This window comes from Streptomyces ardesiacus (assembly GCF_003112575.1).
Classification (GTDB): Bacteria; Actinomycetota; Actinomycetes; order Streptomycetales; family Streptomycetaceae; genus Streptomyces; species Streptomyces ardesiacus.
In genome coordinates this window covers 395193-509594 of sequence record NZ_BEWC01000005.1, presented here as the reverse complement: position 1 = coordinate 509594, position 114402 = coordinate 395193, and the positions used below count along the sequence as shown (strand labels likewise).

General features: G+C 71.3%; 100 protein-coding genes and 3 tRNA genes (1 of these 103 cut by a window edge). 61 read left to right on the top strand and 42 right to left on the bottom strand.

The window, feature by feature from the left end:
* Positions 1-377, top strand: the 3' portion of a protein-coding gene (locus Sdi02f_RS18895) for a MarR family winged helix-turn-helix transcriptional regulator (RefSeq protein WP_030403092.1). The gene continues 88 nt to the left of window position 1, outside the view; only the last 377 of its 465 coding nucleotides appear in the window; its start codon lies beyond the left edge, outside the window; it ends in the stop codon at positions 375-377.
* Between the two features lie 21 nt (positions 378-398).
* The gene (locus Sdi02f_RS18890; protein ID WP_031084684.1) at positions 399-851 is read left to right on the top strand and encodes a GNAT family N-acetyltransferase; all 453 of its coding nucleotides are present in this window, start codon (positions 399-401) and stop codon (positions 849-851) included.
* 77 nt (positions 852-928) lie between these two features.
* On the opposite strand, the gene Sdi02f_RS18885 is transcribed toward Sdi02f_RS18890, so the two are convergent.
* Both Sdi02f_RS18885 and dnaB read right to left on the bottom strand, forming a co-directional pair.
* Entirely contained in the window at positions 929-2314 is a 1386-nt protein-coding gene (locus tag Sdi02f_RS18885) for a serine hydrolase domain-containing protein (RefSeq protein WP_031084681.1), read from the bottom strand.
* Between the two features lie 93 nt (positions 2315-2407).
* Positions 2408-3886, bottom strand: a complete 1479-nt coding sequence (gene dnaB / locus Sdi02f_RS18880) for a replicative DNA helicase (RefSeq protein ID WP_030403089.1) — start codon at positions 3884-3886, stop codon at positions 2408-2410.
* Between the two features lie 459 nt (positions 3887-4345).
* Here dnaB and Sdi02f_RS18875 point away from each other — a divergent pair, with 459 nt between their 5' ends.
* Entirely contained in the window at positions 4346-5683 is a 1338-nt protein-coding gene (locus tag Sdi02f_RS18875) for an MATE family efflux transporter (protein WP_031084678.1), read from the top strand.
* A 126-nt stretch (positions 5684-5809) separates the two neighbouring features.
* Here the strand turns inward: Sdi02f_RS18875 and rplI are convergent, their stop codons facing one another.
* The 4 genes from rplI to rpsF all read right to left on the bottom strand — a co-directional run bounded on the left by rplI (position 5810) and on the right by rpsF (position 7517).
* Entirely contained in the window at positions 5810-6256 is a 447-nt protein-coding gene (gene rplI / locus Sdi02f_RS18870) for a 50S ribosomal protein L9 (protein ID WP_030403087.1), read from the bottom strand.
* Between the two features lie 18 nt (positions 6257-6274).
* Positions 6275-6511, bottom strand: a complete 237-nt coding sequence (gene rpsR, locus Sdi02f_RS18865; RefSeq protein ID WP_003949403.1) for a 30S ribosomal protein S18 — start codon at positions 6509-6511, stop codon at positions 6275-6277.
* A 44-nt stretch (positions 6512-6555) separates the two neighbouring features.
* Positions 6556-7146 (bottom strand): single-stranded DNA-binding protein, encoded by a 591-nt coding sequence (locus Sdi02f_RS18860; protein ID WP_031040043.1) that lies wholly within the window; start codon positions 7144-7146, stop codon positions 6556-6558.
* A gap of 80 nt (positions 7147-7226) precedes the next feature.
* Positions 7227-7517 (bottom strand): 30S ribosomal protein S6, encoded by a 291-nt coding sequence (rpsF, locus tag Sdi02f_RS18855; protein ID WP_019324683.1) that lies wholly within the window; start codon positions 7515-7517, stop codon positions 7227-7229.
* Positions 7518-7793: 276 nt separating this feature from the next.
* On the opposite strand from rpsF, the gene Sdi02f_RS18850 reads away from it, so the two are divergent.
* The 3 genes from Sdi02f_RS18850 to Sdi02f_RS18840 all read left to right on the top strand — a co-directional run bounded on the left by Sdi02f_RS18850 (position 7794) and on the right by Sdi02f_RS18840 (position 10453).
* Positions 7794-8099 carry a hypothetical protein gene (locus tag Sdi02f_RS18850; RefSeq protein WP_030403085.1) on the top strand — a complete coding sequence of 102 codons (306 nt, stop codon included), beginning with the start codon at positions 7794-7796 and terminating at the stop codon, positions 8097-8099.
* Between the two features lie 139 nt (positions 8100-8238).
* Positions 8239-9360: a peptidoglycan bridge formation glycyltransferase FemX gene (gene femX, locus Sdi02f_RS18845; protein WP_030403084.1), complete on the top strand. Its 1122-nt coding sequence runs from the start codon at positions 8239-8241 to the stop codon at positions 9358-9360.
* 61 nt (positions 9361-9421) lie between these two features.
* The gene (locus Sdi02f_RS18840) at positions 9422-10453 is read left to right on the top strand and encodes an alanine racemase (RefSeq protein ID WP_030180845.1); all 1032 of its coding nucleotides are present in this window, start codon (positions 9422-9424) and stop codon (positions 10451-10453) included.
* 84 nt (positions 10454-10537) lie between these two features.
* On the opposite strand, the gene Sdi02f_RS18835 is transcribed toward Sdi02f_RS18840, so the two are convergent.
* Positions 10538-12046: a glycosyltransferase family 87 protein gene (locus Sdi02f_RS18835; RefSeq protein ID WP_108933777.1), complete on the bottom strand. Its 1509-nt coding sequence runs from the start codon at positions 12044-12046 to the stop codon at positions 10538-10540.
* A gap of 118 nt (positions 12047-12164) precedes the next feature.
* Positions 12165-14552 carry a transglycosylase domain-containing protein gene (locus Sdi02f_RS18830; protein WP_108933698.1) on the bottom strand — a complete coding sequence of 796 codons (2388 nt, stop codon included), beginning with the start codon at positions 14550-14552 and terminating at the stop codon, positions 12165-12167.
* 664 nt (positions 14553-15216) lie between these two features.
* Between Sdi02f_RS18830 and Sdi02f_RS18825 the strand changes: the two genes are divergently transcribed.
* From Sdi02f_RS18825 to Sdi02f_RS18810, 4 genes are all read left to right on the top strand, one after another.
* A complete protein-coding gene (locus Sdi02f_RS18825) occupies positions 15217-15894 on the top strand; it encodes a PadR family transcriptional regulator (RefSeq protein WP_019324689.1) in 678 nt (225 codons plus the stop codon).
* 44 nt (positions 15895-15938) lie between these two features.
* On the top strand, positions 15939-17021 hold the full coding sequence (locus Sdi02f_RS18820) for an inositol-3-phosphate synthase (RefSeq protein WP_030403081.1): 1083 nt from the start codon (positions 15939-15941) through the stop codon (positions 17019-17021).
* Between the two features lie 79 nt (positions 17022-17100).
* Entirely contained in the window at positions 17101-18363 is a 1263-nt protein-coding gene (locus Sdi02f_RS18815; protein ID WP_031084672.1) for an MFS transporter, read from the top strand.
* Between the two features lie 122 nt (positions 18364-18485).
* Positions 18486-19013, top strand: coding sequence for an LppU/SCO3897 family protein (locus Sdi02f_RS18810; RefSeq protein ID WP_030403079.1), 528 nt, complete (start codon positions 18486-18488; stop codon positions 19011-19013).
* 53 nt (positions 19014-19066) lie between these two features.
* Here the strand turns inward: Sdi02f_RS18810 and Sdi02f_RS18805 are convergent, their stop codons facing one another.
* On the bottom strand, positions 19067-20512 hold the full coding sequence (locus Sdi02f_RS18805) for a CCA tRNA nucleotidyltransferase (RefSeq protein WP_031185111.1): 1446 nt from the start codon (positions 20510-20512) through the stop codon (positions 19067-19069).
* 226 nt (positions 20513-20738) lie between these two features.
* Between Sdi02f_RS18805 and Sdi02f_RS18800 the strand changes: the two genes are divergently transcribed.
* The 7 genes from Sdi02f_RS18800 (at position 20739) to trxA (ending at position 30554) form a co-directional block, all read left to right on the top strand.
* On the top strand, positions 20739-23147 hold the full coding sequence (locus tag Sdi02f_RS18800) for a DUF6049 family protein (RefSeq protein WP_108933697.1): 2409 nt from the start codon (positions 20739-20741) through the stop codon (positions 23145-23147).
* Positions 23148-23191: 44 nt separating this feature from the next.
* Positions 23192-25597, top strand: a complete 2406-nt coding sequence (murJ, locus tag Sdi02f_RS18795) for a murein biosynthesis integral membrane protein MurJ (RefSeq protein WP_030403076.1) — start codon at positions 23192-23194, stop codon at positions 25595-25597.
* A gap of 138 nt (positions 25598-25735) precedes the next feature.
* On the top strand, positions 25736-27430 hold the full coding sequence (locus tag Sdi02f_RS18790) for a protein kinase family protein (protein ID WP_108933696.1): 1695 nt from the start codon (positions 25736-25738) through the stop codon (positions 27428-27430).
* 27 nt (positions 27431-27457) lie between these two features.
* Positions 27458-28183 carry an RNA polymerase sigma factor SigM gene (gene sigM / locus Sdi02f_RS18785; protein ID WP_108933695.1) on the top strand — a complete coding sequence of 242 codons (726 nt, stop codon included), beginning with the start codon at positions 27458-27460 and terminating at the stop codon, positions 28181-28183.
* Complete coding sequence (locus tag Sdi02f_RS18780) at positions 28180-29052, top strand: RsmA family anti-sigma factor (protein WP_037825204.1); 873 nt, start codon at positions 28180-28182, stop codon at positions 29050-29052. Before sigM ends, Sdi02f_RS18780 begins: the two co-directional genes overlap by 4 nt.
* A gap of 160 nt (positions 29053-29212) precedes the next feature.
* A complete protein-coding gene (trxB, locus tag Sdi02f_RS18775) occupies positions 29213-30181 on the top strand; it encodes a thioredoxin-disulfide reductase (RefSeq protein ID WP_030403072.1) in 969 nt (322 codons plus the stop codon).
* Positions 30182-30221: 40 nt separating this feature from the next.
* Entirely contained in the window at positions 30222-30554 is a 333-nt protein-coding gene (gene trxA / locus Sdi02f_RS18770) for a thioredoxin (protein WP_031040003.1), read from the top strand.
* Between the two features lie 76 nt (positions 30555-30630).
* On the opposite strand, the gene Sdi02f_RS18765 is transcribed toward trxA, so the two are convergent.
* The 9 genes from Sdi02f_RS18765 to rpmH all read right to left on the bottom strand — a co-directional run bounded on the left by Sdi02f_RS18765 (position 30631) and on the right by rpmH (position 37587).
* Positions 30631-31248, bottom strand: coding sequence for a GNAT family N-acetyltransferase (locus tag Sdi02f_RS18765; RefSeq protein WP_030403070.1), 618 nt, complete (start codon positions 31246-31248; stop codon positions 30631-30633).
* A gap of 329 nt (positions 31249-31577) precedes the next feature.
* A complete protein-coding gene (locus Sdi02f_RS18760) occupies positions 31578-32678 on the bottom strand; it encodes a ParB/RepB/Spo0J family partition protein (RefSeq protein WP_053637796.1) in 1101 nt (366 codons plus the stop codon).
* On the bottom strand, positions 32675-33748 hold the full coding sequence (locus tag Sdi02f_RS18755) for a ParA family protein (protein ID WP_078869539.1): 1074 nt from the start codon (positions 33746-33748) through the stop codon (positions 32675-32677). Before Sdi02f_RS18755 ends, Sdi02f_RS18760 begins: the two co-directional genes overlap by 4 nt.
* Positions 33749-34012: 264 nt before the next feature.
* Positions 34013-34732 carry a 16S rRNA (guanine(527)-N(7))-methyltransferase RsmG gene (gene rsmG / locus Sdi02f_RS18750; RefSeq protein WP_030403067.1) on the bottom strand — a complete coding sequence of 240 codons (720 nt, stop codon included), beginning with the start codon at positions 34730-34732 and terminating at the stop codon, positions 34013-34015.
* A gap of 126 nt (positions 34733-34858) precedes the next feature.
* Positions 34859-35371 (bottom strand): Jag family protein, encoded by a 513-nt coding sequence (locus tag Sdi02f_RS18745; protein ID WP_030403066.1) that lies wholly within the window; start codon positions 35369-35371, stop codon positions 34859-34861.
* Between the two features lie 15 nt (positions 35372-35386).
* Positions 35387-36682, bottom strand: a complete 1296-nt coding sequence (gene yidC / locus Sdi02f_RS18740; RefSeq protein ID WP_030403065.1) for a membrane protein insertase YidC — start codon at positions 36680-36682, stop codon at positions 35387-35389.
* A 3-nt stretch (positions 36683-36685) separates the two neighbouring features.
* Positions 36686-37060, bottom strand: a complete 375-nt coding sequence (yidD, locus tag Sdi02f_RS18735; RefSeq protein WP_030403064.1) for a membrane protein insertion efficiency factor YidD — start codon at positions 37058-37060, stop codon at positions 36686-36688.
* A complete protein-coding gene (gene rnpA, locus Sdi02f_RS18730) occupies positions 37057-37428 on the bottom strand; it encodes a ribonuclease P protein component (RefSeq protein WP_037799078.1) in 372 nt (123 codons plus the stop codon). Before rnpA ends, yidD begins: the two co-directional genes overlap by 4 nt.
* A gap of 21 nt (positions 37429-37449) precedes the next feature.
* On the bottom strand, positions 37450-37587 hold the full coding sequence (rpmH, locus tag Sdi02f_RS18725; protein WP_003975051.1) for a 50S ribosomal protein L34: 138 nt from the start codon (positions 37585-37587) through the stop codon (positions 37450-37452).
* Between the two features lie 377 nt (positions 37588-37964).
* On the opposite strand from rpmH, the gene dnaA reads away from it, so the two are divergent.
* From dnaA to Sdi02f_RS18675, 9 genes are all read left to right on the top strand, one after another.
* On the top strand, positions 37965-39929 hold the full coding sequence (gene dnaA, locus Sdi02f_RS18720; RefSeq protein WP_108933694.1) for a chromosomal replication initiator protein DnaA: 1965 nt from the start codon (positions 37965-37967) through the stop codon (positions 39927-39929).
* A gap of 894 nt (positions 39930-40823) precedes the next feature.
* On the top strand, positions 40824-41954 hold the full coding sequence (gene dnaN / locus Sdi02f_RS18710; protein WP_030403061.1) for a DNA polymerase III subunit beta: 1131 nt from the start codon (positions 40824-40826) through the stop codon (positions 41952-41954).
* A 198-nt stretch (positions 41955-42152) separates the two neighbouring features.
* Positions 42153-43031 carry a phosphogluconate dehydrogenase (NAD(+)-dependent, decarboxylating) gene (gene gnd / locus Sdi02f_RS18705; RefSeq protein WP_030403060.1) on the top strand — a complete coding sequence of 293 codons (879 nt, stop codon included), beginning with the start codon at positions 42153-42155 and terminating at the stop codon, positions 43029-43031.
* A 63-nt stretch (positions 43032-43094) separates the two neighbouring features.
* Positions 43095-44216 carry a DNA replication/repair protein RecF gene (recF, locus tag Sdi02f_RS18700; protein ID WP_030403059.1) on the top strand — a complete coding sequence of 374 codons (1122 nt, stop codon included), beginning with the start codon at positions 43095-43097 and terminating at the stop codon, positions 44214-44216.
* A complete protein-coding gene (locus Sdi02f_RS18695; protein WP_108933693.1) occupies positions 44213-44803 on the top strand; it encodes a DciA family protein in 591 nt (196 codons plus the stop codon). The genes recF and Sdi02f_RS18695 overlap by 4 nt, the downstream gene beginning before the upstream one ends.
* A gap of 434 nt (positions 44804-45237) precedes the next feature.
* Positions 45238-47298, top strand: a complete 2061-nt coding sequence (gene gyrB, locus Sdi02f_RS18690) for a DNA topoisomerase (ATP-hydrolyzing) subunit B (protein ID WP_174843370.1) — start codon at positions 45238-45240, stop codon at positions 47296-47298.
* A gap of 42 nt (positions 47299-47340) precedes the next feature.
* The gene (gene gyrA / locus Sdi02f_RS18685; protein WP_030403056.1) at positions 47341-49935 is read left to right on the top strand and encodes a DNA gyrase subunit A; all 2595 of its coding nucleotides are present in this window, start codon (positions 47341-47343) and stop codon (positions 49933-49935) included.
* An 18-nt stretch (positions 49936-49953) separates the two neighbouring features.
* Positions 49954-50679: a DUF3566 domain-containing protein gene (locus Sdi02f_RS18680; protein ID WP_078861494.1), complete on the top strand. Its 726-nt coding sequence runs from the start codon at positions 49954-49956 to the stop codon at positions 50677-50679.
* 110 nt (positions 50680-50789) lie between these two features.
* Positions 50790-50866: transfer RNA gene (locus Sdi02f_RS18675), tRNA-Ile, on the top strand.
* 219 nt (positions 50867-51085) lie between these two features.
* Here Sdi02f_RS18675 and Sdi02f_RS18670 read toward each other — a convergent pair.
* Both Sdi02f_RS18670 and Sdi02f_RS18665 read right to left on the bottom strand, forming a co-directional pair.
* Positions 51086-55423: an nSTAND1 domain-containing NTPase gene (locus tag Sdi02f_RS18670; protein WP_108933691.1), complete on the bottom strand. Its 4338-nt coding sequence runs from the start codon at positions 55421-55423 to the stop codon at positions 51086-51088.
* Between the two features lie 436 nt (positions 55424-55859).
* Entirely contained in the window at positions 55860-56423 is a 564-nt protein-coding gene (locus Sdi02f_RS18665; RefSeq protein ID WP_167458200.1) for a hypothetical protein, read from the bottom strand.
* A 198-nt stretch (positions 56424-56621) separates the two neighbouring features.
* On the opposite strand from Sdi02f_RS18665, the gene Sdi02f_RS18660 reads away from it, so the two are divergent.
* Positions 56622-56834 carry a ferredoxin gene (locus Sdi02f_RS18660; RefSeq protein WP_030403052.1) on the top strand — a complete coding sequence of 71 codons (213 nt, stop codon included), beginning with the start codon at positions 56622-56624 and terminating at the stop codon, positions 56832-56834.
* Positions 56835-56896: 62 nt separating this feature from the next.
* Positions 56897-57775 carry an FkbM family methyltransferase gene (locus Sdi02f_RS18655; protein WP_108933776.1) on the top strand — a complete coding sequence of 293 codons (879 nt, stop codon included), beginning with the start codon at positions 56897-56899 and terminating at the stop codon, positions 57773-57775.
* Between the two features lie 28 nt (positions 57776-57803).
* Here the strand turns inward: Sdi02f_RS18655 and Sdi02f_RS18650 are convergent, their stop codons facing one another.
* From Sdi02f_RS18650 to Sdi02f_RS18640, 3 genes are all read right to left on the bottom strand, one after another.
* The gene (locus tag Sdi02f_RS18650; RefSeq protein ID WP_051783560.1) at positions 57804-58574 is read right to left on the bottom strand and encodes a glycosyltransferase family 2 protein; all 771 of its coding nucleotides are present in this window, start codon (positions 58572-58574) and stop codon (positions 57804-57806) included.
* Between the two features lie 8 nt (positions 58575-58582).
* Positions 58583-59371: a GntR family transcriptional regulator gene (locus tag Sdi02f_RS18645; protein ID WP_108933689.1), complete on the bottom strand. Its 789-nt coding sequence runs from the start codon at positions 59369-59371 to the stop codon at positions 58583-58585.
* Positions 59372-59579: 208 nt separating this feature from the next.
* A complete protein-coding gene (locus tag Sdi02f_RS18640; RefSeq protein ID WP_031084650.1) occupies positions 59580-59960 on the bottom strand; it encodes a DUF6344 domain-containing protein in 381 nt (126 codons plus the stop codon).
* Positions 59961-60298: 338 nt separating this feature from the next.
* Between Sdi02f_RS18640 and Sdi02f_RS36105 the strand changes: the two genes are divergently transcribed.
* Complete coding sequence (locus tag Sdi02f_RS36105; protein WP_003999697.1) at positions 60299-60427, top strand: DLW-39 family protein; 129 nt, start codon at positions 60299-60301, stop codon at positions 60425-60427.
* A 136-nt stretch (positions 60428-60563) separates the two neighbouring features.
* Complete coding sequence (locus Sdi02f_RS18630) at positions 60564-61934, top strand: hypothetical protein (protein ID WP_108933688.1); 1371 nt, start codon at positions 60564-60566, stop codon at positions 61932-61934.
* Positions 61935-61989: 55 nt separating this feature from the next.
* On the opposite strand, the gene Sdi02f_RS18625 is transcribed toward Sdi02f_RS18630, so the two are convergent.
* Together Sdi02f_RS18625 and Sdi02f_RS18620 are read right to left on the bottom strand one after the other, a co-directional pair.
* Positions 61990-63720: a serine/threonine-protein kinase gene (locus Sdi02f_RS18625; protein WP_108933687.1), complete on the bottom strand. Its 1731-nt coding sequence runs from the start codon at positions 63718-63720 to the stop codon at positions 61990-61992.
* A gap of 86 nt (positions 63721-63806) precedes the next feature.
* The gene (locus tag Sdi02f_RS18620) at positions 63807-64355 is read right to left on the bottom strand and encodes a helix-turn-helix domain-containing protein (protein WP_030405065.1); all 549 of its coding nucleotides are present in this window, start codon (positions 64353-64355) and stop codon (positions 63807-63809) included.
* A 180-nt stretch (positions 64356-64535) separates the two neighbouring features.
* On the opposite strand from Sdi02f_RS18620, the gene Sdi02f_RS18615 reads away from it, so the two are divergent.
* Together Sdi02f_RS18615 and Sdi02f_RS18610 are read left to right on the top strand one after the other, a co-directional pair.
* Positions 64536-64608 (top strand) — tRNA-Ala (locus tag Sdi02f_RS18615).
* 310 nt (positions 64609-64918) lie between these two features.
* Positions 64919-65695, top strand: coding sequence for an isoprenyl transferase (locus Sdi02f_RS18610; protein ID WP_030405064.1), 777 nt, complete (start codon positions 64919-64921; stop codon positions 65693-65695).
* A 106-nt stretch (positions 65696-65801) separates the two neighbouring features.
* On the opposite strand, the gene Sdi02f_RS18605 is transcribed toward Sdi02f_RS18610, so the two are convergent.
* On the bottom strand, positions 65802-66503 hold the full coding sequence (locus Sdi02f_RS18605) for a DUF5324 family protein (RefSeq protein WP_031088118.1): 702 nt from the start codon (positions 66501-66503) through the stop codon (positions 65802-65804).
* 320 nt (positions 66504-66823) lie between these two features.
* Here Sdi02f_RS18605 and Sdi02f_RS18600 point away from each other — a divergent pair, with 320 nt between their 5' ends.
* Both Sdi02f_RS18600 and Sdi02f_RS18595 read left to right on the top strand, forming a co-directional pair.
* Positions 66824-67357 (top strand): peptidylprolyl isomerase, encoded by a 534-nt coding sequence (locus Sdi02f_RS18600; protein ID WP_031088116.1) that lies wholly within the window; start codon positions 66824-66826, stop codon positions 67355-67357.
* Between the two features lie 103 nt (positions 67358-67460).
* Positions 67461-68381 (top strand): rhomboid family intramembrane serine protease, encoded by a 921-nt coding sequence (locus Sdi02f_RS18595; protein WP_108933686.1) that lies wholly within the window; start codon positions 67461-67463, stop codon positions 68379-68381.
* Between the two features lie 267 nt (positions 68382-68648).
* Here Sdi02f_RS18595 and crgA read toward each other — a convergent pair whose 3' ends face one another.
* Entirely contained in the window at positions 68649-68903 is a 255-nt protein-coding gene (gene crgA / locus Sdi02f_RS18590) for a cell division protein CrgA (RefSeq protein ID WP_030405060.1), read from the bottom strand.
* Between the two features lie 153 nt (positions 68904-69056).
* On the opposite strand from crgA, the gene Sdi02f_RS18585 reads away from it, so the two are divergent.
* The 6 genes from Sdi02f_RS18585 to Sdi02f_RS18560 all read left to right on the top strand — a co-directional run bounded on the left by Sdi02f_RS18585 (position 69057) and on the right by Sdi02f_RS18560 (position 73185).
* Entirely contained in the window at positions 69057-69836 is a 780-nt protein-coding gene (locus Sdi02f_RS18585; RefSeq protein WP_167458199.1) for a DUF881 domain-containing protein, read from the top strand.
* A gap of 45 nt (positions 69837-69881) precedes the next feature.
* Positions 69882-70079 (top strand): hypothetical protein, encoded by a 198-nt coding sequence (locus Sdi02f_RS18580; RefSeq protein WP_174256084.1) that lies wholly within the window; start codon positions 69882-69884, stop codon positions 70077-70079.
* Positions 70076-70711 (top strand): aminodeoxychorismate/anthranilate synthase component II, encoded by a 636-nt coding sequence (locus Sdi02f_RS18575; protein WP_030405058.1) that lies wholly within the window; start codon positions 70076-70078, stop codon positions 70709-70711. The genes Sdi02f_RS18580 and Sdi02f_RS18575 overlap by 4 nt, the downstream gene beginning before the upstream one ends.
* A complete protein-coding gene (locus Sdi02f_RS18570; protein ID WP_108933684.1) occupies positions 70708-71775 on the top strand; it encodes a class E sortase in 1068 nt (355 codons plus the stop codon). The genes Sdi02f_RS18575 and Sdi02f_RS18570 overlap by 4 nt, the downstream gene beginning before the upstream one ends.
* Before the next feature lie 13 nt (positions 71776-71788).
* The gene (locus Sdi02f_RS18565) at positions 71789-72562 is read left to right on the top strand and encodes a class E sortase (protein ID WP_030405056.1); all 774 of its coding nucleotides are present in this window, start codon (positions 71789-71791) and stop codon (positions 72560-72562) included.
* 71 nt (positions 72563-72633) lie between these two features.
* Positions 72634-73185 carry a hypothetical protein gene (locus Sdi02f_RS18560; protein ID WP_108933683.1) on the top strand — a complete coding sequence of 184 codons (552 nt, stop codon included), beginning with the start codon at positions 72634-72636 and terminating at the stop codon, positions 73183-73185.
* A 115-nt stretch (positions 73186-73300) separates the two neighbouring features.
* Here the strand turns inward: Sdi02f_RS18560 and pknB are convergent, their stop codons facing one another.
* The 6 genes from pknB to fhaA form a co-directional block, all read right to left on the bottom strand.
* Positions 73301-75325, bottom strand: coding sequence for a Stk1 family PASTA domain-containing Ser/Thr kinase (pknB, locus tag Sdi02f_RS18555; RefSeq protein WP_108933682.1), 2025 nt, complete (start codon positions 75323-75325; stop codon positions 73301-73303).
* Positions 75326-75515: 190 nt separating this feature from the next.
* Positions 75516-76988, bottom strand: a complete 1473-nt coding sequence (locus Sdi02f_RS18545) for a peptidoglycan D,D-transpeptidase FtsI family protein (RefSeq protein ID WP_030405053.1) — start codon at positions 76986-76988, stop codon at positions 75516-75518.
* On the bottom strand, positions 76985-78424 hold the full coding sequence (locus tag Sdi02f_RS18540; RefSeq protein ID WP_030405052.1) for an FtsW/RodA/SpoVE family cell cycle protein: 1440 nt from the start codon (positions 78422-78424) through the stop codon (positions 76985-76987). The genes Sdi02f_RS18545 and Sdi02f_RS18540 overlap by 4 nt, the downstream gene beginning before the upstream one ends.
* 27 nt (positions 78425-78451) lie before the next feature.
* On the bottom strand, positions 78452-79993 hold the full coding sequence (locus Sdi02f_RS18535) for a Stp1/IreP family PP2C-type Ser/Thr phosphatase (protein ID WP_108933775.1): 1542 nt from the start codon (positions 79991-79993) through the stop codon (positions 78452-78454).
* A 141-nt stretch (positions 79994-80134) separates the two neighbouring features.
* On the bottom strand, positions 80135-80650 hold the full coding sequence (fhaB, locus tag Sdi02f_RS18530; RefSeq protein ID WP_030405050.1) for an antibiotic biosynthesis regulator FhaB: 516 nt from the start codon (positions 80648-80650) through the stop codon (positions 80135-80137).
* Positions 80651-80660: 10 nt separating this feature from the next.
* Positions 80661-81530, bottom strand: a complete 870-nt coding sequence (fhaA, locus tag Sdi02f_RS18525; RefSeq protein WP_031088104.1) for an antibiotic biosynthesis regulator FhaA — start codon at positions 81528-81530, stop codon at positions 80661-80663.
* Between the two features lie 529 nt (positions 81531-82059).
* Here fhaA and Sdi02f_RS18520 point away from each other — a divergent pair.
* Positions 82060-82146, top strand: a tRNA-Leu gene (locus Sdi02f_RS18520).
* 86 nt (positions 82147-82232) lie between these two features.
* On the opposite strand, the gene Sdi02f_RS18515 is transcribed toward Sdi02f_RS18520, so the two are convergent.
* Complete coding sequence (locus Sdi02f_RS18515) at positions 82233-83123, bottom strand: dioxygenase family protein (RefSeq protein ID WP_108933681.1); 891 nt, start codon at positions 83121-83123, stop codon at positions 82233-82235.
* Positions 83124-83529: 406 nt separating this feature from the next.
* Here Sdi02f_RS18515 and Sdi02f_RS18510 point away from each other — a divergent pair, with 406 nt between their 5' ends.
* The 6 genes from Sdi02f_RS18510 to Sdi02f_RS18485 all read left to right on the top strand — a co-directional run bounded on the left by Sdi02f_RS18510 (position 83530) and on the right by Sdi02f_RS18485 (position 89422).
* Positions 83530-85020, top strand: a complete 1491-nt coding sequence (locus Sdi02f_RS18510) for a DUF2252 domain-containing protein (RefSeq protein WP_108933680.1) — start codon at positions 83530-83532, stop codon at positions 85018-85020.
* A 56-nt stretch (positions 85021-85076) separates the two neighbouring features.
* Positions 85077-85892 carry a hypothetical protein gene (locus tag Sdi02f_RS18505; protein ID WP_053638530.1) on the top strand — a complete coding sequence of 272 codons (816 nt, stop codon included), beginning with the start codon at positions 85077-85079 and terminating at the stop codon, positions 85890-85892.
* 49 nt (positions 85893-85941) lie between these two features.
* Complete coding sequence (locus Sdi02f_RS18500; protein WP_030401566.1) at positions 85942-86271, top strand: rhodanese-like domain-containing protein; 330 nt, start codon at positions 85942-85944, stop codon at positions 86269-86271.
* A gap of 142 nt (positions 86272-86413) precedes the next feature.
* Positions 86414-87304 carry a DUF5819 family protein gene (locus Sdi02f_RS18495; RefSeq protein WP_108933679.1) on the top strand — a complete coding sequence of 297 codons (891 nt, stop codon included), beginning with the start codon at positions 86414-86416 and terminating at the stop codon, positions 87302-87304.
* On the top strand, positions 87301-88641 hold the full coding sequence (locus Sdi02f_RS18490; protein WP_051849698.1) for an HTTM domain-containing protein: 1341 nt from the start codon (positions 87301-87303) through the stop codon (positions 88639-88641). The genes Sdi02f_RS18495 and Sdi02f_RS18490 overlap by 4 nt, the downstream gene beginning before the upstream one ends.
* A 10-nt stretch (positions 88642-88651) precedes the next feature.
* Complete coding sequence (locus Sdi02f_RS18485) at positions 88652-89422, top strand: TrmH family RNA methyltransferase (RefSeq protein ID WP_053638529.1); 771 nt, start codon at positions 88652-88654, stop codon at positions 89420-89422.
* A gap of 9 nt (positions 89423-89431) precedes the next feature.
* Here Sdi02f_RS18485 and paaN read toward each other — a convergent pair whose 3' ends face one another.
* The gene (gene paaN, locus Sdi02f_RS18480; protein WP_108933678.1) at positions 89432-91123 is read right to left on the bottom strand and encodes a phenylacetic acid degradation protein PaaN; all 1692 of its coding nucleotides are present in this window, start codon (positions 91121-91123) and stop codon (positions 89432-89434) included.
* A 147-nt stretch (positions 91124-91270) separates the two neighbouring features.
* Between paaN and Sdi02f_RS18475 the strand changes: the two genes are divergently transcribed.
* Positions 91271-92788 (top strand): 3-hydroxyacyl-CoA dehydrogenase, encoded by a 1518-nt coding sequence (locus Sdi02f_RS18475; RefSeq protein WP_108933677.1) that lies wholly within the window; start codon positions 91271-91273, stop codon positions 92786-92788.
* Positions 92785-93387 (top strand): TetR/AcrR family transcriptional regulator, encoded by a 603-nt coding sequence (locus tag Sdi02f_RS18470; protein ID WP_030401560.1) that lies wholly within the window; start codon positions 92785-92787, stop codon positions 93385-93387. Before Sdi02f_RS18475 ends, Sdi02f_RS18470 begins: the two co-directional genes overlap by 4 nt.
* A gap of 25 nt (positions 93388-93412) precedes the next feature.
* Here the strand turns inward: Sdi02f_RS18470 and Sdi02f_RS18465 are convergent, their stop codons facing one another.
* A complete protein-coding gene (locus tag Sdi02f_RS18465; RefSeq protein WP_030401559.1) occupies positions 93413-93916 on the bottom strand; it encodes an Lrp/AsnC family transcriptional regulator in 504 nt (167 codons plus the stop codon).
* Between the two features lie 191 nt (positions 93917-94107).
* Here Sdi02f_RS18465 and pdhA (Sdi02f_RS18460) point away from each other — a divergent pair, with 191 nt between their 5' ends.
* The 7 genes from pdhA (Sdi02f_RS18460) (at position 94108) to Sdi02f_RS18430 (ending at position 102359) form a co-directional block, all read left to right on the top strand.
* Entirely contained in the window at positions 94108-95274 is a 1167-nt protein-coding gene (gene pdhA, locus Sdi02f_RS18460) for a pyruvate dehydrogenase (acetyl-transferring) E1 component subunit alpha (protein WP_030401558.1), read from the top strand.
* Positions 95271-96275: an alpha-ketoacid dehydrogenase subunit beta gene (locus Sdi02f_RS18455; RefSeq protein WP_030401557.1), complete on the top strand. Its 1005-nt coding sequence runs from the start codon at positions 95271-95273 to the stop codon at positions 96273-96275. The genes pdhA (Sdi02f_RS18460) and Sdi02f_RS18455 overlap by 4 nt, the downstream gene beginning before the upstream one ends.
* Positions 96275-97723, top strand: a complete 1449-nt coding sequence (locus Sdi02f_RS18450; protein ID WP_108933676.1) for a dihydrolipoamide acetyltransferase family protein — start codon at positions 96275-96277, stop codon at positions 97721-97723. Before Sdi02f_RS18455 ends, Sdi02f_RS18450 begins: the two co-directional genes overlap by 1 nt.
* A gap of 103 nt (positions 97724-97826) precedes the next feature.
* Positions 97827-98846 (top strand): NTP transferase domain-containing protein, encoded by a 1020-nt coding sequence (locus Sdi02f_RS18445; RefSeq protein WP_167458198.1) that lies wholly within the window; start codon positions 97827-97829, stop codon positions 98844-98846.
* Entirely contained in the window at positions 98846-100207 is a 1362-nt protein-coding gene (locus Sdi02f_RS18440) for a molybdopterin molybdotransferase MoeA (RefSeq protein ID WP_030401554.1), read from the top strand. Before Sdi02f_RS18445 ends, Sdi02f_RS18440 begins: the two co-directional genes overlap by 1 nt.
* On the top strand, positions 100204-101301 hold the full coding sequence (locus tag Sdi02f_RS18435; RefSeq protein WP_030401553.1) for a potassium channel family protein: 1098 nt from the start codon (positions 100204-100206) through the stop codon (positions 101299-101301). Before Sdi02f_RS18440 ends, Sdi02f_RS18435 begins: the two co-directional genes overlap by 4 nt.
* Positions 101302-101378: 77 nt before the next feature.
* A complete protein-coding gene (locus Sdi02f_RS18430) occupies positions 101379-102359 on the top strand; it encodes an NAD(P)H-quinone oxidoreductase (RefSeq protein ID WP_030401552.1) in 981 nt (326 codons plus the stop codon).
* A 45-nt stretch (positions 102360-102404) separates the two neighbouring features.
* Here Sdi02f_RS18430 and Sdi02f_RS36055 read toward each other — a convergent pair whose 3' ends face one another.
* The gene (locus Sdi02f_RS36055; RefSeq protein WP_174843368.1) at positions 102405-103175 is read right to left on the bottom strand and encodes a hypothetical protein; all 771 of its coding nucleotides are present in this window, start codon (positions 103173-103175) and stop codon (positions 102405-102407) included.
* Positions 103176-103334: 159 nt separating this feature from the next.
* Between Sdi02f_RS36055 and Sdi02f_RS18420 the strand changes: the two genes are divergently transcribed.
* On the top strand, positions 103335-103874 hold the full coding sequence (locus tag Sdi02f_RS18420) for a bacterial proteasome activator family protein (protein ID WP_030401550.1): 540 nt from the start codon (positions 103335-103337) through the stop codon (positions 103872-103874).
* Positions 103875-103978: 104 nt separating this feature from the next.
* Here the strand turns inward: Sdi02f_RS18420 and Sdi02f_RS18415 are convergent, their stop codons facing one another.
* Positions 103979-105622: a protein kinase domain-containing protein gene (locus Sdi02f_RS18415; protein WP_108933675.1), complete on the bottom strand. Its 1644-nt coding sequence runs from the start codon at positions 105620-105622 to the stop codon at positions 103979-103981.
* Between the two features lie 346 nt (positions 105623-105968).
* Between Sdi02f_RS18415 and Sdi02f_RS18410 the strand changes: the two genes are divergently transcribed.
* Complete coding sequence (locus Sdi02f_RS18410) at positions 105969-107615, top strand: protein kinase domain-containing protein (RefSeq protein WP_167458197.1); 1647 nt, start codon at positions 105969-105971, stop codon at positions 107613-107615.
* Between the two features lie 73 nt (positions 107616-107688).
* On the opposite strand, the gene Sdi02f_RS18405 is transcribed toward Sdi02f_RS18410, so the two are convergent.
* The gene (locus tag Sdi02f_RS18405) at positions 107689-108096 is read right to left on the bottom strand and encodes a hypothetical protein (protein WP_030401547.1); all 408 of its coding nucleotides are present in this window, start codon (positions 108094-108096) and stop codon (positions 107689-107691) included.
* A gap of 180 nt (positions 108097-108276) precedes the next feature.
* Positions 108277-108933, bottom strand: coding sequence for a response regulator (locus Sdi02f_RS18400; protein ID WP_030401546.1), 657 nt, complete (start codon positions 108931-108933; stop codon positions 108277-108279).
* Positions 108934-109257: 324 nt separating this feature from the next.
* On the opposite strand from Sdi02f_RS18400, the gene pdhA (Sdi02f_RS18395) reads away from it, so the two are divergent.
* Genes pdhA (Sdi02f_RS18395) through Sdi02f_RS18385 form a run of 3 tightly spaced genes read left to right on the top strand, consistent with a single transcriptional unit; the run spans position 109258 to position 112940 of the window.
* A complete protein-coding gene (gene pdhA / locus Sdi02f_RS18395) occupies positions 109258-110502 on the top strand; it encodes a pyruvate dehydrogenase (acetyl-transferring) E1 component subunit alpha (protein ID WP_031085789.1) in 1245 nt (414 codons plus the stop codon).
* 1 nt (position 110503) lies between these two features.
* On the top strand, positions 110504-111484 hold the full coding sequence (locus Sdi02f_RS18390) for an alpha-ketoacid dehydrogenase subunit beta (RefSeq protein WP_037798476.1): 981 nt from the start codon (positions 110504-110506) through the stop codon (positions 111482-111484).
* A 10-nt stretch (positions 111485-111494) separates the two neighbouring features.
* Entirely contained in the window at positions 111495-112940 is a 1446-nt protein-coding gene (locus tag Sdi02f_RS18385) for a dihydrolipoamide acetyltransferase family protein (RefSeq protein ID WP_167458196.1), read from the top strand.
* Positions 112941-113022: 82 nt separating this feature from the next.
* Here the strand turns inward: Sdi02f_RS18385 and Sdi02f_RS18380 are convergent, their stop codons facing one another.
* Together Sdi02f_RS18380 and Sdi02f_RS18375 are read right to left on the bottom strand one after the other, a co-directional pair.
* A complete protein-coding gene (locus tag Sdi02f_RS18380; protein WP_108933673.1) occupies positions 113023-114027 on the bottom strand; it encodes a DUF1648 domain-containing protein in 1005 nt (334 codons plus the stop codon).
* Complete coding sequence (locus Sdi02f_RS18375) at positions 114024-114371, bottom strand: GntR family transcriptional regulator (RefSeq protein ID WP_030401541.1); 348 nt, start codon at positions 114369-114371, stop codon at positions 114024-114026. The genes Sdi02f_RS18380 and Sdi02f_RS18375 overlap by 4 nt, the downstream gene beginning before the upstream one ends.
* Positions 114372-114402 lie beyond the last annotated feature (31 nt).

The window sequence follows — 114402 nt, the reverse complement described above, 5'->3', positions numbered from 1 at the left end:
AGCGAGCCCTGCAGACCGGGCACGACCTGAGCGTCCGCGAGTACTCACTGCTCGACGTGCTCAGCCGGCAGCACGACGGCGACGGGGGGCATCTGCAGATGAAGCAGGTCGCCGACGCCGTCGTCCTCAGCCAGAGCGCGACCACCCGGCTGGTCACCCGGCTCGAGGACCGGGGCCTGCTCGAGCGTTACCTGTGCCCCACCGACCGGCGCGGCATCTACACCAACGTCACCCCGTCGGGCCTGCGCCTGCTGAACGAGGCGCGGCCCACCAATGACCTGGCCCTGCGCGAGGCTCTCGACGAGGCGGCCACGAACCCCGACCTCGCCCCGCTGGTGCGTGCGGTGGAGACCCTGAAGGCACCCGTGCCCGCCTAGATCCAGTTCTAGAGTGCAGGCATGGGAGATCTGGAAATACGCCGCACCACCGCCGAGGACATCCCGGCAGTCGTCGCGATGCTCGCCGACGACCCCCTGGGCGCACAGCGCGAATCACCGGACGACCTGGGCCCGTATCTGGCCGCCTTCGAACGGCTCAGGACCGATCCGAACCAGCACCTGGTGGTGGCAGTCCGGGAGGACCGGGTCGTCGGCACGCTCCAGCTCACGATCGTCCCCGGCCTGTCCCGGCGCGGGGCCACCCGTTCGCTCATCGAAGGCGTCCGCGTCCACAGCGACGAGCGCGGAAGCGGACTGGGCACCCAGCTCATCGAGTGGGCGATCGACGAGTCCCGGCGACAGGGGTGCCACCTGGTGCAGCTCACGTCCGACAGGACCCGCACCGACGCCCACCGCTTCTACGAGCGTCTGGGCTTCTCGGCCTCGCACACCGGGTTCAAGCTCCAGCTCTGACGTGGAGAACCCGGCTTGCCGGCCCCACGGTGCGCGGCCGGTTTCACGTGAAACCGGCCGCGCACACCGGACTGCCGTCAGCCGATCCCCTGCCACCCCTGTGGATCCACACCACCTGGCACGGCGGCACCCTCTTCGTACGGCTGGCGCGTGAAGACGAAGGAGCCGAGGTCCAGGTGGTCCACGGTCCCGTCCGGGCGCCTCACGGCTCGTAGCAACTCCCCTGCGTAGTAGCCCTCCAGGCCCGTCCAGCTGCCGTCACCGTTCGCCCGGAAACGTGAACGGCGTCCGCGGCCCGACAGCGGACCCAGCGAGACCCCTCCGTCGGAGGTGAGCCTCAGGGCGAAGGCCTGCGTCCCCCAGTACCACTGCCCCGCCAGCTCCAGCACGGAGGAGTCGACGTTCCGCAACGGGCGCCACGGCTCCGGGATCCGGGGCTCGGCCTCCGCGACGATGCGCACGAGATCGGCTCCCACCCCGGCGATCAGCGGCCCAGAGGTGCAGTTGGTCAGGACCACCGCGGCCACGTCGTCCTCCACATCGATGGTGAGGTTGGCCAGGAAGCCCGGCAAGGAGCCGGAGTGGCCCACCAGCAACCGCCCGTCCCGGTGCTGGAGCTGCAGCCCCAACCCGTACGCCGCACCGTCCACCACGTCCGCCGCCTCGGCCGGCGCCGCGGGTGCCCGCATCTCCCGCACGGTCTCCCCGCCGAGCACCGTGTCGTCCCCCTGTGTCAGGAAGACGGCGAACCGCGCCAGGTCCCCGGTGGTCGACCAGAGCTGCCCGGCCGGCGCCATCACCCCAAGGTCCTCGGCGGGCTCGGCCAGCATCACATCGGCCCAGGGATGCACCGCCCAGCCGCCGGCGTGCGGGGCACTGGGCCGCGTGGCCGTACGCTCCAGCCCCAGGGGGTCCAGCACCTCCCGCTGCAGCACCTCCGCCCACGGAGCCCCGCGCAGCTTCTCGACGAGCGCGCCGAGCAAGGTGTAGCCAGGGTTGGAATAGTGGTGGCGCCGGCCCACCGGGTGCAGGAGCGGCTCCTCGCCCAGCACATCGGCGAGCCCGGGCCGCAGGGAACCCGGTGTCCGCTCCCACCAGGGCGCGGGCGACTCGGCGGCCAGCCCGCCCGAGTGCGCGAGCAGTTCGGCGATCGTGGCCTCCCCCGCGCCGGTGCCTGGCAGGTGCTTCTCCAGCGGGTCCCCGAGATCCAGCAGGCCCTCGTCACGCAGCCGAAGGACCAGGACGGCGGTGAAGGTCTTGGTGATCGACCCGATCCGGTACTGCACGTTCTCGTCCGGACCGTGCCCGTCGACCGAGGTCCGCGCGCCATGCCACACGGTCTGCCCGCCCCGGACCACCGCCGCGACCAGCGACGGTGTACGCCCTTCGGCCTGGGCCACGGCGATGCGATGCGTCAGCGCCCGGCGGGTGGCGGGAAGCAGCTCTTCCTGAAATGTCGTCATGCGCTCAGTCCACCGGCCGGAACACCTCACGTCGAGCCGATTTCCCCCTGGCGCCGTCCCCGGCGGGAAAGCGAGACCTGACGTGGTCGCCCGTCAGGTCTGTGCCATGTCCACGAAGCGCGAGTAGTGGCCCTGGAAGGCGACCGTGATCGTCGCCGTGGGGCCGTTGCGGTGCTTGGCCACGATCAGGTCAGCCTCGCCCGCGCGGGGCGACTCCTTCTCGTAGGCGTCCTCACGGTGCAGCAGGATGACCATGTCGGCGTCCTGCTCGATCGAACCGGACTCACGCAGGTCGGAGACCATGGGCTTCTTGTCCGTGCGCTGCTCGGGACCACGGTTCAGCTGGGAGAGCGCGATGACCGGGATCTCCAGTTCCTTCGCCAGGAGCTTGAGGTTGCGGGACATGTCCGAGACCTCCTGCTGCCGGCTCTCGGCGCGCTTCGAACCGCCGGACTGCATCAGCTGGAGGTAGTCGATGACGACCAGCTTGAGGTCGTTGCGCTGTTTGAGGCGACGGCACTTGGCGCGGATCTCCATCATCGACAGGTTCGGGGAGTCGTCGATGTAGAGCGGGGCGGCCGACACGTCGGGCATCCGGCGCGCCAGTCGTGTCCAGTCGTCGTCCGTCATCGTGCCCGACCGCATGTGGTGCAGCGCGACTCGTGCCTCGGCGGACAGCAGACGCATCGCGATCTCGTTGCGCCCCATTTCGAGCGAGAAGATGACGCTCGGCAGGTTGTTCTTGATCGATGCGGCGCGCGCGAAGTCCAGCGCGAGGGTCGACTTGCCCATCGCGGGGCGTGCGGCGATGACGATCATCTGGCCCGGATGCAGGCCGTTGGTCAGCGAGTCGAAGTCGGTGAACCCGGTGGGCACCCCGGTCATCTCGCCGCTGCGCGACCCGATCGCCTCGATCTCGTCGAGCGCGCCTTCCATGATGTCGCCGAGCGGCAGGTAGTCCTCGCTCGTGCGCTGCTCGGTGACGGCGTAGATCTCGGCCTGGGCGCGGTTGACGATCTCGTCGACGTCGTCGTCGGCCGCATACCCCATCTGCGTGATCCGGGTTCCGGCCTCCACCAGGCGGCGCAGGACCGCCCGCTCGTGCACGATCTCCGCATAGTACGCGGCGTTCGCGGCCGTCGGTACGGTCTGGACGAGGGTGTGCAGATACGAGGCGCCGCCGACCTTGTTGATCTCACCGCGCTTGGTGAGCTCGGCGGCGATCGTGATCGGGTCGGCCGGCTCGCCCTTGGCATACACGTCGAGGATGGCCTGGTAGACCGTCTCGTGGGCCGGCTTGTAGAAGTCGTGGCCCTTGAGGATCTCGACGACGTCGGCGATGGCGTCCTTGGACAGCAGCATCCCGCCGAGAACGGACTGCTCGGCATCCAGGTCCTGCGGCGGCACCCGCTCGAACGACGGGGCGCCGCCGTCCCACGCGCCGTTGTCCGCACCGCGCTGGTGCTGCTCGTCGCGGCTGCGGCCCCCCTCGCCGCGGCGGCGGGAAGCAGGCAGACGATCACTGGGGCCGCTGTCGGCCCACGGGTCGTCCAAGGGCTCGGAAATGCTCACCGAGCCACCTCCTCCCGTCCGCCGAGCGGACCTCGCCGTGCCCCTCATTTCTACGGCACGGCACTGACAAATAAGACGCCCAACTCCGGTTCTGGCGCGTCGGTTTTGTGATGATTCACCGGCCGACGGACGGAGCGGGCGCCGGATAACCGTAGGCCCGCGGGCACCGTCAGCCAATCTGGTTATCCACAGGCCATGTGGACGACGGGCCAGATGCTGTGGAGAACCCCGCAAAACCTGTGCACGACCCGGTGGACAGCCCTGTGAACAAGCCCCCACCCCGCCCCGGGAAGGGGGCTTGACCTGCACTGTTACCGTCCACCGCCTGTGCAGAAGAAAAACTTGCCCAGTCGGATCAAGATCACTTCGACCCGTACCCAGAAGCACACGCGGTGAGAGCAGCCGTAAGGGTCGCCATTGCTTTGCATCTCTTACCTGTGGACGATTAGATTGGTGCTCATGACACAGGCCCCCGCGCGTACCCGGACTGCCCGGCGCCGGCACGACCGAGAGATCGTCGCGCTGGCCGTCCCGGCCTTCGGCGCGCTCGTCGCCGAGCCCCTTTTCGTCATGGCCGACAGTGCCATCGTCGGTCATCTGGGAACGGCCCAGCTGGCCGGACTCGGCATCGCCTCGGCCTTGCTCACCACAGCCGTCAGCGTCTTCGTCTTCCTCGCCTACGCCACGACGGCAGCCGTTTCCCGCCGCGTCGGCGCGGGCGACCCGCAAGCCGCGATCCGCCAGGGCATGGACGGCATCTGGCTGGCGCTGCTGCTCGGCGCCGCCGTCATAGCGGTCGTCCTGCCCACGGCCCCCTCCCTCGTGGCACTTTTCGGCGCCTCGGAGACCGCGGGCCCCTATGCCACCACCTATCTGCGAATCTCCGCGCTGGGCATCCCCGCGATGCTCGTCGTCCTGGCCTCGACCGGTGTCCTCAGGGGACTGCAGAACACCCGCACCCCGCTGTACGTGGCGGTGGCCGGCTTCGTCGCCAACGCCGTCCTCAACGTCGTGCTCGTCTACGGCGCCGGGCTCGGCATCGCCGGTTCCGCCTGGGGCACCGTCATCGCCCAGTTCGGCATGGCCGCGGTCTATCTGTGGGTGGTCGTGCGCGGGGCCCGACGACACGGCGCCTCGCTGCGGCCCGACCTGGCCGGCATCAGGGCCTCCGCCCAGGCCGGGGTGCCCCTGCTCGTGCGCACGCTCTCCCTGCGGGCGATCCTCATGATCGCGACGGCCGTGGCGGCCCGTCTTGGTGACGCCGACATCGCCGCGCATCAGATCATCCTGTCCCTGTGGAGCCTGCTCGCCTTCGCTCTCGACGCCATCGCCATCGCCGGGCAAGCCATCATCGGGAGGTATCTGGGTGCGGGTGACGCCCAGGGCGCGCGCGACGCCTGTCGCAGGATGGTGGAGTGGGGCATCGCGGTCGGAGCCCTGCTGGGCCTGCTCGTGGTGCTGTCCCGCCCTGCGTTCCTGCCGCTGTTCACCGGCGACCCGGTGGTCAAGGACGCCGCACTACCCGCACTGGTGATCGTGGCCGTCGCGCAGCCGGTCTGCGGGGTGGTCTACGTCCTGGACGGTGTGCTCATGGGCGCGGGCGACGGTCCCTACCTTGCCTGGGCCATGCTGCTGACCCTGGCGGTCTTCACCCCGGCGGCACTGCTCGTCCCCACACTCGGCGGTGGGCTCACCGCCCTGTGGGCGGCCATGACGCTGATGATGGCGATGCGCCTGGTCACACTGTGGCTGCGTACCCGATCGGGTCGCTGGATCGTCACCGGGGCGACGCGCTGACCGTTTCACGTGAAACCGTGAAACGCGACGTTCGCCGTACAGCGCAGCTAGCGACACCACGGAGAAGGGGCCGCATCTCCTGGCGGGAGACGCGGCCCCTTCTCATCGCTTCAGCGAGAGCGGTGCTCAGGCAGCGACGACCTCGATGCTGACCTTGGCGTCAACCTCGGGGTGCAGACGCACGGACGTCTCGTGGGCGCCCAGGGTCTTGATCGGCGTGCCCAGCTCGATGCGGCGCTTGTCGACCTCGGGGCCACCGGCGGCCTTGATCGCCGAAGCGACATCGGCCGGGGTGACGGAGCCGAAGAGACGACCGGCGTCGCCGGAGCGGACGGCCAGACGGACCTTCACACCCTCGAGCTGGGCCTTCACCTGGTTGGCCTGCTCGATGGTCTGGATCTCGTGGATCTTGCGAGCACGACGGATCTGCTCGACGTCCTTCTCGCCACCCTTGGTCCAGCGGATCGCGAACTTCCGCGGGATCAGGTAGTTGCGAGCGTAACCGTCCTTGACGTCGACGACGTCGCCCGCGGCACCGAGGCCGGAAACCTCGTGGGTGAGGATGATCTTCATGTTTCGGTCACCCTTCCCTTATCGCGCGGTGGAGGTGTAGGGCAGCAGCGCCATCTCACGGCTGTTCTTCACGGCCGTGGCGACGTCACGCTGGTGCTGGGTGCAGTTGCCGGTCACGCGGCGGGCACGGATCTTGCCGCGGTCGGAAATGAACTTCCGCAGCATGTTCGTGTCCTTGTAGTCCACGTACGTGACCTTGTCCTTGCAGAACGCGCAGACCTTCTTCTTCGGCTTGCGCACAGGCGGCTTCGCCATGGTGATTCTCCTGTGTGATCAAGAAGTGTGGGGTACGGGCCCGCCTAGAAGGGGGGCTCGTCCGAGTAGCCGCCGCCACCGCCGCCGCCGCCGGAGTTTCCACCCCAGCCGCCGCCACCGCCCTGGTTGCCACCGGCGGAACCGCCGGTCGCCCAGGGGTCGTCGGCGGGAGCGCCGCCGCCCTGCTGGCCGCCGCCGGGGCCGCCGCCCCAGCCGCCGCCACCCTGGCCGCCGCCGCCACCGCCGCCGTAGCCGCCCTGGCCACCGCGGCCCGAGGTCTTGGTGACCTTGGCCGTGGCGTTGCGCAGGCTGGCGCCGACCTCGTCGACGTCCAGTTCGTAGACCGTGCGCTTGACGCCCTCACGGTCCTCGTAGGACCGCTGCTTCAGCCGGCCCTGCACGATGACGCGCATGCCTCGCTGGAGCGACTCGGCGACGTTCTCCGCCGCCTGGCGCCAGACCGAGCAGGTGAGGAAGAGGCTCTCGCCGTCCTTCCACTCGTTCGTCTGGCGGTCGAAGGTGCGGGGAGTCGACGCGACGCGGAACTTCGCGACGGCCGCACCGGACGGGGTGAAGCGCAGCTCGGGGTCGTCGACAAGATTGCCGACGACCGTGATGACGGTCTCGCCTGCCATGGGGAACCTCTCGGCGGGTTTGCTGCTCTGGCTGCTTGGTTGCTGCTACTCGGATCCCGGGATCAAGCTGAGCGGGAGGCTCAGTGGGTCTCGGGACGGAGGACCTTGGTCCGGAGGACCGACTCGTTCAGGTTCATCTGGCGGTCGAGCTCCTTGACGACCGCAGGCTCGGCCTGCAGGTCGATGACCGAGTAGATGCCCTCGGGCTTCTTCTTGATCTCGTACGAGAGACGACGACGGCCCCAGGTGTCGACCTTCTCGACCTTTCCGCCGCCGTCACGGACGACAGAGAGGAAGTTCTCGATCAGCGGGGAGACAGAGCGCTCCTCGAGATCGGGGTCGAGGATGACCATCACCTCGTAGTGACGCATGTGGAACCCACCTCCTTTGGACTCAGCGGCCACGGTCGTTCCGTGGCAGGAGGGTTGCGATGCGTTCGCACCGGCATCAACGAGTAAACCAGGACCCACTGACAACCAGGTCTCCTCCGAGGAGGCGGCCCGGCTCGTGGCCGGCAACAGACACCGGTGCGGAAGGTACAGCGTACCCGGCCATCGCCTTGCGGTTGAAATCAGGCTCCGAGGGGACACAATCGGTAGTCAGGGATGTGAGGGCGAAAACACACTGCCTTCGGCAGGAGGTTCTCCATGGCACACATCATGCGACCCGCCAAGCCCCGGACCGGCTTGCTGGCCACGGACGGCAGACGACACCCCCTCCAGGACACGCTGCTGGCCGTGACCGTGGTCCTCGGCGTCCTCGCCCTCGCCACCGCGAGCTTCCGGGGGCTGCACATCCTGACCTCCTGGGCAGGGCTGCTGGGCGTCGTGAGCGGCGGGTACGGCCAGTACGTCTCCGAGACGACACGGGAGCGCTTCGGGCTGGTGCTGGGTCTCGGCGCCTCCGCGCTCGGTCTGTTCTTCGGCATCTACCACGGCGGCTTCGTCGGCTGATCCACGCCCCCGGCCGCCCGGCCGGGGCCGTCCCTTCCAGCCGTACGCCGAACGGGGCGCTCACAGGGCGCAGTAGGCTTCGCGCGAGAGCCGGAGCCCCTGAACCCATGGGGACACACCAGCCCGAGGAGCGCCCCGAATGAGCCTGACCCTGAGGACCATCAGTCGCGAGCAGCATCTGGCGTACATCCAGAGCCTGCCGTCGGCGAGTCACATGCAGGTCCCGGCATGGGCGGACGTCAAGGCGGAATGGCGCTCGGAGAACCTCGGCTGGTTCGACGACCGGACCGGCCAACTGGTCGGCGTGGGTCTCGTCCTCTACCGGCAGCTTCCCAAGATCAAGCGTTACCTCGCCTACCTCCCCGAGGGTCCGGTCATCAACTGGTTCGCGCCGAACCTCCAGGAGTGGATGGAGCCGATGCTGGCGCACCTCAAGCAGCAGGGCGCCTTCTCGGTCAAGATGGGTCCGCCGGTGATCATCCGGCGCTGGGACGCGGCTTCCATCAAGAAGGGCATCCAGGACCCCGACGTCAAGCGTCTGCGGGACATAGAGGCGGACCACATCGAGCCCCGCGCCTTCGAGGTGGCCGACAAGCTGCGCCGCATGGGCTGGCAGCAGGGCGAGGACGGCGGCGCCGGCTTCGGTGACGTGCAGCCCCGCTACGTCTTCCAGGTGCCGCTGGCCAACCGCTCCCTGGAAGAGGTCCACAAGAACTTCAACCAGTTGTGGCGCCGCAACATCAAGAAGGCGGAGAAGGCCGGTGTCGAGGTGGTCCAGGGCGGCTACCACGACCTCGAGGAGTGGCAGCGGCTGTACGAGATCACGGCCGTGCGCGACCACTTCCGGCCGCGTCCGCTGTCGTACTTCCAGCGCATGTGGGCGGCCCTCAACAACGAGGACCCGAACCGCATGCGGCTGTACTTCGCCCGGCACAACGGGGTGAACCTGTCGGCGGCGACCATGCTGGTCGTCGGCGGGCACGTCTGGTACTCCTACGGCGCCTCGGACAACATCGGCCGCGAGGTCCGGCCGTCCAACGCCATGCAGTGGGCGATGCTGCGCGACGCCTACGCGCTGGGTGCCACCGTCTACGACCTGCGCGGCATCTCCGACTCCCTGGACGAGAGCGACCACCTCTTCGGCCTGATCCAGTTCAAGGTGGGTACGGGCGGTCAGGCGGCCGAGTACCTCGGCGAGTGGGACTTCCCGCTGAACAAGCTGCTCCACAAGGCGCTCGACATCTACATGTCGCGCCGCTGACCGCACAGCCCATCCCCGATCCGCACCTCTGACAGCCACGAGAAAGGTTCCAGGTCCGGCCATGGCGCTCACGCTCTACGTCGACACCGCGCGCTGGCGGGCGCACCACAAGCACGTGCAGGAGCAGTTCCCCGGGCTCGTCCCGGTCTGCAAGGGCAACGGCTACGGATTCGGTCACGAGCGGCTGGCGGAGGAGGCCACGCGGCTGGGCTCGGACGTACTGGCCGTCGGCACCACCTACGAGGCCGCCCGCATCAAGGACTTCTTCGGCGGTGACCTGCTGGTCCTCACCCCGTACCGGCGTGGTGAGGAGCCCGTTCCGCTGCCCGACCGGGTCGTGCGCTCGGTGTCGTCCATCGACGGCGTGTACGGCCTCGTGGGCGCGCGGGTGGTCATCGAGGTGATGTCCTCGATGAAGCGGCACGGCATCAGCGAGCAGGACCTGCCGCAGCTGCACGCCGCCATAGAGAACGTCCGGCTCGAGGGCTTCGCCATCCACCTGCCGCTGGACCGTACCGACGGCTCGGACGCCGTCGAGGAGGTCATCGGCTGGATGGACCGGCTGCGCGCGGCCCGGCTGCCGCTGCACACCATGTTCGTCAGCCACCTCAAGGCCGACGAGCTGGCCCGGCTCCAGCAGCAGTTCCCGCAGACCCGCTTCCGCGCCCGGATCGGGACCCGGCTGTGGCTGGGCGACCACGAGGCCACCGAGTACCGCGGCGCGGTCCTGGACGTCACCCGCGTCGCCAAGGGCGAGCGTTTCGGCTATCGGCAGCAGAAGGCCGCCTCGGACGGCTTCCTGGTGGTCGTGGCGGGCGGTACGTCGCACGGGGTGGGCCTGGAGGCGCCGAAGGCACTGCACGGCGTCATGCCGCGTGCCAAGGGCGTCGCCCGGGCCGGCCTCGCCACGGTCAACCGGAACCTCTCGCCGTTCGTGTGGAGCGGCAAGCAGCGCTGGTTCGCGGAGCCGCCGCACATGCAGGTGTCGATCCTCTTCGTTCCCTCGGACGCGGCGGAGCCCAAGGTGGGCGACGAGCTGGTGGCCCATCTGCGGCACACCACCACGCAGTTCGACCGCATCCTCGACCGCTAGCGAGCAGGCAGTACCAGCACGCAGGCCGTACACGACGTCCTGACGATCCTCGTGACCGTCGTGTACGGCCTTTCGTGCGTTCGCTCAGAGCGAACCGTCGGGTTTGCGGCTCTTGCCCCAGTGCACCTGTGGTCCCTCGACGTGGGTCGCGGGCGGCTCGGTACGTGCCGCGGGGCCCAGGACGAAGACATCCTCCGCGCCGTCCAGCACACCGCCCGACGGGTCGTCCTCGCCCGTCCGCCGGACCGGGTCCCGGTCGGGCATCAGGATGTCGCGCACGATCATGACGCAGAGGAACAGGGTCCCGAGCAGGTGCAGGCCGATGGCCCAGTGGTAGCCGTCCGTCGGCAGTCCCTTGTGGGCGTCCCCGCTGGTCGTGTACGCGAGGTACATCCAGATGCCGAGGAAGTACGCCACCTCGCACGCCTGCCAGATCAAGAAGTCCCGCCACTTCGGCCGGGCCAGCACGGCCAGCGGCACCAGCCAGAGCACGTACTGCGGTGAGTAGACCTTGTTGGTGAGGATGAACGCCGCGACGATCAGAAAGGCGAGCTGGGCGAACCGCGGGCGCCGGGGGGCGGTCAGCGTGAGCGCCGCGACGGCGCCGCAGCAGAGCAGCATCAGGAGCGTGGCGAGGGTGTTGACGGTCTCGGTGCTGAGCGGGTCGTCGGAGTTCTGGGCCAGGATCAGCCAGAGGGACCCGAAGTCCACTCCCCGTTCCTGACTGAACGTGTAGAACTTCGACCAGCCGTCGAAGGCGTAGAGCATCACCGGCAGGTTCACGACGAGCCAGGCGAGGGCCGCGCCTCCCAAGGCTGTTCCGAACGGCCGCCACTTGCCCGCCCGCCAGCACAGGACGAGCAGGGGCCCGAGGATCAGGAACGGGTAGAGCTTGGCGGCCGTGGCCAGGCCCAACAGCACACCGAAGGCCAGCGGGCGCTGCCGGGACCACATGAGGAGGGCCGCGGCCGTCAGGGCGACTGCCAGCAGGTCCCAGTTGATGGTGGCGGTCAGCGCGAAGGCCGGGGCCAGGGCGACCAGCAGGCCGTCCCAGGGGCGCCGGGCGTGGGTGCGGGTCACGCAGACGGCGATGACGGCCGCACAGACCATGAGCATCCCGGCGTTGACCATCCAGTACCACTGTTCCTGGTCCTGGATGGTGCCGCTGCCCGGCGTCAGCCAGGACGCGGCCTCCATGAACAGGCCGGTCAGCACGGGGTACTCCAGGTACTCCATGTCGCCGGGGAGCTTCTCGAAGTACGGCACGAGCCCGTCGGCGAACCCGCGGCCCTGGTAGAGGTGCGGGATGTCCGAGTAGCAGGCGTGGGTGTACTGGGAGCTCGCCCCGAAGAACCAGGCGCCGTTGTAGCACGGGGCTTTCTGGACGAGCCCGAGGACGAACATGCCGATCGCCACGAGGGCGATCACCCGCACAGGGGTCCACCAGGAGGCGCCGAGCAGGGCACGTCGGCCCATCGGGCCGCCGATCAGCTCGCTGCCGGCCGCGGCAACCGGGTCCTGATGCGTCGGCCGTACCGGGTCCGGCTCGTGCACGCTCGCTGGCGTCGATTCTGCACTGGGCATGGGGGCCATCCTGCCGTACGCACCCGGGAACACGCCGGGGCCGCCGCACCCTCGGGGGTGCGGCGGCCCTGTTTCACGTGAAACTCATGGGTGTTTCACGTGAAACACCCGGCTTGCGGCTCAGCGGCTAGCCATTCGTACCCCAAATGGTGTTTCCGCGGCTGTTTCCGTTGTTGTCGCCCTCTTCGCCCGTCTCGCTGGATGTGGGCGACGGTGATTCGCTGCCCTCGGAGCCTCCCGGGCCACTGCCCCCGTTGCCGTTGCCGGAGTTGCTCCCGTCGTCACAGTTCCAGTCGAAGACGCGGCACGTGTCGCTCGGCGCCGGAGGTGAGGGGGCGGTCTCGGTGTCGCTGGGCGACGGAGTCGGCGACGGAGAGGTCTTCTCGGTCTCGGAGGCGGAGGGAGAGGGGGAGGGCGTCGGGGACGGCGACGGGGCTGCGTTGACGACCTCGCCGATGGGCTGCGGCTCCGGGAACTTCTCCGCCTTCAAGTCCTTCACGGCGTCCGACATGTAGTCCTTCCAGATCGTGGACGGGAAGGAGGCACCGTGGATCTTCTTCTCGCCACCCGTCCCGTACATCTCCAGGAACGTGCGGTCCTTCATCGTCTCGTCGTCCGGGTAGCGGTACATGCTGATCGCGGTCGACAGCTGCGGGGTGTAGCCCACGAACCAGGCGGACCGGTTGCCGTCCGTCGTACCGGTCTTGCCCGCCACCTCGCGGCCGGGAAGCCGGGCGTTCTTACCCGTTCCCTCTTCGACGACCGTCTTCAGGATGTCCGTGACGTTGTCCGCGACCTGGGCCGTGAAGGCCTGCTTCTCCTCGACCTTGTGCGTGTAGATCGTGCCGTCCTTGCTCGTCACCTTGGTGACGGAGTACGGCTCGCGCTGCTTGCCGCTGTCCGCGAAGGTGGCGTACGCGCCCGCCATGCGGATGGCACTGGGGTCCGAGATACCGAGGGAGAAGGACGGGAAGTCGGCACCGGTCAGACTGTCCTTCAGAAGCCCCGAGTCGACGGCGGCCTCCTTCACCTTGTCCAGGCCGACATCCATGCCGAGCTGCACGTACGCGGAGTTCACCGACTCCCGCATCGCCTCACGGAGGTCGATCTTGTAGTCCGGCGGGTCACCGACGCTGTCCTGACCGTCGTTCTCCTGCCGCCACTGCTCGCCTTCCTCGTTCTCCCAGATCGACCCGTCGTAATTGTTGATCTTGAGCTTGTTCTTGCCGCTGTAGAGGCTCTTCGGAGAGACGATGGTGCGCTCGTCCTGGGCCTGGACCGGGCCGAGGTCCGGGTCGCGCACACCCCACTTCATCGCCGCCGCGAGCACGAACGGCTTGAACGTCGAACCGACCTGCGCACCGGTCACGTCGGCGTTGTTGGTGAAGTGCTTGGTGGCATCCTCGCCGCCGTAGATGGCCTTGATGGCCCCGGTCTGCGTGTCGATGGAGGCCCCGCCGAACTGCACGTGGGTGTCCGTCTCGGGGCGCTTCTTGGGGTCGATCTTCTCCTTGTAGACCTTCTGAACGGCCTTCTCCATCTCGTCGACCTTCTTCTTCTCGAAGGTCGTGTAGATCGAGTAGCCGCCCTTCTCCAACTGCTGCTCCGTCACCTTGCCGCTCTTGAGGACGGAGGACTTGGCCAGCCGGACGAGGTAGCCGATCTGGCCACCCAGCTTCGCGTTCGACTGCGGGTTCTTCGTAGTGGGCAGCTCGGTGTACTTGGCCCGTTCCGCCTGGCTCAGGTGCCCGTACTCCACCATCTTGTCGAGGGTGTCCTGCATCTGGGAGTGGGCGCGCTTCTTGTTGGCCTCCGGAGTGGCCGCCGGGTCGATGGAGACCGACCCCGCCGGGTCGTAGTAGGTCGCGCCCTTGAGCATCGCCGACAGGAAGGCGCACTGCCCGGGGTTGAGGTCGACGGCGTCGACGTTGAAGTACGCCCGCGAAGCCGCCTGGATGCCGTAGGCACCGCGGCCGTAGTAGGCGGAGTTCAGGTAGCCCTCAAGGATGTCGTCCTTGGAGACGTCGGCACCGACCTTGATCGAGACGAAGATCTCCTTGACCTTGCGGGAGACCGTCTGCGACTGGTCGTTCAGCATGGCGTTCTTCACGTACTGCTGGGTGATGGTGGAACCACCCTGCGTGTCGCCGCCCTTGGCCATGTTGAACACGGCGCGGGCGATGCCCTTGGGGTCGATGCCGCTGTCGGAGTAGAACGTCTTGTTCTCCTGCGAGATGACGGCGTTGCGCATCTCCTTCGGGATCTGCGAGAGATCGACGCTCTGGCGGTTGCGGTCACCGCCCGTGGCCACCATCCGGGTGTTGTCGGCCCAGTAGTAGACGTTGTTCTGCGCCGTGGCACTCTCGTCGATGACGGGAATGGTCACCATGGCGTACGCGAGACCGGCGGCACCGACCAGACAGCCGAAGAACGCGATGCAGAGCCCGGAGACCAGCCTCCAGGAAGGCACCCAGCGGTGCCACCCGTCCTTGTCGTGGCGCGGGTAGTCGATCAACCGCTTCTTGCCGGGTGCGGCGGCACGCCCGCGCCCGGCCGCAGCCGAGCCGCCGGATACCCCTCGCCGGCCGCCGCGGCCCGGTTCGGCCGCTCTGCGACGGCCGCCCCCGTTCCGCTGTGCGGCGCGCCGGGCCTCGGCGCGGCTGCCGTACGCACGCTCCTCGTTCTCCGGACCGTACGAGCCGGACGGAGACCCTGTGGCGCCTCGCGGTGCCGCACGGCGGCCGGAGGACGAGCCGGACTGGCCGCGTCGGGCCGCGGCACGTCCGCCTCCCTGCGGCTGCGGCGGTTTGCGACGGTGCTCGCTCATCGAACGACTACTCCTCGGGCAGGCGCACCCTTGCGCGCCTGGTAAAGGCGGCTGGTTTCCGGTCCCCCCGAAGTACGGATGCGGCCCCTTCCGCATTCACCCGTACTGCACCGGGGACAGGGACGCCCCCACGCGTCGCTCGGTTCCCGGTGGTTCGCATGGCGCACACACTACGCACCGTCAAAACCTCCGAGGTCCGAAGTTCACCTCAAATCAGGCAACTTGCTCGCGATGAAACCCTGATGTGATCCCGTTCACCAGTTCCCCCCTTGTCGCACGCGGAGGGGCGTTCTATCGTGCTGATGTATCGAGTCGATACATCAGCGCGGCATAAGGGCGAGAGGAGGCGACGATGAGCCGGAGATCCGGCATCCTCGAGTTCGCCGTACTCGGCCTGCTCCGCGAGTCCCCGATGCACGGCTATGAGCTGCGTAAACGGCTCAACACTTCGCTGGGTGTGTTCCGGGCGTTCAGCTACGGGACGCTCTATCCCTGCCTCAAGACGCTGGTCGCCAACGGCTGGTTGATCGAGGAACCGGGGAACGTCGGCGAGGCCGCCGCTTCCCTCACGGGACGCCGCGCCAAGATCGTCTACCGGTTGACGGCCGACGGCAAGGAACACTTCGAGCAGCTCCTGTCCCAGACGGGCCCGGACGCGTACGAGGACGAGACCTTCGCCGCTCGCTTCGCGTTCTTCGGCCAGACGTCGCGGGACGTACGCATGCGCGTACTCGAGGGCCGGCGCAGCCGGCTGGAGGAGCGCCTGGAGAAGATGCGGGCCTCCCTGGCCCGCACCCGGGAGCGACTCGACGACTACACGCTTGAGCTCCAGCGCCACGGAATGGAGTCCGTGGAGCGCGAAGTGCGCTGGCTGAACGAGCTCATCGAGAGCGAGCGGGCGGGGCGGGACCTCAGGGGTTCCGCCGCCGAGGGGACCGCTCAACAGGACACGACATCTGGAGCGACGGGCGGCCTGCCCCGGCCGGGGGACGACCCCCGGCCGGATACGCCCGGCGACACCGCCACGTGAGCGCCCAGTCAGGGCCTCACTCGTACACACAGGGAGCAACCGGAATGGGTTCGGTTCGCGTAGCCATCGTCGGCGTGGGCAACTGCGCCGCATCGCTGGTGCAGGGCGTCGAGTACTACAAGGACGCCGACCCGGCGTCCAAGGTCCCCGGTCTGATGCACGTCCAGTTCGGCGACTACCACGTCCGTGACATCGAGTTCGTCGCCGCCTTCGACGTGGACGCCAAGAAGGTCGGCCTGGACCTCGCGGACGCCATCGGCGCCTCCGAGAACAACACCATCAAGATCTGCGACGTGCCGAACACCGGCGTCCAGGTCCAGCGCGGCCACACCCACGACGGTCTCGGCAAGTACTACCGCCAGACCATCGAGGAGTCCGCCGAGGAGCCGGTCGACGTCGTCCAGATCCTCAAGGACAAGCAGGTCGACGTTCTCGTCTGCTACCTGCCCGTCGGCTCCGAGGACGCGGCGAAGTACTACGCCCAGTGCGCCATCGACGCCAAGGTCGCCTTCGTCAACGCCCTCCCGGTCTTCATCGCCGGCACCAAGGAGTGGGCGGACAAGTTCACCGAGGCCGGCGTCCCGATCGTCGGCGACGACATCAAGTCGCAGGTCGGCGCCACCATCACGCACCGCGTCATGGCGAAGCTGTTCGAGGACCGGGGCGTCGTCCTGGACCGCACGATGCAGCTGAACGTCGGCGGCAACATGGACTTCAAGAACATGCTCGAGCGCGAGCGCCTGGAGTCCAAGAAGATCTCCAAGACGCAGGCCGTCACCTCCCAGATCCCCGACCGCGACCTGGGTGCCGACAACGTCCACATCGGCCCGTCCGACTACGTCGCCTGGCTGGACGACCGCAAGTGGGCCTATGTCCGCCTCGAGGGCCGTGCCTTCGGCGACGTCCCGCTGAACCTGGAGTACAAGCTCGAGGTCTGGGACTCCCCGAACTCCGCCGGTGTCATCATCGACGCCCTGCGCGCCGCGAAGATCGCCAAGGACCGCGGCATCGGCGGCCCGATCCTGTCGGCGTCGAGCTACTTCATGAAGTCCCCGCCGGTCCAGTACTTCGACGACGAGGCCCGCGCCAACGTCGAGAAGTTCATCGCGGGCGAGGTCGAGCGCTGACAAGCCGCTGACCCCGGTCTGCCGAGGGTCCCCGGGTCGCATGACCCGGGGACCCTTCCCGTATGTGAGGCTGTGCCCCATGGCCGTCGTCCGTGACCTGCGCGTCCTGCTGCGCCTGAAGGGGTTTCGGCACCTGCTCGCCGTCCGCCTGCTGTCCCAGGGCGCCGACGGCGTCTACCAGGTCGCGCTCGCCACCTACGTAGTCTTCGCCCCGGAGAAACAGACCTCCGCCGCCGCGATCGCCTCCGCGATGGCGGTGCTCCTCCTCCCGTACTCCCTGGTCGGCCCCTTCGCCGGGGTCCTGCTGGACCGCTGGCGCCGCCGCCAGGTCTTCCTGTACGGCAATCTGCTGCGCGCCGTGCTGGCCTCGGTGACGGCGGTGCTGATGATCGCCTCCGTCCCCGACTGGCTCTTCTACGTCTCCGCTCTCTGCGTCACCGCCGTCAACCGTTTCGTGCTTGCGGGCCTGTCCGCCGCGCTGCCCCGGGTGGTCGACGCCGAGCGACTGGTGATCGCCAACTCGCTCTCCCCGACGGCCGGCACCCTGGCCGCGACGGCCGGCGGCGGCCTCGCGTTCGTCGTGCGTCTCGTGGTCTCGGACTCCGACGCCGCCGTGGTGCTGCTGGGCGCGGCCCTCTACCTGTGCGGCGCGCTGGCGTCGCTGCGGATCGCCGTGGAACTGCTGGGCCCCGACCCGGAGCTCGTGCCGCCGAGGCTGACCTCGGCGCTCACCGCCACCGTCCGCGACCTCGCGGCAGGCGTACGGCATCTCGCCGCACCCGCCCGCCGGGAAGCGGCCTGGGCGCTCGCCGGCATGACGCTGATGCGGTTCTGCTACGGCGCCCTGCTGGTCATGCTGCTGATGCTGTGCCGGTACGCCCTGACCTCCGGCACCGACGAAGGGCTCGCCCTGCTGGGGCTGGCACTCGGGGTGTCCGGAGCGGGCTTCTTCGCGGCCGCGGTGGTCACCCCCTGGGCGGCGGGGCGACTGGGCCCGGGACGCTGGATGGCCGTCTGTGCGGCGGTCGCCACCGTGCTGGTGCCGGCGCTGGGCCTCCCGTTCGCCACGGCCCCGCTGCTCGCCGCCGCGTTCGTGCTGGGCCTGACGACCCAGGGGGCGAAGATCGCGACCGACACGGTCGTGCAGTTCTCGGTCGACGACACCTTCCGCGGCCGGATCTTCTCCGTATACGACGTGCTGTTCAACGTGGCCTTCGTCGGCGCGGCGGGGGTGGCCGCGCTCATGCTGCCGCCGGACGGTCGGTCGGTTCCGCTGGTCGTGACGGTCTCCGTGATCTACGGAGTGGTTGCAGCAGCTATGGGCCGGTTTGAGAGCCGGTAAGTGTCACATCAGTGACACAGAGCACCACCGGGCTACAGAGTTGTCAGTGGGACCCGGTAGCTTACGTGCGTCTTATCTCGCGCCATGTTCGCGACACGCACCTATGTTCAGGGGGACCCCCAGTGACCACCCAGCCGCCGCCTCAGGGCAACCCGTTCGCGCAGAACCAGCCGCAGGCTCCGCAGCAGCCCCAGGGGCAGAACCCCTACGCCCAGGGGCAGCAGGGCTTCCCGCAGCAGGCCGGTCAGCCCGGGCAGCCCGGTTTCCCGCCGCAGGGTGCGCCGTACGCCCCGGTCCCGCCGCAGCCGGCCCGCCGTAAGCTGAGCTTCAAGACGATCAAGAACATCGTCATCGCGGTGGTCGTCGTGGGTGTCGCGGTCGGCGGCTACATCGCGAGCCGGGACGACGCCGACACGGCTGCGGTCGGCGACTGCATGCACAGGGGCAGCAGCAGCGACACCAACCCGGACCTCGAGGTCGTGGACTGCGGTGACGCCAAGGCCCAGTACGTGGTGCTGGCCAAGATCAAGGGCTCCTTCTCCGCCCTCACCGCTGAGAGCAAGTGCTCGGAGGAGGCCAAGGACTTCCAGTACTCCTACACCGAGAGCGGCAGCGGCAGCGACTTCCTGCTCTGCCTGAAGGACAAGTAGGGCGCAGCAGCTCAGGCGGAGGGATGTTTCACGTGAAACATCCCTCCGCCTCGTCATGACTGCTGTGCGGACCACCAGTCCTTGAGTGCCGCCACCGCAGCGTCGTGGCCCATCGGCCCGTTCTCCAGGCGCAGCTCCAGCAGGTGCTTGTAGGCCTGGCCGACGGCCGGGCCGGGCCGGACACCGAGGATTTCCATGATCTGGTTGCCGTCCAGGTCCGGGCGGATCGCGTCCAGCTCCTCCTGCTCCTGAAGCTGTGCGATGCGCTCCTCCAGACCGTCGTACGCGCGGGAGAGAGCCGCGGCCTTGCGCTTGTTGCGCGTCGTGCAGTCCGACCGCGTCAGCTTGTGCAGACGGTCGAGCAGCGGCCCGGCGTCCCGTACGTAGCGGCGGACCGCGGAGTCCGTCCACTCGCCCGTGCCGTATCCGTGGAAGCGCAGATGCAGCTCGACCAGGCGCGAGACGTCCTTCACCAGGTCGTTGGAGTACTTGAGCGCGACCATGCGCTTCTTCGTCATCTTGGCGCCGACCACCTCGTGGTGGTGGAACGAGACCCGGCCGTCCTTCTCGAAGCGACGGGTGCGCGGCTTGCCGATGTCGTGCAGCAGGGCGGCCAGGCGCAGGGTCAGGTCGGGGCCCTCGCTCTCCAATGCCATCGCCTGCTCCAGGACGATGAGCGTGTGGTCGTAGACGTCCTTGTGCCGGTGGTGCTCGTCACGCTCCAGCCGCAGGGCCGGCAGCTCGGGCAGGACCCGCTCGGCGAGGCCCGTCTCCACCAGCAGGGTCAGTCCCTTGCGGGGGTGCGCGGAGAGGATGAGCTTGTTCAGCTCGTCCCTGACCCGCTCGGCCGAGACGATGTCGATACGCCCAGCCATGTCCTGCATCGCCCTGACGACCTCCGGAGCCACCTCGAAGTCGAGCTGTGCGGCGAATCGCGCGGCCCGCATCATGCGGAGCGGGTCGTCCGAGAAGGAGTCCTCGGGCGTCCCCGGAGTACGCAGCACGCCGGCCGCGAGGTCGTCGAGTCCCCCGTGCGGGTCGATGAACTCCTTCTCCGGAAGCGCGACGGCCATCGCGTTCACCGTGAAGTCGCGCCGGACGAGGTCCTCCTCGATGGAGTCGCCGTAGGACACCTCGGGCTTGCGCGAGGTGCGGTCGTACGCCTCCGAGCGGTAGGTGGTCACCTCGATCTGCCAGCCGTCCTTCTGCCCGCCGACCGTGCCGAAGGCGATACCGACCTCCCAGAGCGCGTCGGCCCACGGACGCATGATCTTCAGTACGTCCTGAGGACGGGCGTCGGTGGTGAAGTCCAGGTCGTTGCCGAGCCGCCCGAGCAAGGCGTCCCGGACCGAGCCGCCGACCAGGGCGAGCGAGAACCCCGCCTCCTGGAAACGGCGGGCTAGATCGTCGGCGACAGGGGCGATCCGCAGCGGCTCGTTCACCGCTCGGTGCTGCTCCTGGCTCAGGACACTGGGGCTGGCTTCGTTGGCGTTCGGCACAACAGGACAGGGTACGTGGCCCGGGCGGGAGACAGCCGCCTCCATCAGGCGCGCACCGAATCCCCCACTTCGGCACCGCTCCCTTTATAGGGGCACATACAGGGAACCCCGTTCCCGCAGCGGATCTTGTGGCGTACTCCGCGGCACTTCCCTTCGGCGCACATCGTTACCATGCGTGGACGCACATTCCGACGACCACTGATCACGACGAGGGACGGGCGAGCGCGTGGCCGAGGCGGCAGACTTCCAGGGCACCAGTGCCTCACCTGCCCGCCGGTGGCTCCGGCGCACCACGGCACTGCTCGCCGGGGCGCCGTTGCTGACCGGCCTGGTCCAGATGTCCGCCGCCTCCCCGGCGCACGCCCGGGAGGCGACCGCCGCCCTCGCCGACTCCGGCTCAAGCTCGGTCGCGGTGGCCGTCGATTCGCTCACCCCCTCCGCGCCCACGGACGGGGACACGGTGACCGTGTCGGGCACCGTGACCAACCGGGGCAAGCGAGCCGTCACCGACGCCCACGTGGGCCTGCGTGTGGGGCCGCAGATCGACACCCGCTCTTCCGTCGACGCGATCGCCAAGGACAGCGACGACCTCCGGGGCTCCATCCCTCCGGAGATCGACAACAAGTACACCGAGAAGTTCTCCAAGCTCGCCCCCGGCGTCGCCGAGCACTTCAACATCTCCGTCCCGGTGGTTGATCTCAACCTCGGTTCCGACGGGGTCTATGAGTTCGCGGTCTCCCTCTCCGGTGAGACCTCCGCACAGCCCTGGCAGCAGGTCCTCGGGATCCAGCGGACCTTCTTGCCGTGGCAGCCCGACGGCGCCGACACCAGAACCAAGACCACGGCGCTGTGGCCGCTCGTCTCGACGACGCACATGGCCGCCGAAACGGGGCCGAACGAGGAGCAGACACCGGTCTTCCTCAACGACGACCTGGCGAAGGAGATCTCTCCCGGCGGCCGCCTCAACCAGATGGTGGCCCTGGGCAAGGATCTCGATGTCACCTGGGTGGTCGACCCGGACCTGCTCGCGTCCGTCGACGCGATGACCGGCAGCTACAGCGTCCGGGACGGGGACAAGACCACCGCCGGCACCCACCAGGCGGTCGCCAAGCAGTGGCTCGCCGACCTGCAGGACGCGGTGGCCGACCAGGAGGTCGTCGCCCTCCCCTTCGCCGACCCCGACCTGGCGTCCCTGGCCCACAACGGCACGGACGTCACCGGCTCCCTGAGCCAGCTCAAGGACGCGACGGACGTCGTCGCCAACACCGTCGAGCCGATCCTCCACGTGAAACCGAGCACCGACTTCGCCTGGCCCGTGGACGGCGCCGTCGACCGGTCGATCATCAAGGTCGCCACCTCCGCGGGCGCCGACAAGGTGATCGCCCGCAGCGACAGCCTCCAGGAGAGCAACGGACTGCCCTACACGCCGTCCGCCGCCCGCCCCATCGGCGGCGGCACCACCGCCGTCGTGGCGGACGCCCGGCTGTCGACGGCGTTCGAGGGCGACCTGACGACGGCGTCCGCCTCCACGCTCGCCGTGCAGCACTTCCTCGCCCAGAGCCTCGGTTTGGGCCGGCAGACCGACAAGCAGCGCAGCGTCGTCATCGCCCCGCAGCGCATGCCCTCCGGCAGCCAGGCCCGCGCGATGGCCGAAGCGCTGCGGACCCTCCAGAGCGGCACCTGGTCCCAGTCCCAGAAGCTGGCCGCCGCCTCCGCGGCCAAGCCGGACGCGGACGCCACCACCAAGGTCCCGGGCACCTCCTCCTACCCCTCGGCGCTGCGCAAGAAGGAGCTGCCCAAGTCGGCCTTCGTGGAGACCGCGCGGACCCAGGACGCGCTCGACAGCTTCAAGGTCGTGCTCTCGGACCCGTCCCGGGTCGTGACCCCCTTCGGCCGCGCCCTGAACCGTGAGACCTCCGTGTCCTGGCGCGGCCGGGCCTCCGACGCGGCGTCGTTCCGCGCCGGAGTGAAGTCGTACCTCGACGGGCTGACCAGCCGGGTCAGACTGATCGACAAGTCGGAGACGAAGCTCTCCGGCCGCAGCGCCACGATCCCGGTGACGGTGCAGAACAACCTGGTGCAGGACGTCGGCCCCCTGGTCCTGCGGCTCACCTCGACGAACCCCACACGTCTGGAGATCGGCGGCGCCCGCTACCAGGAGCAGCCGATCTCGGTCTCCGGCGGCCACAGCCAGTCGGTGAAGTTCACCACGTCGGCCAACGCCAACGGCCGGGCGACGGTGATCGCCCAGCTCTACACGACGGACGGACGGCCGTACGGCGAGCCCGTCACCTTCGACGTGAAGGTCACCGAGATCACGGCCACCGTGATGCTCGTCATCGGCGGCGGCGTCCTGCTGCTCGTCCTCGCGGGCTTCCGGATGTACACGCAGCGCAAGCGCGCCGCGGCCCGGGCCGCCGAGAAGGCCGGCGACGAGGCCGGGTCGGGGGCGCCGCAGGAGTCGGAGAGCTCCGAGGACGCCCCGGCGAACCCGGACGACCCCGAAGCGCGTCTCACACAGGACTCGGGGGCACCGGCCCGGGCCGGCGACCCGGAGCAGCCGAGTGACCCGACACCGGACACCGCAGCGGAAAGCGCCGACCCGTCCGGCACGGGTGAGAGAGTGGACCGTTGAGGATGTCGTGGCCGGTCGGCCCGGGACGATGAGGTGGGGTAACCATGAACGCGCCGTACGACGGTGACCGCGGTCGTGCCGCGGACGGCTCGGGACACCCCCAGGGTCCGCCCCCGGACCCCGGCCGGACGCCGCCGCAGCAGCCCGCGGACATGTACCTCCAGGACGCCTACGACCAGGACCCCTACCGGGCGCAGGACCTGTCCGCCCAGGACCCGGTCTCCGAGGCGCTCTACGACCGCGCCGCGCACCCCCCTCCGCCCCCGGGCACGTACCCGCAGCAGCCCCTGTACTCCCAGCCCTCCCAGCCGCCCCACGCCCCCGACCCCCGCCTCTGGGCCCAGACCCCGGCTCCCGAACCGGAGGGCCCGACGCAGTACCTGCCGTACGGCGACGACCCCCGGACGACCCAGTTCGTCGGCGTGGACGACCTGGTCGGCCAGGCCGGTGACCAGCGTCACGAGCCGGACGCCTTCGCGCACCTGTTCCGCGATCAGCAGCAGGGCGGCGGCCACCCGGCGTACGACGACCAGGCGGCCGTATCCGCCCCGGCCCCGGCACCGCACGCCGGGACGGCGGGCCCGGAGCAGTACGGCACCCCACCGGCTCCTGGACAGTACGGCGGTTACCAGGGCCCCGGCCCGTACGGGAGTCCTCCGGCGCACACCCAGTACGGCGGTGCCGCTCCCGCGCCCGGCCAGCACGCGGCGCCCGCGCCCGGCCAGTACGCGGTGGCGCCCACCCCGGAGGCTGCCGAGGCTCCCCTCCAGGAGCCCGAGCCCGCCGCCGCGCCTCCGCCGGCCGCCGCGCCCAAGAAGGGCGGGCGTGCGGGCGGGCTGCTGAAGTCGAGCGCCGTGATGGCGGCGGGCACGATGGTGTCGCGACTGACCGGATTCGTCAGGTCGGCGCTGATCGTCTCGGCACTGGGCGTCGGCCTGCTCGGCGACACCTTCCAGGTCGCCTACCAGCTCCCCACGATGATCTACATCCTCACCGTGGGTGGCGGGCTCAACTCGGTCTTCGTACCGCAGCTCGTGCGCGCGATGAAGGACGACGAGGACGGTGGCGAGGCCTACGCCAACCGCCTGCTCACCCTTGTCATGGTGGCACTGGGCGCCCTGACCCTGATCACGGTGCTGGCCGCTCCCTTGCTCATCCGGCTCCTGTCCAATCCCGTGGCGAGCGATCCGGCCGCGAACGAGGTCGGCATCACCTTCGTCCGTTACTTCCTGCCGTCCATCTTCTTCATGGGTCTGCACGTGGTGATGGGCCAGGTCCTCAACGCCCGTGGCAGGTTCGGCGCGATGATGTGGACCCCGGTCCTGAACAACATCGTCATCATCGTGACCCTGGGAATGTTCATCTGGGTCTACGGCACCGCCGAGAGTTCGGGGATGAAGGTCACGAGCATCCCGCCGGAAGGCGAGCGCCTGCTCGGCATCGGTGTCCTGCTGGGCCTCATCGTGCAGTCCCTGGCCATGATCCCGTACCTGCGGGAGACGGGCTTCCGGCTCCGCCTCCGCTTCGACTGGCGGGGGCACGGGCTCGGCAAGGCCATCACCCTCGCCAAGTGGACGGTTCTCTTCGTGCTCGCCAACCAGGCGGGTGCCATGATCGTCATCCAGCTCTCCACCGCGGCGGGCAAGGCATCGCCCGTCGACGGCACAGGCTTCGCCGCCTACGCCAACGCGCAGCTCATCTGGGGACTCCCGCAGGCCATCATCACCGTCTCCCTCATGGCCGCGCTCCTGCCCCGCATCTCCCGTTCCGCCTCCGAGGAGGACGGGGGAGCGGTCCGGGACGACATCTCCCAGGGACTGCGCACCACCGCCGTGGCCATCGTTCCCGTGTCCTTCGGTTTCCTGGCGCTCGGCATCCCGATGTGCACGCTCATGTTCGGCTCGTCGGGCACCGGCGAAGCGACCAACATGGGCTACATGCTGATGGCCTTCGGCCTCGGTCTCATCCCGTACTCCGTGCAGTACGTCGTCCTGCGTGCCTTCTACGCCTACGAGGACACCCGGACGCCCTTCTACAACACCGTCATCGTGGCCGTGGTCAACGCCGCCGCTTCGGGTCTGTGCTACCTGCTGCTGCCCTCCCGCTGGGCCGTCGTCGGCATGGCCGCCTCCTACGGCCTGGCCTACGTGATCGGCGTGGGTGTCGCCTGGAGCAGGCTGCGCAAGCGGCTCGGCGGTGACCTGGACGGCGCCCGGGTGCTGCGCACCTACGCCCGCCTGTGCATCGCGTCCGTGCCGGCCGCCCTGATCGGTGGCGCCGCCTGCTACGGGATCAGCCAGACGCTCGGCCAGGGCGCCGTGGGTTCGCTCGCCGCACTGGTGGCCGGCGGAGTGCTCCTCTTCGGTGTCTTCTTCGTCGCCGCCCGCCGTATGCGCATCGAGGAAGTCAACTCTCTGGTCGGCATGGTGCGCGGACGCCTGGGACGCTGAGACCCGGGGTAGGCGCACAACCATCGTCCGCTGCCGTGTGTCGTGCATAGCGGCGGACTGTGGGCACAATTGGGTTCGGCGTCGGACGCGCGGATCGGGGTCGGCCGACGCGCACGGATTGGGGAGGCAGGAACGACGGTGGCGGAACGGAGCACTGCCGTCGACGTGGCAGACAACAGCGGTGACAAGCCGCTGACCGCACAGGCGGACCAGTCCACGGCCGACGGGGTGGCCAACAACCGGGAGCGGGACACGGACAGCGACGAGGCACAGGGCAGCCCCACGAGCGAGGGGTCCGGCAAGACCTCGCCTCCCGAACTGCACAGCGGGCACAAGCTCGCCAGACGCTACCGTCTCGAGGAGTGCGTCACCCGTCTGGACGGCTTCAGCAGTTGGCGGGCCGTCGACGAGAAGCTGCGCCGCGCCGTCGGCGTCCACCTCCTTCCGGCGGACCACGCGCGAGCCCGTTCGGTGCTGGCCGCGGCCCGTTCCGCCGCCCTGCTCGGCGACCCCCGCTTCGTCCAGGTACTGGACGCCGTCGAGGACAACGACCTCGTCTACGTCGTGCACGAATGGCTCCCCGACGCCACCGAGCTGACCGCGCTCCTCGCCTCCGGACCACTGGAGGTCTACGACGCCTACCAGATGGTCAGCCAGGTCGCGTCGGCCATGGCGGCCGCCCACCGCGAGGGCCTCGCCCATCTGCGCCTCAACCCCAACGCAGTGCTCCGCACCTCGACGGGCCAGTGGCGGATCCGCGGTCTCGCCGTCAACGCCGCACTGCGCGGCATCAGTTCCGACACCCCGCAGCGCACCGACACCGAGGCCATCGGCGCCCTTCTGTACGCCACGCTCACCCAGCGCTGGCCGTACGAGACCGACGCACACGGTCTGGCCGGGCTGCCCAAGGACATCGGTCTGATCCCTCCGGACCAGGTGCGGGCCGGCGTCCACCGCGGCCTGTCCGAACTGGCGATGCGGGCGCTCGCCAACGACGGCGCCACCGCCTCCCGCCACGAGTCCCCGTGCACGACGCCGGAGGAACTGGTGAAGGCGATCGGCGAGATGCCGCGCATCCGCCCGCCGGAGCCGGCGTTCACCGCCCCGCCCCAGTACCAGCGCACGGCCTACCAGCAGGGGGCGTACGGCCGTCCGGCGCCGCACATCGGTGCCACGCAGCCCGTTCCGACGCCACCGCCCCCGCTGCAGAGCCGTACCGGCAAGGCCCTCAAGTGGGGCGTGTCGGCCCTGTTGATCGCCGCGCTCGGTCTCGGAAGCTGGCAGCTCGCGGACGCCCTCATGGACCGGGGCGGCAGCGCCGACGACCCGAACCAGACACAGACCGTGGACGGCGACAACGACAAGAACACCCAGGCCCCGGTGCCTGGCAAGCCGGTCGCCATCACCGGAGCCCGGGACTTCGACCCCTTCGGCGACCAGTCCGAGAAGCCGTCCGACATCGGCAATGTCTACGACGGAGACAAGTCCACCTACTGGCAGACGGCCTACTACCTCAGTTCCGACTTCGGCCGTCTCAAGCCCGGGGTCGGCGTCATCCTGGACCTCGGCAAGGTCCAGCAGGTCGGAAAGGTGACCGTCACCTTCCTCGGGAACACCTCTGTGGAGCTGCGCAGCGCGGGCAAGGACGCCACGACGGAGCCGACCTCCTTCGACGCCTACCAGAAGGTCGCCGGGGGTTCGGGAACGACAGTGGAACTCAAGCCGGACAAGGCCCTCCAGAGCCGGTACCTCCTGGTGTGGCTCACCGATCTGCCGGTGCAGGCGGACGGGACATGGCGCGGCCGCCTGGCGGACGTCACGGTGACCAGCTGACGGCATCTACCGCAAGGGGAGGGTGTGATGGCGGGCAGCGAGAGTCATGACGGAGTGGCCGACCAGGATCTCCTCGCCCGTCACGTCCAGGGCGACCCCGATGCCTTCGGTGAGCTCGTGCGCCGTCACCGCGACCGGCTCTGGGCCGTGGCCCTGCGGACCCTGGGGGATCGCGAGGAGGCCGCCGACGCCGTCCAGGACGCGCTCGTCTCCGCCTATCGTGCCGCGCACACCTTCCGCGGCCAGGCAGCCGTGACGACCTGGCTGCACCGGATCACGGTGAACGCTTGTCTGGACCGTGCCCGCAAGGCCGCGTCGCGGAAGACGGCGCCCACCGATGACACGGAGCGCCTGGATCAGCTCCTGGAGCCGCACGAGTCGGCTTCCGCACCCGCCGAGCGCAATGATCTGCACCGCCAGTTGCTCGCGGCCCTGAGCACCCTGCCCGCCGACCAGCGGGCCGCCCTCGTCCTCGTGGACATGCAGGGCTACCCCGTCGCGGAAGCCGCCCGCATTCTCGACGTGCCGACCGGAACGATCAAGAGCCGGTGTGCCCGGGGAAGAGCCAGGCTCCTGCCCCTGCTCACCCACCTCCGGCCCGACGGCAGCGAGGCGAAGACGGAACCGAGCACGGAGCGGAACCGGACACGGGGGACAGCCGTCCCACCCGCAGCGGGACCGCAGCGTGCGGGACCGCCGGAGGCAGAGCCGAGCGATTCAGCCGCAGTGAAGGGCGGAGGTGGACGAGCGTGACGTCGTCGACGGCAGACATGACCGGGCACCCGGATGTCGCGGAGATCTCCGACCTCGCCGAAGGCATCCTCCCCCGTGCACGGACCACCGACATACGACGGCATCTGGAGAGCTGCGCACTCTGTGCGGACGTCTACGCGTCGCTGGAGGAGATTCAGGGCCTGCTCGGCACGCTGCCGCCCCCGGCCGCCATGCCGGACGACGTGGCCGCCCGTATCGACGCCGCCCTGGCTGCCGAACCGCGACCGGCCGCGGCCGACGACGCGCATGTTTCACGTGAAACATCGACACCGGTCGACCGACCGACCGGGCACCCCCGCCACTCCTCCACCGGCCCCGGCCGCAAGGCTCGCCGGCGAGGCGTGCGGCGAAGGGTCGCTGTACTCGGCGCCGTGGCCGCCGCTGCCGCCATCGGGCTCGGCTCGGTCGTCGTGTCCTCCCTCACCGGGGAGAGCCCGTCCAGCGACACCGCACACGAGCAGCAGACCGCCGCACTCTCGGACACCTTCTCCGAGGGGCATCTCCAGGACAAGGTCACCGGCCTCGTCGCGGGCGGGAGCGCTCAGAACGAGTCGCCCACACCGCGCAGCTTCGGCATGGAGTCCGAGACCGGTGGCGAGACCGCCGAGAACCACGTCTTCAAGCAGCCGACCGTGCCCGAGTGCATCCGCCGGGGCATCGGCCGCGACGACGCGGCGATCGCCACGGAGCAGGGCGTCTACCAGGGCAAGGAAGCGCTGCTCGTGGTACTGCCCGATGCCGCCCACGACACCCGCGTCACCGCCTACATTGCCGATGCGGCGTGTGTGAAGCAGCCCGCCATCGGCGAGGCCAAGATCCTTCTGCAGCACTCCTACGCGCGTCCGTAGCGGTCGGGTCCGACTCCCCTCCCGGGTGGCCCGGCCCTGTCGTCGTGTGCCCGGACACAGCGGGAATGCGCGCCCCGTAGGATCCGTTAGGTGGGGTGAGAGTTCCGAGTGCAGCTCCACCCGGCCCTGAAGACGCAGTCCAGAGACGAGGAATGAAGCCGTGAGCGACGTCCGAAACGTGATCATCATCGGCTCCGGGCCCGCCGGCTACACGGCGGCGCTCTACACCGCGCGAGCGTCGCTCAAGCCGCTGGTGTTCGAGGGTGCCGTCACTGCGGGCGGAGCACTGATGAACACCACCGAGGTCGAGAACTTCCCCGGCTTCCAGGACGGGATCATGGGCCCCGAGCTCATGGACAACATGCGGGCCCAGGCGGAGCGCTTCGGTGCCGAGCTGATCCCGGACGACGTCGTGAGCGTCGACCTCACCGGTGAGATCAAGACCGTCACCGACACCGCGGGAACCGTCCACCAGGCCAAGGCCGTCATCGTGACCACCGGCTCCCAGCACCGCAAGCTCGGCCTGCCGAACGAGGACGCCCTGTCCGGCCGCGGCGTCTCCTGGTGCGCGACCTGTGACGGCTTCTTCTTCAAGGACCAGGACATCGCCGTGATCGGCGGCGGTGACACCGCGATGGAGGAGGCCACGTTCCTCTCCCGCTTCGCGAAGTCCGTGACGATCGTCCACCGTCGCGACACCCTGCGCGCCTCCAAGGCGATGCAGGAGCGTGCCTTCGCCGACCCCAAGATCACGTTCGTGTGGGACAGCGAGGTGGCCGAGGTCCAGGGCGACCAGAAGCTCTCGGGCCTGAAGCTGCGCAACGTCAAGACCGGCGAGCTCTCGGACCTGCCGGTGACCGGCCTGTTCATCGCGATCGGCCACGACCCGCGCACCGAGCTCTTCAAGGGCCAGCTCGACCTGGACCCGGAGGGCTACCTGAAGGTTGAATCGCCCTCGACCCGCACCAACCTGACGGGTGTCTTCGGCGCCGGTGACGTGGTCGACCACACCTACCGCCAGGCGATCACCGCCGCGGGCACCGGCTGCTCCGCCGCACTCGACGCCGAGCGCTTCCTCGCCGCCCTCAGCGACGAGGACAAGGCGGAGCCCGAGAAGACCGCCGTCTGACCACCCCATCCCCCGCACCACTCAGTTAAAGGAGCCCGCCGTGGCCGGCACCCTGAAGCACGTGACCGATGCCTCCTTCGAGGAAGACGTCCTGAAGAACGACAAGCCCGTCCTGGTGGACTTCTGGGCCGCCTGGTGCGGCCCGTGCCGCCAGATCGCGCCGTCCCTCGAGGCGATCGCCGCCGAGTACGGCGACAAGATCGAGATCGTCAAGCTGAACATCGACGAGAACCCGGGTACGGCTGCCAAGTACGGCGTCATGTCCATCCCGACCCTGAACGTCTACCAGAGCGGCGAGGTCGCCAAGACCATCGTCGGCGCCAAGCCGAAGGCCGCGATCGTCCGTGACCTCCAGGACTTCATCGCCGACTGACGTTTCACGTGAAACACGAATGGGCCGACCCGAACGGGTCGGCCCATTCGGCTTACAGCGGCCTCCCCGGCGCCCTCTACAGCGGACGCAACACCGGTTCCTTCTGCACGGCGCCGAGCAGGCGGTCCAGCGCCATCTCCACGTCCTCCTTCCAGGAGAGCGTGGACCGAAGATCCAGCCGCAACCGCGGATACCGGGGATGCGGCCGCACCGTCTTGAAGCCCACCGCCAGCAGGTGATCCGCCGGCAGGACGCAGGCGGGTTCCTTCCAGCGAGCATCCCCGAACGCCTCGATCGCCTTGAATCCCCGGCGCAGAAGGTCCTTGGCAACCGTCTGGACCATCACCCGGCCCAGCCCCTGCCCTTGGTACCCGGGCGTCACGAAGGCGGTGATCAGTTGGACCGCGTCCGAGGAGACCGGACTGGTGGGGAAGGCCGCAGAGCGCGGCACATAGGCCGGGGGTGCATAGAGAACGAAACCCACCGGCACGTCATCGACGTAAACCACCCGACCGCAGGACCCCCAGTCCAGGAGCACGGCGGAGATCCAGGACTCCTTCTCCAGAGCGGGTGTGCCCGCCTTTACCGCGGCCTCGCCGCTGACGGGATCCAGTTCCCAGAAGACGCACGAGCGACAGCGTGAGGGAAGGTCCTGAAGGTTGTCCAGCGTGAGCGGTACGAGCCGGCGGCCCATGAAGGCTGTTCCTCGCTTCCTTCGCCTGCCGCATCGCGGGCGGCTGTCAGAGCGCTCCGTTCCCTGAGCAGGCTTCCGACGAACCCACCGACCGCGCCCAGCCCCAAGCCCGCGCTCACCAGTTCGGTGCGGCTCATCGTTCGCATGGCCCCTGCCTTCCTCTCAGAGGTACTGCCAGGTGACAACGCCATCCCGGTCGCATCGTATCCACGATGCGGTGGCCTCGACACCGACGCAATGCAAAGGGCGGGCCGTGTTCCGGTAAGCACCGGCACACGGCCCGCCCTTGAAGCTGTCGGAGCGCCGCCGGGCGCTCCCTCGCCCCGACATCAGGATTCGACGTCGTCGTCCTTCTCGTCCAGGAGGCCCTTCTGCAGTACGGGGCCTTCGCCGGGGGCCAGGCTGCCGAGGATCCGCTCCAGATCGTCCATGGAGGCGAACTCCACGGTGATCTTGCCCTTCTTCTGCCCCAGGTCGACCTTGACGCGTGTCTCGAAGCGGTCCGAGAGCCGAGTCGCCAGGTCCGAGAGCGCCGGGGAGACCAGGGAGCCGGCCCGCGGTCCCTTGGCTCGCTGCGGCTTCTGCGGCCGGGACCCCATCAGGGTCACGATCTCCTCGACCGACCGCACCGAGAGCCCCTCGGCCACGATGCGATGGGCCAGCCGGTCCTGCTCCTCCGGGTCGTCGACAGAGAGCAAGGCTCGCGCGTGACCCGCGGAGAGCACCCCTGCGGCCACCCGGTTCTGCACCTTCGGCGAGAGCTTCAGCAGACGCAGCGTGTTGGACACCTGCGGACGGGAGCGACCGATGCGGTCCGCCAACTGGTCGTGCGTGCAGTTGAAGTCCTTCAGCAACTGGTCGTAGGCGAACGCCTCCTCCAGCGGGTTCAACTGAGCACGGTGCAGGTTCTCCAAGAGCGCGTCCAGGAGGAGCTTCTCGTCCTCCGTCGCCCGGACGATCGCCGGGATGGCATCCAGTTCCAGCTCTCGGCAGGCACGGAACCGGCGCTCGCCCATGATGAGCTCGTAGCGTCCGGGCTCCGTGGGCCGCACGACGACCGGCTGGAGGAGACCGACCTCCCTGATAGAGGTGACGAGCTCGGCCAGCGCGTCGTCGTCGAAGTCCTTGCGCGGCTGCTTCGGATTCGGCGTGATCGCGTCGAGAGGAACCTCGGCGAAGTGTGCCCCCATGGGCGGTCGGAGCCCTTCAGCACCCTGGGGCGCCGTCGGCTCCTCCGTTTCACGTGAAACATGCGCCAGCGTGGCCACCTTCGCCGCGGCCACCCCGCGTTCGTTCGGCAGCAGAGGCATCGCCCCCGGGGCCGCGGGAACCGCGGTTCCCAACGCCGCCGAGGCTACCGACTTCTCGGTCGGGGCATTGGGGATCAGTGCGCCCAGACCACGACCCAGCCCCCTCCGTCGCTCACTCACTGGATCCCCTCCACCATGTTTGGATCATTCTGAGCGCCGACATGGGCGTGGGCCGCGTCATAGCTGACACCCACTCCCTTCAGCGCGATCTCACGGGCCGCCTCCAGGTAGGAGAGGGCTCCGCTTGATCCTGGATCGTAGGTCAGCACCGTCTGCCCGTAGCTCGGGGCCTCGGAGATACGGACCGAGCGGGGAATGCTGGTCCGCAGCACCTCCTCGCCGAAGTGGCTGCGCACCTCGTCCGCGACCTGGGACGCGAGCCGCGTCCGGCCGTCGTACATGGTGAGGAGGATCGTTGACACATGCAGCGTGGGGTTGAGGTGTCCCCTGACCAGGTCGACGTTGCGCAGCAGCTGTCCCAGGCCCTCCAGCGCGTAGTACTCGCACTGGATCGGGATCAGGACCTCCTGGCCCGCGACGAGCGCGTTGACCGTCAGCAGGCCCAGGGAAGGCGGGCAGTCGATGAGGATGTAGTCCAGCGGCTGCTCGTACGCCGTGATCGCCCGCTGGAGCCGGCTCTCACGTGCGACCAGAGAGACCAGTTCGATCTCCGCACCGGCGAGGTCGATGGTCGCGGGCGCACAGAACAGGCCCTCGACATCGGGGACCGGCTGGACCACTTCCGAGAGCGGCCGGCTCTCGACCAGCACGTCGTAGATGGAAGGCACATCCGCGTGGTGGTCGATCCCCAGCGCGGTGGAGGCATTGCCCTGGGGGTCGAGGTCGACGACCAGGACCCGCGCACCGTGCAGGGCGAGTGACGCGGCAAGGTTGACGGTCGTCGTCGTCTTGCCCACACCGCCCTTCTGGTTCGCTACGACCATGACCCGGGTCTGCTCGGGGCGCGGCAGCCCATCGCCGGCGCGGCCCAGAGCCTCCACCGCCAGTTGGGCAGCACGACCGATCGGAGTGTCGTCCATCGGAGGCGGTGTTTCACGTGAAACATCCGCCCCCATCGACTCGGTACGGGGACCGGGGACCGGATCGGTCATCGGTCCCGCGATATTGGCGTCGGACCGCAAGGATTCACTCTCCTCGACTTCAGGCTCGCAATGAACAGAGCCTCCCATGCCTTCGGGGTCATGAACCAGTGAGGCCTGGGCTTCTGTGGAGAAATCCACCTCTGTGGACAACTCCGTACCCTCTCCGAGCGACCCGAGAGGCTTCCGTTCACGTGGGTCGGCCGCGGCGCGGCCGCGACTGATGATGCCGTGCAGCAGTGAGCGACGTTTCACGTGAAACACGATGCACAGCAGCCGAGAGCGATCGGCCGCGACACTCCGGCACGCGTGGGCAGGGCAGCTTGTGTGGAGTACGACGGAACGGCCGGGCTCCTACCCGCGACGTCGACGCGTCCGGCCGGTCCGGGCCGCCTTGGCCCGCTTGGCGGCGAAACGCACACCGCCGGGGCTCTCGCCGACCTCGACCCGCACCACGGTGGACATGGGTTCCACGACCCCCTCGCCGACGTGAAGGATGGAGGTCTCTTCCGCTCCGAGCTTGCTCAATGCCGCGGTCGCCGCCTTCAGCTCCTCCTCGGCCGTGTCGCCCTTGAGGGCGAGCATCTCGCCGTACGGGCGCAACAGCGGGATGCCCCAGGTGGCGAGCCGGTCCAGGGGAGCGACGGCACGGGCCGTCACCACGTGCACCGGCGGCAGCTTGCCCATGACCTCCTCGGCCCGGCCCCGCACCACGGTGACATGGTCCAGGCCCAGCAGCTCCACGACCTCGCTGAGGAAGTTCGTGCGGCGCAGCAGCGGCTCCAGGAGCGTGATCTTCAGGTCTTCCCGTACCAGAGCCAAGGGGATGCCGGGCAGGCCGGCGCCCGAGCCGACGTCGCACACCGTCACTCCCTCGGGGACGACCTCCGAGAGCACCGCGCAGTTCAGCAGGTGCCGCTCCCAGAGCCGGGGCACTTCACGCGGGCCGATCAGGCCGCGCTTCACCCCCGCTTCGGCGAGCAGTTCCGCATAGCGGACCGCGTCCGCGTAGCGATCACCGAACACGTCACGTGCCTGCTCGGGTACAGGGGGGAGCTCCGCTGCCTCCGACACGGGGGACCGTCCTTCCGTACGGCACCGGCGCAGAGGACGCCGGTGCCAGAACCACCAGAACTATCAGGCTGACAAAATTCGGCCCCGCCTGCGCAACAGACGGGGCCGGAGAACGAGGGGAACCGATCAGGCGGGGAGGACGACGACGAAGCGCTCCGGCTCCTCGCCCTCGGACTCGCTGCGGAGTCCCGCGGCCTTGACCGCGTCATGCACGACCTTGCGCTCGAAGGGCGTCATCGGCTCGAGCCGCACGGACTCGCCGCTGCTCTTGACCTCGGCCGCGGCCTTGGCGCCCAGCTCGGACAGCTCGGCGCGCTTGCCCGCCCGGTAACCCGCGATGTCCAGCATCAGCCGGCTGCGGTCACCGGTCTCACGGTGCACGGCGAGGCGCGTGAGCTCCTGCAGAGCCTCCAGCACCTCACCGTCCCGGCCGACCAGCTTCTGCAGATCGCGGCTGCTGCTGTCGCTGATGATCGAGACGGAGGCGCGGTCGGCCTCGACGTCCATGTCGATGTCGCCGTCGAGGTCGGCGATGTCGAGCAGACCCTCCAGGTAGTCCGCCGCGATGTCGCCCTCCTGCTCGAGGCGGGTCAGGGTGTCTGCGCCCTCGGCAGCGGCGGAGGTGGTGCCTTCCGTCACGGGATGGACTCCTTCTTACTTCTTCGACGGGGACTTGGGCCGCTGCGGGCCCTTGCGCTGACCGGACTGTGCCCTGCTGCGGCCACCGCTGCCGGACTTCGGAGCCGGCTTCTTGGCACCACCGGCGGACTTGGTGTCCTGCTTGTCGTCAGGCTTGGCGTCCTGCGGCTCGTCCGACTTGGTCAGCGACGTCTTCGGCTCGGCGTCACCGGCGGTCTTGGCCTGACGCTGGGACTTGGTCTGCCGCTTGGGCTGCTGGCGCTTGGGCTGGCCCGTGGTCGTCACGGTCGTGCCGTCCGCGCTCTGGGCGGCGACGGCGGCCTCGTTCTTCACCACGGTGCCGTCGGCCTGGGCCGCCATGCCTGCCTTGTTCAGACCGTTGATGAACTTCCGCTCGGCCTCGTTGCGGTCCCGGCCCTTGGCGACGATCGCCTTCACGATGGCCTTCTGGCCCCGGCCACGGATCCTGCCGTGCTCGGTGACGCTCTTGTGCAGTCGCTCGAGGTAGGCGGCCTGCGCCTTGGAGCCCGGCGTCGGGTTGTTGCGGATGACGTACATCTGCTGGCCCATGGTCCACACGTTGGTGGTCAGCCAGTAGACGAGGACACCGACGGGGAAGTTGACACCGAAGACGGCGAACATGACGGGGAAGACGTACATCAGCATCTTCTGCTGCTGCATGAACGGCGTCTTCACGGTGGTGTCGACGTTCTTCGTCATCAGCTGGCGCTGGGTGAAGAACTGCGAGGCCGACATCAGCACGATCATGATCGCGGTGACGACCCGGACGTCGGTGAGGGAGGCGTTGAGGGCGGAGACGTCGCTCTCGCTGCTGAAGAACTTGGAGGCCAGCGGGGCCCCGAAGATGTGCGCCTTCTGCGCGCTCTCCAGCAGGCTCTGGTTGACCGCGCCGATGGTGTCGCCGGAGGCGATGCCATTGAGCACGTGGTAGAGGGCGAAGAAGAACGGGGACTGCGCCAGGATGGGAAGGCACGAGGAGAGCGGGTTCGTACCCGTCTCCTTGTACAGCTTCATCATCTCTTCGGACTGACGCTGCTTGTCGTTCTTGTAGCGCTCCTGGATCTTCTTCATCTCCGGCTGGAGCGTCTGCATCCCGCGCGTCGCCTTGATCTGCTTCACGAAGAGCGGGATCAGGCAGATGCGGATGAGGATCACCAGGGACACGATGGACAGGCCCCAGGCCCATCCGGTGTCAGGTCCGAAGATCGCCCCGTACACCGTGTGGAACTGGACGATGACCCAGGAGACGGGCCAGGTGATGAAGCTGAAGAGGCTGGCAATCGTGTCCACTAATCATGCTCCTTGGGCATGGGGCGAGGTCTCTGCGGCCGGGCTCGAAGGTTCGGACGTGCTCGGGTGAGCAGGCCGTCCTTCGGTGGCCGGTTCGGCGGCGGAGGTCCCGCCCTTGCGTGCCCGCCAGGCGGCACGCAGCATTTCGTGCCACCGCGGACGCTTGCGCGGTGGAACATGGTCCACTCCGCCCGGCGACCACGGATTGCACCGCAGGATGCGCCAGGCGGTGAGCGCCGTGCCCTTGACGGCTCCGTGCCGGTCGATGGCCGTGTAGCCGTAGTGGGAACACGACGGGTAGTACTTGCAGACCGGCCCCAGCAGCGGACTGATCGTCCACTGGTAGAGCTTGATCAGAGCCAGCAGCGGGTACTTCATCGCGCGCCCCCTCCCAGTAGCCGCGCCAGGGCGGCGTCCAGGTCTCGGGCCAGGTGTGCATGGTCGGCGTCACCCGCACCGGGCAGCGCTCGTACGACTACCAGGCTACCGGGGGGCAACAGGTCGATCCGGTCGCGCATCAGATGGCGAAGCCTGCGCTTCACCTTGTTGCGCACGACCGCGCCACCCACGGCTTTGCTCACGACGAAACCCGCACGTGTCCGGGGAGCGCTCTCCCCAGGCGCGTGCGGGTCCGTGGCACCGCTTCGAAGGTGGACGACGAGGGCCGGGCGGCCGGCCCGGCGGCCCCGTCGTACCGCGGTCGCGAAGTCCTCGCGCCGCCTCAGCCGGTTCTCGGTGGGCAGCACGACGTCATGACCTGATCGGGATCAGGCGGACAGACGGGCGCGACCCTTGCTGCGGCGGGTCGCGAGAATCGCGCGGCCGGCACGGGTACGCATACGCAGCCGGAAGCCGTGGGTCTTCGCGCGACGACGGTTGTTCGGCTGGAAGGTGCGCTTGCTCACTCGGGGGCTCCAGAAAGATTCGGGTGGTGGCGGGGTGCCGTCCTGGCTGTCACCGTGCGCCCACGAGTAGCTCGCGTTACGCCCGAGTGCACCGCTTTTCGATCACCTTGGACGTGACCTGTGCCCATCGGAGGCAGGCGGCAGCAGCCATCGACAACTCGACCTGGTTACGGTACGTGCGACTGCGCCATTCGGTCAAACCAGCGGTGACCGGGAGACACTTGTCCACAGGCTGGGGACAACAACTTGAACCCTACCCGCCGCGCTGACTACCGTGGCTGGACTCCGATTCGTTCCCTTATCCCTGCCCCATCCGATTTTCATCCCGACCTGTCCTCGAATCACACCTTCGAGGGACCCGTGAGAGAGCGTGCCCTGTGGCTGACGTACCTGCCGATCTTGCCGCAGTGTGGCCACGCGTACTGGAGCAACTCCTCGGAGAGGGCCGCGGGCAGGGCGTCGAGTCGAAGGACGAGCACTGGATCCGCCGCTGCCAGCCGCTCGCGCTGGTCGCCGACACCGCCCTGCTCGCCGTACCGAACGAATTCGCGAAGGGCGTACTGGAGGGCCGCCTCGCCCCGATCGTCAGCGAGACCCTGACCCGCGAATGCGGCCGCCCGATCCGTATCGCGATCACCGTCGACGACACCGCGGGCGAGCCCGCCGGCCCGGCGCCCCAAGCCCCGCAGGGCCCGCCGTCGCGCCCGCAGCCCCGCTACGAGGAGCCCGAACTCCCCGCCCCCGGCCAGAGCGGCCGCGAGGACTACCGCGACGAGTACGAGGGCTACGGCCGCAACCGCGCCGACCAGCTCCCCACCGCACGGCCCGCCTACCCGCAGGAGTACCAGCGCCCCGAGCCCGGCTCCTGGCCCCGGCCGGCGCAGCAGGACGACTACGGCTGGCAGCAGCAGCGCCTCGGCTTCCCGGAGCGGGACCCCTACGCGTCCCCGTCGCAGGAGCCGTACGGCCAGGAGCCGCCGCCGTACTCCCACGACTCCCACCCCCCGTACCAGCAGCAGGACTACCGGCCGCAGCCCCCGGACCGCCCGTCGTACGACTCCCCGCGCGGTGACTACGAACAGTCCCGGAGCGACTACGACAAGCCCCGCGGCGACTACGACGCCCCGCGCGGCGACTACGACCAGCAGCGCGGCGACTACGACCAGCGCGGCCCGCGCCGGGACCTGCCCGAGCCCCCGCCCGGATCCGGACACGTCCACCGCGGCGGCCCCGTAGGCCCCGGACCCGCCACCGGGGCGCCCGGGCCGCTGGCCGCACAGCCCGCGCCGGCGACCGGACCGGGCGAGCCGACCGCGCGCCTGAACCCGAAGTACCTCTTCGACACCTTCGTCATCGGCGCCTCCAACCGCTTCGCCCACGCGGCGGCCGTCGCCGTGGCCGAAGCACCCGCGAAGGCCTACAACCCGCTCTTCATCTACGGGGAGTCGGGGCTCGGCAAGACCCACCTCCTGCACGCCATCGGGCACTACGCGCGCAGCCTCTACCCCGGCACGCGCGTGCGCTACGTGAGCTCGGAGGAGTTCACCAACGAGTTCATCAACTCCATCCGCGACGGCAAGGGCGACAGCTTCCGCAAGCGCTACCGCGAGATGGACATCCTGCTCGTCGACGACATCCAGTTCCTCGCGGACAAGGAGTCGACGCAGGAGGAGTTCTTCCACACCTTCAACACCCTCCACAACGCCAACAAGCAGATCGTTCTCTCCAGCGACCGGCCGCCCAAGCAACTGGTCACGCTGGAGGACCGGCTCCGCAACCGGTTCGAGTGGGGGCTGATCACCGACGTACAGCCGCCCGAGCTGGAGACGCGCATCGCGATCCTGCGCAAGAAGGCGGTGCAGGAGCAGCTCAACGCTCCGCCGGAGGTGCTGGAGTTCATCGCCTCACGGATCTCGCGCAACATCCGCGAGCTCGAGGGCGCCCTGATCCGGGTGACGGCCTTCGCGTCGCTCAACCGGCAGCCGGTCGACCTCGGCCTCACGGAGATCGTCCTCAAGGACCTGATCCCCGGCGGCGAGGACTCCACCCCGGAGATCACCTCGACGGCGATCATGAGCGAGACCGCCGACTACTTCGGCCTCACGGTGGAGGACCTGTGCGGCAGCTCGCGCGGCCGCCAGCTCGTGACGGCCCGGCAGATCGCCATGTACCTGTGCCGCGAGCTGACGGACCTCTCGCTGCCGAAGATCGGCGCGCTCTTCGGCGGCCGGGACCACACGACGGTGATGCACGCCGACCGCAAGATCCGCAATCTGATGGCCGAGCGGCGCTCGATCTACAACCAGGTCACCGAGCTGACCAACCGCATCAAGAACGGCTGACGGCCCGCGGCCGCCGGCACGGCCACGAAGGCGCCTCCGGGACTTCCGGGGGCGCCTTTCGCGTCCCCGGGCTCGCTCCGGGCCTCCACCCGCCCGTACGCGCGTCCTCTCCGCTGTTCGAATACCTGCCGGGTTACGGCCGTCCTCCACAGATTCGGCCACTTTTTTCCGTCCACACCTTGGGGACCGGGAAGTTGTCCCGATCCTGTCCACAGGTCAGGCTGTTGAGAGATCATCGGGGCAGGTCAGCTCCCTGTGGATTCGTGGACGAACGATCTCCACAGCCTGTGGACAACCAAACGGTCCACAGGCTGTGCATGCAGTTGTCCACGGGCAACCCACAGGCTGGAGCGGGTTGTCCCCAGTGATCCCCAGCTTCTCCACATGGCTGTCCACTGTTCGGCAACGTGACGCGCCCTGTCACCGCGTCGAGTGAAAGGCGTCACACCGGGCTGCCTGGTTGGGCTGTGGGAAACGTGGGTAAAGCTGGGGACGGCTCTGGGGAGAAGTCGCCTCTCCCTGTGCACGGTGTGTGCAGAACTTTCTGTTCTCCACAGATGTGCCCGGTTGTCCACCGGCTCCGCCCACAGGACCCGTGGACAAAATTCCTGCTCTGACCTGGGCAAACGGGGTTATCCACGGTATCCACAGGCCCTACTACTACTGACGACTAGAGAGAGAGCGGAATTCGTTTCGAAGCGGGTCCTGTGCACAACTCGCCCTCTCGAGCCCGGCCGCCCCTCGTCACGACTTGACCCCGAACGGCACCTACTGTCAGTGGGGTGCGTCAGACTGGTCCCCGGTGTTCTGCCCCTCACAGCGGCGGACGACACCGGTCAGACGACGAAGGCGAAGCAGGGCGAGCAGCGCCGGCAACAGCAGGAGGCGGCAACAGTGAAGATCCGGGTGGAACGCGACGTACTCGCGGAGGCAGTGGCCTGGGCTGCGCGCAGCCTCCCGGCCCGTCCGCCGGCGCCGGTCCTCGCGGGCCTGCTGCTGAAGGCCGAGGAGGGACAGCTCAGCCTGTCCGGCTTCGACTACGAGGTCTCGGCGCGGGTGTCCGTGGAGGCGGAGATCGAGGAGGAGGGCACGGTCCTCGTCTCCGGCCGCCTGCTCGCCGACATCTCCCGCGCCCTCCCCAACCGGCCGGTCGAGATTTCCACAGACGGTGTACGGGCGACGGTGGTCTGCGGCTCCTCGCGGTTCACCCTCCACACCCTGCCTGTGGAGGAGTACCCGGCGCTGCCGCAGATGCCGGAGGCGACCGGCACCGTCCCCGGTGAGGTCTTCGCCTCCGCCGTGCAGCAGGTGGCGATCGCCGCGGGCCGGGACGACACGCTGCCCGTCCTGACCGGTGTGCGCATCGAGATCGAGGGCGACTCGGTGACGCTGGCCTCCACCGACCGCTACCGCTTCGCGGTCCGCGAGTTCCTGTGGAAGCCGGAGAACCCGGACATCTCTGCGGTCGCCCTGGTGCCCGCCAAGACGCTGCAGGACACCGCCAAGGCCCTGACCAGCGGTGACCAGGTGATCCTGGCGCTGTCCGGCTCCGGCGCGGGCGAGGGCCTGATCGGTTTCGAGGGCGCCGGCCGCCGTACGACGACGCGTCTGCTGGAGGGCGACCTCCCGAAGTACAAGACGCTGTTCCCGACGGAGTTCAACAGCGTCGCCGTGATCGAGACCGCCCCCTTCGTGGAGGCCGTCAAGCGCGTGGCCCTGGTCGCCGAGCGCAACACCCCGGTGCGGCTCAGCTTCGAGCAGGGCGTGCTCATCCTGGAGGCCGGTTCCAGCGACGACGCACAGGCTGTGGAAAGGGTCGACGCCCAGTTGGAGGGCGACGACATCTCGATCGCCTTCAACCCGACCTTCCTGCTGGACGGTCTGAGCGCGATCGACTCCCCGGTCGCCCAGCTCTCGTTCACGACGTCCACGAAGCCGGCCCTGCTCAGCGGCAAGCCCGCGGTGGACGCCGAGGCGGACGAGGCCTACAAGTACCTGATCATGCCGGTGCGGCTGAGCGGCTGAGCCGACGGGCTCCGGCGGTCGCTGTCCACAGGGTGGGGACGAACCCGCAGGTGGGGGCATACGCCTGAGCGCGTATGCCCACAACTGTGCACGGGCGTGCGGGTTTAGGCTCGACGCGGGTACGAAAGTGCCGCGGCACCCGTCCGGCGGGTTCGGAGGTGCCGCCTTGCCACCTCGCACACCTAAGGAACGCAACTGATGGAGCTCGGTCTCGTCGGCCTCGGCAAGATGGGCGGCAACATGCGCGAGCGGATCCGCCGCGCGGGCCACACCGTCGTCGGATACGACCGCAATCCGGACCTCGCCGACGTCCACAGCCTGGAAGAGCTGGTGGGCAAGCTCAGCGCCCCGCGCGTGGTGTGGGTGATGGTCCCGGCCGGCGAGGCCACCCAGGACACCGTCGACCGGCTCGGCGAGCTGCTGGAGCCCGGCGACGTCGTCGTGGACGGCGGCAACTCCCGCTGGACGGACGACGAGAAGCACGCCGGGGAGCTGGCGGCCAAGGGCATAGGCTTCGTCGACTGCGGCGTCTCCGGCGGCGTGTGGGGCCTGGAGAACGGCTACGCGCTGATGTACGGCGGCGACGCGGAGAACGTCGCCAAGGTGCAGCCGGTCTTCGACGCCCTCAAGCCCGAGGGCGACTTCGGCGCCGTGCACGCCGGCAAGGTCGGCGCGGGCCACTTCGCGAAGATGGTCCACAACGGCATCGAGTACGCGATGATGCAGGCCTACGCCGAGGGCTGGGAGCTGCTGGAGAAGGTCGACTCCGTGGAGAACGTCCGCGAGGTCTTCCGCTCCTGGCAGGAGGGCACGGTGATCCGCTCCTGGCTCCTCGACCTCGCGGTCAACGCGCTCGACGACGACGAGCACCTGGACGGGCTCCGGGGTTATGCACAGGACTCCGGTGAGGGACGCTGGACTGTGGAGGCCGCGATCGACAACGCGGTGCCGCTGCCCGCGATCACGGCGTCGCTCTTCGCGCGGTTCGCGTCCCGGCAGGACGACTCGCCGCAGATGAAGATGATCGCCGCGCTGCGCAACCAGTTCGGCGGACACGCGGTCGAGAAGAAGAAGTAAGCAACACCCGAAGGTCAACGCCCGAGGGTCCACACCCGGAGGCTGGGAGGTCGGCGCACGACCATGCACGTCACGCATCTGTCGCTGGCCGACTTCCGTTCGTACGCCCGGGTCGAGGTGCCCCTGGACCCGGGCGTCACCGCCTTCGTCGGGCCCAACGGGCAGGGCAAGACCAACCTGGTCGAGGCGGTCGGCTACCTCGCCACCCTCGGCAGCCACCGGGTCTCCTCCGACGCCCCCCTGGTGCGCATGGGCGCCGAGCGCGCCGTGATCCGCGCCCAGGTCCGGCAGGGCGAGCGGCAGCAGCTCATCGAGCTGGAGCTGAACCCGGGCAAGGCCAACCGCGCCCGCATCAACAGGTCCTCGCAGGTCAGACCGCGTGACGTGCTCGGCATCGTACGCACCGTGCTGTTCGCGCCGGAGGACCTGGCGCTGGTGAAGGGCGACCCCGGCGAGCGGCGCCGCTTCCTGGACGAGCTGATCACCGCCCGCTCCCCGCGGATGGCCGGGGTGCGTTCCGACTACGACCGGGTCCTCAAGCAGCGCAACACCCTGCTGAAGTCGGCCGCGCTCGCCCGCCGGCACGGGGGCCGGACGATGGATCTGTCCACGCTCGACGTCTGGGACCAGCACCTCGCGCGCGCGGGCGCCGAACTCCTCGCCCAGCGCCTGGACCTGATCGCGGCCGTGCAGCCGCTGGCCGACAAGGCGTACGAGCAGCTCGCCCCGGGCGGCGGGCCCCTCGCGCTGGAGTACAAGCCGTCGGCGCCCGGCGAGGCGCACACGCGCGAGGACCTGTACGAGCAGCTGATGGCGGCGCTCGGCGAGGCCCGCAAGCAGGAGATCGAGCGGGGCGTCACCCTGGTCGGTCCGCACCGCGACGACCTGCTGCTCAAGCTCGGCTCACTGCCCGCCAAGGGCTACGCCTCCCACGGCGAGTCGTGGTCGTACGCGCTGGCGCTGCGGCTGGCCTCGTTCGACCTGCTGCGGGCCGAGGGCAACGAGCCGGTGCTGGTCCTGGACGACGTCTTCGCCGAGCTGGACGCGCGGCGCCGGGAGCGGCTGGCCGAGCTGGTGGCGCCCGGCGAGCAGGTGCTGGTGACGGCGGCGGTCGACGACGACGTCCCGCACGTGCTCGCCGGGACGCGGTTCACGGTCGCGGAGGGCACGGTGGAGCGCGCATGAGCCCCGACGAGCCGGGCCCCGGCAGCCCCCTCGGCGGGCGGAAGCAGGACCACGGGACAGGCCCCGGGACGGGCGGCCCGGAGCCGTCCGGCGTCGACCTCGCGCGCGTGGCGCTCAGGGCGGCGCGGGAGGCGGCACGCGTGCGCGGGGACGCGGCCCAGCAGAAGAAGCAGGCGCGTCGGGGCGGTCTGCGCTCGGGGGCGCGGGCCGACGGCCGTGACCCCATGGCCCTGGGCTCGGCGATCAACCGGCTCATCACCGAGCGCGGCTGGGAGACCCCGGCGGCGGTCGGCGGGGTGATGGGCCGCTGGCCGCAGATCGTCGGCGAGGACGTGGCGAAGCACTGCGTGCCGGAGCGGTACGACGAGGACGAGCGGGTGCTGGTGGTGCGCTGCGACTCGACGGCCTGGGCGACCAACCTGCGCCTGCTCGCCCCGACGCTGGTGGCCCGGCTCAACGAGGACCTGGGGCACGGGTCGGTACGGATGATCAAGGTGCTCGGTCCCGGAGGCGCGGGCGGTGCCGGCCGCCGGTACGGGCCGCTGCGGGCGCCCGGCAGCCAGGGCCCGGGGGACACCTACGGGTGATGCGGGAAGAGCCTGAGACCTCGTCAGCGATACGTGATGTACCTCACAAAATCGACCGCCGGAGACCGGTGTGAACCGTCGGCGCGGGCTGTGCCGTATCACCGCGCGGGACCGCGTGCCGCGAGCTGACTCCCAAGTAGCAACGGGTTGACGCCTCGAAGCGCTGAGTGCCGTCGTGAGCCTCTTGAGGCCCCCTTCCGCATATCGGGAGTCGGGCAAGGCTCGTTCAGGGCGGCACATGCGGACTCAGGTACCGGCAAACCCCCATCAGTGTCAGTGGTACCGGTAGAATGAGAGAGAATCCCGCCCCGACCGTGGGGACCGTCCGGGACTAGCTGAGCAACGCTGATCAAGGCTTACCAACGCAACATGCCGCAGCCGCTCCGGCAACCTGCCGACGAGCCCGGCTCGTGCTGTGCCAGAAAGGGCGCTTCGTGGCCGATTCCGGCAACCCCAACGAGAACAACCCGTCCACCGACACCGACGTGAACGACGCGGTGAGCGCCTCGCAGGGCGACCCCCACGCCTCGTACGACGCCAGTGCCATCACCGTCCTCGAGGGTCTGGACGCGGTCCGCAAGCGACCCGGTATGTACATCGGCTCGACCGGTGAGCGGGGCCTGCACCACTTGGTGCAGGAGGTCGTGGACAACTCCGTCGACGAGGCGCTGGCCGGTCACGCGGACACGATCGACGTCACGATCCTCGCCGACGGCGGCGTCCGGGTCGTCGACAACGGCCGTGGCATCCCGGTGGGCATCGTCCCCTCCGAGGGCAAGCCCGCCGTCGAGGTCGTGCTGACGGTGCTGCACGCGGGCGGCAAGTTCGGCGGCGGCGGCTATGCGGTCTCCGGTGGTCTGCACGGTGTGGGTGTCTCCGTCGTCAACGCCCTCTCCACGAGGGTCGCGGTGGAGGTCAAGACCGACGGCTACCGCTGGACGCAGGAGTACAAGCTCGGCGTCCCCACGGCGTCGCTCGCCCGGCACGAGGCCACCGAGGAGACCGGCACGTCGGTCACCTTCTGGGCCGACGGCGACATCTTCGAGACCACCGACTACTCCTTCGAGACGCTCTCCCGGCGCTTCCAGGAGATGGCCTTCCTCAACAAGGGCCTGAAGATCAACCTCACCGACGAGCGCGAGTCGGCGAAGGCCACCGCCGGTGCGGACGAGGCGGGCGAGGACGAGAAGCACGAGGTCAGGAGCGTCTCGTACCACTACGAAGGCGGCATCGTCGACTTCGTGACGTACCTCAACTCCCGCAAGGGAGAGCTGGTTCACCCCACCGTGATCGACCTGGAGGCCGAGGACAAGGACAAGAACCTGTCCCTCGAGGTCGCGATGCAGTGGAACGGCGGCTACACCGAGGGCGTGTACTCGTTCGCCAACATCATCCACACCCACGAGGGCGGTACGCACGAAGAGGGCTTCCGCGCGGCGCTCACCTCGCTGATCAACAAGTACGCGCGCGACAAGAAGCTGCTGCGCGAGAAGGACGACAACCTCACGGGCGACGACATCCGCGAGGGTCTGACCGCGATCATCTCGGTGAAGCTGGGCGAGCCCCAGTTCGAGGGCCAGACCAAGACGAAGCTGGGCAACACCGAGGTGAAGACCTTCGTCCAGAAGATCGTCTACGAGCACCTGACCGACTGGCTCGACCGCAACCCCAACGAGGCCGCGGACATCATCCGCAAGGGCATCCAGGCGGCCCACGCGCGCGTGGCGGCCCGCAAGGCCCGTGACCTGACGCGTCGCAAGGGCCTGCTGGAGTCGGCGTCGCTGCCGGGCAAGCTGTCCGACTGCCAGTCGAACGACCCGACGAAGTGCGAGATCTTCATCGTCGAGGGAGACTCCGCCGGCGGTTCGGCCAAGTCCGGCCGCAACCCGCAGTACCAGGCGATCCTCCCGATCCGCGGCAAGATCCTCAACGTCGAGAAGGCGCGCATCGACCGGATCCTGCAGAACCAGGAGATCCAGGCGATGATCTCCGCGTTCGGCACGGGCGTGCACGAGGACTTCGACATCGAGAAGCTCCGCTATCACAAGATCATTCTTATGGCGGACGCCGACGTCGACGGCCAGCACATCAACACCCTGCTGCTGACCTTCCTGTTCCGCTTCATGCGGCCGCTGGTCGAGTCCGGGCACGTGTACCTGTCCCGTCCGCCGCTGTACAAGATCAAGTGGGGCCGGGACGACTTCGAGTACGCGTACTCCGACCGCGAGCGCGACGCGCTGATCGAGATGGGCCGCCAGGCCGGCAAGCGCATCCGTGAGGACTCCGTGCAGCGCTTCAAGGGCCTCGGCGAGATGAACGCCGAGGAGCTGCGCATCACGACCATGGACCAGGAGCACCGCGTGCTCGGCCAGGTCACGCTCGACGACGCCGCGCAGGCGGACGACCTGTTCTCGGTGCTGATGGGCGAGGACGTCGAGGCCCGCCGCGCGTTCATCCAGCGCAACGCCAAGGACGTCCGCTTCCTCGACATCTGAGTCGGTCACGGCTGACCGCACCAGGAAGGACCTTCACCAGCAATGACCGACGAGAACACCCCTGTGACCACGCCCGAGGGTGACGCCCTGGCGATGCGTGTCGAGCCCGTCGGGCTCGAGACGGAGATGCAGCGCTCCTACCTCGACTACGCGATGTCCGTCATCGTCTCGCGTGCGCTGCCCGACGTCCGCGACGGCCTCAAGCCCGTGCACCGGCGCGTGCTGTACGCCATGTACGACGGCGGCTACCGCCCCGAGCGCGGCTTCTACAAGTGCGCCCGCGTCGTCGGCGACGTCATGGGCAACTACCACCCCCACGGCGACAGCTCCATCTACGACGCCCTGGTCCGCCTCGCCCAGCCCTGGTCGATGCGGATGCCGCTCGTCGACTCCAACGGCAACTTCGGCTCGCCGGGCAACGACCCGGCGGCGGCCATGCGCTACACCGAGTGCAAGATGGCGCCGCTGTCGATGGAGATGGTCCGGGACATCGACGAGGAGACCGTCGACTTCACGGACAACTACGACGGCCGCTCCCAGGAGCCCACCGTCCTGCCCGCCCGCTTCCCGAACCTGCTGATCAACGGCTCGGCGGGCATCGCGGTCGGCATGGCGACCAACATCCCGCCGCACAACCTGCGCGAGGTCGCGGCCGGCGCCCAGTGGTACCTGGACAACTACGAGGCCTCGCACGAGGAGCTGCTGGACGCGCTCATCGAGCGCATCAAGGGCCCCGACTTCCCCACCGGCGCTCTGGTCGTGGGCCGCAAGGGCATCGAGGAGGCCTACCGCACCGGCCGCGGCTCGATCACCATGCGCGCGGTCGTCGAGGTCGAGGAGATCCAGAACCGCCAGTGCCTGGTGGTCACGGAGCTGCCCTACCAGGTCAACCCGGACAACCTCGCGCAGAAGATCGCCGACCTGGTGAAGGACGGCAAGATCGGCGGCATCGCCGACGTCCGCGACGAGACGTCGTCCCGCACCGGCCAGCGCCTGGTCATCGTCCTCAAGCGGGACGCGGTCGCCAAGGTCGTCCTGAACAACCTGTACAAGCACACCGACCTGCAGACCAACTTCGGTGCCAACATGCTGGCCCTGGTCGACGGCGTGCCGCGCACCCTCTCCCTGGACGCGTTCATCCGCCACTGGGTGAACCACCAGATCGAGGTCATCGTCCGCCGTACGCGCTTCCGGCTGCGCAAGGCCGAGGAGCGGGCGCACATCCTGCGCGGCCTGCTCAAGGCCCTGGACGCCATCGACGAGGTCATCGCGCTGATCCGGCGCAGTGAGACCGTGGAGATCGCGCGCGGGGGCCTGATGGACCTCCTGGAGATCGACGACATCCAGGCCAACGCGATCCTCGAGATGCAGCTCCGCCGCCTGGCGGCCCTGGAGCGGCAGAAGATCGTCCGGGAGCACGACGAGCTCCAGGCGAAGATCAACGAGTACAACGAGATCCTCGCCTCCCCCGTCCGCCAGCGCGGCATCGTCAGCGAGGAGCTGACCGCGCTCGTCGAGAAGTACGGCGACGACCGCAAGACCAAGCTGATCCCGTACGAGGGCGACATGTCCATCGAGGACCTGATCGCCGAGGAGGACATCGTCGTCACGGTCACCCGTGGCGGTTACATCAAGCGCACCAAGACCGACGACTACCGGGCGCAGAAGCGCGGCGGCAAGGGCGTGCGCGGCACGAAGCTCAAGGAAGACGACATCGTCAACCACTTCTTCGTGTCCACCACGCACCACTGGCTGCTGTTCTTCACCAACAAGGGCCGCGTCTACCGGGCCAAGGCCTACGAGCTGCCGGACGCCGGCCGGGACGCGCGCGGCCAGCACGTGGCGAACCTGCTGGCCTTCCAGCCGGACGAGACGATCGCCCAGATCCGCGCGATCCGCGACTACGAGGCGACGCCGTACCTGGTCCTGGCCACCAAGGCGGGCCTGGTGAAGAAGACGCCGCTGAAGGACTACGACTCGCCGCGTTCCGGCGGTGTCATCGCCATCAACCTGCGGGAGCAGGCGGACGGAAGCGACGACGAACTGATCGGGGCCGAACTGGTCTCGGCCGAGGACGATCTGCTGCTGATCAGCAAGAAGGCGCAGTCGATCAGGTTCACCGCGTCGGACGACACGCTGCGCCCGATGGGGCGTGCCACCTCGGGCGTCAAGGGCATGAGTTTCCGCGAAGGGGACGAGCTGCTCTCGATGAATGTTGTTCGAGCCGGTACGTTCGTGTTCACTGCCACCGACGGCGGTTACGCGAAGCGGACCTCCGTCGACGAGTACCGCGTCCAGGGTCGCGGCGGTCTCGGCATCAAGGCCGCCAAGATCGTCGAGGACCGCGGGTCGCTCGTGGGTGCGCTGGTGGTCGAGGAGAGCGACGAGATCCTCGCCATCACCCTCTCGGGCGGTGTGATTCGTACGCGAGTCAGCGAGGTCAGGGAGACCGGCCGTGACACCATGGGCGTCCAACTGATCAATCTGGGCAAGCGCGATGCCGTCGTCGGCATCGCACGCAACGCCGAGGCGGGACGCGAGGCGGAGGAGGTCGACGGCGATGTGGCCGTCGACGAGACCGCCGAGGGTGCCGCGACCACCGGCACGGACGAGGGTGAGGTGCCCTCGGCCGAGTAGCACGAGGAGAGAGTCATCGTGAGCGGAGCCACGGGCGCCGGATCGGCCGGTACCCCCACGGGTACGGAAACGGGCGGCGGCGGCCGTGGCTCCGCCGCGCGTGCGACGGATTCGCACACGACTCAACTGCGCAAGATCGACGACGGAGCGACCGACTCGCACTCGGGGAGCTCGTCCTCAACGCATGGATCCCAGGGGGGAACTGTGACGGACACCCGAGGCCAGCGGACACGGCAGGCGGCCTCGCCGCTGCCGGGGGAACGGCAGCCGCAGCAGCCCGGTGGGCCCTACCACCCGCCGCAGGCCTACCAGACCCAGGGCGGCAATGCGTCCGCCGTGCGCCGCCCGCGCACCGGCGCCCGCACCACGCCCCGCGTCCGCAAGGCGCGCCTGCGGGTGTCGAAGGCCGACCCGTGGTCGGTGATGAAGGTCAGCTTCCTGCTCTCCATCGCCCTCGGCATCTGCACCATCGTCGCGTCCGCCGTGCTGTGGATGGTCATGGACGCCATGGGCGTCTTCTCCACGGTCGGCGGCACGATCGCCGAGGCCACCGGCTCCAACGAGTCCAACGGCTTCGACCTGCAGTCCTTCCTGTCGCTGCCCAACGTGCTGATGTTCACGACGATCATCGCGGTCATCGACGTCGTCCTCGCGACGGCCCTGGCGACCCTCGGCGCGTTCATCTACAACCTGTCCGCCGGCTTCGTCGGCGGGGTGGAGCTGACCCTCGCCGAGGACGAGTGATCCGCGAGCCGACCGTGCTCGTCAGCCGCGCGACAACCGATTTTGGGACTGCCCGCCTCGTGCGCTAATCTTCAGGAGTCAGCGCGCGGGACACCACCGCAGAGCGCGGCGGGGCTATAGCTCAGTTGGTTAGAGCGCATCCCTGATAAGGATGAGGCCACAGGTTCAAATCCTGTTAGCCCCACCAGTACGAAGACCCCCAGCCGGATTCGGTTGGGGGTCTTCGGCGTTCGGGGTCCCTGCTCGTCGGGTGGGGTGGCGGGCAGGAAAAAACCCGGCCGCTGGCGACGGGGGATGCGCCAGCGGCCGGGCTGTGGCCAAGGCTAACAAGCGCGGGTGTCCAGTGGGTGCCGACTGGTCGGTCGGGTGCCGTTGATGTGACGGGGATCACGGGCCGGTGGGGTGGTCAGTGGTCGCACGGTGACGCGTAGTCGAGGCGCGGCAGGTACTCGTGCCACTTCTCCTCGGTCAGCACGCCCCGGGTGGCGGAGCAGATGCGGTCGATGGCGTCGTCCACGTCCAGGCTCCACAGCCGGACGGTGTCCGTGCCGCTGGAGACCCCGAGCATGTGGTGCACGGGGCTGAAGGACAGGAAGGTGCCGGCCTTGGTGTTGGGGCTCATCGCCTGGCCGATGGGGGTGGCCCGGGCGGGGTCGGAGACGCTCCAGAGCCGGACGGTGTTGTCGTTGGCGCCGCTGGCCAGGGTGGCGCCGTCCTGGCTGAACGTCAGTGACACCACCGAGTCGGTGTGCCCGGCGAGCGTGGCCTCGGCCCCGGACGTCCCGGACCGCTTCGTGACGTCCCACAGCCGGACCGTGCCGTCGTCGCTGCCGCTGGCGAGGGTGCGGCCGTCGGGGCTGTAGGACAGGGCGTTGACGGGGCCGAGGTGCCCGGTGCGGGGCGCGCCGAGAAGAGTGGCGTGCGCGGGATCGGTGACGTCCCAGAGGCGGACGGTGTCGTCCGCGCTGCCGCTGGCGAGGGTGCGGCCGTCGGGGCTGAAGGCGAGGGTGTTGACGTATCCCGTGTGGCCGGTGAGCGGCTTGCCCAGGCGGCGGGGGCGGGACGGGTCAGCGGTGTCCCACAACTGGACGGTCCGGTCGTCGTGCGCCGTGGCCAGGGTGCGGCCGTCCGGGCCGAACGCGAGGGTGTCGGGGCCCGCGTAGCGGGTGTCCAGGGCCACGGGCGGTCCGTGGGCCCGGGGCCCGGCCGGATCGGTGACGTCCCACAACTGCAGCGTGCGGCCCCCGGCGAGCACCGCGAGCGTGTCCCCGTCCGGCGAGAACTCCAGCGACCGTATGTCGCCCTCCCCCGGCCGGAAGGGGGCGCTCAGGGACACGGGCCGGGAGGCGTCCGCCACGTTCCACAGCCGGACCCTGCCGTCGCGGGCCGCGGTGGCCAGGACGCGCCCGTCCGGGCGGAAGGCACCGATCCGGCCGATCATGTCCGACGTGGGCAGCGACCACAGGCGGACCTTGCTGTCGCCGCTGCCGGTGGCGAGGGTGCGGCCGTCGGGGCTGAAGCCGAGGGCGTACATCTCGCCGCTGCCCCCGGCGAGGGGCACGCCGACCTGGGAGGGGTAGGCCGGGTCGCTGACGTTCCACAGGCTCGCCGTACTGTCCGCGCTGCTCGCGGCGAGCATGGCGCCGTCGGGGCTGAACGCGACCGCCCAGACGGGGCCGCTGTGGCCGGTGAGCGGTGCGCCGGCCGGTTCGGTCCGGGCCGGGTCGGTGACGTCCCAGAGGCGGACGGTGTCGTCCGCGCTGCCGCTGGCCAGGGTGCGGCCGTCGGGGCTGAAGGCCACGGAGTGCACCAGGCCGCCGTGGCCGGTGAGCGGTGTGCCGACGGGCTCGGCCCGCGCGGGGTCGGTGACGTCCCAGAGTCTGACCTTGTCGTCGTCGCCGCCGGCGGCGAGCGTGTGGCCGTCGGGGCTGAAGGCCACCGAGCGCACCGCCGCGGTGGGGCCGGTCAGGGTGCCCAGCGCCTCGGGGGACCGCGGGTCGGCCACGTTCCACAGGCGTACGGCGTGGTCGTCGTGGGCACTGGCCAGGGTGCGCCCGTCCGGGCTGAAGGCGAGCAGGTAGACGGTGCCGCCGCGGCCGGGCAGCGGGGCGCCGAGCGGGCGCGGACGACTGGGGTCGCGTACGTCCCACAGCCGGATCGTGCCGTCGTCCGAGGCGCTGGCCAGGGTGCGGCCGTCGGGGCTGAAGACGGCGGTGCTCACCCAACTGGTGTGCCCGGTGAGGGGCTTGCCGAGCTGTTCGGGGCGGCCGGGGTCCGAGACGTCCCAGAGCCGGACGGTGCGGTCGTAGCTGGCCGTCGCCAAGGTCCGCCCGTCGGGGCTGAACGAGGTGAGGTAGACGGCGCCCGTGTGGCCGAGGAGCGGGGTGGCCAGGGGCGCGTTCACGATCGAGATCAGCCGGTTCCTGACGTCCTCGTCGTCCGGCCGCAGGCGGTGTGCCGCCAGGTCGAGCTGGGCCGACAGCGAGGGGTCGGTGTCCTGGACCCGGTCCGCCTCGGCGACCACCTGCTCGAAGACGGCGTCGTTGCGCTGCTGCCAGGCGAGCACCGCCGAGCCGACGGCCACCAGGGCCAGGACGACCACCACCGAGACCGCGGTACGGCTGATCATGACGGTGCGCCTGCGCAGTCTGACCGCGGCGGCCAGGAACTCCACCGCGCTGCGGGTCAGCAGGGTGTCGCCGGCCGACTTCGCCCAGCCGCTGGCCTGCGCCAGCCGCGAGCCCCGGTAGAGCAGCGCGGAGTCGCGGTCCGACTCCTCCCAGGCCAGTCCGTCCTCCTCCAGCCGCTGGCGCAGCAGGTTCCCGGCGCGGTCCTCGTCGATCCAGTTGCGCAGCCGGGGCCAGGCGTGCAGCAGCGCCTCGTGGGTGATCTCCACGGTGTCCGCGTCGAGCGTCACCAGCCGGGCCCGCACCAGCGCCTCGAGGGACTCCTCGGTCTTGCCCGGGTCGCCCGACTCCTCGGCCAGCCGGCGCCGCGTACTGCGTCTGCGGGTGGCCTGGGAGTCCTCGCTCAGCCGGACCAGCCTGAGCAGCAGCAGCCGCGCGGCGGTGCGGGCCGCCGGGTCCAGGCCGGACCAGGCCCGCTCGGCGGTAGCGGCCACCGCGCCCTGGATGCCGCCGGCCGCGCGGTAGCCGGCCAGCGTCAGCCGGCCGGCCTTGCGGCGCTGCCAGGTGGCGAGCAGGGCGTGGGAGAGGAGTGGCAGCACGCCCGCGTCGTGCGCTCCGCGCGGGCCGTCGGTGCTGACCTCGCGGATGATCAGCTCGGCGAGTCCCGGCTCGAGTTCCATGCCGACGGCGCGGGCGGGCGCGGTCACCGCCTCGCGCAGTTCCGCGGTGGTCAGCGGTCCGAGCACCATGTGCCGGTGCTGGAGGGCGTCGGCCAGTTCCGGGTACCGCAGGCACTGGTCGTAGAAGTCGGCGCGCACGCCCAGTGTCACCTGGACCGGCGCCGGGTCCCCGTCGGCGCCGGGCACGCAGGCCGCCTGGAGCAGCCGGATGAACACGCGCCGGTCCGTCTCGTCGGCGCAGAGCGTGAAGAGCTCCTCGAACTGGTCCACGATGACGACCGGAGGAGCGGCGGGCGGGGGTGCGGGGGTCACCGGGCCGGTGTGTGCGGTGCGGGGGGCCCGGGGGGCATGCGTACCGGCTGTGCTGCCCGATTCCTGCTGCCTCTCTGGCCTCTCTGGCCGCTCCGGTCCCTCCGGCCCCTCCGGCTCGTCCGGCCCCTCCGGCTCCTGCGTGCCCAGCGGCTCCTGCGTTCCTTCAGACCCCCGCGTCCCCTCGGGCTCCTGCGTCCCTTCCGACTCCTGCGTTCCCTCGGGCCCTCGCGTCCCGTCCGGACCGTCCCGCTCCTCCGTGCGCGCCGTCCATGCCGCCCACGCAGCCCACGCCGCGAAGACCGCCCGGGCGGCGTCGTCGGAACCCGGGTCCGCCGCGCCCCCGGCCCCGGAGGCGCCCGGCTCCGCGGTGGCCGTCCCCTGCGCCACCGCCTCCCGCACGGCGCCGACGACGGGCGTGAGCTGCGGTACCAGGCGGGTCAGTTCCCCCAGCGGGTCGGTCCCCGGGACGAGCTGGAGCACCCGCCGGGGCGGACCGTCCCCGGTGTGCGCTGCGCCGGCGCGCAGGGCGGGCACCAGGCCGGCGTTCAGCAGCGAGGACTTCCCGGCCCCCGAGGCGCCCACGAGCATGACCAGGCCGCCCGTGTCGCGCGTGGCGCGGAGCTGGGCGACGAGGGCCCGCGTGCTCTGCTCCCGCCCGAAGAACCAGCCGGCGTCCTGCGGGCGGTAGGCGGCCAGTCCTCGGTACGGACAGACCCCGCCCGGCGTCGCCGCGGCCTCGGCGGCGGGCTGCTCGTCGGCCGCGGGCGACGCGGGCCGTTCCCCGGTCGGGTCGGCCATCGCCCGCTCCCACAGGCGCTGCCACTGGGCCAGGTCGTACAGGCCGGCGGAGACCGGTACCGGCCGGGCGCGCCGCGCCTGCGGTATGAGGACGTGCAGGACGGCCGCGAGAGCCGTGAACTGGGCGGGCACGTTCTTCCCGCGCCGCCAGTCGCTGATCCGCTGGGCGGAGACCCGTACGGGCCGGCCCCGTTCGTCGACCCGCTGGAGCCGGACGACGGCCTCGGACACGCGTTTGAGGGGAGGATTGCCGGCCTCCCTGTACAGCAGAGCGAGGCGTTCCGCGAAGGCCGTGCGTGCCCCTGAGTCGAAACTCAAGGCCTCCACTCCTAACTTCCCCCGCACCTGGACGTCCGGACCGGAAAACTCACTCTATACGGCTGACCTGCGGCTACAGCGGTTCCGCGGTTCCGGTGCCTCCTCGGGGGCGACCTCGGGTGGCAGGATCGCGTCGCAGTGGCGAGGCGGCTTTGCGGCACCCGGACAGGTCAGCGGCCCGGGCCTCGGAGAGCCACCCCACGAGGCCGCACGTTCTCGGTCAGCTTTCGGCGGGCCGCCGCTCCCGGAGTCCCGCCGTCCGGCTGCCGCACGAGAAAACGGCGCCGGCATGGTGTGGCACCGGTCCCCACGAGGGGAGGGACCGGAGCCAAACCATGCCGACGCGTATCTCCCCGCGCGGCACGCGCGAAGCCTCGCGGCCGGTGTACGTGTCCGGTCCTCACGTCCGGTCCTCGCGGTCAGCTGCCGCGGTCAGCTCCCGCGGTCAGCCCTCGCCGTCGGTCTCCGCCAGCCGGCGGCCGGGACGCCGGGCGGACGGGACCAGCAGATCCCGCTCGGGATGCTTCTCGCCGGTGACGCGGCCCCGGATGCCGAGATCCGCCCGGGCGTCCTCGTGGAAGGCGTTGATGGCACGGAACGCGGCCCGGTGCCGCTCCCGCCACTCCTCCAGGGTGCCCTCGACCCGGCCCGTGGCCTGCCAGTCGATCTCGGCGAGCAGCACGTTGAGCTCGTGCCCGGACTCGATGGCGTCGTCCCCGCCGAGCAGCATGACCCGCTCGAAGGCCGCGCCCCAGCGGCGGCTCGCGTCCGCCAGTTCGTCGCGGAGGTCCTCCTCGCTGCGGTGGCTCTCGCGCAGCCCCTCCCGCGCCTCGTACAGCGGCACGGAGGCGGCGATCCTCATCTTGACGGCGTCGACGTACTCCCCGTAGGCGTCGACCTTCTTGTCGTCCCACCGTGTCAGCAGTTGGTGGCGGTTCCTGCTCCGCTCCATCAGGTGGTTCGTGACGTGCGTGGTCAGCGCGCCGAGCAGCACGGCTGCGATCGTCACCAGTTGCTCGCCGGTCCCCAAACCGTCCCCCAGTCACGACTCGGCACCTCGCACCCCGCGCTCGGCGGGGCTGCCGGACGATCCTATGAGCGCCGGGCCGGGTCCACCAACAGGCAGGCGGGCTAGGCGGGTTCGGTGGGCCGATCCGTGGGAAGGCAGGTCGTGAAGGCTTCGCAACCGACCGCCGCTGGAGGGCGCGTGAGGATCTCCCTCGACCCCGAGCAGTGCTACGGCTCCGGCGACTGCGTCCACCGGGCCCCCTCCGTCTTCACCCAGGTCGACGGTCTGGGCGCCGTCATACCCGGCCGGGAACACGCCGTCGACGCCCCGCGGGTGCGCGAGGCGGTCGAGGGATGCCCGTCGGCCGCGATCACCCTCACCCGTACGGACACGGAAGAGGCCCGGGACTGAGCGGCCGGGCCGGGCCGGGCGCCGCTCTGAGCGAGGTGCTGGTCGGCCTCGCCGTCCGGTACGTGCGAAACGGCCCCGGCACCCTCGGGAAGGCGGCCCTCGCCGAACGCCGGCTCGACGCGCACCTGCGCGAGCACCCCCGCCGGGCCGTCGTCGAGACGCGCGCGGGCGGCCGGTTCGCCGTGGACACACAGGACCTCATCCAGCGGTACCTGTATCTGTTCGGCGCCTGGGAACCGCACCTGACGGACTGGCTGCGGCGACGGCTGGAGCCCGGGGACGGCTTCGTCGACGTCGGGGCGAACATCGGCGTCTTCAGCGTCCTGGCGGCCCGGCTCGTCGGTGACCGGGGCCGGGTCGTCGCGATCGAGGCGTCCCCCGACCTCCACCGCCGCCTGGTGCACAACGTCCGGCTCAACGGCCTCGGCAACGTCCGCGCCCTCAACGCCGCCGTGTCGGACCGCGCCAGGAGGCTGACCTTCACGCTCGCCAGCTCCCGGAACACGGGCGCGAACAGCATCGTCCCGTACGACGGCCCGGCGGAGTCCCGTTTCGAGACCGAGGCCAGACCGCTGCCGGAACTCCTCCGACCGGCGGAGATCGCGACCGCCCGGGTGATCAAGATCGACGTCGAGGGCGCCGAGGGGGGCGTGGTGCGCGGTCTCGCGCCGCTGCTGGGCGCGCTGCGGCCCGACGCGGAGATCACGGTCGAGGTGGCTCCCGAGCGCATGGCCCGGCTGGGGGACCGGGCCGACGAGCTGCTGGAAGTGATGCGGGAGGCCGGGTTCCACGTCTACCGGCTGGCCAACGACTACGCGGCCGGCAGCTACCCCGGGGCGCTGCGCGGTGCGGCCCGGGCGGCGCCGGTCCGCTGGCACGGGCCGGTCACCGGGGAGAGCGACCTGGTCTTCTCCCGGGTCGACGCGGAGCGGCTGCCCTGAACGGTCTGCGCGGCGGCCTCGGCCCGCCCTACCGTGCGCCCTCCGGCAGCCGCCACCCGAAGGAGGCCAGCGCACGTGCCCGCGCCTCCACCACCGCCATGCGGGCCGCGCGTTCGGCGGGTTCCGCATGGGGGGCCTGGCCGGTCTCCTGCCCCTCCCACTTGCGGTAGAGGAGGCCCACCTCCTCCGTGAACCACCCCCGGCTCACGGCGTTGAGCGCCAGCAGCAGGCCGGTGTCCTCGGAGGCGGGAAGGGCCATCCAGCCGCCCAGTGCGAGCAGCAGGTCCCGCCGCACCAGGAGGGTCGCCGGGTGGACCTGGGCGCGGAAGCCGTTCGCCTTCCAGAAGCCGAGGACCTCCCCGCGCTCGACGGGCCCGTGCGCCGGGTCGCCGGGGAAGCCGGCCGTCGAACCGTCCGGCAGGAGGTCCAGGACCCGCGAGGTCGCCCAGCCGATCGACGGGTCGGCCTCCAGGGCGGCCAGGTCGCGCGCCAGGGCGCCCGGGGTGAGCCGGTCGTCGGCGTCCAGGACCTTCACGTACGCGCCGTCCGCGTGGGCGAGGGCCAGGGTGCGTGCCACACCGGGCCCGCCCTGCCGGCCGGAGCGCCCCTGGTGGAAGACGACCCGCGGATCGTCGGGCACGTACGGCCGGACGTCCTCGGTACGGCCGTCCTCCTGGATCACCCAGCGCCACTCCCAGCCGTCGGGCAGCTCCTGGGCGCACAGCGAGGCGTGGGCCTCGGGCAGGAAGGGGGCGGAGGGGCCGTGGACGGCCGTGACGATGATGACGCGCCGGTTCACGGCGGCACTCACCACCTTTCCAGACGGGTCGTGAAGAGCAGTTCGGTCCGGTCGCCGGGCAGCGTGACGTCGGAGACGTCCACCACCCGGCCCTCCGTGTCGTACGAGGTCTTGCGCAGCAGGATCACCGAGGTGCCCGGCGGCAGGTCCAGGGCCGCGGCCTCCTCCGGGGTCGGCGGGCGGGCGGTGAAACGCTCCTCCACGCGGTCCACTTCGATGCCCACGGTGTGGAGCTGGTGCTGGGTGCCGCCGGGCCAGGGTTCCTTGGTCTCGTCCAGGAGGTCGGGGTTGGCCGCGATCATGTCGCGGACGAGGTAGGAGGTGACCAGGCTGAAGGGGGCGGGCTCGGCCGAGTGCCGGGTCCGGAAGTCGCGTTGGAGGAGCGCGGTGCCCTCGGGGACGCCGAAGGCCTCGGCCAGTTCCCCGGACGCCTCCCGCTCGCGGTACTCCGCGTGGAAGACGAGGTCGTCGGCGCGCAGGCCCGTGTCGCGCTCCGTGGCGCCGGTCTCGGCCCGGGTGGCGAGCGGCCGGCGGGCCCGGTCCTTCTCCCACTGGTGGCGGCGGTTGTCGCGCACGGCCGGGGTGCGGGGGCGCCGGACGAAGGTGCCGAGTCCGTGCCGCCGGTCGATCAGGCCCTCGTCGCTCAGCAGCCGGAGCGCGTTCTGCACGGTGGGCACGCTGCGACGGTAGTGGTGGGCGAGGTCCGCCTCCGAGGGCAGCCGCTCGCCGGGCCCGCGCTCGCCCGCGCGGATCGAGCGGCGGAGGTCGTCAGCGATCACTTCGTACGCCTTGGGCACGGTCGCAGGCTACAACTCCTCAAGAGGTCTTGAAGAGTCGGCCCCCGCCGGCCGTTCGGGAAGGTGCCGGCGGTCCTGCCGGCGGCTCCGGCCCGCTCTCCGTACACACGGCGGCGGCCCGGCTGCTCCGTCGAGCTGCCGGGCCGTTCTCGCGTGTGCTGCGGTACGCAGATCGCCGTTGCGTCGGGGTCGGGGTGGTGCGGTCCGCTCAGCGCTGGAGCGGGATGGAGTGCTGGGCCGGAGGCTCGGCGGCCACGTCGCCGCACGGGAGGCCGATGGCGGCGGTGGCGGCGGGAGCGGAGGTGCCGGCGAGCGGGTGGTGCCGGCAGCTGGGTGCCGCGCCGTGCGCCTCGGCACGGATGCGCTGCTTCATCGTGGGGGGCAGGGAACCGGTCCGGGGCCAGGTCCGGTGGGCGGTGGCCGCGGGTGCCGCCTCGGGGGAGGCGCTCTCGCTCTCGCTGTTGCTGTGCGTGCCGGTCTGCGGCGTGGCCGCGGCGGCCGTCGTCGTGATGAGTCCGAGCGCCGTGCACAGCGCGAGGAAGGCGGTGACGATGCTGGTCCACAGCGTCAGGACCTTGTTCCGGGCCATGGCCCCTCACTTTCGGGTTGGGCGATTTGCGTACTTTCCTCATGATGTGTATGAGCGTCGCGAAGTGGTGGACCTACGTCCGTGGCGCGTCGATGTTCAGATGAACACCACCCGAATAGCCGCAAGGCGGTGGAAAAGGTCCGCAGACGGGAGGGAGGCGGGCAAAAGTCACCGCACGTGAGGGTGTGATCACCCTCCGATCAGAACGGCTTCGTCCGCTTCTAAAGGGCTCCGGTGACGGGCAGTTGACCGCCGACGCAGGTCACCGATCGGTATCGACCGGTGTGTATAGTCGGGCGCCAGAGGTCCCCTACGTCAAGGAAAGACGAGGTCGCGCGGTGAAGAAGCTTCTCCTGGTCGCACTGGCCGCCATCGGCGGGCTCCTCGTGTACCGCCAGATCCAGGCGGATCGCGCCGAGCAGGATCTGTGGACGGAGGCGACTGACTCCGTGCCCACGGGTTCGTGAGTACGACCGACATCCGGTCCTGAGCAGACCCCGGCCGTGAAACGGTCGGGGTTTTGTGTTGCCCTGAGGGGGCAGGTCCGGTCGGGGCGGGCGGTGACGGAGCGACTGAGCCGGTGGACGCGAGGGGTGGCGGGTCATGGGACGGTGGTGTACGGCTCGGCGGCGTGCCGGAACGGGGCGGGCAGGGCCGAAGGGCCCCGCGCTGCCGACGGCGTTCACACGGACGGCCGTGGTGGCCGCCGTCTTGGCCACGACCGCGGCCCTGCCCGGCGCCACGGTGCTCGCGGCCGGTCCGGCGGGTACGGAGGCGGCCGACGCGGCGGGGGCGTCCGCCGGGTACGACTTCGCCGACGGCGCGGTGCCGGTCGCGGGCGCGAGTGACACGGCGGGCGCCGAGACGCTGGCGGCCGGCTCCGTCTACCGCAGCTCCCTGCCGAGGAACGGCACCCGCTACTACCGCCTCGACCTCGACGCCGCCTCCGACGCCTACGTCTCCGTGACCGCCGTACCCGGCCCCGGCGGAGAGGTCACCGCGGTCGACGGCATCCGGGTCTCCGTGCGGGACGCCGACGGCGGCTCCTGCTCCGTGCACAGCGCGACCTTCGGCGCCGCCCGCAGCCCCCGTCCGGTCACCGCCTGGGGCATGCGCGAGACCGGCCCCGGCGGCAACCGGTGCCAGGACCCCGGCACCTACTACGTCGGCGTCGAGCGGACCAGACCGCAGGACTCCCCGCCGGACGACTGGGACCTGGAACTCACCGTGGCCACCGAGCCCGGCCTGCGGCAGGCCGGTGCGACGAAGGCGCCCGAGACCTGGGACTCCGCCTCGCCCGAACCCCTCGACGGCGAGCCGGAACGCCGGGCGGGCGGCAGCGGGTTCGCCCACGCCACCCTCCTCGGGCAGGGCGTCTGGCGCGACGACATCCGTCCCGGGCAGACCCTCTATTACAGGGTGCCGGTCGACTGGGGGCGCCAGGTGTACGCCACCGCCGAACTCGCCGGTTCCGCGGACGCCTCCGGCTACGCCACCGGTGCCCTGCGCCTGGCCCTGCACAACCCGGTGCGCGGCGAGGTCGTCGACGCCGCCAAGGGCTACACCGGACGCCGGACCACCGTCGGCCTCGCTCCCCTGCCGCCGGTGGCGTACCCCAACCGGTACGCCACCGCGGGGCGGGTCGCCGCGCTGCGGTTCGCCGGGGACTACTACCTCGTCGTCCACCTCGCGGCCCAGGCCGCCGACGACTTCGGCCAGGGCCCCTTCGGACTCACGCTGCGCCTGCGCCTCGGGGGAGCGGCACGGAGCGGGCCCGGGTACGCGGGGGAGTCCCGTCCCCAAGGCCTCTTCGAGGTCTCCGCACGGGACCGGATCGCCGCCCCCGGGAGCGGAAGCGGGACCGCGGGCGACGACACGGCCATGAAAGCGGTCGCCGTCGGCGGCATCGGCACCGGCAGCCTGCTGCTGGTGGGCCTGGCCGTGTGGACCGCGGCCACCCGGCGCCGGACCTGACCCGTACCCCTCGCGCGGCGCCGGATCCGACCCGGGCCCCTCCGGTATGTCCGGCTCAGATGCGGGCCAGGGCCCAGAAACCCACGGCGTAGCAGGCCAGCGCGAGCAGCAGCAGCGGCAACGCCACCTTCGCCGGGGGGCCGGAACGGCGGCGTCGCCGTGCCCCGCGGTGCTGGGCGGGCGGCGCCGGCCGGGGGTTTCGGGCGGTGTACGCGGCGGTGGGAAGGTCCGCGGGCTGCGGCGGCGACGGCGCGAGGGCCCGGTCGGGGAGCGGCGGCACGTGCGGCGCGCGGTGTCCGGTGGACGGGGTGTGCTGCACGGCGTCTCCGGCGGTGGCCGCGGCCGGGTGCGGAGGCGGCAGGTGGAAGCTCCCGGTCTCCGACATGGCCCCGGGCGGCTCGGCACCGGTGGGCTCGGCGCCGGGAGCCGTCGGCGGCCGGCCGGCGTCCGGGGCGGGGTGGGCGTGACCGGGGAACGCGCGGCCGGGGAACGCGTGGCCGGGGAACGAAGGGGGCGCGGGGCGGGGGGACGGGGTCCGGTCCCGGGCGAAGGGCGGCGTGCCGGGCGGGACCGGCGGGTGGCCGCCGGGGGACGGCGGTGCGCCGGCCGGGGGCGGTGGGGCTGCGTCGGGGGCCGGGGGCGTCCAGTCCTGCGCGGGGGACGTGCCGGCAGGCGTCGCGGCCCCGCCCCACGGCGCGGTGCCGGGGGTGACGGGATGCCGGTCGCCGGCGGACGGCGTACTGGCCGGCGTGGGCGGGGTGCCGGGGGGCGGGGCGCCGTCCGCCGTGCCCGTGGAAGGGGCGCCGGGGAGAGCGCCGGACGGGGGCGTCGCCCAGGGGGGAAGCGGCGGCGTCTGCGGGGCCGGGGCCGGGTCCGTCGCCGTGTCGTCCAGGCCGGACGCCCTCTTGAGCGGCCCCTCGGGGCCGAACCCCGGCGGCAGCGGGCCCACTTGGTCGAAGATCTCGATCAGCTCGTCGTCGGGCCCCGGCTCCGGCAGCAGCTCCATCGCCGCGGCCAGCGCCTTGCGCGCCCCCGTCGCGGTACGGAACCTCGCCGACGGGTCCGGCTGCACCAGCGCCGCCACGACCTGCCACAGCGGCTCGGGCACCCCCCGCGGCGCGGGCGGCGTACCGTGCTCGGCGAAGTGCTGCACGAGCGCCTTGGCGTCCGGTTTCGCCCCCTCCAGCAGGTACAGGGCGACCAGCCCCACCGCGAACAGGTCCGCCGGGAAGTCCGGCTCCGCCCCCAGCATCTGCTCCGGCGCCAGGTAACCCGGTGTCCCCACCACCAGGTTGGTCTCCGTCAGCCGGGGCTCACCCAGCCGCATCGCGATGCCGAAGTCGGACAGCCTCAGGTTCGGTCGACCCGTCCCCGTCGCCTCCAGCAGCAGGTTGGCGGGCTTGATGTCACGGTGCACCACGCCCTCCCCGTGCACCGCCGCCAGGCCGGACAGGAGCTGGTCGAGCAGCGTGCACACGAAGTCGGGCGGCAGGGGGCCGTAGTCCCCGACCAGGTGGACCAGCGAACCGCCCGTGACCAGGTCCATGGTGAACAGGACCTGGTCGTCGTCGGCGGCCCAGCTCGCGGGCGCCAGCACATGGGGGTGATCGATCCGCAGCGCCTGCTCACGGACGAACCGCAGCAGCGAGTGCGCGTCCCGCTGCTGGAGCACCTTCGCGGCCACATAACGCCTGCGCCGGTGGTCCCAGGCACGCCAGACGGCACCCACCCCGCCCCGGCCGACCGGGTCGACCAGTTCGTACCGGCCCGCGAAGACCTCACCCATGGCTGTGCGCCGCTCCTCCCCTGGGACCTGTCGCGCCACGCCCGCGGGCCCCGCCGCCGGACTTCCGGCGAGCGGGCCCCGCGGGATCAGTTCTGGTGGGACTGGTAGTGCGCGACCGCGTCCGAGGTGCGGCCCGCGCCGTACACCCGCAGGAACTCCGCCAGCTCCGGATGCGAGGAGGAGAGCGCGTCCGCCGCGTCGATGATGTCCCCCGCCGCCGCGACCGAGCGCAGCAGCGACTGGATCTCACGGACCACCCGCTTGACCGTCGGCGCACCCGAACTGCTCGTGGTCGCCGTGGTGTTGCTGAGCACCGAGCCCCCCTGCGACTTCTTGATCTCGTCCATGCGCTCGGCCGCCTCGGCCGCGCTCACACTTCCGTCGGCGACCTGGCCCGCCAGGTCCTGCAGCAGCTGCACCCGCTGCACCACGGCAGGATTGCCGATCTTCGCCCGCTGGCCGCTCATCAACTGCGACAGCATCGGCGCGGACAGCCCCAGCACCCCCGCGAGACGAGCCTGGTTGAGACCGAGATCGTCGATGAGCCGGCGGAAGAGCGCCCCCAGTGGTTCCCCGTACCAGTTCCGCTGCAGTTCCCGCGCCCTCGCGGTGGCTTCCTGCTGTGCGGCGTCCATTGCGTCTCCCCATCGCTTCCCCAAAAACCGCAGTTCGCTCCAGCGAACCACGCCGAGCATCTTACGGAGCGTGGTCGTTCCCCGGGAGCCCCAATCATTTGTGAGATACGGGGGGCGACCCGGTACTCTTGTCCGCGGTGACCGGCGGTCCGCGACACCAGGACCGGCGACACCTCCCGAGGGGCCTTAGCTCAGTTGGTAGAGCGCTGTCTTTGCATGGCAGATGTCAGGGGTTCGACTCCCCTAGGCTCCACCGCGACGAGCGCCTCCGACCTGCGGAAACGTAGACCGGAGGCGCTCTTGCCGTTCCGGGCCGCTCCGACGGTGATGCACAACACCCGCAGGAACAGGCTCAGTTGACTGCCTGGAACAATGCTCCGACGCCCGCGCCGCACCCGGCGCGGGCCCGCGTACGGGCCCCTCTCGTCGCCCGGGCGGGGCTGTCTGCTCTTGATATCGTCACCCCACAGGGCATCAGCGCCACACCCCCGCGGGGCGGTGCCACGTGGCTCATCGCCGTCGGAGCAGTCCAGTCGCTACCGACGAGGTGGAAGGGGTAGACCATGCGAGCGAAGGTACGTGCCGCTCTCGACGCGCTCTACATGAAGCGGCTGGTCAGAGAGTTGGAGGGACGCCCACGCCCCCAGCACATCGGCATCATGCTCGACGGCAACCGCCGGTGGGCCAAGATGTCGGGCATCGACGACCCGCGGGAGGGCTACCGGGCCGGCGGCGCCAAGGTGCTGGACTTCCTGCGCTGGTGCGACTCCGCCAAGATCGAGCACGTCACCCTGTTCATGCTCTCCGACGACAACCTCCACCGGCCCGAGGAGCAGCTCAACCCGCTCATCGACATCATCGCCGAGGTCGTCGAGCAGCTGGCCGCGCCGGGCAACCCCTGGCCCGTCGAGGCCGTCGGAGCCCTGGACCTGCTGCCCGCCGAGTCCGCGGCCCGCCTCAAGACCGCCACGGCCGCCACCCAGGGACGCAAGGGCGGCACCAAGGTCGACGTCGCCGTGGGCTACGGCGGCCGGCGCGAGATCGTCGACGCCGTGCGTTCGGCCCTCACCGAGCACAGCTCGCAGGGCGGCGACATCGACGATTTCATCGAGACCTTCACCATGGAGCACATCTCCAAGCACCTGTACTCCAAGACGCGGTCCGAGTCCGACCTCATCATCCGCACCTCGGGCGAGCAGCGGCTCTCCGGGTTCCTGCTCTGGCAGTCCGCCTACGCGGAGGTCCACTTCTGCGAGACCTACTGGCCGGACTTCCGCGAGATCGACTTCCTGCGGGCCCTGCGCTCGTACTCCCTGAGGGAACGCCGCTACGGCCGCTGAGTCACATGCGGCGTTGTTTCACGTGAAACAACGCCGCGGGGCGGGAGACACATGGTCTCCCGCCCCGCGGCGTTGAGAAGGCAGCCGGCACCGGGACCGCGGGGGATCAGCGGGGTTCGTCGCCCTCAGCCGCTTCCTCCTGGGCCTGCTTGGCCTGCACCTCGGGGTCCAGGATCGCGTCGCCGGTGCCGTCCACCGACGTCAGCCGCCCCGACTCGGGGACCTCCGTCGCCTCCGGCGGCTCCACCAGCCAGTCCGGGTTGGCCTGCTTGTCCCACCACTTCCATGCGGCGAATGCACCGCCCGCGACGAGGCCCACCACCGCGAGCACCTTGGCCACCCGGCCGGCACTGGCCCGTCGCCGGTTCCTGCGCGTGAGCCTCTGGATCTCCTTGGCCGTCACCTGACCACGCAGCGCGGCCAGTGCGGCGGCACCCCGGGCCGTGGCCTCGTCCCGCACGGGACCGGCCGCGGCCACGGCCTGCTCGATCCTCGGGCGTGAGTAGTCGGCCGCCTGCCGAGCGGCCAGCCGGGCACGGACCGCGGCCTCCTGCGCGGCCGCGTCCATCTTCGGCGGCACATGCGTACGGGCCTGTTCCAGCCGCGGCGCGACATGCGTGCCGTACTGATGACGCGCCTGGCACGTGGCCTGCGACACCTTGGGCGCCAGCCGTACGCGCGCCTCCTGTGCATAGTGAGCGGCCCTGTCCTTGGCCGTGTCGGCGTAGGGCGCCACCACTTCCGCGGCGTGCAGCACGCTGTCCTTCGCCGAACCGGTCGCGGCGCGCACGCTGTCGATGCGGGTCACGGGTTCCTCCTCCTCGGTGGCGTACGGTAATTCGACTTTCCACCCTTTTACGGATCATGCCTGGGGACGCGTCACCAGGCATGCGAGGGCGGGCATCCGGGTCACGGGCGATGCCGCCGGGACCTGGGGGACAAGTGGGTACGAAGTTGCGAACACAAGCTGATCAGCGTCAATAACCGATGAATACCGGGCAACACGAGCCTGTCCCCGACCATGCCACGGATCGGTCCCGCATGCTCGTGACCCAGCGGCAAGAGAGCCGAACGTGCCACCGGCCGTGCGAGGATCGGTGCGCACCACAGGACGACGGAAGGCACACCGTGGCCGAGCAGCTCTACGCCACCCTGAAGACCACGCAAGGTGACATCGAGGTCCGGCTGCTGCCGAACCACGCGCCCCGGACGGTCAAGAACTTCGTCGAGCTGGCCCGCGGCGAGCGGGAGTGGACCCACCCCGCCACCGGAGAGACGTCGATGGCCCGGCTCTACGACGGCACGGTCTTCCACCGGGTCCTCAACGGCTTCATGATCCAGGGCGGCGATCCGCTGGGCAACGGCACCGGTGACCCCGGCTACCAGTTCCCGGACGAGTTCCACCCCGACCTCGCCTTCGACCGGCCCTACCTGATGGCCATGGCCAACGCGGGCCCCGGCACCAACGGCTCCCAGTTCTTCATCACCGTCTCCCCGACCACCTGGCTCAACCGCAAGCACACGATCTTCGGCGAGGTGACCGACGCGGCCAGCCAGAAGGTCGTCGACACCATCGCCGCCGCCCGGACCAACCCGCGGACCGAACGCCCCCTCAACGACATCGTCCTCGAGTCGGTCGTCGTCGAGACCCGCCAGGCCTGACGACCCCGTGGGCCGGGCAGGAACCAAAAGCCCCGCTCATCCGTAAAGAAGGGCGGGGCGGTGCATCTGCACACACCGCCCGCAGGACGACCAAGGGGATGTCATGGACCACGCGGCCGCCGGCCCACCGGACGCCGGCCCACCGGACGCCGGCCCACCGGGAGCCCACAGCCTGCCCGGCTGCTATCGCCACCCCGACCGCGAGACCGGCATCCGCTGCACCCGCTGCGAGCGCCCCATCTGCCCGGACTGCATGGTCAACGCGTCCGTCGGATTCCACTGCCCGGACTGTGCGAGCGGCCGCACCGGAGGCAGCGGCCCGGCGCCCGCCGCCTCCCGGCCCCGCACCCTCGCCGGCGGGGCCGTCGCCGCCGACCCGCGCCTGGTCACCAAGGTCCTCATCGGGATCAATCTGGCCCTCTTCCTGGTCCAGCTCTCCGTCGGCGACCGCTTCACCCAGCAGTTCGAGTTGCTCGGCCGGGCGTACATCACCTTCCCCGGCCCGGTGGAGGGCGTCGCCGAGGGCCAGTGGTACCGGCTGCTGACCGCGATGTTCCTGCACAGCAGCTACCTGCACATCCTCTTCAACATGGTCAGCCTCTGGTGGCTGGGCGGACCGCTGGAAGGGGCGCTGGGCCGGGCCCGCTACCTCGCCCTCTACTTCTGCTCCGGACTGGCGGGCAGTGCCCTCACCTATCTGATCGCCGCACAGAACCAGCCCTCGCTCGGCGCCTCCGGCGCGATCTTCGGCCTCTTCGGCGCCACCGCAGCCCTGGTCCGCCGGCTCAACGCGGACATGCGGCCGGTCGTCATCCTCCTGGCGATCAACCTAGTCTTCACCTTCACCTGGTCCAACATCGCCTGGCAGGCCCACGTCGGCGGCCTGGTCGCCGGAGGGCTGATCGGCTACGCCATGCTCCACGCCCCGCGTGAGCGGCGGACGCTCGTGCAGTACGGGACCTGTGCGCTGGTCCTCGTGGCCGTCGTCGTGCTGACCCTGGTGAGGACGGCTCAGCTCACCTGAGCGCTCCGTTGTCCACAGTAGGTGGCGGATCTTGTGCACAGCGTGCGGGAACACGTGTGCCCCCTGTCGCTGACCAGTGTTTGTGCAGGTCAGGCAGGGGGCGAACGTGTTTTCGGAAGCGGGGTCCGACCGGTACTTCCGTCACACCGGCGTCAATGTCCGGGGGGTTATCCACAGATCGTCTTTCTTTTCCCCAGCGTGTGGACAGCACCTGTGGATAACTCCGTGAATACCCCTGGGCAGAGCCTCCGGAGAGCTACCGCCCGGCTACTTCCACTGCGTCGAGACGCCGAACCCCGCGGCGATGAATCCGAAGCCCACCACGATGTTCCAGTTGCCCAGCGAGTCGATGGGCAGGGAACCGTCGGTGACGTAGAAGACGACGATCCAGGCCAGGCCGATGACGAACATGGCCAGCATGACCGGCGCGACCCAACTGCGGTTGGTCAGTTTGATACTGGCCGTCTGCTTCGAGGGCGGCGGCGTGTAATCGGCCTTCTTGCGGATACGTGACTTCGGCACGAGGGTCTCTCCTGTCGATGCGCTGCGTGGCCGCGCAGGGAACGGGGGGTCGGTCTCGGTGGGCGGCGTACATGGGGACAAGGGAACTTGGAGCGCTCCCCCGGGCGTCCGTTAGCGTAGTCCTTCCGTGGCGCCGAAGGAGATAAGGGTACGTTGAGCAATTCTGCCGACTCCCCCGGAACGGGATCCAGCCCTGGCCGCCGCCGCCGTTTCCGGCCCGTGCGGATCCTCACGGCGGCCGTCTTCGCGCTCGCGGGACTTATTTTCTTCACCAGCTTCAATACCGCGAAGGGCACCAATATCCGTACGGACGCCTCTTTGCTCAAGTTGTCCGATCTCATCCACGAGCGCAGCCGGGAGAACGGCGATCGGGAGGAGTCGAACGGCGCCCTGCGCGAAGAGGTCGAATCGTTCGCCGCGCGCGACGACGGCCGGACGAAGTCCGAGGACGACAAGCTCGCCGCGCTGGAGAAGAAGGCGGGCACGCAGAAACTGAAGGGCGAGGCGATCACCGTCACGCTCGACGACGCCCCGCCGGACGCCACCGCGAAGCTCCCCGGCTATCCGGAGCCGCAGCCCGACTACCTGGTGATCCACCAGCAGGACCTGCAGGCCGTCGTGAACGCGCTGTGGCAGGGCGGCGCCGAGGGCATCAAGGTCATGGACCAGCGGCTGATCTCCACCAGCGCGGTGCGCTGCGTGGGCAACACCCTGATCCTCCAGGGCCGCGTCTACTCCCCGCCGTACAAGATCCAGGCGGTCGGCGATCCCCAGCGGCTGAAGAACGCGCTGGCGAAGGCGCCGGCGATCCAGAACTACATGGTGTACGTCAACGTGTACGGGCTCGGCTGGAAGGTCGAGGACGACGGGCGGGTGACGCTGCCGGGCTACTCGGGCACGGCGGACCTGCAGTATGCCCAGCCTGTGGATTAGGGCCGTTCCGAGGACCCCCGCGCCGCTAGTCTGGTGCCGTGCGGCGTGAGTCTGGCGCCGTGGTGCGACGGAAGGGACGGCATGTACGGCTGGATCTGGCGGCATCTGCCGGGGAACGCGTGGGTCAAGGCGCTGCTCTCGCTCATGCTGGCGATGATCGTGGTCTACGTGCTCTTCCAGTACGTCTTCCCGTGGGCGGAACCGCTGCTGCCCTTCAACGATGTGACGGTGGACAACCAGTGAGCGCGCGCATCCTCGTCGTCGACAACTACGACAGCTTCGTCTTCAACCTGGTCCAGTACCTCTACCAGCTCGGCGCCGAGTGCGAGGTGCTGCGCAACGACGAGGTGTCGACGGCCCACGCCGCCGGCTTCGACGGCGTGCTGCTCTCGCCCGGCCCGGGTACGCCGGAGCAGGCGGGCGTCTGCGTCGACATGGTCCGGCACTGCGCGGCGACCGGGGTGCCGGTCTTCGGTGTCTGCCTGGGCATGCAGTCGATGCAGGTGGCGTACGGCGGAGTGGTGGACCGGGCTCCGGAGCTGCTGCACGGCAAGACCTCCCCGGTCGAGCACACGGGCAAGGGCGTCTTCGCGGGCCTGCCCTCCCCCTTCACCGCGACGCGGTACCACTCGCTGGCGGCCGAGCCCGCCACGGTCCCGGCGGAGCTGGAGGTGACGGCCCGTACCCCCGACGGGATCGTGATGGGCCTGCGCCACCGGGACCTGCCCGTGGAGGGCGTGCAGTTCCACCCGGAGTCGGTGCTGACCGAGCACGGGCACCGGATGCTGGCCAACTGGCTGACGGAGTGCGGCGACCGGGACGCGGTGGCGAGGTCGGCGGGGCTCGCCCCGGTGGTGGGCAGGGCCACGGCGTGACCGCGCTGCGCCCCGAGCGCGACCCCGGCACAGCCGGTGACCAGGGATCCTCGTACGGGCAGCCGTACGGGGATTCCGGTGCGTTCGGGGACGGCCGGTACGCGGAGTTCCCCACCGGGGACGCGGACGGGCCGTACCGCCCCCCGCTCGTCGACGACGAGACGGTGGCGCTGCGGATCCCGGAACCCCCGCTGCGGCGGACGTCCGCCGAGGCGGGTCCCGCCGGGGACGGCTCCGTGGGCGGCGGTCGCGCGGCCCGCAGGAAGGCCGCCAAACGGCGTCACGGGCGCCGTGGGGCGCCCCGGACGCAGCCGGCGGGGGCGGAGGCCGACGAGCAGCCCAAGGCGCCGCTGTCGCGCGTGGAGGCCCGGCGGCAGGCCCGGGCACGCAAGCCCGGCGCCGCGGTGATCGCCAGCCGGGTCATGGGCGAGCTCTTCATCACGACCGGTGTGCTGATGCTGCTGTTCGTCACCTACCAGCTGTGGTGGACGAACGTCCGGGCGCACGCGCAGGCGAACCAGGCCGCGAGCAGCCTCCAGGACGACTGGGCGAACGGCAAGCGCAACCCGGGGGCGTTCGAGCCGGGCCAGGGCTTCGCACTGCTGCACATTCCCAAGCTGGACGTGGTGGTGCCGATCGCCGAGGGCATCAGCAGCAAGAAGGTGCTCGACCGGGGCATGGTCGGGCACTACTCCGAGGGCGGGCTGAAGACGGCGATGCCCGACGCCAAGACCGGCAACTTCGGGCTCGCGGGCCACCGCAACACCCACGGTGAGCCGTTCCGGTACATCAACAAGCTGGAACCGGGCGACCCGATCGTCGTGGAGACGCAGGACAAGTACTTCGTGTACAAGATGGCGTCGATCCTGCCGGTGACGTCGCCGAGCAACATCAGCGTGCTGGAACCGGTCCCGAAGCAGTCGGGCTTCAAGGAACCCGGCCGCTACATCACCCTCACCACCTGCACGCCGGAGTTCACCAGCAAGTACCGCATGATCGTCTGGGGCAAGATGGTCGAGGAACGGCCGCGCAGCAAGGGCAAGCCGGATGCGCTCGTCAGTTAAGGGCGGATGACCAGTGGCAGCGACCACCGACACGGAGCAGCAGGAGCACGCCGGCGAGGACGGCCCGCCGGAGTCCGGGGCACCTCGCCGCCGCCGGGGTCCCGGACGGATCGTCGCCCAGGCCGTCAGCGTCTTCGGCGAACTGCTCATCACCGCGGGCCTGGTGATGGGCCTGTTCGTCGTCTACTCGCTGTGGTGGACCAACGTGGTCGCCGACCGCGCGGCGGACAAGCAGGCCGACAAGGTCCGGGACGACTGGGCCCAGGACCGGGTGGGCCCGGACGGCCCCGGAGTGCTGGACACCAAGGCGGGCATCGGCTTCCTGCACGTCCCGGCGATGGGGAGCGGGGACATCCTGGTGGAGAAGGGCACGTCGATGAAGATCCTCAACGACGGCGTGGCCGGCTACTACACCGACCCGGTCAAGGCGACGCTGCCCACCTCGGACAAGAAGGGCAACTTCTCGCTCGCCGCCCACCGCGACGGGCACGGCGCGAAGTTCCACAACATCGACAGGATCGAGAAGGGTGACCCGATCGTCTTCGAGACGAAGGACACCTGGTACGTGTACAAGACGTACGCCGTCCTGCCCGAGACCTCGAAGTACAACGTCGACGTGCTCGACGCCGTCCCCGAGGAGTCCGGCAAGAAGAAGGCCGGTCACTACATCACCCTGACGACCTGCACGCCGGTCTACACGAGCCGGTACCGGTACGTGGTCTGGGGCGAGCTGGTCCGCACGGAGAAGGTCGACGGGGACCGGACGCCTCCGGCGGAGTTGCGGTGAGGTGACCGAGGTGCCCGGAGCGGCTCGGCCCTCGGCCGGAGCGCCATGAGGATCACTCCGAGTCGTGACGCGTGAAGACACGGTCGTCGCCGTGGCACGCCCGGCCCGAGCGGCTCGCCCATCTGGGCGGGCTGGTGATGATGGGCGTCGCGCTGCTGTTCCTGTTCGGGGCCGTCGGCACCGTCGTGGCCGTCGTGGTCACGACGCTGTGCGTGGGGATCGTCGCCGGGGCCCGCGGTGGCGTCCGGGCCGTTCGCGAGCGGGCGTGGGCGCGGCCCCGCACCTGGCTGTCGTGGGGTGTGGCCGGCGTCTCGGCGGGAGTGGCCGGTTTCGCCGTCGCCTACCTGACCGGGGTGCTCTCCGCAGGGCTCGATGTCGGGGAGGCGTGTGTCCATGGTCACGGGGTCCGCTACGACGCCTCCTACCGGGCCGCGCACGCGGAGGAATTCAACCGCTGGTTCCCGCTGCGCAACAAGTGCAACGAGGACTTCGATCTCGTTCCCTCCTGGGTGAACCCGGCCGTCGTGTTCTTCGTGCTGCTCGCGGCGGCCGGTGTGCTCAGTCTCGCCGGCGCGGTGGTGGCCGCCGGGCGGCGGCGATCACGGTCGTCGCGGCGGCGGTGACCCCGCCGTACCGGCGGGCCCGCGACTCCGCAACCGCGTCGGCTTCCTCGACCGACAGCACGGAGCCCCGGCCCCTCGGGTGAGGGACCGGGGCTCCGGTCGTCGGTCGGGCGGATCAGTCCCGGCCGCGGAGGCCGCCGATGAAGCCTCCGCCGTCGCCGCCGCCGCCACCGTTGTTCCCGTTGTTGCCGCCCACCGTGGTGAGGGTGATCTGCGTGCCGGCAGGGTCGTCGACCTCGGTGCCGGGCTGCGGGTCCATGGCCATGACCACGGCGTTGTCGTCACCCGGTGCGCCCGGGGCGACCTGCACGTTGGTGAAGCCGCTCTGCTGGAGCATCTGACGGGCCTGCGCGAGGGTCTTGGTGCGCACCTCGGGCACCTTGGTCTTCTCCGCCACCTTGCCGATGAAGATCGTGACCTTGGAGCCCTTGTCCACCTGCGTGTTGGCCGCGGGGCTGGTGGAGATGACCTTGCCGTTCTGGTTCGGGTCGTTCGTCGGCTGCTCCGCGCACTCGGCCGTGAGGTCGCCGCTGCTCTCCACCTGGGACTTGGCCTCGTCGCAGGACCGGCCCACGACGTCCGGCACCGTGGCCTTCTCCTGGGCCTTGGCGACCTCCAGGGTCACCGTGGAGCCCTTCTCCAGCTCCTTGCCCGGGTCGGGGTCCTGGCTGAGGACCGTGCCCTCGTCCTGGGAGGACTCGGTCTGCTTGGTCTCGACCTTGAAGCCCTTGTCCTCGAGCTGCTGGGTGGCCTCGTCCACGTTCTTGTCGATCACGTTCGGGACGGCGACCTTGGGCGCGCCCGTCGAGATCACCAGGTTGACGGTGGTGCCCTTGTCGACCTCGGTGGCCTGCTTGGGGTCCTGGGCGCAGACGTTGCCCTTCTTCTGGTCCTCGCAGGGCTTCTGCTCGACCGTGCCCAGCTTGAGGTCGGTGTTGGTGAGCTGTTTCTCGGCGTCGTCCTGCGTCTGACCGATCAGCGCGGGTACGGCGACCGTGCTGTCGCCCGGTCCTCCGCCCCCGCTGAAGGCGTACTTGCCGATCAGGATGGCGCCCACGAGGACGAGGATGCCCGCCAGGACCAGGAGGATCGTGGAGGTGTTCTTCTTGCGGGGCTGCTGGCGGCGCCGGTCGGGGCGGTCGTCGTAGCCGTAGCCGCCGTCGTCCGGGTTCATCGGCGGCAGCATGGTCGTGGCGGCGCCGCCCCCGTCGGAGCGCAGCGCGGTGGTCGGCTGCTCGTCGGGGTAGGCGCCGTAGCCGCCGGCGGCCATGGCGCCCATCGCGGCGGTGGCGCCGACGGGCTGGCCGTCGAGGCAGGCCTCGATGTCGGCGCGCATCTCGTCGGCCGACTGGTAGCGGTAGTCCGGGTCCTTGACCAGGGCCTTCAGCACGATCGCGTCCATCTCGGGCGTGATCTCGGGGTCGAAGACGCTCGGCGCCTGCGGTTCCTCGCGCACGTGCTGGTAGGCGACGGCGACCGGGGAGTCGCCGACGAAGGGCGGCCGGACCGTGAGCAGCTCGTAGAGCAGGCAGCCCGTGGAGTACAGGTCGGACCGGGCGTCGACCTGCTCGCCCTTGGCCTGCTCCGGGGAGAGGTACTGGGCGGTGCCGATGACCGCGGCGGTCTGGGTCATCGTCATGCCGGAGTCGCCCATGGCGCGGGCGATGCCGAAGTCCATGACCTTGACCTGACCGCCCCGCGTCAGCATGACGTTGGCCGGCTTGATGTCGCGGTGGACGATGCCGGCCCGGTGCGAGTACTCCAGGGCCTGGAGGATGCCGATGGTCATCTCCAGCGTCCGCTCCGGCAGCAGCTTGCGGCCGGAGTGGAGCAGCTCGCGGAGCGTGGAGCCGTCGACGTACTCCATGACGATGTACGGGATGGACACCCCGTCGATGTAGTCCTCGCCCGTGTCGTAGACCGCCACGATCGCGGGGTGGTTGAGCGAGGCGGCCGACTGGGCCTCCCGGCGGAACCGGGCCTGGAAGGACGGGTCGCGCGCGAGGTCGGCGCGCAGCGTCTTCACCGCCACCTGGCGCCCGAGCCTGGTGTCATGCGCGTGGTAAACCTCCGCCATGCCACCACGGCCGAGCACCGGGCCCAGCTCGTACCGGCCGCCGAGGCGACGCGGCTCTTCCATAGCTACCTACCAGCCCTCTCCGTCGGTCCCGACCGGCATGCTTGTACGGTCGGAGGCTGCCGTCCGGCCTACCGTACCCGGCTCGCTCCGGGCCCCTTGGCCGAGCCGGGCAGCCGATACAGGACCGGTATCGCAACGTGCGCCGATGTGAAGGGGACGTGACGGGAGTCACGTCCCGTTCGGGGCGCGGTCACTTCTTGCTGTCGATGACGGCCTCCATGACGTTCTTCGCGATCGGCGCCGCGAGGCCACCGCCGGAGATGTCGTCGCGGCCGGCGTTCTCGTCCTCGATCACCACGGCGACGGCGACGGGCGAGCTGCCGTCGTCGGTCTTGGCGTACGAGATGAACCAGGCGTAGGGGTTCTCGCTGTTGTCGACGCCGTGCTGTGCGGTACCGGTCTTGCCACCCACCGTGACGCCGTCGATCCGCGCGTTGGTTCCCGTGCCGTCCTCGACGACGGTCTCCATCATGGACTGGAGGATCTGGGCGTTGTCCGCGGACAGCGGCTTGCTCATCTCCTTGGGGTCCGTCTTCTCGATGGTGTCGAGGTTGGGGGCCTGGAGCGCGTCGACCATGTACGGCTTCATCAGGGTGCCGTTGTTGGCGATGGCCGAGGTGACCATGGCCATCTGCAGCGGGGTGGCGGCGGTGTTGTACTGGCCGATGGAGGAGAGCGCGACCTGCGAGTCGTTCATGCCGTCGGAGAAGACGGAGGCGCTGGAGCGGACCGGGACGAACTGCTCCTCGGTGAAGCCGAACTTCTTGGCGGTCTCCAGCATCTTGTCGTTGCCGAGGTCGTAACCGACCTTGCCGAAGACGGTGTTGCAGGAGACGCGCAGGGCCTCGCGGAGGGTGGCGTCCTCGCAGGGGAGGTCGCCCTCGTTGGGCAGATCGGTGCTGGTGCCGGGCATCGTCCAGGGCAGCGGCGAGTCGGTCTTCTCGTCCGCCGAGTCGTACAGGTGGTGCTCCAGGGCCGCCGCCGCGGTGACCACCTTGAAGGTGGAGCCGGGCGGATAGGCCTCGCGCAGCGCGCGGTTGAGCATCGGGTCGTCGGGGTTGTTCTTCTTCTGCAGCTTGTTCCAGGCCTCGCCGGCCGCGTCGTTGCTGCCCGCGATCGTGGTGGGGTCGTACGAGGGGTACGAGGCCATGGAGAGGATCTTGCCGGTGGACGGCTCGATCGCGACGACGGCCCCCTTGGCGCCCTGCCTCTTCAGGCCGTCGTAGGCGGCCTTCTGGGCGGCGGCGTTGAGGGTGGTGACGACGTTGCCGCCCTCGCGCTTCTTGCCCGTCACCATGTCGAGGGTGTTGCGGAAGAAGAGCCGGTCGTCGTTGCCGGTGAGGATGCCGTCGTCGATGGACTCCAGCTGGGTGGCGCCGAAGGCCTGGGAGACGTAACCGGTGACGGGCGCCCACATGGCGCCGTCCTTGTAGGTGCGCTTGTACTTGAAGTCGCCCTCGGTGGTGGCGTGTCCGGTGATGGCCTTGCCGTCGACGATGATGTCGCCGCGCGGAGTGGCGTACCGCTCGATGGCGACGCGGCGGTTGTGCTCGTCCTCCTTCAGCCCGTCGGCCTGGACGTACTGGAGCCAGTTGTCCCGGACGAGCAGGGTGAGGACGAGGAGGCCGCAGAAGATCGCGATGCGGCGCAGTGGCTTGTTCACGGGCGGACCACCTGGGTCATCTCGGCGTCCGGGCTGGCGGGCGCGGCGGGGGCCGGCCTGCGCGCGGTGTCGCTGATGCGCAGCAGAATGCCGATCAGCGCCCAGTTGGCGATGACGGAGGAACCGCCGTAGGCCAGGAAGGGCATGGTCATACCCGTGAGCGGGATGAGGCTCATGACACCGCCGGCGACGACGAAGACCTGGAGGGCGAAGGCGCCGGAGAGGCCGATGGCGAGGAGCTTGCCGAAGGGGTCGCGGGCGGCGAGGGCGGTGCGCACGCCGCGTTCCACGATCAAGGCGTAGAGCAGGAGGAGGGCCATCAGGCCGGCGAGGCCGAGTTCCTCGCCGAAGGTGGCGAGGATGAAGTCGGAGTTGGCGGCGAAGCCGATGAGGTCGGAGTGGCCCTGGCCCCAGCCGCTGCCGAGGGTGCCGCCGGAGCCGAAGGCCCACAGGGCCTGCATGGACTGCTCGGTGTGGCCGAAGATGCCCTGCCGACTGAGCTCGTACTCGTGCATCGGGTCGAGCCAGGCCTGGACGCGCTGCTGCACGTGGGATTCGAAGGAGGCGACGCCGACGGCGCCGGCCGCCGACATCAGCAGACCGAAGACGATCCAGCTGGTCCGCTCGGTGGCGACGTACAGCATGATCACGAACATGCCGAAGAAGAGCAACGAGGTGCCGAGGTCGGTCTCGAAGACCAGGATCAGGATCGAGATGATCCAGACGACGATGATCGGACCGAGGTCACGTCCGCGGGGCAGGTAGAGGCCCATGAAGCGGCGGCTGGCGAGGGCCAGGGCGTCGCGTTTGACCATGAGATAGCCCGCGAAGAACACCGCGAGGACGATCTTGGCGAACTCGCCGGGCTGGAGAGTACCGAGACCGGGGATCTTGATCCAGATCTTGGCACCGAAGTTGTCGTGCCCGAGGCCCGGAACCAGTGGCAGCAGCAGCAGGACCAGCGCGCCGGCCATGGAGATGTAGGTGTAGCGCTGGAGGACCCGGTGGTCCCTGAGGAAGACGAGCACGGCCACGAACAGGGCTACGCCGAGTGCGGAGTACATGAGCTGGCGAGGCGCCGCCTCGACGAACAGCTTGCTCGACTGGAGACGCCCCGACTGGTCCAGGCGCCAGATGGCGACGAGGCCGAGCCCGTTGAGCAGGGTGGCCAGCGGCAGCAGCAGCGGGTCGGCGTACGGCGCGAACTTGCGTACGACGAGGTGGCCGACGCCGGCCAGCAGGCCGAGGCCGAAGCCGTAGCTCAGCAGCCCGGCGGGCACCTCGTCGTTGATGGCCAGGCCCACGTTGGCGTAGGCGAAGACCGGGATCAGGACGGCGAACACGAGCAGAGCCAGCTCGGTGTTGCGCCGGCTCGGGGCGCCGATGGCGCCGATCGTGGACGTGTGGTGCGTCGACGGGTTGGTAGTACTGCTCATCGTGTGACGGGGCCTCTCACGGCTTGCCTACTGCTGCTTACCGCACAGCGAGACGACCTTCTGTTCTTCCTCCGAGAGGGTCGGGCCTGAGCCTGGAGTGGGTGCGGTCGTGGACGGGGACTCGGACGATTCGGGTGCCTCGGGCGAGCCGGACGGGTTCGGGCTCGGTGAGGCCTTGGACGTGAAGGAGGCGGGGCTGGTTCCTGTGGTGCCGCCGGCCTCGCCCTCGCCCGTCTTCGCGTTCTTCTCGGTCTCCGTGGAACGCCGCTCGGCCTGCTTCTTGCAGGCGGAGGCCTGGACCGCCAGCTCCTCGATCTTGGCCCGGGCGTCGTTGAGGTCGCTCTCGGGGATGGTGGCCTCGACCAGTTTCTGCTGGTAGGGGGGCAGGTACTTGAGTTCGATCTCGGGGTGGTCCTTCTGGACCTTGGAGAGCGAGACCCAGGCGAGGTCCTGGCTGATGCCCCGGTACAGCGCGAGGTGGTCGTCGTTGGTGCCGACGTAGTACTGGGTCTGCGTCCAGCGCCAGCCGCCGTAGGTGCCGCCGCCGATGACGGCGAGGGCGAGGGCGGTGTACAGGGACCGCTTGAGCCACTTGCGGTTCTTGCGGGGTTTGACGAAGTCGTCGGGGCCGTAGTCGTCGAAGCCGCCGGTGGAGACGAAGCCCGTGGTGTCGCCGCTGCCGGGCGGGCCGAACTCGCCGCCCCCGCCGCGCGGCCGGCCCAGACCCGCGGCGCGGCCGGCCGGGGTCTGCATGATGCCGTTGTCGCCCATCTGGGCCTGGTTCTCGGCCACGGCGCCGACGACCACGGGGGTGTCGGAGAGCTGTGCGGCGAGGGTGTCGCCGGTGTCCAGATCGAGGACGTCGGCGACGATGACGGTGATGTTGTCGGGGCCGCCGCCGCGCAGGGCGAGCTGGATCAGCTCCTGGACGGTCTCCTGGGGCCCCTGGTAGCTGGCGAGGGTGTCCTCCATCGTCTGGTGGGAGACGACGCCGGAGAGACCGTCGGAGCAGATCAGGTAGCGGTCGCCGGCCCGCACCTCGCGGATGGACAGGTCGGGTTCGACGTGGTCGCCGCTGCCCAGGGCGCGCATCAGCAGGGAGCGCTGCGGGTGGGTCCCCGCCTCCTCCTCGGTGATGCGTCCCTCGTCGACGAGGCGCTGCACCCAGGTGTGGTCCTGCGTGATCTGCGTCAGGACGCCGTCGCGCAGCAGGTAGGCGCGGGAGTCGCCGACGTGGACCATGCCCAGGCGCTGCCCGGTCCACAGCAGGGCGGTCAGGGTGGTGCCCATGCCCTCCAGGGCGGGGTCCTCCTCGACCATCTGCCGCAGCTGGTCGTTGGCGCGCTGCACGGCGGCGCCGAGCGAGGTGAGGACGTCGGAGCCGGGCACGTCGTCGTCGAGGGCGACGATGGTGGAGATCACCTCGGAGGAGGCGACCTCGCCGGCCGCCTGGCCGCCCATGCCGTCGGCGATGGCGAGCAGGCGGGGCCCGGCGTAGCCGGAGTCCTCGTTGCCCTCGCGGATCATGCCCTTGTGGGAACCGGCGGCGAAGCGCAGTGACAGACTCATGCGCACCTCGCCCGTCGGCTCCGACTGCAGCCGGTCGTGTCGAGCCACACTGCCCACCCTCCGGTCGGGAGCGCGCCGGGGCCCGGGGTGCCGGCCGCCGCTGCGTGCTCGCTCCGCTCGCGCTCATTCATTGGTGTAGCACTACTTCCGCAGCTCGATGACGGTCTTGCCGATGCGGATCGGCGCCCCCGGGCCAATCGGGGTGGGGGTCGTCAGCCGGGCCCGGTCCAGGTAGGTGCCGTTGGTGGAGCCCAGGTCCTCGACGATCCACTGGCCGTTCTGGTCCGGGTAGATCCTGGCATGGCGGCTGGAGGCGTAGTCGTCGTCCAGCACGATCGTCGAGTCGTGGGCCCGGCCGAGCGTGATGGTCTGGCCCTGGAGGGCGACGGTGGTGCCGGTGAGGGTGCCTTCCGTCACGACCAGCTTGGTGGGCGCGCCCCGGCGGCCGCGGCCGCCGGACTGCTGGCGCTGCTGCGGAGGCGCCTGGCCCTGGCGCGTGGCGGTCTGCTGCGGTCGGGCGGCGTCGCGTCGCGCGCCGCGCTGGGTGACCCGCGTACCGAAGAGGTCGCTGCGGATGACCTGCACGGCCACGATCACGAACAGCCACAGTACGGCGAGAAAACCCAGCCGCATGACCGTGAGGGTCAGCTCTGACATTGCCCCCGGATCACCCTTCGGCTTGCCTGTAGATAACGGTGGTGCTGCCCACGACGATCCGCGAGCCGTCGCGGAGCGTAGCGCGGGTGGTGTGCTGCCCGTCCACCACGATGCCGTTGGTGGAGCCGAGATCCTGGATCGTCGAGGGCGTTCCGGTCCGGATCTCGCAGTGCCGGCGGGAGACGCCGGGGTCGTCGATCCGCACGTCGGCCTCGGTGCTGCGGCCCAGCACGAGTGTCGCGCGGGAGATCTGGTGGCGGGTGCCGTTGATCTCGATCCAGTGGCGGGTGCGTCCGCCGGGGGCGGGCGTCGCCGGGGGCTGCGGGCCGCCGGCGGGCTGCGGGTAGCCGTAGCCGCCGGGGCGGCCGCCGGGCGGCGGCGCGGCCGGCATGGGCGGGGCGCCCGCGGGGGCGGCCGGCGGGTAGCCGTAGCCGCCGCCCGGCTGGGCGGGCCGCGCGGGGGGCGCGGGGGGCGCGGCGGCGGCCGGGCCGCCCTGGTGGCTGCTGGAGGAGGCCAGGGTGCGGCTGCGCACCCGGTACAGGCCGGTGTCGAGGTCGTCCGCCTTCTCCAGGTGGACCTTGATGGGTCCCATGAAGGTGTAGCGCTGCTGCTTGGCGTAGTCGCGGACCATGCCGGCCAGCTCGTCGCCGAGCTGCCCGGAGTAGGGGCTGAGGCGCTCGTAGTCGGGCGTGCTCAGTTCCACGATGAAGTCGTTGGGCACCACGGTGCGGTCGCGGTTCCAGATGGTCGCGTTGTTGTCGCATTCACGCTGAAGCGCTCCCGCGATCTCCACGGGCTGCACCTCGGACTTGAAGACCTTTGCGAAGGTGCCGTTGACCAGGCCTTCGAGCCGCTGCTCGAACTTCTTCAGGACTCCCATGGGGCACCTCCTCCGTCGCTGCCGTCCTGTCCGCTTCCACTGTCCTGCGTAGTGCTGTGCTGCGTACTGCCGTGCCCGGTGCCGCCCCGCGTCGTGCGGTGCGGGCGCGCACTGCCCACCTGGTACTGCTTACTGATCGTATCCACGCGCCGGTCGATCGGCTGGTTCCCCCTGTCGGCCCGGTCGACGGGTGTCGACGCCTCTCGGAGTTCCCGCCCGAGATCCCCTTCGAACTCCGGCGGAACCTTCGGGGTGTGCTCCCTCAGGTACTCATGCCCAGGATCGTAGAGGCGGCCGCAGACCAGTGTCCCGCACCCGGCCGCGGTCCCCTACCGGCTCCTGGGGAGACGGGCCGGACCGGTACGAGGTTGATACGTGAACGGCCACGGACCGGGACGAGTGCCCGAAGGAGGGCGGGCACCCCGCTCCGCCCGGGGAAAGGGATGTGAATCGACCCCATCCAGCGTGCTAATGTTCTCGTGTCGGAAGGCGCCGGACCGCAAGGAAAGGCCCGGAAGACACACCCAATGCGCGGGTGGCGGAATAGGCAGACGCGCTGGATTCAGGTTCCAGTGCCCGCAAGGGCGTGGGGGTTCAACTCCCCCCTCGCGCACCAGCCGGAAGCCCCCCAGGTCTCGGACCTGGGGGGCTTCCGCGTGTCCGGACGCGGTGGCCCGTGGCGCGTGCGCTGTGAGGAAGGTCTCAGGACTCCGGAGCCCACAGGGCCGGCACGTTCGGCGGTTCCCAGCCCGTCATCGCGGTGTGCGCCTGGAGACAGCGGTACGAGCGGCCGCCGTACGTCACCCGGTCACCGGCCGTGTAGGCGTGACCGGTCGCCCAGGTGCCGCTCGGCGGGTCGGTGGGCGGGTCGGTGGGCGGGTCGGTGGGCGGATGCGTGGGGCCGGTGCCGCCGTCCACGTTCAGGACGAAGTCGAAGGTGCCCTCCTTGCCGTTGCCGGCGCCGCGGACGTTCATCAGCAGGGCCGGATCGAAGATCATGTCCGTGCTGTTGCGGGGCTCGCCGGGGAAGTAGAGCTGGGTGGTCAGGACGGGCTTGCCGGGGGCCTGCACCTTGACGTGGATGTGCCGGGTCCGGCCGGGGTAGAGGCCGGGGACGACGGTCTTCAGGGTGAAGGCGCCGGTGGAGTCGCTGAACTGGTGGCCGCGGAAGGTGTACCCGGCCATGTCGTAGGTGCCGTTGGTGTCCGCCTGCCAGAAGTCGAGCAGCACGCCGGACAGCGGGACGCAGTTCCGGCCGAAGACGTAGCCGCTGACGGTCAGCGGGGTGCCCGGGGTGCCGGGCGTGACCAGGCTCGTGCGCAGCGGCGAGTTCGGCTTGAAGTACGGCCCCTCCATCTGGTCGGGCGTCAGGTCGTCGCCGTCGTCGCAGTACGGCGTCGGCGTCAGGGTCCGCCCGTCGTTGGCGCGGGCGGCGTCCCGGGCCAGCGCGATGCCGCCGGTGGCGAGCAGTGGGACGGTGGCGCCGGCGGCGACGGCCGCCCTGAGCAGCGTCTTGCGGCTGATGCCGCGGTCGCCTCCGGAGCCCGTGCCGGGGCCGGGCTCGTCGGGGGTGGTGGGGGTGTGGGAGGTCATGGCGGTTCCTCGGTCTCCTCGGTGAGTGGTCCCTGGGCGAGCTGAGCGGGACGTGCGACATCCGGGACGTCGGGGACAGGGAGCGCGCCCGCCGGCGCGGGGCAGGCTGCTGTGGTTGCTTCGGCGGGCGCGCTCCGTGGTGATCGCTGGCCACCGTAGGCGCGCGGCGGGGGGTGCGGGCACCTCCTGTTTCGCCCCCTGCCCGGCGTTATGCGGGCGGGCGGGCCCGGTCGTGTACGCGCGGTGCGGCCCGGCGGTACGGTCGTGGCGCGCCGGGGACGGAGAGGCGGACCGGCCCGTCGCGGGGCGGGGCCGTCGGCGGTTCCGGGGGCCGGACGGGTGTCCGGTGCGCGGCGTACGGCCGGCACGACGTACAGGTACGGACGAGGACGTGGAGGGGGCCGGGATGACCGGGGCGACGGGGCGCGGGGGCGTGGACGCGACGGGGACGGGCGGGACGGAAGAGACGGAAGGCGGCGGTGGGGCGCGCGGGGGCGGAGGGGCTCTGCGGGGCGGGCGGGTGCCGGTCGTCCCGGGGTTCGCGCGGTGGCCCGCGGACGGTTCGCCGAAGGCGGAGGGCAAGGCGCTGCGCACGCGCGTCGCGCGGTCCGCGCACGCCGCCCTCGACCCGGACGCCGCCCGGCCGGACGCGGTGAGCGCGGTCGAGGAGTCCCACCGCGGCCGGATCCCGGGGCTCACCCCGATCCGCGCCGGGCGGATGGCCGCCACGCCGTTCGCGTTCCTGCGGGGGTCGGCGGGCCTGATGGCGTACGACCTGGCCCGCACCCCGGTCACCGGGATCGGCGCCCAGATCTGCGGTGACGCGCACGCCGCGAACTTCGGCCTCTACGGCGACGCCCGCGGCCGTCTGGTCATCGACCTGAACGACTTCGACGAGACGGTCCACGGCCCCTGGGAGTGGGACCTCAAGCGGCTGGCCGCCTCGCTCGTCCTCGCGGGCCGGGAGGCCGGTGCCGACGAGGACACCTGCCGCGAGGCCGCCCACGACGCGACCGGCGCCTACCGGCGCACCATGCGGCTGCTGGCGAAGCTGCCCGCGCTGGACGCCTGGAACGCCATCGCGGACGAGGAACTCGTCTCCCACACCGACGCCCACGACCTGCTCGGCACCCTGGAGCGGGTCTCGGAGAAGGCGCGGGCCAACACCAGCGGGCGCTTCGCCGCGAAGTCGACCGAGCCCACCGAGGACGGCGGGTGGCGCTTCGTGGACGCGGCTCCGGTGCTGCGCCGGGTGACGGACGCCGAGGCGGCGGCGGTCGCGGGCGCCCTGGAGGCGTACCTGGACACGCTCTCCGAGGACCGGCTGCCGCTGCTGGCCCGGTACGCGGTGCACGACGTGGCCTTCCGCGTCGTCGGCACCGGCAGCGTCGGCACGCGGTCGTACGTCGTGCTGCTCCTGGACCACCGGGGCGAGCCGCTCGTGCTCCAGGTCAAGGAGGCCCGGCCCTCCGCGCTGCTGCCCCACCTGGAGGCCGCCGGGTTCGACGCCCCCGAGGCCGCGCACGAGGGCCGCCGGGTGGTCCTGGGGCAGAAGCGGATGCAGGTGGTCAGCGACATCCTGCTGGGCTGGACCTCGGTCGACGGGCGGCCCTTCCAGGTGCGCCAGTTCCGCAACCGCAAGGGCAGCGTCGACCCCGCGGCCCTGGCCGCCGACCAGCTCGACGACTACGGCCGCATGACCGGCGCCCTGCTGGCCCGCGCCCACGCGCACAGCGCCGACCCACGGCTGATCGCGGGCTACTGCGGCAAGAGCGGCGAGCTGGACGAGGCCGTGTCCGCCTTCGCCGTCGCCTACGCCGACCGTACCGAGGCGGACCACGCGGACCTGGTGGCCGCGGTGCGCGCGGGGAGGGCCGCGGCGGAGCTGGGGGTGTGAGGGGCGGCGGGGCCGCGCGGGCGGCTCCCGGTGCCGGAACCCCCTAGGCTGGTCGGGTGACGACGCCGGAAGCTGAGCCCGAGCAGGAGGGTGCGCCGCGTCCCGAGGAACGGCTGGAACGGGCCGTACGGGCCGCCGAGCAGGCACTCATCGAGTACGAGATCGCGCTGGAGACCTTCCGCGTGGAGGTCGAGAACTTCTCGCGGCTGCACGAGCAGCGGCTCGGCCCGGTGTACGCGCGGCTCGAGGAGCTGGAGGCGGAGATCCTCGCGGCCCGCGCGGCCCGCACGGGCGACGCCGAGGACCTGCGCCGGGCCGACGAGGCCCGGGCCCGGCTGATGCCGATCCCCGGGGTCGAGGAGCTGCTGAACGGCTGGATGGACGGGGACGGGCTGTTCCCCGAGGCGGCCGCGATGCTCACGGACCAGGCGGTCCGTCCCCCGCAGCGGGTCCGGCCGAGCGAGGAGGCCCGCAAGCTCTACCGCGAGCTGGCCCGCAAGGCCCACCCCGACCTGGCGCAGGAGGAGACCGAGCGGGTCCGGCGCGAGGAGTTCATCACCCGCGTCAACGCCGCCTACGCCGCCGGCGACGCGGCGCGACTGCGCGAACTGGCCGAGGAGTGGGCCGCCGGGCCGGTGCCCGAGCGGCGCCCGAGCCGCGCCGAGGAGCTGTACGTGCGGCTCGAATGGCTCGACCGGCGCAAGGAGATGCTCACCCTGCTCGCCAAGGAGCTGGAGGAGAGCGCGATCGGCGCCATGCTCAGGCTGGCCCCGGACGACCCCGACCGGCTGCTGGAGGAGATCGCCGAACAGTTGGCCGCCCAGGTGCGCGAGCGGGAGGCGGAGCTGGCGGGGATGCTCGCGCAGGACTGAGTCCGTCCGCGGCTCCGGTAGCGTCTGGGGCATGAGTTTCGGAGCTGGTGTGCCCACGGTCGGGATCGACGACCTCAAGGACGGCGACTTCCTGCTGGACGTCCGCGAGGACGACGAGTGGCAGGCGGGCCACGCCGCCGGGGCGCTGCACATTCCCCTCAGCGAGTTCGTGGCCCGCTTCGGCGAGCTGACCGAGGCCGCGCCGCAGGACGGCCGGGTGCACGTGCTCTGCCGCGTGGGCGGTCGCTCGGCGCAGGTCACCATGTACCTGGTCCAGCAGGGCGTCGACGCGGTGAACGTCGACGGCGGCATGCAGGAGTGGGCCGCCGCCGGGCGTCCCGTGGTCGACGACAAAGGCGAGCCCGGGCACGTCCTCTAGGGGGCCGGTCCGGCGGGGGCTGTGCGGTCGGCCGGTCCTGAGTACCGTTCCCGTTCGAACGTCGCCGCGCGGCCGCACGGGCGGCGCGGGGCGTCCCGGGACGGGACGGGCGGACGGACGGATCGGGACCGAACGGGGCGGAATGGACGCGTACGACAAGGGCTCGGACGCCCGGCAGGGGCCGGGGCGGGACGACCCGGACGGGCTGGGCGAGCCGGCCGGGGCCGCCTCCGGGGAAGCCGGGGCCGCCCCCGGGGAAGCCGGGGCCGCACCTCCCGGCCCGCCTCCCCGGCCGCGCACCGGCGTCGCCGCGCTTTCCCCGCGCTACCAGGTCGGTGCCCTGGTCGCCCTCGCGGTGGCCGCGGTCGCCGTCTGCGCCCACCTCGGGCTGGTGTTCCTGCACGTGGCCCCGTCCAACACGCTCACCAAGCAGCACGGCGCCGCGGTGGACGAGTGGGTCTTCCCGGAGTTCGAGCAGAACTGGAAGCTCTTCGCGCCCAACCCGCTCCAGCAGAACGTCTCCGTCCAGGTCCGCGCCGAGGTCGGTACGGCGGACGGCGGGATACGCACGACCGGCTGGTACGACCTGTCCGCCGAGGACGGCCGGGCCATCGACGGCAACCCGCTGCCGAGCCACACCCAGCAGAACGAACTGCGCCGCGCCTGGGACTTCTTCGTCGCCACCCACGACTCCGAGGACCGCCCGGTGGGTCTGCGGGGCTCCCTGTCCGAGACGTATCTGCGGCGCATCGCGCTGCTGCGCCTGGAGCGCAACGACGCGGCCGGACCCGGAGGCGTCGTCGAGCGCGTCCAGTACCGTTCCCGGACCACGAACGTGGCGCCGCCCCCGTGGAGCGGCGAGAAGGTCTCCGGACGGCCGGCCGTCCGCGAGCTGCCCTGGTGGTCGGTGGCCGCCGAGACCGGGGGCGCCAGGGCCGGGAAGAGCGGAGCGGCCGAGAGGGCCCGGGAAGCCGATCAGGCCGGAGAGGCCGATCAGGCCGACGAGGCCGAGAAGGCCGGGGGCGTCGCGTGAACGGCATCGTCGTCCGGGTCTCCCGCTCCGTCGCCCGCGTCACGGGCGCCGCGCTCGGCCCGTACCAGACCGCCGTGGTCCGCATCGGCTTCGGCGCCACCTGGCTGCTCTTCCTGCTGCGGGAACTGCCCCACCGCCACGAGCTGTACGGCCCGGACGGGCCCTGGGGCCACGACCTCGCCGAGCAGCTGACCGCCGACAACGGCGCCTTCACGGTGCTGATGTGGTCGGACGGGCGGATCTGGTTCGAGGCCGTCTACGCGCTGGCCGTCCTGAGCAGCGTGCTGCTCCTGCTGGGCTGGCGCACCCGCACCCTGTCCGTCCTGTTCATGGTCGGCGTGCTCTCGCTGCAGAACCGCAGCGTGTTCATGGGGGACGGCGGCGACAACGTCGTGCACCTGATGAGCATCTACCTGGTCCTCACCCGGTGCGGCCAGGTGTGGTCGCTGGACGCGCGCCGCGCCCGGCGCGCGGCTGCGGCACGCGCGCGGGGCGAGCGGGTCGTGGACCGGACCGGGCCGGTGCTGTGGTGCGTCCTCGGGTTCCTGCTGATCGCGGCGACCTCGGCGGGCCGGCTCGACGGCGACTGGTTCGTCCCGGCGCTGCTGTGGGCGGTGTGGGTCTCGCTCGGCCTGTGGTGGGCCGTGGGGCGGGGTGCCGGGGGCGGCGGTCAGCCGCGGATCCTGCTGGACGTGATCACGAACATCGTGCACAACGGCGCGCTCGTCGTGATCATGGCCGAGGCGTGCCTGATCTACGCGACGGCCGGCTGGTACAAGATCCAGGGTTCGCGCTGGCAGGACGGCACGGCCGTCTACTACCCGCTGAACCTGGACTACTTCTCGCCGTGGCCCGCGCTGTCCGACGCGCTGGCCGCCAACGGCACGGTGATCATGCTCATCACGTACGGCACGGTCGCCGTGCAGGTCGCCTTCCCGTTCACGCTGTTCAACCGGCGGATCAAGAACGTGCTCCTCGCCGTGATGATGACCGAGCACGCGGTGATCGCGGTGACGCTCGGGCTGCCCTTCTTCTCACTGGCGATGATCGCCGCCGACGCGGTCTTCCTGCCCACCTCGTTCCTGCGCCGGCTGGGCGACCGGGCGGCCCGCGCGGGGAACCGGACGGCGCGCCGGTTGCCCCGGGCGGTGCTCGCGGCGGCGGCGCACCGGCACGGGGACGCCGACCGGGACCGGCACCGCGACGGGGGCTCGCACGGGGACGGAGACGGTCGTCCGGCGACGGTGCCCGGGCCGCGGAGCCGGGGAGACGACGCGGGCGCCGCCGGAGCCGGGGCGGGTGCGGTGGAGGGCAGGACCCCGGACCCGCGCACGTAGGCTTCCGCACATGACCGACCCCGTCGACCCCGGCCCGCCGGCCGCCTGGCACCTGCACGCCGGCCGGTGCGTGCTGCTGGACGGCTTCCACGCCCTCAAGCACGCGCTGCGCTTCGGTGCCGAGGTGCCGGTGGCCGTCACCAGCGACCGCGCGGGTGCCCTGGCCCTCGCCGACGAGCTGGCGCCGGACGTGCGCGAGGCGCTGGCGGGGCTGCTGACCGAGGTGTCGCACGAGGCGTACGCGTCGCTCGTCCCCCGGCCGCACCCCACCGCGGTGGCCGCCCTGGCCGTACGGCCCGCGCGGGCCGCCGGTCTGGAGACGCTGGCGCGCCTTCCCCGCCGCGCCCCCGTCGTCGTCCTCGACCAGCCGCGCAACCTCGGCAACGCGGGGGCGGTGATCCGGCTGGCCGCCGGTTTCGGGGCGACCGGTGTGGTCACCACCGGCACGCTGGATCCCTGGCACCCCACGGTGGTGCGCGGTGGGGCGGGGCTGCACTTCGCGACCGTCGTGGAGCGGCTGGAGGCCGCCGCTCTGCCGCCGGGGCCGGTGTTCGCGCTGGACCCGGAGGGCGAGGACATCCGGGGGCTGAGGCTGCCGGACGACGCGCTGCTCGCCTTCGGCTCCGAGCGCAGCGGGCTGACGCGGGAGCTGCGCGCGCGGGCCGACCACCTGGTGGCCCTGCCGATGCGCCCCCAGGTCTCCAGCTACAACCTCGCGACCAGCGTGGCCATGACGCTCTACCACTGGAGCGCCGGCGGGGGCGCACCCCAGGTGCCGTAGGGGTCCGGTTCAGGCCGGGCGGCGGACCTCCACCACCCGGAAGCGGTTGGCCACGAAGGCGCCGTCGCACAGCGCCGCGTTGGCCGCGGGGTTGCCGCCCGAGCCGTGGAAGTCGGAGAAGGCGGCCGTCTGGTTGACGTACACCCCGCCGGTGAGGTTCAGGGAGAGCTGGGCCGCCTCCTCCAGACAGGCCTCCCGCACGGCCTCCTCGACCTCCGGGTCGGTCGTGTACGCGCCGACCGTCATCGCGCCCTTCTCGCGGACGCTGCGGCGCAGCAGCTCCACGGCGTGGTCCGCCGAGTCGACGGCGACGGCGAAGGAGACCGGGCCGAAGCACTCGCTGGTGTAGGCGGCCTCGTCCTCGGGCTTGGCGCCGTCCAGCTTGACGATGACCGGGGTGCGCACGACGGCGTCCGGGAACTCCGGGTGGGCGACCTCGCGGGAGGCGAGGGCGATCTCGCCGAGACCGGCGGCGGCCTCCAGGCGGGCCTTGACGTCCGGGTTGACGATCGCGCCGAGCAGCGCGTTCGCGCGGGCGTCGTCGCCGAGGAGGCCGTCGACGGCGCGCGCAAGGTCGGCGGTGACCTCGTCGTAGGACTTGTGGCCCTGGTCGGTGCGGATGCCGTCGCGGGGGATCAGCAGGTTCTGGGGGGTGGTGCACATCTGGCCGCTGTACAGGGACAGGGAGAAGGCCAGGTTGGCCAGCATGCCCCGGTAGTCGTCGGTCGACTCCACGACCACCGTGTTGACGCCGGCCTTCTCCGTGTACACCTGGGCCTGGCGGGCGTTGGCCTCCAGCCAGTCGCCGAAGGCGGTGGAGCCGGTGTAGTCGATGATCCGGATCTCGGGGCGGGTGGCCAGGGTCTTGGCGATGCCCTCGCCGGGGCGCTCGGCGGCCAGCGCGACCAGGTTCGCGTCGAAGCCGGCCTCGGTGAGGACCTCGCGGGCGACCTGGACGGTGAGCGCCAGGGGCAGCACCGCGCGGGGGTGCGGCTTGACCAGGACCGCGTTGCCGGTGGCGAGGGAGGCGAACAGGCCCGGGTAGCCGTTCCACGTCGGGAAGGTGTTGCAGCCGATGACCAGGCCGATGCCGCGGGGGACGGGCGTGAACCGCTTGGTGAGCGCCAGCGGGTCGCGCTTGCCCTGGGGCTTGGTCCACTCCGCGGTCTCGGGCGTGCGGGACTGCTCCACGTACGCGTAGGCCACGGCCTCCATGCCGCGGTCCTGGGCGTGCGGCCCGCCCGCCTGGAAGGCCATCATGAACGCCTGTCCGGAGGTGTGCATGACCGCCTGCGCGAACTCCATGGTCCGGTCGGCGATCCGCCGCAGGATCTCCAGGCAGACCACCGCGCGCAGCTCCGCGCCCGCGTCCCGCCACGCCTTCTGGCCGGCCGTCATCGCGGGCAGCAGCACGTCGAGGTCCGCGTGCGGGTACTCCACGCCCAGCTCGACGCCGTACGGGGAGACCTCGCCGCCGACCCAGCCGTCGGTGCCGGGCTGGCCGAGGTCGAGGCGGGTGCCGAGCAGGGCGTCGAAGGCCGCCTTGCCCGCGGCGGTGTCCAGGCTGCCGTTCTCCCCGTAGGCCTTGGGGTGCTCCGGGTGCGGGGACCAGTACACGCGCGTGCGGATCGTCTCCAGCGCCAGGTCCAGGGTCGGCCGGTGCTGGGCGATCAACTGGTGAGCGGTGAGTTCGGCGGCCATGCGGGACCAACTCCTCGTCGTCGAGTGCGTGGACCTGGGGGAAACCTGGGCAGGAACAGGCGGACACGGCTAGAGTAACCGAACGATCGGTCGGGACAAGGGGGACCGCCGCATCTGTGGAAAACCCCGTGCGGGAGGATCGCGCACATGACAGCACTCGACCTCAGCAGCCCCGTGGCCGTCGTCGGCACCGGCACCATGGGCCAGGGCATCGCCCAGGTGGCGCTGGTCGCGGGCCATCCCGTGCGGCTGTACGACGCCGTCGCCGGGCGGGCCCGGGAAGCGGCCGACGCGATCGGCGCCCGGCTCGACCGGCTCGTCGAGAAGAAACGCATCACCGGTGCCGAACGGGACGCCGCCCGCTCCCGGCTCGCGCCTGCCGGGAGCCTCGCCGACCTCGCCGGGTGCGCGCTCGTCGTCGAGGCCGTCGTGGAGCGGCTGGAGGTCAAGCAGGAGCTGTTCCGCGCCCTGGAGGACGTCGTCGGCGACGCCTGCCTGCTGGCCACCAACACCTCCTCCCTGTCCGTCACCGCCGTCGGCGGCGCGCTGCGCGTCCCCGGCCGCTTCGTCGGTCTGCACTTCTTCAACCCCGCACCGCTGCTGCCGCTCGTGGAGGTGGTCTCCGGGGCCGCGACCGACCCCGCGGCGGCCACGCGCGCGTACGAGACGGCCCGCGCCTGGGGCAAGACCCCGGTCGCCTGCGCCGACACCCCCGGCTTCGTCGTCAACCGCATCGCCCGGCCCTTCTACGCCGAGGCCTTCGCGGTCTTCGAGGAACAGGGCGCCGACCCGGCCACGATCGACGCCGTGCTGCGCGAGTCCGGCGGGTTCAGGATGGGCGCCTTCGAGCTGACCGACCTCATCGGACAGGACGTCAACGAGTCGGTCACCCACTCCGTGTGGCAGTCGTTCTTCCAGGACGTGCGCTTCGCCCCCTCGCTGGCCCAGCGCCGCCTGGTCGAGTCCGGCCGGCTCGGCCGCAAGAGCGGGCGGGGCTGGTACGACTACCGGGACGGCGCCGAGCGCCCCCGGCCGCACACCGCCGAACCGGCCGGGGCGCCCGCGTACGTCGTCGTCGAGGGCGACCTGGGGCCGGCCGCCGAGCTGGTCGCGCTGATCGGCGAGGCGGGGATCGAGGTCCGCGCGGAGGGCGGCGGGAGCACCGGGCAACTCGTGCTGCCCGGCGGCGGCCGGCTCCGCCTCACCGACGGGCGGACCTCGGCCGGGACCGGCGGCGTCGTCCACTTCGACCTCGCCCTCGACTACCGGCGGGCCGCCCGGATCGCCCTCGCCCCCGGCGCGACCACCCCGCCGCACGCCCTCGCCGAGGCCACGGGCCTCTTCCAGGCGCTCGGCAAGGAGGTCAGCGTCGTCGGCGACGTGCCCGGCATGATCGTGGCGCGCACGGTCGCGCGGATCGTCGACCTGGCGTACGACGCGGTCGACCGCGGCGTGGCCTCGGCGGCGGACGTCGACACCGCCATGCGCCTTGGCGTGAACTACCCGCTGGGGCCCGTCGAATGGGGCCGCAGACTGGGACTGCGGTGGGTCTACGCACTCCTGGGCGAACTGCGGGAACTCGACCCGTCCGGGCGCCACGCCCCGTCCCTCGCGCTCCACCGCCACACGCACGTCTCCGACGCCGGGGAGGGCACCCCCTCATGACCACCGCCAGGCGCGACACGTACACGCCCGAGACGCTGCTGTCGGTCGCCGTGCAGGTCTTCATCGAGCGCGGCTACGACGGCACCTCCATGGAGCACCTGTCCAAGGCGGCCGGGATCTCCAAGTCCTCGATATACCACCACGTCAGCGGTAAGGAGGAGCTGCTGCGCCGGGCCGTGAGCCGGGCCCTGGACGAGCTCTTCGGGATCCTCGACGAGGAGCACGCGCGCGTGGGGACCGCCGCCGAGCGCCTCGAGTACGTGGTGCGGCGCATGGTCGAGGTGCTCATGGCGGAGCTGCCCTACGTCACGCTGCTGCTGCGGGTGCGCGGCAACACCGGCACCGAGCGGTGGGCGCTGGAGCGGCGGCGCGAGTTCGACCACCGGGTCGCCGCCCTGCTCAAGGACGCGGCGGCCGAGGGCGACGTGCGCGCGGACGTGGAGGTGCGGCTCGCGACGCGCCTCGTCTTCGGCATGATCAACTCCATCGTCGAGTGGTACCGCCCGGACGGTCCCGACGGCCGGGGCGGCACGGGCCGGCAGGAAGTGGTCGACGCGGTGGCGCGGCTGGTCTTCGGCGGGCTGCGCAAGGCCTCCTGATCCGTACGGATCCGTACCGGGCCGCTCAGCCCTGCGGTTCGAGGTCCTCGGTCTCGAAGACCAGCAGCGTGCGGGTGCTGAGCACCTCCGGGATGGCCTGGAGGCGGCTGAGCACCAGCTCGCGCAGGGCCCGGTTGTCCGGGGTGTGCACCAGCAGCAGCACGTCGAAGTCGCCGCCCACCAGCGCGATGTGCGAGGCCCCGGGCAGCTTCCGCAGCTCGGCGCGGACCGTGCGCCAGGAGTTCTGGACGATCTTCAGGGTGATGTACGCCGAGGTGCCGTGCCCGGCGCGTTCGTGGTCGACGCGGGCGCCGAACCCGCGGATGACGCCGTCCTCGACGAGCCGGTTGATGCGCGCGTAGGCGTTGGCACGGGAGACGTGCACCCGCTCCGCGACCGACCGTATGGAGGCGCGTCCGTCGGCCTGGAGCATGCGCAGGATGTCCTGGTCGATGGCGTCCAGCGGGCGCGGGGGCGGCGGGGCGGGGGGCTCGTCGGGGCCGCCGCCCTCCCCGGGGCGATCGGCCATTTGTTCAGATGCCACGTGCCCCCGCCTTCCCCTGATGGACGTACTGCGTCCATCACAGGCTGTGGAGAACCGTTTGTCCACAGCCTGGGGCCGCATGTAGCCAAAATGTGCCGGCGACCGAACAATCGGTAGGTGAGGCCCGTCACACCCGTGACGAGCCCAGAGCTTCGCTCCCACGAGGAGGTGCCGTCATGACGGTCATGGAGCAGCGGGGCGCGTACCGGCCCACACCGCCGCCCGCCTGGCAGCCCCGTACCGATCCCGCGCCGCTGCTGCCGGACGCCGAGCCCCACCGCGTCCTCGGGACGAAGGCCGCGGACCGCGCCGACACCGAGCTGCTGCGCACGCTGTACGCCCGGCTGGTGCGCGGCCGCCGCTACAACGCGCAGGCCACGGCGCTCACCCGGCAGGGCCGGCTGGCCGTCTACCCCTCCAGCACCGGCCAGGAGGCGTGCGAGGTCGCCGCCGCGCTGGTCCTGGAGGAGCGGGACTGGCTCTTCCCCAGCTACCGCGACACCCTCGCGGTCGTCTCCCGCGGCGTCGACCCGGTCGAGGCCCTCACCCTGCTGCGCGGCGACTGGCACACCGGCTACGACCCCTACGAACACCGGGTCGCCCCGCTGTCCACGCCGCTGGCCACCCAGCTCCCGCACGCCGTGGGCCTCGCCCACGCCGCCCGCCTCAAGGGCGACGACGTGGTCGCGCTCGCCATGGTGGGCGACGGCGGCACCAGCGAGGGCGACTTCCACGAGGCGCTGAACTTCGCCGCCGTCTGGCGGGCCCCGGTCGTCTTCCTCGTGCAGAACAACGGCTTCGCGATCTCCGTCCCGCTCGACAAGCAGACCGCCGCCCCGTCGCTGGCCCACAAGGCCGTCGGCTACGGGATGCCCGGCCGCCTGGTCGACGGCAATGACGCGGCAGCGGTGCACGAGGTCCTCTCCGACGCCGTACGGCACGCGCGCGCGGGCGGCGGTCCCACGCTGGTGGAGGCCGTGACGTACCGCGTCGACGCGCACACCAACGCCGACGACGCCACGCGCTACCGGGGCGACGCCGAGGTGGAGACCTGGCGCCGGCACGACCCGGTCGAGCTGCTGGAGCGCGAGCTGACCGAGCGCGGCCTGCTCGACGAGGACGGCGTCCGCGCCGCCCGTGAGGACGCCGAGGCCATGGCCGCCGATCTGCGCGCCCGGATGAACGAGGACCCGGAGCTGAGCCCGTTGGACCTGTTCGACCACGTCTACGCGGAACCCACCGCGCAGCTTCGCGAGCAGCGGGACCAGTTGCGCGCGGAGCTGGAGGCGGAGTCCGAGAGCGGGGCCCGGGACGCGGGAGCACCGGAAGGAGGACGTCGATGACCACCGTCGCCGTCAAGCCGGCCACCATGGCGCAGGCCCTCACGCGCGCGCTGCGCGACGCCATGGCCGCCGACCCGGGCGTGCACGTCCTCGGCGAGGACGTGGGCACGCTCGGCGGCGTCTTCCGGATCACCGACGGGCTCGCCGCGGAGTTCGGCGACGACCGCTGCACGGACACGCCGCTCGCCGAGGCCGGCATCCTCGGCACGGCCGTCGGCATGGCGATGTACGGGCTGCGCCCGGTCGTCGAGATGCAGTTCGACGCCTTCGCCTACCCCGCGTTCGAGCAGGTCGTCAGCCACGTCACCAAGATGCGCAACCGCACGCGCGGGAAGATGCCCCTGCCGCTGACCATCCGCATCCCCTACGGCGGCGGCATCGGCGGCGTCGAGCACCACAGCGACTCGTCCGAGGCGTACTACATGGCGACTCCGGGGCTCCATGTCGTCACGCCCGCGACCGTCGCCGACGCCTACGGGCTGCTGCGCGCTTCCATCGCCTCCGACGATCCGGTGGTCTTCCTCGAGCCCAAGCGGCTGTACTGGTCGAAGGACGCCTGGAACCCCGAGGAGCCCGCACCCGTTGAGCCGGTGGGCCGCGCGGTGGTGCGGCGCTCCGGCCGGAGCGCCACGCTCATCACGTACGGACCGTCGCTGGCCGTCTGCCTGGAGGCGGCCGAGGCGGCCCGGGCCGAGGGGTGGGACCTCGAAGTCGTCGACCTGCGCTCCCTGGTGCCGTTCGACGACGAGACGGTGTGCGCCTCGGTGCGGCGGACGGGACGTGCGGTGGTCGTCCACGAGTCGGGTTCCTTCGGGGGCCCGGGCGGGGAGATCGCGGCCCGGGTCACGGAGCGCTGCTTCCACCACCTGGAGGCACCGGTGCTGCGGGTGGCCGGTTTCGACATCCCGTATCCTCCGCCGATGCTGGAGCGTCACCACCTGCCCGGTGTGGACCGCATCCTGGACGCCGTGGGGCGCCTGCAGTGGGAGGCCGAGAGCTGATGGCACACGCTTCTGACGGGCACAGCCTGGAGTTCAAGCTCCCCGACCTCGGTGAGGGGCTCACCGAGGCGGAGATCGTGCGCTGGCTGGTCGAGGTCGGCGACGTGGTCGCCGTCGACCAGCCGGTCGTCGAGGTCGAGACGGCCAAGGCGATGGTCGAGGTGCCCTGCCCCTACGGCGGGGTGGTCACCGCCCGTTTCGGCGAGGAGGGCACGGAGCTGCCCGTCGGGGCGCCGCTGGTGACCGTGGCGGTGGGCGGGACGGCCGCGGACGGACCGGCGCGTGCGTCCGGCACTGGTACCGGTACCGGTACCGGCAACAGCACCGGCACCGGTGAGGCGCCGGCCGCCGGACCGCCGGCCGCGGAGAAGAAGCCGGAGGGCTCCGGCAACGTCCTGGTCGGCTACGGCACCTCCGAGGCGCCCGCGCGGCGGCGCCGGGTGCGGCCCGAGCGCCGGGTCGCCACCGGCGCCTCCGGGCGGGCCAACGGCCGGGTCCGCGACGCCGGGCGGACGGCCGGACCGGCGGTCCCCGCGGCCGAGCCGGTGGACGGCCCGGTCCCGGTCATCTCCCCGCTGGTGCGCAGGCTGGCCCGCCAGCACGACCTGGACCTGCGCGAGCTGGCCGGTTCAGGACCGGACGGGCTGATCCTGCGCGCGGACGTCGAGTACGCGCTGCGGGCCGCCGCCGCGCAGGGCGGCCGTACGGCGGACCAGGAGGCCGGGACGGCCGGGGCGCTCCCCGCGGCGGCACCCTCCGACGGCACCCGCGTCCCCCTCAGGGGCGTGCGCGGAGCCGTCGCCGACAAGCTCTCCCGCAGCCGGCGCGAGATCCCCGACGCCACCTGCTGGGTGGACGCCGACGCGACGGAGCTGATGCGGGCGCGCACCGCGATGAACGCCGCCGGCGGGCCGAAGATCTCCCTGGTCGCCCTGCTGGCCCGGATCTGCACGGCGGCCCTGGCCCGTTTCCCGGAGCTGAACTCGACGGTCGACCCGGAGGCCCGGGAGATCGTCCGGCTCGACGGGGTCCACCTCGGCTTCGCCGCCCAGACGGACCGGGGTCTGGTCGTGCCGGTCGTCCGGGACGCGCACGCGCGGGACGCCGAGTCGCTCACCGCGGAGTTCGCCCGGCTGACCGAGGCGGCCCGGGCCGGTCGGCTGACCCCGGGGGAGCTGACCGGCGGCACCTTCACGCTGAACAACTACGGCGTGTTCGGCGTCGACGGCTCCACGCCGATCATCAACCACCCCGAGGCCGCCATGCTCGGCGTCGGCCGCATCGTCCCCAAGCCGTGGGTGCACGAGGGCGAGTTGGCGGTGCGTCAGGTCGTGCAGCTCTCGCTCACCTTCGACCACCGGGTGTGCGACGGCGGTACGGCGGGCGGCTTCCTGCGGTACGTGGCGGACTGCGTGGAACAGCCGGCGGTGCTGCTGCGGACCCTGTGAAACCCGCGCCGGCGCCCCCGGGGTGACGGCGCGTCCGCACTCGCCGCGATCGCGCGGGCTCCCCTGCGTTCCCTGTGATCGCGCAGGGCCCCATACTCGGGGGATGACCGCGTACGAGCCCGTCGGCGCCCCGCGCGCCGGCAGCGACCCCGCCCCGGACGCCGGTGCCGGGCCGGTTGACCCCGCGCCGGGTTCCGGCCGCGCCGGGTACGACGCCGTCGTGCTCGCCGGAGGGGCCGCCCGGCGCCTCGGCGGCGCGGACAAACCCGGACTGCGGGTGGGCGGCCGGGCGCTGCTCGACCGGGTACTGGCCGCCTGCGCCGGAGCCCGGACCACCGTCGTCGTCGCCGAACCCCGGCCCACCGCACGCCCCGTGACCTGGGCGCGCGAGGACCCGCCCGGCGGCGGACCGCTCGCCGCACTCGCCGCCGGACTGCGGCACACCAGCGCGGAGCACGTCGTCGTGGTCTCCGCCGACCTGCCGTTCCTCGCCGGGCCGGCCGTCGAGAGGCTGCTGTCGGCCCTCGCCGCCGGCGACGACGACGGAGCGCTCCTCACCGACGCCGACGGCCGCGACCAGCCGCTCGTCGCCGCCTACCGCGCCTCGGCACTGCGCCGTGAACTGGCCGCGCTCGCACGGGACCGGGCCGAGGGAGCGGAGGGGGCCCCGCTGACCGGGCTGCCCCTGCGCCGCCTGACCGGCGCGCTGCGCCTCACCCGCCTCCCGGACGCCGTCGCCTCCTTCGACTGCGACACCTGGGACGACATCGCCACCGCAAGGGCACGCATCAGGGAGCATGGTCACGTGTTGGATGAATGGATTACCGCAGCCAAGGACGAGTTGGGCATCGACCTGGACGTCGACACCAAGGTCCTGCTCGATCTCGCGCGCGACGCCGCACACGGGGTGGCCAGGCCGGCGGCCCCGCTGACCACCTTCCTCGTCGGTTACGCGGCCGGGCGGGCCCAGGGCGGCCCCGAGGCCGTCGCCGAGGCCGCCCGCAAGGCCGCGGCCCTCGCGCTGCGCTGGGCGGAGGAGAGCGCCGACGCCGGTCCCGCCGCCGCGGAGGGCACGCCCGACGCGGCACCCGACGCCACCCCCGACACCCGCCCGGACGCGTGATGACCTCCCCCGGCACGCGGGACGAGGCGGAGACCGAGGACCTCGACGTGGAGGAGGCGCTCGCCCTGGTGAGGGAGAACTCCGGCCCCGCCCGCCGCGTCCCCGGCGGTCACGACGCGCCCGCCCCGCACCGTCCGGCCGACCCCCACCACCCCGCGGCCCCCTGGCCCGAGGCCCGGGCGAGGGCCGAACGGGCCGCCCGCGCCGCCGCCCGCGCGGCGCGCCGCACCCCGGTCTCCGTGCCCCTCGACGCGGCCCTCGGCCTCACGCTGGCCGCGCCCCTGGCCGCCCTCACCGACCTGCCCTCCTTCGACACCTCCGCGATGGACGGCTGGGCCGTCGCCGGACCGGGCCCCTGGGCCGTGCGCGACGAGGGCGTCCTGGCCGGACACGCGGTCCCCGCACGCCTCACCGACGGCGAGGCCGTCCGCATCGCCACCGGCGCACGGATCCCCCCGGACACCACCGCCGTCCTGCGCTCCGAGCACGGCCGCACCGACGAACGCGGCCGTCTGCACCCCACCCGCGAGGTCGTCCACGGCCAGGACATCCGCCCGCGCGGCCAGGAGTGCCGCAGCGGCGACCACCTGCTGCCCGTCGGCACCCTCGCGACCCCCGCCGTGCTGGGGCTCGCGGCGGCCGCCGGGTACGACACGCTCACCGTGGTGCCCCGCCCCCGCGTCGACGTCCTCGTCCTCGGTGACGAGCTGCTCACCGAGGGCCTCCCGCACGACGGCCTCATCCGGGACGCGCTCGGCCCGATGCTGCCGCCGTGGCTGCGCGCGCTGGGCGCCGAGGTCCGCACCGTCCGCCGGATCGGCGACGACGCCGAGGCCCTGCACCGCGCCGTCACCACCTCCGACGCCGACCTGGTCGTCACGACCGGCGGCACCGCGGCGGGCCCCGTCGACCACGTCCATCCCACCCTGCGGCGGACCGGTGCCGAGCTTCTCGTGGACGGCGTCCGGGTACGCCCCGGCCACCCCATGCTGCTGGCCCGCCTCAAGGACGACCAGCACCTCGTCGGCCTGCCCGGCAATCCCCTCGCCGCCGTCTCCGGACTGCTCACCCTCGCCGAGCCCCTGCTGCGCACCCTCGCCGCCCGGCCGGCGCCCGAGACGTACACGCTGCCGCTGCGGGACGCGGTGCATGGCCACCCGCACGACACCCGGCTCGTGCCGGTCGTGCTGCGCGGGGAGGGCGCCGTCCCGCTGCGGTACAACGGCCCGGCGATGCTGCGCGGCATCGCGGCCGCCGACGCGCTGGCCGTCGTACCCCCGGGCGGAGCGCGGCCCGGGCAGGAGACCGAGCTGCTGGACCTGCCCTGGGCGACCGGCGGAATCGGGGTGTGTTTCACGTGAAACTTCCGGGCCAGGACGCGATCGCCCGCCAGGCGGACGAACACCTGGTGACCCACAAGGTGAAACTCCCCAGGAAGCTGGTGGAGCACCCGTTCCGGCAGGTCGCCAAGCGGTTGTCCATTGCCCTGGTGGTCCTCGTGGTGACGGCCGTCATCGTGTACGCGGACCACGACGGCTACACCGACAACTCCGACGGCTCCGTCGACCTCCTCGACTCCTTCTACTACGCCACCGTCACCCTCTCCACCACCGGGTACGGTGACATCACGCCCGTCAGCGACGCCGCCCGGCTGACCAACATCTTCGTCATCACGCCCCTGCGCGTGCTGTTCCTGATCATCCTGGTCGGCACCACGCTGGAAGCCCTCACCGAGCGCACTCGGGAGGAGTGGCGCCTGAACCGCTGGAGGTCCGCCTTGCGCGATCACACCGTCGTCGTCGGCTTCGGGACCAAGGGCCGGTCGGCGATCCAGACCGTCTGCGCGACCGGGCTCCGCAAGGACCAGGTGGTCGTGGTCGACCCCAGCGGAAAGGCCATCGAGGCCGCGACGGCCCACGGCTACGCGGGCGTGATCGGTGACGCCACCCGCAGTGACGTGCTCAACCGGGCCGAGGTGTTCCGGGCGAAGCAGATCATCATCGCCACCCAGCGCGACGACACGGCCGTGCTGGTCACGCTGACGGCCCGGCAGCTCAACCGCGGGGCGAAGATCGTGGTCGCGGTCCGCGAGGAGGAGAACGCGCCGCTGCTGAAGCAGTCCGGCGCCGACGCCGTGATCACCAGCGCCAGCGCGGCGGGCCGGCTGCTCGGACTCTCCGTGCTCAGCCCCGCCGCCGGCATGGTGATGGAGGACCTCATCAGCCAGGGCAGCGGACTCGACCTCATCGAACGGCCCGTCATAAAGGCCGAGGTCGGCAAGAACCCGAGGGAGATGGACGACCTCGTGGTGAGCGTGCTGCGCGGACACCGGGTCCTGGGCTACGACGATCCGGCCGTCGGCGGACTGGAACTGACGGACCGCCTGATCACGATCGTCCGGGCGACACCGGCCACCCACGTGACCCCCGACGCCCGCCCGCTGCCCCGTGACTGAACCGCCCCTCGCGGCCAGGTGAACGGGGCGGCGGCGTTCTCGGGGACCCGGCGGGACACAGGAGTAGCGTCGCCCTCATGCATGCGATCACGATTTCCGAACCCGGAGGCCCCGAGGCCCTGGTGTGGGCCGAGGTCCCCGATCCGCAGCCCGGCGAGGGCGAGGTCCTGGTCGAGGTGACGGCCAGCGCCGTCAACCGCGCCGACATCATGCAGCGCCAGGGCTTCTACGACCCCCCGCCCGGTGCCTCCGCACACCCCGGCCTGGAGTGCTCCGGGCGCGTCGCCGCGCTCGGCCCGGGGGTGTCCGGCTGGGCCGTCGGCGACGAGGTGTGCGCGCTGCTCGCGGGCGGCGGCTACGCCGAGAAGGTCGTCGTCCCGGCCGGGCAGCTCCTGCCGGTGCCGCAGGGCGTCGGCCTGAAGGAGGCGGCGGCGCTGCCCGAGGTGGTCTGCACGGTCTGGTCGAACGTCTTCATGGTGGCCCACCTGCGCCCCGGCGAGACGCTGCTCGTGCACGGCGGCTCCAGCGGCATCGGCACCATGGCGATCCAGCTCGCCAAGGCCGTCGGTGCGAAGGTCGCGGTGACGGCGGGGACGAAGGAGAAGCTGGAGCGCTGCGCCGAGCTGGGCGCGGACGTCCTGATCAACTACCGGGAGCAGGACTTCGTCGCCGAGGTGAAGGACGCGACCGGCGGTGCCGGCGCCGACGTCATCCTCGACAACATGGGCGCGAAGTACCTCGACCGCAACGTGCGGGCCCTCGCCGTGAACGGCCGGCTCGCCATCATCGGCATGCAGGGCGGCCGCAAGGGCGAGCTGGACATCGGCACGCTGCTTGCCAAGCGCGCCGCCGTCACCGCGACCTCGCTGCGGGCCCGGCCCCTGGAGGAGAAGGCGGCCGTCGTGGCGGCGGTACGGGAGCACGTCTGGCCGTTGTTCGCCGGGGGCCACGTCCGTCCGGTCGTCGACCGTGAGCTGCCGATGAGCGAGGCCGCGGAGGGCCACCGGGTGGTGGAGGAGAGCGGCCACATCGGCAAGGTGCTGCTGGTCACCTCGTAGCCGGTCCGGCGAGGGCCCGCCGGGGGCAGGGCCCGCGCCCCGGGCCTACCCCCGGCGCAGACGCAGCCCCACCAGACCCAGGGCCAGGCCGAGGCCGATGAGGACCAGCCCGGTGCCCAGGGGGAGGACCCGCAGTCCGGGCTCGGCGGCCTGCTGCGTCCGCACGCCGGTCGCCGCCGCGGAACGGGACGGGGAGGCCGAGGGGACCGGCGCGGCCTCGGTCCGTCCGGCCGGGGCCGCGGTGGCGGCGGCCGGGTCGTCGGCGACGCCGTCGTCGCTGTCGTCGCCGTCGTCGTCCTGGCCACGGTCGGTGTCCCCGTGCGTGTCCCGGTGTTCCCGCTCGTGCTCCTCGGCGCGGCCGGGCCGCTGCCGTCCCTCACCCGGCCGCCCCCCGGCCCGGGAGGGCTCCGGGTCGGGAACGGCACGGGACGCCGACGGGGTGGGGGACGGGGGAGAAGACTCGCCGGAACCGTCCGTGGCGCCCGGATCCGCGGAGGGCCGGGAGGCGGCCGGGGGGTCCGGGTGCTCGGGCCGGCCGGGACCGGCGGGGCGCCCGGGGCGTTCGTGACCGCCCCGCCCGTCGTGGCGGGCGGAGCCGTCCGGGTCGGTGGCCGGGCCCGGCCCCGCATCGTGCCCCGGACCGGAGGGTGCCGGGGACGGCTGCGCCGGGGCCGCCGTGACCGGCCCCGCCGTCACCGCGGCGATGCCCGCGCCGGCGGCCTGGGCCGGTCCCGCCCCGCAGGGCGACACCATCGCGCCGACGCCCAGGGCTCCCGCCAGCCCCGTCGCCCGCAGTGTGCGCAGCCATGGAGTCACGTCGGTGACCCCCTCCCGCTGATACCCGTCGTGGACATCGACGGAACAAGCCTCACACCGGTCGGCGATACCGGCATTCCGGGCGCCTCCGAACGCGTGGGGGCGGGTTTCCCCGGGGCAGCACCCGTTCCCGGGGAACGGGTGAGGGACAATGGCGGCATGGAAATGCCGAGGAACGACAGGTCGCCGGAGAACCCCCAGATCCTGGTCGTCGGCCAGGACGGAATGGCGCTCAGCGGCGGCGGGGACGACGAATCCCGTGAGATCCCGGTGACCGAGCAGGTGGAGCAGCCTGCCAAGGTCATGCGGATCGGCAGCATGATCAAGCAGTTGCTCGAGGAGGTGCGCGTCGCGCCCCTGGACGAGGCCAGCCGGGTCCGGCTCAAGGAGATCCACGCCAGCTCGGTGAAGGAGCTGGAGGACGGACTGGCTCCGGAGCTGGTGGAGGAGCTGGAGCGGCTCTCCCTGCCCTTCACGGACGACGGCACCCCCACCGACGCCGAGCTGCGGATCGCCCAGGCCCAGCTCGTCGGCTGGCTCGAGGGTCTCTTCCACGGCATTCAGACCACGCTGTTCGCCCAGCAGATGGCCGCGCGCGCCCAGTTGGAGCAGATGCGCCGGGCGCTGCCGCCCGGTGTCGCCCCCGAGGGCGAGGAGCCCTCGCACCCCGGTGGCCGTACCGGCGGCCCCTACCTGTAGGAACGGCGTCCCACCACCCGTACGAACGGCATCGGCCGACAACGCGGAGGGCCCGGCAGCACCTGCTGCCGGGCCCTTCGGCCGTCCGTCACGCGGTCACGGGATCAGTCGGTGGCCGGGTTGCCCGTGGAGACCTTGAGCTGGATCATCGGCATGTTCTCCGGGTCGACGTCCGTGCCCGCGACGGGGAACTGGTCCCGGACCGATCCCTCGCCGTACGTGTTCTCGTCGACCTCGACGACCTTCATCCGCCAGCCCGCGGCGTTGAAGCACGCCTTGACCGACCCGATGTACTTGAAGGTGAAGTCCGGCACCTCGATCTTGTCCGGGTCGTTGTACGACTCCTGCGGCTCGGTGCACTTGTCCGTCTCGATCGTCTTCGTCTTGTCCGGCCCGCGGTAGCCCTCGGCCTTCGACGGCGACGCGGACACGCTCGCGGAACCGCCTCCGCCGGCCTCCGGGTCGTCGTCCCCGCCGCCGTTCATCAGCAGCGCGGCGATCAGTCCGCCGACGGCCACGAGGGCGACCACGACCGAGCCGATGATCACCGGCTTGTTGTTCCTGCCCCCGCCGGCCGAGCCCGCGGCGGACGGCGTCAGGTTGTACGGCGGCGGCGTGGCCGGCTGCTGTCCGTACGGCGGGGCCGGCGTCTGGTACCCGGCCTGCGGCGGATAGCCGTACGCGGACGCGTGCGCCGGGGCCGGGGTGCCGTACGGGTTCGGGCCGGGGGCCGGGGTCGGCTGGTACGGCGTCTGCACCGGGCCCGTGGGTGCCGGGGTGCTCTGGTCGACCGGCGGGAAGACCGCGGAGCCGACACCCGCGCCGCTCGACGTCTGGGCGCCGGGCACGATGCTCGGCGGCGCCGCCTGGAAGGACGCCGCCACGCGCAGGCACTCGTCGCGCATCGCCTCGGCGCTGGGGAAGCGTTCGTTGGGGTTCTTCTTCAGCGCGCGGGCCACCAGGGCGTCCACCGCCGGGGGCAGGGCGCGGTTGACGCTGGAGGGGGCGACCGGCTCCTCCTGCACGTGCGCGTACGCGATCGCCAGCGGCGAGTCGGCGTCGAACGGCAGGCGCCCGGTGACCAGCTGGAACAGCATGATGCCGACCGAGTACAGGTCGGAGCGGGCGTCGACGCCGCGGCCGAGGGCCTGCTCCGGCGAGAGGTACTGGGGGGTGCCGACGACCATGCCGGTCTGCGTCATCGAGGTCACGCCGGACTGCATGGCGCGGGCGATGCCGAAGTCCATGACCTTGACCACGCCGCGCTTGGTCATCATCACGTTGCCCGGCTTGATGTCGCGGTGGACCAGGCCCATCTCGTGGCTGATCTCCAGCGCCGCCAGCACGTCGGCGGTGATCTTCAGCGCCTTGTCGGCGGGCATCGCGCCCTGCTGCCGCACGTCCTCGTCGAGCACCGAGCCCAGCGGCCGGCCCTCGACGTACTCCATGACGATGTACGGAGTGGTCAGACCGTCCAGGTCGTCCTCGCCGGTGTCGAAGACCGAGACGATGTTGGTGTGCGTGAGCTTCGCCACGGCCTGGGCCTCGCGGCGGAAGCGCTCACGGAAGGCCTGTTCGCGACCGAGTTCGGTGTGCAGCGTCTTGATCGCGACCTGGCGGTCGAGGACCGAGTCGTACGCCAGGTGCACCGAGGCCATGCCGCCCTCGCCGAGCAAGTCGCGCAGCTGGTAACGGCCGCCGGCGAGTGCCCGCCCCGCGTACCGTCCCTGTCCGGCGTCCTGGCTCATGTCTCTGCGTCCCCCATAGGCGGCGGGCGCCGGTGGCAGCGGCACGCGCGCTCGTGATCGAAAGTGCTATTCCCGGCCAAGTCTGCCCCAGGGCACCGACACGTCAAGCGCGGTGCCCGTTCCGTGACCGTACGCGAAAGAAGCGTCGCGGAAGCGTTACAGCGGGCGTACCACCGGTACACGGAATTTGCACGAGAGTACGGAGCCAGGGTTTCATGACCGGTCCGTCTCATGTCCGGTCCCGGCGCCCATCCCGGACCGGAGGCCCCCGCGAAGGCTGTAGCGTGGCCGACGGAGACCGTAACAACACCGCGCGTACCGCGGGCAGAAACGACGGCGAGGACTGATGGCACAGCAGCAGCGCGCCCAGGGCCCGTCCGAACCCGAGGCATCTGGCGGCGGTATGTCTGACGCGCCGGAGAACTGGGGCAACGGCGGCCTGGTCGGCGACGGCCGGTACCGGCTGACCCGCAGGCTCGGGCGGGGCGGCATGGCCGAGGTGTTCGCCGCCGAGGACGTCCGCCTCGGGCGCACCGTGGCGGTCAAGCTGCTGCGCGCGGACCTCGCCGAGGACCCGGTCTCCAAGGCGCGCTTCACCCGCGAGGCACAGTCGGTGGCGGGCCTGAACCACCACGCCATCGTGGCCGTGTACGACTCGGGCGAGGACGTCGTCGGCGGCCAGTCCGTGCCGTACATCGTGATGGAGATCGTCGAGGGGCGCACCATCCGCGACCTCCTCCTCAACGCCGAGGCGCCGGGACCCGAGCAGGCGCTGATCATCGTCTCCGGTGTCCTGGAGGCGCTCGCCTACTCCCACCAGCACGGCATCGTGCACCGCGACATCAAGCCGGCCAACGTCATCATCACCAACGCGGGCGCGGTCAAGGTGATGGACTTCGGCATCGCCCGCGCCCTGCACGGCGCCCAGTCGACGATGACGCAGACCGGCATGGTCATGGGCACCCCGCAGTACCTCTCCCCGGAGCAGGCCCTCGGCAAGGCCGTCGACCACCGCTCCGACCTGTACGCGACGGGCTGCCTGCTCTACGAACTCCTCGCGCTGCGCCCGCCGTTCACCGGCGAGACCCCGCTGTCGGTGGTCTACCAGCACGTGCAGGACATCCCGACGCCCCCGTCCGAGGTCTCCGACGCCACTCCGCCGGAGCTGGACGGCCTGGTGATGCGCTCGCTGGCCAAGGAGCCCGACGACCGCTTCCAGACCGCCGAGGAGATGCGCGGCCTGGTCCAGTACGGGCTGCAGATGCTGTACGAGCAGGGCGGCCACACCGGCACGTGGAACACCGGGCCGGTCGCCGGGCACGACGGGCGGCACACCCCCTCGGCCGGCCTGGCGGGCACCACGGTGATGCCGCACCCCGCCGACCACGGGGCGTCGGGCACCCAGCAGATCCCCCAGCCGATCCTGCCGCGCGGCTACGGCGGGGGCGACGACGGCGGCTTCGAGGGCGCCGGCAACAAGGGCAGCGGCCGCGGCAGGCTGTGGATACTGGCCGTCCTCGCCGTGATCGCGATCGCGGCCGGCGTCGCGCTGGCCCTGAACAACGGCGGCGGTGGCAAGAGCGGCACCGAGACGGACAAGAGCCCGTCGGCGACCACGTCCCAGAGCACCGCCGAGGAGTCGCCCAGTTCGTCGCCCAGCGACGAGGAGACGCAGCAGAGCAAGGACCCGGGCGCGGAGCAGGGCTCGGGCGGCAGCGGCAACGGCGACGGGAGCTGGGACCGGCCGTACACGCCGTCGTGGACGCCGTCGCACACCGAGACGGGCGATCCGACCGGTGACCAGACCGGCGGCGGTGAGCCGACCGGTGGCGGTGAGCCGACCGGTGGCGGTGAGACGCCCGGTGGCGGTGACCAGACCGGTGGCGGCGAGACGCCGGGCGGCGGTGACCAGACCGGTGGCGGCGAGCAGCCGACGGGCGGCGCGACCGGTGCCCCGGGCGGTCCCGACGGCGGCGGCGACGGCAACGGCTGAGCCCGTTCCGCGTCTTCCACTTCCACGCGCGCGTGCGGCCCGGAAACGGGCTCCACGCGCGCGTTGCGTTCGCCTACGCGGGCCCCGTCGCCCCGTCCGTGAAGTGCACCGTGCCGAACTGCGGGTCGACGCTCAGGTAGGCGGGTTCGAACGGCTCGCCGTCCACCCGGCTCGGCGCGGGACCGAACCGCTCCAGCTCGGCGGCGCTCGGCTCGTGGGCCTCGCACCGGCCCACGACCTGCACGGTCCACAGGCTCTCGCCGGGCCGCGCGGAGGTCAGGTTGTCCGCTCCGTACGCGACGACGCTCCCGGCGCACACCTGGTGGTACCCCCAGCTCCTGGGCATGCGCAGCAGCACCCGGCCGTCGGTCACGATGTGGCGCGCGAGGGCGAGGATGGGCAGGGCGCGCATGGTGGTGGCCGCCCGGCCGTAGGCGGTGCGGCCGAGCAGGCCGACGGCGAGCTGTTCGTCGGAGGGCATGGGACTCACTGTGCGCGAGCGCGCGGCACCGCACCAGAGTCGCCCGCCCCGACAGGAGGGGACGTAAGTCCCGAGTAAGCCCGCGGTCGGGGTCTTCGGGGTCTTCGGGGCCTTCGGGGCCTTCGGGGCGGTCGGGTCGGCCGGGGCAACCGGGGCGGCCGGGCGCGGAACGGAGCCCCGTCAGCGGTTCTCGGCCTCCAGCCGGGCCACGAAGGCGGCCGCCTGGGAGCGCCGCTGCATGCCGAGCTTGCCCAGCAGGCTCGACACGTAGTTCTTGATCGTCTTCTCCGCCAGGTGCAGCCGCTCGCCGATGGCGCGGTTGGTCAGGCCCTCGCCGATCAGCTCCAGGATGCGGCGCTCCTGGTCGGTGAGGCGGGCCAGCCGGTCGTCGGGCTTCGCGCCGCCGTCGCGCAGCCGCTCCAGCACCCGCGCGGTGGCCGCCGGGTCGAGCAGCGACTTCCCGGCCGCCACCTCCCGGACGGCGGTGAGCAGCTCGGCGCCGCGGATGTCCTTGAGGACGTAACCGGAGGCGCCGGCCATGATCGCGTCGAAGAGGGCCTCGTCGTCCGCGAAGGAGGTCAGCATCAGGCAGCGCACGGACTCGTCCCGGGAGCGGATGTCGCGGCAGACCTCGACGCCGCTGCCGTCCGGCAGCCGTACGTCCAGCACGGCGACGTCCGGACGGGTGGCGGTGACCCGGGCCTGCGCCTCGGCGGCCGTGCCGGCCTCGCCCACCACCTCGATGTCGGCCTCGCCGGCGAGCAGGTCGTGCACCCCGCGCCGCACCACCTCGTGGTCGTCGAGGAGGAATACCCGGATTTTTCCGTCTTCGCGCACGCGGTCAGTGTCACACACCGGCTCTTCCCGTGCCCGGGGTGGCCGGGATAACGTGCCGTTGTTCCGGCCCCCTGCAAGGCTGTGACCAGTAAAACTTCCGCCCTACGTCGATTTACTTGGATATCCGAGTAAAAACGCAGGTCAGGAGGGGTTTCACAGAAATGTGGAGCACTGGGTAACGTGCTGTTCGCAGGGCGCTCGCCGGGGCACCTGTCACGCCTGTTCCCGACCGGGCCGCACCCACCCTTGTGCGTCCCACCGGGCCGCAGGTGAGCCGCACTGGCTTCCGGCGAACCCGGGGGCCGGACCGACGGAGGAGCACACGTGACCGAGAGCACTGCCGCGCGCAAGCCGCGACGCAGCGCCGGAAGCAAGGCGGCCGGCACCACCGGCACCAAGGCGGCCGGGACCACCGGCACCAAGGCCGGCACCGGCAAGCGCACCACTCGCAGCACCCGTACCGCCGCCCGGAAGGGCACCGAGCCGGAACTGGTGCAGTTGCTGACGCCCGAGGGCGAGCGGGTCGAGGACGCCGCTCACGCCGAGTACGCCTCGTACGTCGCCGACATCACCCCCGAGGAGCTGCGCGGCCTGTACCGCGACATGGTGCTCACCCGGCGCTTCGACGCCGAGGCCACCGCCCTGCAGCGCCAGGGCGAGCTGGGCCTGTGGGCCTCCCTGCTGGGCCAGGAGGCCGCCCAGATCGGTTCCGGCCGGGCCACCCGCGAGGACGACTACGTCTTCCCGACCTACCGCGAGCACGGCGTCGCCTGGTGCCGCGGGGTGGACCCGACCAACCTGCTCGGCATGTTCCGCGGCGTGAACAACGGCGGCTGGGACCCCAACAGCAACAACTTCCACCTGTACACCATCGTCATCGGCTCGCAGGCGCTGCACGCCACGGGCTACGCGATGGGCGTGGCCAAGGACGGCGCCGACTCGGGCGTGATCGCCTACTTCGGCGACGGCGCCTCCAGCCAGGGCGACGTGAGCGAGGCGTTCAACTTCGCCGCCGTCTACAACGCCCCCGTGGTGTTCTTCTGCCAGAACAACCAGTGGGCGATCTCCGAGTCCAACGAGAAGCAGACCCGGGTGCCGCTCTACCAGCGCGCCCAGGGCTTCGGCTTCCCCGGCGTCCGCGTCGACGGCAACGACGTGCTGGCCTCCCTCGCGGTCACCCGCTGGGCCCTGGACCGCGCGCGCCGCGGCGAGGGACCGGCCCTGATCGAGGCGTTCACGTACCGCATGGGCGCCCACACCACGTCGGACGACCCCTCCCGCTACCGGCACGACGACGAGCGGGCCGCCTGGGAGGCCAAGGACCCGATCCTGCGCCTTCGCCGCTTCCTGGAGTCCGCACACCACACGGACGAGGGATTCTTCGCGGAACTGGAGGCCGAGAGCGAGACGTTGGGCAAACGAGTGCGCGAAGTGGTCCGTGCCATGCCGGACCCGGACCGTTTCGCCATCTTCGAGAACGTGTACGCGGACGGACACGCGCTCGTGGACGAGGAGCGGGCGCAGTTCGCCGCGTACCAGGCGTCGTTCGCCGACGCAGAGGGGGTCTGACATGGCAGCGGAGAAGATGGCGCTGGCGAAGGCGATCAACGAGTCGCTGCGCCGCGCGCTGGAGTCGGACCCCAAGGTCCTGATCATGGGCGAGGACGTCGGCAAGCTCGGCGGTGTCTTCCGGGTCACCGACGGCCTGCAGAAGGACTTCGGCGAGGACCGGGTCATCGACACCCCGCTGGCCGAGTCCGGCATCGTCGGCACCGCCATCGGCCTGGCCCTGCGCGGGTACCGCCCGGTGGTGGAGATCCAGTTCGACGGCTTCGTCTTCCCGGCCTACGACCAGATCGTCACCCAGCTCGCCAAGATGCACGCCCGCTCGCTGGGCAAGGTCAAGATGCCGGTGGTCATCCGCATCCCCTACGGCGGCGGCATCGGCGCGGTCGAGCACCACTCCGAGTCCCCCGAGGCGCTGTTCGCGCACGTGGCGGGCCTGAAGGTGGTCAGCCCGTCCAACGCGGCGGACGCGTACTGGATGATGCAGCAGGCCATCCAGAGCGACGACCCGGTGATCTACTTCGAGCCCAAGCGCCGGTACTGGGACAAGGCCGAGGTCGACAAGGAGGCCATCCCCGGCCCGCTGCACACCGCGCGGGTGGTTCGCGAGGGCACCGACCTCACGCTGGCCGCCTACGGCCCGATGGTGAAGCTCTGCCAGGAGGTCGCCGACGCGGCGGCCGAGGAGGGCCGCTCCCTGGAGGTCGTCGACCTGCGTTCGATCTCGCCGGTCGACTTCGACACCGTCCAGGCGTCGGTGGAGAAGACCCGCCGCCTGGTCGTGGTCCACGAGGCGCCGGTGTTCCTGGGCTCGGGCGCGGAGATCGCCGCCCGGATCACGGAGCGCTGCTTCTACCACCTGGAGGCCCCGGTGCTCAGGGTCGGTGGCTACCACGCCCCGTACCCGCCGGCCCGCCTGGAGGAGGAGTACCTGCCCGACCTGGACCGGGTGCTGGATGCCGTCGACCGCTCGCTGGCGTACTGAGGAGGGGAGCGTGACGACGATGACGGACAGCTCCGTGCGTGAGTTCAAGATGCCCGACGTGGGCGAGGGACTCACCGAGGCAGAGATCCTCAAGTGGTACGTCCAGCCCGGTGACACGGTCACCGACGGCCAGGTGGTGTGCGAGGTCGAGACGGCCAAGGCCGCCGTCGAACTGCCCATCCCCTACGACGGCGTGGTCCGCGAGCTGCACTTCCCCGAGGGCACCACGGTCGACGTGGGCACGTCGATCATCGCGGTGGCGGTGGGCGACGGTGCGGCGGCGGCCGCCGAGCCGGCGCAGGAGGCCGTGGCGGACACGCCGGCCACCGCCGAGGCGGAGGAGCCCAAGCCCGAGGGCCGCCAGCCGGTCCTGGTCGGGTATGGGGTCGCCACCTCCTCGACCAGGCGCCGTCCCCGCAAGGGCGGCCAGGCCCCGGCCGGCGCGCAGGAGGCGTCCGCGGCGGTCCAGGCCGAGCTGAACGGCCACGGACCCGCGGAACCGGCCGCTCCGGCCGCCCCGGCGGCGCCGGTCACCGGGGACCGCCCCCTGGCCAAGCCCCCGGTGCGCAAGCTGGCCAAGGACCTCGGCGTCGACCTGACGACCGTGGTCCCCTCCGGCCCGGACGGCATCATCACCCGCGAGGACGTCCACGCCGCGGTGACGGCCCGGTCCGCGACGCCCGAGCCGCAGGCGGCACCCGCGCCCGTCACGCCCGCCCCGTCCCCGGCGGCGGCGCCGACGTCGTACGACACGGGGCGCGAGACGCGTGTCCCGGTCAAGGGTGTGCGCAAGGCGACGGCGGCGGCGATGGTCGGCTCGGCGTTCACGGCGCCGCACGTCACCGAGTTCGTCACGGTCGACGTGACGCGCACGATGAAGCTGGTCGAGGAGCTGAAGCAGGACAAGGAGTACGCGGGCCTGCGGGTGAACCCGCTGCTCCTGATCGCCAAGGCCCTGCTGGTCGCGATCCGGCGCAACCCGGACATCAACGCCTCCTGGGACGAGGCCGCCCAGGAGATCGTGGTCAAGCACTACGTCAACCTGGGCATCGCCGCCGCCACCCCGCGCGGTCTGATCGTCCCGAACATCAAGGACGCCCACGCCCAGACCCTGCCGCAACTGGCGGGTTCCCTGGGGGAGCTGGTCTCGACGGCCCGGGAGGGCAAGACCTCCCCGGCCGCCATGCAGGGTGGCACGGTGACCATCACCAACGTCGGCGTCTTCGGCGTCGACACCGGTACGCCGATCCTCAACCCGGGCGAGTCCGCGATCCTCGCGGTCGGTGCGATCAAGCTCCAGCCGTGGGTCCACAAGGGCAAGGTGAAGCCGCGTCAGGTGACCACCCTCGCCCTGAGCTTCGACCACCGCCTGGTCGACGGCGAGCTGGGGTCCAAGGTCCTCGCCGACGTGGCGGCGGTCCTGGAGCAGCCGAAGCGGCTGATCAGCTGGGCCTGACGGCCGAGCACCGAACAGGTTCCTGACGCAAGGGGCGCCGCGAGTCCGACTCGCGACGCCCCTTGCGCCGTACCGGGTCGGTTCAGCCCCGCTTCCCGTTCGTGCGCAGGGCGTTGAGGAGGGCCGCGCCGCGCTCCGCGTCGTCGACGCTCACCGCGAAGTCGCTGCGGCGGCCCCGGGGACGCACGACCAGGCACTCGCCTGCGCGCAGCATCACCGTGGTGCCGAGGCCGCTGAAGCGGTAGCCCCAGCCGCCGACCTCGGCGGGACGGCGGACCTCCATGCGCGCCGTCTCGATGTCGCCGGGCGCCCACCGGCGTCCGGGCCAGCCCAGGGGGCCGAAGGAGACCTCCAGGCCCCGCTCGGAGACGCGGGCCTGGACCGAGGAGAAGATCGCGCAGGCGACGGACGCGACGGCGCAGCCGGTGAACAGGGACCACAGGCTGCCCGGGGCGGCCAGTCCGCCGACCAGGGCGACGAGCGCGCCCACGGCCACCAGGCCGGTCCCGGCCGCGAGCAACTGCAGCCAGGGGTTGGCGCTCCGGGAGAACCAGACCAGCCGCCGACCCTTCGGGATGTCCAGCGCGGGGGCGCCCTCGTCGGGCGTCGCGGTGTCGTCCGGGGTGCCGCGCCGCCGGGAGACGAGCAGCCAGCCGGCCACGCCCGCGAGTACGGCCGCGACGAGGATGGCGACGACCCAGCCGGTGGGCTGGCGGGCCTCGTGCCAGTCCGCGCGGTCCAGGTTGGAGCGGATGACCGCGGCCTGCGCTCCGGTGAGGACGATGCCCATGGGGAGCAGGACCGCGGTGGTCCACGGGTGGGCCGCCGGGCCGGCGCGCAGCAGGGGGACGATGACCGCGGCCGCCGTCACCAGCCAGATCAGCGCGGGGAAGAGGGACGCCGCCCACAGGGGCATCGAGCCGTCGGGGACCTCGCCGTCGAGGCCCCAGTGGGTCGCCAGCCGGTCCGGGAGCCGGTCGCGCGCCAGGAGCGGCATCCCGGCGAGTACGACCGTGACCCCGGCCGTCCACAGCGCCGTCACCGCGCCTCCCGTCGTCGTGGCCCTTGTGGCCGTCCCGTCCCTCATGGCAACCCCCTGATCATGTCGATGAGATCGGTCCTGCTGTAGCCCAGCCGTGCCGCCTCGGCGAGCAGTTCCCCCACCCGGATCTGCAGTTCGGAGTGCGGCCGGGCGCCCTCGGCCACCGTCACCCCCCGGCCCCGGCGGAACTCCAGCAGTCCCTCGTCCCGCAGGCCGCGCAGTGCGCGCAGCACGGTGTTGACGTTGACGTCCAGCGCCTCGGAGAGGTCGCGGGCCGAGGGAAGGCGGTCCCCGGGGGCGCACTCCCCCTCGGCGATGGCGCGCCGTACGGCGCCGGCCACCTGCTCGTGCAGGGGGCGGGTGTCGGTCTTGTCCAGACTCAGCAGCATGGTGCTAATGACACTATCACCATGCGCTTCA

Excerpts from the sequence above, each read along its gene's own strand:
- Sdi02f_RS18390 (WP_037798476.1), top strand. The coding sequence starts at position 110,504 with ATGGCAGCGGAGAAGATGGCGCTGGCGAAGGCGATCAACGAGTCGCTG.
- Sdi02f_RS18410 (WP_167458197.1), top strand. The coding sequence starts at position 105,969 with ATGGCACAGCAGCAGCGCGCCCAGGGCCCGTCCGAACCCGAGGCATCT.
- Sdi02f_RS18815 (WP_031084672.1), top strand. The coding sequence starts at position 17,101 with ATGGCCGTCGTCCGTGACCTGCGCGTCCTGCTGCGCCTGAAGGGGTTT.
- Sdi02f_RS18445 (WP_167458198.1), top strand. The coding sequence starts at position 97,827 with ATGACCGCGTACGAGCCCGTCGGCGCCCCGCGCGCCGGCAGCGACCCC.
- Sdi02f_RS18420 (WP_030401550.1), top strand. The coding sequence starts at position 103,335 with ATGGAAATGCCGAGGAACGACAGGTCGCCGGAGAACCCCCAGATCCTG.
- Sdi02f_RS18640 (WP_031084650.1), bottom strand. The coding sequence starts at position 59,960 with ATGGCCCGGAACAAGGTCCTGACGCTGTGGACCAGCATCGTCACCGCC.
- Sdi02f_RS18695 (WP_108933693.1), top strand. The coding sequence starts at position 44,213 with ATGAGCCCCGACGAGCCGGGCCCCGGCAGCCCCCTCGGCGGGCGGAAG.
- Sdi02f_RS18375 (WP_030401541.1), bottom strand. The coding sequence starts at position 114,371 with ATGCTGCTGAGTCTGGACAAGACCGACACCCGCCCCCTGCACGAGCAG.
- Sdi02f_RS18820 (WP_030403081.1), top strand. The coding sequence starts at position 15,939 with ATGGGTTCGGTTCGCGTAGCCATCGTCGGCGTGGGCAACTGCGCCGCA.
- murJ (WP_030403076.1), top strand. The coding sequence starts at position 23,192 with ATGAACGCGCCGTACGACGGTGACCGCGGTCGTGCCGCGGACGGCTCG.
- gnd (WP_030403060.1), top strand. The coding sequence starts at position 42,153 with ATGGAGCTCGGTCTCGTCGGCCTCGGCAAGATGGGCGGCAACATGCGC.
- Sdi02f_RS18860 (WP_031040043.1), bottom strand. The coding sequence starts at position 7,146 with ATGGCAGGCGAGACCGTCATCACGGTCGTCGGCAATCTTGTCGACGAC.
- Sdi02f_RS18890 (WP_031084684.1), top strand. The coding sequence starts at position 399 with ATGGGAGATCTGGAAATACGCCGCACCACCGCCGAGGACATCCCGGCA.
- Sdi02f_RS18475 (WP_108933677.1), top strand. The coding sequence starts at position 91,271 with ATGACAGCACTCGACCTCAGCAGCCCCGTGGCCGTCGTCGGCACCGGC.
- rpsF (WP_019324683.1), bottom strand. The coding sequence starts at position 7,517 with ATGCGTCACTACGAGGTGATGGTCATCCTCGACCCCGATCTCGAGGAG.
- Sdi02f_RS18630 (WP_108933688.1), top strand. The coding sequence starts at position 60,564 with ATGGGACGGTGGTGTACGGCTCGGCGGCGTGCCGGAACGGGGCGGGCA.
- Sdi02f_RS18485 (WP_053638529.1), top strand. The coding sequence starts at position 88,652 with ATGACCGACCCCGTCGACCCCGGCCCGCCGGCCGCCTGGCACCTGCAC.
- Sdi02f_RS18470 (WP_030401560.1), top strand. The coding sequence starts at position 92,785 with ATGACCACCGCCAGGCGCGACACGTACACGCCCGAGACGCTGCTGTCG.
- Sdi02f_RS18415 (WP_108933675.1), bottom strand. The coding sequence starts at position 105,622 with ATGAGCCAGGACGCCGGACAGGGACGGTACGCGGGGCGGGCACTCGCC.
- Sdi02f_RS18405 (WP_030401547.1), bottom strand. The coding sequence starts at position 108,096 with ATGCCCTCCGACGAACAGCTCGCCGTCGGCCTGCTCGGCCGCACCGCC.
- Sdi02f_RS18450 (WP_108933676.1), top strand. The coding sequence starts at position 96,275 with ATGGCACACGCTTCTGACGGGCACAGCCTGGAGTTCAAGCTCCCCGAC.
- Sdi02f_RS18755 (WP_078869539.1), bottom strand. The coding sequence starts at position 33,748 with ATGGGAGGCTCTGTTCATTGCGAGCCTGAAGTCGAGGAGAGTGAATCC.
- rplI (WP_030403087.1), bottom strand. The coding sequence starts at position 6,256 with ATGAAGATCATCCTCACCCACGAGGTTTCCGGCCTCGGTGCCGCGGGC.
- Sdi02f_RS18620 (WP_030405065.1), bottom strand. The coding sequence starts at position 64,355 with ATGGACGCCGCACAGCAGGAAGCCACCGCGAGGGCGCGGGAACTGCAG.
- Sdi02f_RS18455 (WP_030401557.1), top strand. The coding sequence starts at position 95,271 with ATGACCACCGTCGCCGTCAAGCCGGCCACCATGGCGCAGGCCCTCACG.
- Sdi02f_RS18430 (WP_030401552.1), top strand. The coding sequence starts at position 101,379 with ATGCATGCGATCACGATTTCCGAACCCGGAGGCCCCGAGGCCCTGGTG.
- Sdi02f_RS18535 (WP_108933775.1), bottom strand. The coding sequence starts at position 79,993 with ATGAGTCTGTCACTGCGCTTCGCCGCCGGTTCCCACAAGGGCATGATC.
- Sdi02f_RS18515 (WP_108933681.1), bottom strand. The coding sequence starts at position 83,123 with ATGACCTCCCACACCCCCACCACCCCCGACGAGCCCGGCCCCGGCACG.
- fhaB (WP_030405050.1), bottom strand. The coding sequence starts at position 80,650 with ATGTCAGAGCTGACCCTCACGGTCATGCGGCTGGGTTTTCTCGCCGTA.
- Sdi02f_RS18875 (WP_031084678.1), top strand. The coding sequence starts at position 4,346 with ATGACACAGGCCCCCGCGCGTACCCGGACTGCCCGGCGCCGGCACGAC.
- sigM (WP_108933695.1), top strand. The coding sequence starts at position 27,458 with ATGGCGGGCAGCGAGAGTCATGACGGAGTGGCCGACCAGGATCTCCTC.
- Sdi02f_RS18765 (WP_030403070.1), bottom strand. The coding sequence starts at position 31,248 with ATGGGCCGCCGGCTCGTACCGCTCACGCTGGACAACCTTCAGGACCTT.
- Sdi02f_RS18595 (WP_108933686.1), top strand. The coding sequence starts at position 67,461 with ATGGACCACGCGGCCGCCGGCCCACCGGACGCCGGCCCACCGGACGCC.
- Sdi02f_RS18825 (WP_019324689.1), top strand. The coding sequence starts at position 15,217 with ATGAGCCGGAGATCCGGCATCCTCGAGTTCGCCGTACTCGGCCTGCTC.
- Sdi02f_RS18850 (WP_030403085.1), top strand. The coding sequence starts at position 7,794 with ATGGCACACATCATGCGACCCGCCAAGCCCCGGACCGGCTTGCTGGCC.
- Sdi02f_RS18885 (WP_031084681.1), bottom strand. The coding sequence starts at position 2,314 with ATGACGACATTTCAGGAAGAGCTGCTTCCCGCCACCCGCCGGGCGCTG.
- femX (WP_030403084.1), top strand. The coding sequence starts at position 8,239 with ATGAGCCTGACCCTGAGGACCATCAGTCGCGAGCAGCATCTGGCGTAC.
- yidD (WP_030403064.1), bottom strand. The coding sequence starts at position 37,060 with ATGAAGTACCCGCTGCTGGCTCTGATCAAGCTCTACCAGTGGACGATC.
- paaN (WP_108933678.1), bottom strand. The coding sequence starts at position 91,123 with ATGGCCGCCGAACTCACCGCTCACCAGTTGATCGCCCAGCACCGGCCG.
- Sdi02f_RS18540 (WP_030405052.1), bottom strand. The coding sequence starts at position 78,424 with ATGAGCAGTACTACCAACCCGTCGACGCACCACACGTCCACGATCGGC.
- pknB (WP_108933682.1), bottom strand. The coding sequence starts at position 75,325 with ATGGAAGAGCCGCGTCGCCTCGGCGGCCGGTACGAGCTGGGCCCGGTG.
- Sdi02f_RS18510 (WP_108933680.1), top strand. The coding sequence starts at position 83,530 with ATGACCGGGGCGACGGGGCGCGGGGGCGTGGACGCGACGGGGACGGGC.
- Sdi02f_RS18380 (WP_108933673.1), bottom strand. The coding sequence starts at position 114,027 with ATGAGGGACGGGACGGCCACAAGGGCCACGACGACGGGAGGCGCGGTG.
- Sdi02f_RS18610 (WP_030405064.1), top strand. The coding sequence starts at position 64,919 with ATGCGAGCGAAGGTACGTGCCGCTCTCGACGCGCTCTACATGAAGCGG.
- rpsR (WP_003949403.1), bottom strand. The coding sequence starts at position 6,511 with ATGGCGAAGCCGCCTGTGCGCAAGCCGAAGAAGAAGGTCTGCGCGTTC.
- Sdi02f_RS18495 (WP_108933679.1), top strand. The coding sequence starts at position 86,414 with ATGGACGCGTACGACAAGGGCTCGGACGCCCGGCAGGGGCCGGGGCGG.
- Sdi02f_RS18840 (WP_030180845.1), top strand. The coding sequence starts at position 9,422 with ATGGCGCTCACGCTCTACGTCGACACCGCGCGCTGGCGGGCGCACCAC.
- recF (WP_030403059.1), top strand. The coding sequence starts at position 43,095 with ATGCACGTCACGCATCTGTCGCTGGCCGACTTCCGTTCGTACGCCCGG.
- gyrA (WP_030403056.1), top strand. The coding sequence starts at position 47,341 with ATGACCGACGAGAACACCCCTGTGACCACGCCCGAGGGTGACGCCCTG.
- Sdi02f_RS18835 (WP_108933777.1), bottom strand. The coding sequence starts at position 12,046 with ATGGCCCCCATGCCCAGTGCAGAATCGACGCCAGCGAGCGTGCACGAG.
- fhaA (WP_031088104.1), bottom strand. The coding sequence starts at position 81,530 with ATGGGAGTCCTGAAGAAGTTCGAGCAGCGGCTCGAAGGCCTGGTCAAC.
- Sdi02f_RS18440 (WP_030401554.1), top strand. The coding sequence starts at position 98,846 with ATGACCTCCCCCGGCACGCGGGACGAGGCGGAGACCGAGGACCTCGAC.
- pdhA (WP_030401558.1), top strand. The coding sequence starts at position 94,108 with ATGACGGTCATGGAGCAGCGGGGCGCGTACCGGCCCACACCGCCGCCC.
- Sdi02f_RS18625 (WP_108933687.1), bottom strand. The coding sequence starts at position 63,720 with ATGGGTGAGGTCTTCGCGGGCCGGTACGAACTGGTCGACCCGGTCGGC.
- Sdi02f_RS18465 (WP_030401559.1), bottom strand. The coding sequence starts at position 93,916 with ATGGCCGATCGCCCCGGGGAGGGCGGCGGCCCCGACGAGCCCCCCGCC.